Genomic DNA, 115,343 nt, shown 5'->3' on the forward strand with positions numbered 1-115,343 from the left:
TTTTGTTATCCGGTTTGAAGCCGTATGACCACTCCCTTTTGTGGGCAACTGTCAGGTGAATACCATCTCCATACACGACGCGCATTGCACCGTTTTCAGAGCGATTTTTATCCAAGGTATGCAGTATCAAATTAGAGGTACACTTTTATTGCACCCTACGGCACGATCGGACAATGGGCGTGAGTTCTGCGGACGCCCTGACCATCATTCCTACGAGCTCTTTCTGCAACTGGAGGGGATTGAGCATCGGACCACCAAAGTATGCATATCCAACAGTTGCATCGCACCTTGCTGGATGAACATTTCCGTATCAAAGGACGGATGACCTGGTATGAGTTGGTGGAACAGCAGATGCAGACAGACCAGGACAACTACCTGATGCACGCAACACCCAACGACCACATCAGGACCGAATAATGGAAGGGCAGACCCCCTATAGCACGTTCAAAAAGGGTCTGAAAGGAAGTGCGTTCTAAAAGTAGCGTAAATAAGACACCAGTTTGAGGCCGGTGTCAGGTGAGAATTAGATCAGTATACACCATAGCGACTTTTTAATTATTCTTTGCTTTTCCATCACTGTTCCTCTCAAATTCCATTCCCAACAATTTAAACTTCGCTGCATAAGGAATAACAAGCAACCCTATAAATAGGCAAAGTAAACTCAGTTGCTGAGAGCTAAACTTATAAAAACCGATCACATCAAAAATAAGTATCACTGAGACTAACAAGGCCATGAAATAGCAGGAAAAAGTAAACCTATCCGTTGTTCTAGTTGTTTTTGTTTTTGTATTAAGTTTTTGTTGTGCTCTATCACCTTTGAGTAAAGATGAAAACTCTGGTAACTCAGGAAGTAACTTCACACTCGCATCATCTTCGTCTACAACACCAATGATCGTTTGTTTTCCATCAGAAATATAAACTAGTGGCAATGGTGCTGAAGGAAATACCCTAGCGTAGGATGCGACTTGTTGTGCTGCACTTTCCAATGCTCTTGGTTTTGAGCCACTCTTAACCTCAATTATTGCAATTACATCATTCGAATCAGGGTCTAGAATAGCAATATCAATATGCTTTCTTTGATTCCTATCTAGTTGGACCACAAACTCCTGTCGAATAGAAGACTCGGGATAGCCAAGTTCCTTAAGCTTAGGAAATAACATTAAATACATTACTTCTACTTCGTTCAATTCCTGTTCTCCTTTCGCATTCAACGCTAAGTTCAATGGTGACTCATTTTTGTCACCTCTCACTGATAATTTCAAACAAAAATGACGACTGTAAATGCATCCACTGAAACGAGTTGTTAGGCATGATGCTCGACATTTCCATCTAAAAACTCTACGCGATGAATTTTAAACCCAGTTGTTTTATCATGAAAATATAAATGTATACTAGAGATTTCATCACCTTTGCTCTCAGAGTATAAATATGCATGAACAGACTTCAATGCTGAATCCAAATAGTCAATAGAGAAGCAGTCTTTTTCTGCCCCTCGAATTGGTATAAAAGTTATCTGAATATTTCTTCCATTGTAATCGACCACTTGAATCAGATCAGTAGAAATATTACGTGATTTAAACTCTTCACACTTCTCTGAGAAATATGAATATATTTTTGGAGCAATATACGTTTTGTATAAATCTTCCCATACAGATTTAAGTATGATTACTGTTGTTGCCCCTATAAGTGCAATTGAAGCCGGCTCAGCTCCTTTCTTGACCCATCGCCCTACATTCACATCTGAACCCATGGAAATTGCGTCAATTACAGACTGGTCGTTATAATGTGGGTACGGAAGGTAAATAATTAACTCGGGACTTGGACTTAGCTCCTCAGTAATTTCAAAATAAGAGATACTAAAACCACCAAGCGAAATTTTTAGATCATTAGTTTCGCAAAACACATTGCCTATTAAAGACCACTCACCGGCATTATTTACATCTTCAACTAGTCTGATATTTTCTATGTATCCGGCATTTTTATGCATTAAATCATGATCTTGGTTTAATGGCTGCTTTTTACCTTGGCAGCTTAAAACGAACTTATCTAAGACATATTTAGGGATTTTTTCACCTTGAGAGTCAACCCTTGTACCACCTAAAACTTGATCTTTAAAATATTTCATGTCGCTATATGACGCCTTGTTTCGATGGTTATTTAATAGTGATTAGATAGAAGGCGGTACTATTTCAAAAGAAGAGTTTCCGTATAAGTCCGCCTTATCTTCACAACAGTAAAAAATTAATTTTAAATCATGATATTGCAGTAATATCATTAGTGTCTAACTGCATTCGCTTCTATCCACAGTTGCCCTACTAGCACTTGGCGTACTAGCACCATTGCCAAATTACACCCAAGCAACCGTCCGACAGTCTTCTGTCTGCAGTCTTTAATCCAAACGATGTATCTAGTTTGGCTAATCGATGACATCAAAAAGGCCATCTCCAAATGGCTATCCTAGCGAGCATGACAGATAAACAAAAGAGGATGATGATAATTTGATGAGCAAGATCAACAAATTAATCGATAAGTTTCTATGCTGACCGCACATAAGAGGTGCTTAGTTGTGGAAAAGAAAAGACGCCCTCAGGCGTCTTTCTTATTGCTGGGTGTTAGAGCCAACCGGTTAGGAGATCTCCCCCCCTCCCCACCTTGCCCCGCAGCCAAATCAGATCGGGGTGATGGAGGTGATATGGGCCGAGCCATCCAGAGACTGGAAGATCTGCACCACGGCTTCCCCGTGGATCGGGTTGGGCAACGGCACCGTGGTTTTGCATTTGAAACGGTAGTTGGTGCCGGCAACGACCTGGGTGGAGACTTCAAAGGGGGTGTACTGCACCCCGACAAATCCTTCCAGCGCCTGGTTGAATACGGCCTGATCTTTGGCGCTCAGCTTGTGGTAGGCAGTCCATCCGCCCAACAACACTGCTTGTTCTGACATAAGTAACCCTCCGTGATCTCTTGTCCCTACTCGTTTGGCTGTTCGGGTTCCGCCCCGTTTATTCAAGTGGTGTCCGGACTCCACCGGGGGTCATACCAGATTTGGCATGTCCGGTGTCGACAGTGCACATAAAGGCGTTGCTGTCGTCACTCTCCCCTGCTGCCACGACCCTCGCCTCACAGCATCGGTCTCAATTGGCATGGCTGAGCCTAGTGCGAGATCCATAAAACACCCCCTGTCATATCTGACAGAGGCAGGGAGGCGAGAAAGCGGCTAGCGAGGGGAAAAATGAGGCGCAAACGATTGGAAAAAGAAAAGACGCCGCAAGGGCGTCTTTTTGACATTTTTATGCTTGAAGGGCGAAAGGGCGTCAGCCGCTTATTCCCATTCGATGGTTGCGGGCGGCTTGCCGGAGACGTCGTACACCACGCGGGAAATACCGTTGATCTCGTTGATGATGCGATTCGACACGTGACCGAGGAAGTCGTACGGCAGATGGGCCCAGTGAGCAGTCATAAAGTCGATGGTCTCGACCGCGCGCAGGGCAATGACCCAGTCATATTTGCGGCCATCGCCCATGACGCCGACGGAGCGCACCGGCAGGAACACAGCGAACGCCTGGCTGACCTGGTTGTAGAGGTCGGCTTTGCGCAGCTCTTCGATAAAGACGGCATCGGCGCGGCGCAGGATATCGCAGTACTCTTTCTTCACTTCGCCAAGCACCCGCACGCCCAGACCCGGGCCCGGGAACGGGTGACGGTAGAGCATGTCGTAGGGCAGACCCAGCTCGAGGCCAACGCGGCGCACTTCGTCTTTGAACAGCTCGCGCAGCGGCTCCACCAGCCCCATCTTCATCTCTTCCGGCAGGCCGCCGACGTTGTGGTGAGACTTGATGACGTGGGCCTTGCCGGTCTTGCTGGCAGCCGATTCGATGACGTCAGGATAGATGGTGCCTTGTGCCAGCCACTTGGCGTTTTTCAGCTTTTTCGCTTCATCGTCAAACACTTCGACGAAGACGCGGCCGATGATCTTGCGCTTGGCTTCCGGTTCATCTTCACCGGCCAGGGCGGAGAGGAAGCGCTCTTCGGCATCGACCTTGACGATGTTCAGACCAAAGTGGTCACCAAACATCTCCATCACCTGGGTGCCTTCGTTCAGGCGCAGCAGACCGTTGTCGACGAAGACGCAGGTCAGGCGATCGCCGATGGCGCGGTGCACCAGCATGGCGACCACGGAGGAGTCCACACCGCCGGAGAGGCCCAGGATCACCTCGTCGTCACCCACCTGCTCGCGGATGCGGGCAACGGCGTCGTCGATGATGGTGGCCGGGGTCCACAGGCATTCGCAGCCGCAGATGTCTTTGACGAAGTGCTCCAGCATGCGGGCACCCTGACGGGTGTGGGTCACTTCCGGGTGGAACTGCACGCCGTAGAAACGCTTGGCCTCGTTGGCCATGGCGGCATGCGGGCAGGTGGCGGTCTGGGCGATGGTGGTGAAGTCGGCCGGGATGGTGGTGACCTTGTCGCCATGGCTCATCCACACATCCAGCAGGGCATTGCCGTTGTCGGCGATGGCATCTTCGATGTTGCGCAGCAGCGCGCTGGTCTTGCCGGCGTTGCCCAGCACTTCCACCTTGGCGTAACCGAATTCACGCTCGGTGGAGGATTGCACCTTGCCACCCAGCTGCTCGGCCATGGTCTGCATGCCGTAGCAGATGCCAAACACCGGCACGCCAGCGTTGAACACGTACTCGGGGGCGCGCGGGCTGCCCGCTTCGGTGACGGACTCGGGGCCGCCGGAGAGGATGATGCCGCTCGGATTGAATTCGCGGATCTGCTCTTCGGTCACATCCCAGGCCCACAGTTCGCAGTAGACGCCGATTTCGCGCACGCGACGGGCGATCAGCTGGGTGTACTGGGAACCGAAGTCGAGGATAAGGATACGGTGCTGGTGAATGTCTTTAGTCATTTTATTCCTGCATCAGGCTGCTGTTGTCACAAAAAGCACGGGATAAAAAAGGGGTGGAGAAACGGGGCCGCAGCCCCGTTTTATCAGCCCATCCGGTAGTTGGGGGCTTCTTTGGTAATGGTCACGTCGTGAACGTGGGACTCTTTCATCCCGGCGCCCGAGATGCGCACGAATTCGGCCTTGGTGCGCATGTCGTCGATGGTGGCGCTGCCGGTCAGGCCCATGGAGGAGCGCAGACCGCCCATCTGCTGGTGGATGATCTCTTTGAGGCGGCCCTTGTACGGCACGCGCCCTTCGATCCCTTCCGGCACCAGCTTGTCGGCGGCGTTGTCGGTCTGGAAGTAACGGTCGCTGGAGCCCTTGGACATAGCGCCCAGAGAACCCATGCCACGGTAGGACTTGAAGGAGCGGCCCTGGTAGAGCTCGATCTCACCCGGCGCCTCTTCGGTACCGGCGAACATGGAACCCACCATGACGCAGCTGGCGCCCGCGGCGATGGCCTTGGCCACGTCACCGGAGAAGCGGATGCCGCCATCGGCAATCACCGGGATGCCGGTGCCTTCCAGCGCGTCAACGGCGTCGGAGATGGCGGTGATCTGGGGCACGCCCACACCGGTCACGATACGGGTAGTACAGATGGAGCCCGGGCCGATACCGACCTTGACGGCGTTGACGCCGGCAGCGGCCAGCGCCTTGGCGCCCGCGGCAGTAGCCACGTTGCCGCCGATGATCTGCAGATCAGGGTAGGCTTCGCGGGTCGCCTTGATGCGATCCAGCACGCCCTGGGAGTGACCGTGGGAGGAGTCGATCAGCAGCACGTCCACACCGGCTTCCACCAGGGCGGCGACGCGCTCTTCGTTGCCGGCACCGGCACCGACGGCGGCACCGACCCGCAGACGACCCTTGTCATCTTTACAGGCGTTCGGCTTGCGCTCGGCTTTCTGGAAGTCTTTGACGGTGATCATGCCCTTGAGTTTGAAGTCGGCGTTGACCACCAGCACCTTCTCGATACGGTGCTTCTGCATCAGGCCAACCACCTCTTCACGAGGCGCCCCTTCACGCACGGTGACCAGACGATCCTTCTGGGTCATGATCTGTTCGACAGTCTGGGAGAGATCGGTCACGAAGCGCACGTCACGACCGGTGATGATGCCCACCAGCTGGTTGCCTTCGGTTACCACAGGATAGCCGGCGAAACCGTTCTTGTGGCTCAGCTCCTTGATCTGGGCGATGGTCAGGTCAGGGCGTACGGTGACGGGGTCGGTGACCACACCGCTCTCGTACTTCTTGACCTTGCGCACTTCTGCAGCCTGCTGCTCGATGGACATGTTCTTGTGGATAAAGCCGATACCGCCTTCCTGGGCCAGTGCGATAGCCAGACGGGCTTCGGTCACTGTGTCCATGGCAGCGGAGATCATGGGGATGTTCAGGCTGATGGCAGAGGTCAGCTTGGTACGCAGATCGGCAGTATTGGGAAGAACTTCGGAGTGGGCGGGAACCAACAGTACATCGTCGAAGGTTAACGCTTCTTTGGCAATCCTGAGCATGGCAATATCTCACCGTTGAGGAAGTGGGGGTGTAAAATATTGCCGACGAAGTTTACTCACGCATTGGTCACTGGTAAAGAAGTTTTTTGAATTTTTTATGGCGTTTTGGCCTTTTCAGCCGCCAAGCCGCTAAAAAACCAACATTTTCAGTCGCAAAACAGCCTTTTGGGGACAAAAGAGTTGTCTCATTGCGGTTTTATGCAAAAAAGTTCCCGTTTCATTTTTTCAGGCAGCCCCGCAACCCCTCCCCCGTCACAGACCCGTTGGCACCTGTCGGGCTCCCTCGCCAACCGGGTCACTCGCCTCTGGCAAGTTCGTCAACAACTATGCCGAGCTGCGCCGTATCCGAACTGGTTCACCCGGGTTGGCACGTTCAGCTAAGTGACCTTTTCACGGCGCGGGTTTGCTTTGAGCCGGCGCCTGCGTATCATGATTAACATTCTGAATTGAAATGGAATTTCATGATGAATCACGGACACTCGCAAGGGCGCATGGCCATAACCCTGGCGGCACTGGGGGTCGTCTATGGCGATCTCGGCACCAGCCCGCTCTATGCTCTCAAGGAGAGCTTCGCCGGACACCTGGGCCTGCAACCCACGCCGGCGGGGATCCTCTCCATCGTCTCCCTCTTCTTCTGGACCATCATGATCGTGGTCTCATTCAAATATGTGTTGCTGGTGCTTCGGGCCGACGACAAGGGAGAAGGGGGGATCCTCACCCTCGCCTCGCTGGCCTCCCGCCGCCTCCCGGCCAGGTCGCGCGCCCTGCTCATGATGCTGGGTCTGGTCGGCGTGGGGCTCTTTATCGGGGATGCGGTGATCACCCCCGCCATCTCGGTGCTCTCGGCGGTCGAAGGGCTGCAGGTGATCACCCCGGAACTGGTGCCCTTCGTGCTGCCCATCACCCTCACCGTACTGGTGATCCTGTTCGGGGCCCAGCATTACGGCACCGCCGGCATCGGCCGCCTGTTTGGCCCGGTCATGCTGCTCTGGTTCGGGGTGCTGGCGGCGCTCGGCGCCTATGAGATCGGGCAAAACCCCGCCATCCTGCAGGCTGTCAACCCGCTCTACGCCCTCGATTTCATGGTCAGCCGACCGGGGGTCGCTTTTATCACCCTGGGGGCCGTCGTGCTCTGCGTCACCGGCACGGAGGCGCTCTACGCCGACATGGGCCACTTTGGCCGTGGCGCCATCCAGCTGGCCTGGGGCTCCCTGGTGATGCCGGCCCTGCTGCTCAACTACTTCGGCCAGGGGGCCCTGCTGCTGCGCAATCCCGCCGCCATCGAAAACCCCTTCTACCTGCTCGCCCCCTCCTGGCTGGCCTTTCCGCTGTTGATCCTCGCCACCCTGGCCACCGTCATCGCCTCCCAGGCGGTGATCTCGGGCACCTACTCGGTGGTGCGCCAGGCCATCTTGCTCGGCTACCTGCCGCGCCAGGAGATCCGCCACACCTCGGAGCACGAGATAGGCCAGATCTACCTGCCGCTGGTGAACTGGCTGCTGCTGGGGGGCATCGTCATCGTCATCCTCTGGTTCCAGAGTTCAAGCAACCTGGCGGCCGCCTACGGCATCGCGGTGACCGGCACCATGGCGCTCACCACCCTGCTGTTGATGGTGGTGGCCGCCCGCCGCTGGAAGTGGTCGCGCTGGCTGATTGCGCTGGTGTGCGCGCCGCTGCTGCTGGTCGATGTCACCTTCTTTGCCGCCAATACCACCAAGTTTCTGGCCGGTGGCTGGCTCCCCATCCTGTTTGCGCTGCTGGCCATCCTGGTGATGACCACCTGGAAGCGCGGACGGGAGCTGGTGCTCGACAAGCTGGAACACAAATCACTGGCACTGAAAGGGTTTGTCGACAACATGCAGGCAGACCCGCCGCTGCAGGTACCCGGCACCGCCGTGTTTCTCTCGAAATCGGTGCAGGTGGTGCCCCATGCCATGCTGCACAACCTCAAACACAACAAGATCCTGCACGAACGGGTCATCTTCCTGACCGTTCAGATCAAGGACGAGCCCTGGCTCTCCTTCAAGGAGCGCATCGAACTCACCCACCTTGGCGAGGGGTTCTGGCAGGTGGTCGCCCACTTCGGCTACAAGGAGGTACCCTCCATGGAGGAGATCTTCCAGGCCTGCGCCCAGGAGGATCTGAAGGTCACCATGGCCAAGACCTCCTTCTTCCTCTCCCACGAGCACCTGGTCAGCACAGATCTGCCCGGCATGGCGCGCTGGCGAGAGGGGCTGTTCGTCTGGATGAACCGCAACTCCCTCAAGGCCACCGACTTTTTCCATATTCCGGCCAACCGGGTGGTGGAGCTCGGGGTATTGCTGGAGCTGTAACCCGCAGCCACCACTCATTACCAGAAGGCGGCGTTGCAACCTGTGAGGTGGCAAAGGGAGCTTGGTGTCGATGCTTATCTCCCGGTTTTTCATCCTGTTACGATTAAAACACGATTGATAATAGTTATTGTTTGATGGGCTATTCGTCGGGCAAGCTTGCGGCATCGGCGCCGGTTCTGGCGCCCTCACACCAGCCGTTTGAGTATGAATATGAAGACTCGTCAGGGAGCCCAGTGATGGACGCCTGCAGCCCGAGACCAACACTGCCCGCCAACGATCCCGACGCCGCCCGTCTCGTTTGCCTTGCCATCTCGATCGCCCTGCATCTTGCCGCCTTCTGGTGGCTCTATGCGCACCAGCCTGCCCCCATCACCCCGCCCTTGCCGCTGACCCTGTCGGCCCGCTGGGTCGGCGAAGCTGCAACCAATGACGCCCCCGCCCCTGCTACCACAGCGCAGCAAGTACAAAAAGTGCCGCAAAAAGCCAGACCGTTACCGACCCCCAAAAAACCGCCGCTCAAGCCAGTTAAAAAGAGCGTCAAGCCGGTGGTCAAACCGCTTGAAAACCGCACCCCGCCGGTGCAGCCCACCAAGGTCATGCCGGTGAGCAGTCCGCAACCGCCGGTCACCGCGCCCGCCCTTGCGGCGGCAGCAACGGCCGCACAGTCGAGCGGCGAAAGTGCCAGTCAGCATCCTGCCCGCAAGGCTGGCGGCGGCGCTGGCAACAGCGCCCCCATCGCCCGCGATGCCCGACTCAACAACCCCGAGCCCCAATACCCCTATGAGTCGAGACGACGGGGAGAAGAGGGGCGGGTCATCCTCCATGTGTGGGTGACGGCCGAGGGCACCGCCGCCTCGGTGGAGGTGGCCAAAAGCAGCGGCTATCGGCGGCTGGACATGACGGCCCGCAAGACCGTCAGCCGCTGGAAATTCATTCCTGCCAAACAGAACAACGTGGCCGTCGAGGCCTCGGCAAAAGTCACCATCATTTTCAAATTAAGGGCTTGAACATGGATCCTGAAATCGCAAGCAACGGCATGGGCATCGCCCACCTGCTCAGCCAGAACAGCGGCGTGGGGCTGATCCCCTTCATCCTGCTGGTATTGATGTCCCTTGGTACCTGCTACTACGCCCTGCTCAAGGGCTATCTCGCGCAGCGGGAACAACGCCTCAACGCCCGCTTCGTCGCCGATTTCTGGCAGCACGACAGCATGCCGGAGATGGAGCGCCAGCTGGCCCACCTGCCGCCGCAGGAAGCCTATGGCCGGCTGACCGGCGCCGCGCTGGCGGCCGTGGCCCAGCTGAACCGGGCCGAGGAGCGTGCGGTCAGCTGCAAGCTGGGTTCGTCGGATGAATATCTGCTGCGTGCCATGCGCCGGGCCATCACCCAGGAGCGGGTGCGGCTGGAACAGGGACTGGCCTTCCTCGCCTCGGTGGGCTCGGCAGCCCCCTTCATCGGGCTGTTCGGCACCGTCTGGGGCATCTACCACGCCCTGCTGGCCATCGGCGCCGCCGGCCAGAGCAGTCTGGACAAGGTCGCCGGCCCCGTGGGCGAGGCACTGATCATGACCGGCTTCGGCCTCGCGGTCGCCCTGCCGGCCGTGCTCATCTACAACTTCTTCGTGCGGCGCAATCGCCTCAGGCTCGCGGCGCTGGAGGAGTTTGGCCACGATCTGTTCACCCTGCTGGTGACCGGCTGCGAGCAGGTCGCCACAACCAAGGTCACTCCGCTGATGGAGCGGAAAACCAGAGAGGGGCGCGGCTGATGGCATTTGGCAAACTGTCGGACGAGGGGGACGATCAACCCCTCTCCGAGATCAACATGATCCCGATGATCGACGTCATGCTGGTGCTGCTCATCGTCTTCATGATCACCGCCCCTCTGCTCACCAACGCGGTCAAGCTGGAGCTGCCAGAGGCCAGCAGCCAGCTCAACCAGCCAGACAAAGAGGAGATCAACCTCGCCATCGATGGCGCCGGCAAGATCTACTGGAACGATCAGCAGGTCGACGAGGCCGCCCTGCTCGCCAGGATGGAGAGCGCCGGCCAGGCCGAGGGGGAGCAGCCCGAGATCCAGCTGCGCATCGATCGCAAGGTGGAGTACGGCATCATCGCCAGGGTGATGGCCCAGGCCTCCCGGCACGGCCTGCACAAGATTGCCTTCGTGAGCCAGCCGGAGCCGTAACGCTCCCGTCACCCACACACCGGCACCACAGGGCATGGATGCCCTGCTGCCATCCTGGCAGTTGCCAGCACAGGCACCTTGTCGGCATCATGCCGATGCAGCGCCAATATTGGCCACCATCACCGCAAGGACGACACCATGAAACCTGCCGATTATGGGCGCCTGCTTCTGCTGGCCGCCATCTGGGGCGCCAGCTTCCTGTTCATGCGCATCGCCGCCCCGGCGTTTGGCGCCGTCAACACCACCTTCCTGCGGGTGCTGTTCGCCCTTATCGGGCTTGCCGTCATGCTCCTGCTGCTGCGCGCCCCCATGGGGTTTCAGGGCAAGCTCAAGTCCGCCATGCTGCTCGGCGTCATCAACTCCGCCATCCCGTTTCTGATGTACGCCATCGCCGCCCTCTGGCTGCCGGCCGGCTACTCGGCCATCCTCAACGCCACCACGCCGCTGATGGGGGCCCTCATCGGCTTTTCCTGCTTCAACGAGCGCCTTGACAGGCGCAAATGGCTGGGGGTGGTATTGGGGGTGATCGGGATCAGCCTCATCACCACCACCGGCGAGGTGAGTGCCGGCGGGCATCTGCTGCCCGGAGTGCTGGCCTGCCTGTTTGCCACCGCCTGCTACGGCCTCGCCGGTTTTCTCACCCGCAGCTGGATCACCCATCGCGGCGGGCTCGATGCCAAGCTGGTGGCTTTTGGCAGCCAGCTGGGTGCCAGCCTGTTTCTGCTGCCCTTTTTCGCTTACCAGCTGGCGACCGGCCCCGACGTCGACTGGGCCGTGCCCACCGCCTGGGCCAGCGTGCTGGCGGTCGGGGTGGTCTGCACCGCCCTCGCCTATCTGCTCTATTTTCGACTGATCGCCGATATCGGCCCGCTGCGCAGTCTCACCGTCACCTTCCTCATTCCCCCTTTTGGCATCTTGTGGGGTGCGCTGGTGCTGGGCGAGACCTTGAGCCAGGGTTTCGTGCTGGGGGGCCTGGTCGTCTGCCTCTCGGTCTGGCTGGTGACCAGCCAGGCCAGCTCCCCGGCCGTTCAGGCCCGGGCGCAGCCTCAGGATCCGGACGCACGCTGAACCCGACAGGGCCAGCGCCGCTCGGCGTTCGCCCCGAACTGCGTTAAGATGGCGCCATTGTTTTATGCCCCCGCCCCCAAGGCGGGGCACACAGCGCAGGACCAGCCTTGAACTACCGCAACGAACCGAGTCAAAGCAGACAACAGCAGGTCTTTACCGTCACCCGCCTCAACAGCGCCGTGCGCATGATCCTGGAGCAGGATCTGGGGCTGGTGTGGCTGACCGGCGAGCTCTCCAACCTGGCGATGCCAAGCTCCGGCCACTGGTACTTCTCCCTCAAGGACATGTCGGCCCAGGTGCGCTGTGCCATGTTCAAGGGCAACAACCGGCGGGTGGCCTTCCGCCCGCAGGACGGCATGCAGGTGCTGGTGCAGGCGCGGGTCTCGCTTTATGAGCCGCGCGGCGACTACCAGCTGATCATCGAGTCGATGCAGCCGGCGGGCGATGGCGTGCTGGCGCTGCGCTTTGAGGAGCTCAAGCGCCGCCTCGGCGCCGAGGGGCTGTTCGACGAGGGGCGCAAGCGGCCGCTGCCGCGCGAACCGCGCGCCGTGGGGTTGGTCACCTCAGCCACCGGCGCCGCCCTCCACGACATGCTGACGGTGCTCAAACGCCGCGCACCGGATCTGCCGGTGTTTATCTACCCGACCCAGGTGCAGGGCAGCGCCGCCATCGGCCAGATCGCCTCTGCCATTGCCCTGGCCAACCGCCGCGCCGAAGTGGATGTGCTGATCGTCGGGCGCGGCGGCGGCTCGCTTGAAGATCTCTGGTGCTTCAATGAAGAGGCGGTGGCGCGTGCCATCGCCCACTCCGCCATCCCGGTGGTGAGCGCGGTGGGCCACGAGGTGGACGTCACCATCAGCGACTTTGCCGCCGACTTGCGCGCCCCGACCCCGTCGGCGGCGGCCGAGCTGGTGGCGCCGGATCAGAGCGCCCGCGCCCAGCGCCTCGCCCATCTCAAGCAGCAACTGCTGCAGGCCATGAACCGCCAGCAGACCGCCGCCCGCCATGATTTCATCCTGCTGCAAAAGCGGCTCGACCATCAGGATCCGAAGCGGCGACTGGAGCAGCAATCCCAGCGCCTCGACGAGCTCTCTGCCCGTTTGCAGCAGCTGATGAACCACAAACTGCATCAGGGGGAGCGGCGCCTCGCCAACCTGGAGCTGCGCCTGCAGGGCAAGAGCCCGGAGCGCTTGCTGGCCGCCGGCAAGCGCCGCCACCAGCTGGCCGAGGAACGCCTTCATGCCCTCATCGCCAAACGCCGGGATCTGGCCGACCACCGCCTCGCCATGCTCAGCGCCCGCCTCGACGGGGTGAGCCCGCTCGCCACCCTGGGCCGCGGCTACTCCATCACCCGCACCCAGAGCGGTGAGGTGATCAGCCGCGCCGCCCAGGTCGATGCCGGCCAGACGCTGGTCACCCAGCTTGCAGAGGGGCAGCTGCGGGTGCGGGTGGAAGAGGTCCACCAGCCATAACGAACAAGGGGGCACATCAGGTGCCCCCTTGTTTATTCTTCGTCAGGCCCTCTCGGCCAGCGCACTCACACCAGCGAATGGCGCACCGCCTGCGCCGGATCGGCAGGCGTCGTACCCGACCCCGCCAGCGGGTTGAGCTGTAAATATTCAAACAACCCTGCCTGCAGATTGACGTTCCAGAAGCGCCCTGCCAGGGTGAGCTCGAGTCGCACCTCGCTCAGCGTTGCCAGCCCATGCAGCTGCCAGGCCTCGAACAAGGGTTGCAGATGTGCCCGTAGCGGCGCCGACAAGTGGGCCAGCGCCAGCCAGCCGCTGTCGAGCGCACCGCGCAGCAGACCATCAAGGCGGCCATCGGGATTGCGTCCCATCACCATGCCAGGAGCCCGCTGATCCGCCGCCAGCGCCTCGTGCCAGAGCGCCAGATCCCGGCCATACATGAGGCCGTGCCCATGCACGTTGCCGCCAGCCCCGGCCCCGAAGGGGAGGATCTCGGCGCCGCGCTTGGCCATCTGGTTGTAGCAGCTCTGCTCGGCCTCGCCGCGCCGCCAGTGGCTGCAGGAGAGCCGCTGCCAACCCCCCTGCTCCAGCGTCTGGGCGCCATAGGCATACATGCTGGCCCGCTGTTGACCGTCGGCGGCCCAGCCGAGCTTGCCCCTCGCCTCGGCACGGGCCAGATGGGTGCCGGCCATGGCGATGAGCTGATAGAGATCCACCCCGTGTACCCCGCTCGCCATCACGTCCGCGATGTCTTGACGCCACACCGCATCATCCTGGCCAGGCAGGCCGAAGATGAGATCGGCCACGATCACGGCGCCGTCGTGACGGGTCAGCTCCCCCAGCCGGGTCAACAGGGTCTCCCGGTCGTCGAAGCGAGCCGCCTCCTGGCGCACCTCGGTATCAAAGCTCTGCACCCCGAACGAGAAGCGGTTGAAGCCGCCCGCCAGCGCATTGTGCCACTTGGCATCATCAAAACCGTTGAGGCGCCCCTCCAGGGTCACCTCCGCATCCGAAGTCAGAGGAAAACGACGGATGGCGGCGGCCAGCATCGCCAGCTCGTCGGCGCTCATGTCCGTCGGCGTGCCGCCCCCCACATAGACGGCCGAGAAGGGGCGGCTCTGGGTGAAGGGTGTCTCCGCCGCCTTGGCAAGCGAACTGCATAGTGCGTCGACATAGCGGGTGATACGGGCCGGGTTGGCGCCATTTTCAAAGAAATTGCAGAAGCTGCAACGCTTGCGGCAAAACGGGATGTGGATATAGAGCGCCCGCTCATCCGCCTCACTCCCGCAGCGCCACCAGGCTTGCCAGTCGGCATGATCGAGGGTGAGCGGGCGCATGCCGCCGCGACTGGCGTGGGCCGAGGTCTTGGCGCCAAAGGCGAACTTGAGGGGATCCGGGGTGGCAAGACCAGTCATGGTCGGGGTCAGCAGTGGTGTCATCGCAGGCAGGGTTATCAAGTGAAATAATGCAAATGATAAACACTATCAATAAGAGCCAAGTTTGTGCTGGATCAACTCAACGACGAACAGCTCTCGTTTGCTACGCACCATTAACCTCCAACACAGATCCAGTTAACAGATAATTTACTCAAGATGAGGTAGGGTGTGCCGATAGAGAACCATCTCCCCCGTTCTGATGAGCGAACGCGGGGAGAGTCATCAACCATTGACGATCGCTCACCTGCGCATGGACCTGCCAACGATGCAAAATCTGTCTCTGAACTGGAAAATCTTTCTTCCCCTCGCCCTGGTCATCGGCTGCACCTTCGCCCTCAGCTTCGAGCTCTCCGCCTGGCTGCAACGGGATCTCGCCATCCGGCTGGCGGGTGAAAAGGTGGAGAGCGCCGCCAACACCTACATGGATCAGCTCAACGTGCTGATGATGACGGGGGCCATCGCCAACCGCCAGATCGTGCAAACCAAGCTCAAGAGCGAGGCCGGCATCGTCGAGGCCCGTCTGATCCGCGCCCCGGCGGTGACCAGTCTGTTCGGCCCCGGCCACCCGGATCAGCAGATTGAAGACAAGCTGGATGAGCGCGCCATCAACCAGGGTGAGACCATTCTCGAGCAGCAGGGCAACCAGCTCACCCTGATCAAGCCCTTCAAGGCCTACAAGGAGTACCGCGGTACTCAGTGCACCACCTGCCACCAGGTGGCGGAAGGGACCGTCATGGGGGCGGTGCGCATCAGTTACGATCTCAGCCACACCTTCGGCGAGATCCACCGCAACAACCTGATCCTGAGCGGCAGCCTGGTGGCGGTATTCGGGCTGGGCTTTGGCCTGCTGGGCTGGGTGCTGCAGCGCTACATCAAGCGGCCGGTACGCCATCTGCAGCTGGCCATGACCCGCATGGCCAAGGAGCGGGATCTCTCCCTCCCCCTGATTAATCCCAACCGGGATGAGCTGGGCGAGATGACCCGCGCCGTCAGCGACATGGTGCAAGGGTTTCGCCACAGCCTGCAGGAGGTGGAGAGCGCCACCCACCAGCTCTATCAGGAGTCCAACCAGATCCGCCAGGTGGCGACCCAGACCGAAGGCTCGGCCCGCCAGCAGGAGAGCATGACGGTACAGGTGGCCGCCGCCGTCAGCGAGCTGGCCGCCAGCTCCCACGAGGTGCGCGAACACGCCCGCAAGAGCGCCGAGCTCTCCGCCCTCACCAACCAGGATGCGGCCAACACCAGTCGCCTCGCCCAGCACTCCATCAACGACATGGGCGAAATGTCGGCAGAGATCGAGCGGGTCGACAAGGTGATCCAGCAGCTCGACAACCGCTGTCTGGCGGTCGACGGGGTGCTGGAGGTGATCAAGGGCATCGCGGATCAGACCAATCTGCTCGCCCTCAACGCCGCCATCGAGGCGGCCCGGGCTGGCGAGCAGGGCCGCGGCTTTGCGGTGGTGGCCGACGAGGTGCGCGCCCTCTCCAACCGCAGCCGCGCCGCCAGCGAGGAGATCTCCCAGATGATCGCCGCCCTGCAGAACGAGGCCCAGAGCGCGGTATCGGTGATCGGGGATGCCAAGGCCAAGGCGGACGAGAGCATCCACAAGACGGAGGCGACCCTGGCCGCCATGCAGAACATCATCGGCCGCATCAGCAGCATCAACGATCTCAACGCCCAGATGGCGCAGTCCGCCGAGGAGCAGGACAGGGTCTGCAGCGAGGTGGACGGCTCGGTGAGCGACATTCGCAACACCTCCAACGACACCCTGGGCCAGGCCCACGCCGCCAATCTCGCCAGCGTCCAGCTGGTGGAGCAGTGCCGCAAGCTCGAGCAGCTGCTCAAGACCTACCGCTGGTGATCATGCCTGCCGCCCGCGGCGGCCAATAAAAAAGCGCGACCCCGGGTCGCGCTTTTGTTTTGCGTCTTGTTGAGCTGGCGCGCGGCCCGGCCGAAATTAACCTGCGTTGCGGGTGGCCACCGCATCGGCCAGATTGCGCAGCAGGGTCTCGGTGTCGGCCCAGCCGATGCAGGCATCTGTGATGCTCTGACCGAAGGTGAGTTCGCACCCTTCCACCAGATCCTGACGACCCTCCACCAGGTGGCTCTCCACCATGACGCCGAACACCGCCTTGCTGCCGGCACGCAGCTGACCAGCCACGTCCTCGGCCACCAGCATCTGGTTCTTGAACTGCTTGCTGCTGTTGGCATGGCTGAAGTCGATCATCACCTTCTGCGGCAGACCGGCCTTGTCCAGCCCCTTCACCACCTCGTCCACGTGGGCGGCGCTGTAGTTTGGCTCACGGCCACCGCGCAGAATGATATGACAGTCCGGGTTGCCCCGGGTCGCGACGATGGCGGAGTGGCCGTACTTGGTCACCGACAGGAAGTGGTGCGGCGCGCTGGCAGCGCCGATGGCATCGATGGCCACCTTGATGGTGCCGTCGGTGCCGTTCTTGAAGCCCACCGGGCAGGAGAGACCGGAGGCCAGCTCGCGGTGCACCTGGGATTCGGTGGTGCGGGCCCCGATGGCGCCCCAGCTCATCAGATCCGCCACGTATTGCGGGGTGATCATGTCGAGGAACTCGGAGGCGGTCGGCAGCCCCATGTCGTTGAGATCCAGCAGCAGCTTGCGACCGATGCGCAGGCCATCGTTGATCTGGCAGCTGTTGTCGAGGTAAGGGTCGTTGATCAGCCCCTTCCAGCCCACCGTGGTACGCGGCTTCTCGAAGTAGACCCGCATCACGATCTCCAGCTGACCCTTGAGTTCATCACGCAGCACCTTGAGGCGCTTGCCGTACTCCAGCGCGGCGGCCGGGTCGTGAATGGAACAGGGGCCGATCACCACCAGCAGGCGCTGATCTTCACCGGCCAGGATCTGATGGATGGCCTGACGGGATTCAAAGACGGTATTGGATGCGACCTCGGTGGCCGGAAACTTCTCAAGCACCGCAACCGGGGGTAATAACTCTTTGATTTCACTAATACGAACGTCGTCGGTTTGATGCTGCATGATGAGGCTTCCTGCTAGATGACTGCGATAAAGAAACTTCAATCTAGCCCGCACAAGCAGTGGTGTAAATAGAAAATTACATTATTGGATAAGGAATTTTCTTAACCTACCTTGCAAGTTTGAATAATGCTGCTAGGCGAGGATAAAGAGAGGGGGGTAGCAGAGCGGGACAGCCCAAAGAAACAGGCCCGCTGCGAGGCGGGCCTGGTTGACTCATGCACGCTGGCTGATGCTGGCCAGCTTGTCGAAGTAGTCCGGGAAGGTCTTGGAGGTACAACCCGGATCATTGATGGTGACGGCGGTATCGGACAGCGCCACCAGCGAGAAGCACATGGCGATGCGGTGGTCGTTGTAGGTATCGATGGCCGCATGCTTGAGCTGCGCTGGCGGGGTGACGGTGATGAAGTCACGCCCCTCCTCTACCTCGACGCCCAGCTTGCGCAGCTCGGTCGCCATGGCGTGCAGACGGTCGGTCTCCTTCACCCGCCAGTTGTAGATGTTGCGAATGGAGGTGGGCCCCTCGGCGAACAGCGCTGCCACGGCGATGGTCATGGCCGCATCGGGGATGTGGTTCATGTCCATGTCGATGCCGTGCAGCGGCCCCTGCTCGGCCTCGATGAAGTCATCGCCCCAGGTGATGCGGGCGCCCATCTTCTCCAGCACGTCGGCGAAGTGGATATCGCCCTGAATGCTGTGCTTGCCGATGCCGGTGACCCGCACCTTGCCCTTGATGGCGCCCGCCGCGAGGAAGTAGGAGGCGCTGGAGGCATCCCCTTCCACCAGGAAGTCGCCCGGGCTGACGTAGCTCTGGTTGCCCTTGATGTAGAACAGCTTGTAGTTGTCGTGCTCGATGACCACCCCGAACTGCTTCATGATGTGCAGGGTGATGTCGATGTAGGGCTTGGAGACCAGCTCCCCCTTGATGTGGATGCGGGTGTCGCCCGCCGCCATGGGCGCCGCCATCAGGAAGGCGGTCAGGAACTGGCTGGAGACGGAGCCGTCGACATGCACATCACCGCCCCACAGCCCCTTGGCATCCACCACCAGCGGCGGATAGCCGTCTTTCTTCAGGTACTGGATATGGGCGCCCGCTTCGCGCAGGGCATCCACCAGATGGCCGATGGGGCGCTCTTCCATGCGCGGTTCCCCGCCCAGGGTGTATTCGCCGGAGCCCAGACACAGCGCGGCGCACAGCGGTCGCATGGCGGTGCCGGCGTTGCCGAGGAACAGATTGACCGGCTCCTTCACCGCAAAGCTGCGACCCAGACCGTGCACGGTGCACTCGGTCTTGTCGGCGGAGAGCTTGTACTTGACCCCGAGCTGGGTCAGCGCCGCCAGCATGTGACGAATGTCATCGCTGTCGAGCAGGTTGGTGAGCCGGGTGGTGCCACGGGCCAGGGCTGCCAGCAGCAGGGCCCGGTTGGATACGCTCTTGGAGCCGGGCAGATTGACCTCACCGGCCACACGAGAAATGGGTTCCAAACGCAACGAATTCATAGACTTCCTGTACGATCTCAAAAAAATGACCTGACCGGACGTTAGCAGCCCGCGCCCTGCTCGGCAAGACTGCGGGTGGCACAAAAGCAGGCCGCGGGGGCGGCCGGTCCGGCATCAGGGAAAAAACAGACGCCGGGGAGTCCCCGGCGTCGGCAATCGGGGAATAACGCCTCAGCCGTGGCGCTTGGCAAAACCGTCCATAAAGCTGACCAGCGCCTTCACCCCTTCCAGCGGCATGGCGTTGTAGAGGCTGGCGCGCATGCCGCCGACGATGCGGTGTCCCTTGAGCGCCAGCAGGCCGGCGGCTTCCGACTCGGCCAGGAACAGCTTGTCCAGCTCGGCATTTTTCAGCTGGAATGGGATGTTCATCCGTGAACGGCAGCTGGCATCCACCTGGTTGCCATAGAAGCTGGACTGATCGAGATAGCCGTAGAGGAAATCGGCCTTCTCCTTGTTGCGCGCTTCCATCGCCTCGAGGCCACCCTGTTCTTTCAGCCACTCGAACACCAGCCCGGCCAGATACCAGGCGTAGGTGGGCGGGGTGTTGAACATGGAGTCGTTCTTGGCGGTGAGCTGGTAGTCGAAGATCGACGGCACATCGGCGCGGGCCTGATCCAGCAGATCGTCGCGCACGATGGCGATGGCCAGCCCAGAGGGGCCGATGTTCTTCTGGGCGCCGGCATAGATGATGCCAAAACGGCTCACGTCGATGGGACGGGAGAGGATGGTGGAGGAGAGATCCGCCACCAGCGGCACCTCGCCGGTGGCCGGGATGTCGAACATCTCGATGCCATCGATGGTTTCGTTCGGGCAGTAGTGCACATAGGCCGCATCGGCGCGAAACGCCGGGGTCGGCAGCAGGTGGGAGATCCCCTGCTCGTTCTTGGCAACACCCTGGAAGGTCTGGATATCGCCATACTTTTTGGCCTCATCCACCGCGCTCTGGGACCAGACCCCGGTCAGCAGGAAGTCGGCCTTTTTGTTGGCGCCCCCCAGCAGGTTCATGGGCACCGCGGAGAACTGGCCACGGCCGCCGCCGTGCATGAACAGCACCTTGTAGTTGTCAGGCACCGCCAGCAGCTCGCGCAGATCGGCTTCGGCCTTCTCGGCGACCGCCATGTAGGGCTTGCCACGGTGGGAGAGCTCCATGACCGAGGCTCCCAGCCCCTGGAAATTACAAAATTCGCGCTGGGCGCGCTCCATGACTTCAACCGGCAACATGGCGGGGCCGGCACAGAAGTTGTAAATCTGTTTGCTCATGACGCTTTCCGTGAGTGGATGAGTGTGATCGGTGACTTGTCTGGTTTTACACAAGTGCAGCCCCCGGATCAAAGGCTTTTTGGGAGCTGGCTCAACCTTTTGCCGACCCGCCGCCAGTGCTCTTGGCAGAAAAAAGCCCTGAACGGGTCAGGGCTTGCAGAGAACATGCGTGGAAATGGGCGTCTGCCGGCGCTCAATGCCCCAGGCCCCCTTTTTTCACCAGGTTACAGCTTGGCGGTGAGCTCCGGCAGCAAGGTGAAGAGATCCCCCACCAGCCCGTAGTCGGCCACCTGGAAGATCGGGGCCTCGCTGTCCTTGTTGATGGCGACGATCACCTTGGACTCTTTCATCCCCGCCAGATGCTGGATGGCGCCCGAGATGCCGACCGCGATATAGAGCTCGGGGGCCACCACCTTGCCGGTCTGACCCACCTGCAGATCGTTGGCGACAAAGCCCGCATCCACCGCCGCCCGCGAGGCACCCACCGCGCCGCCCAGCTTGTCGGCCAGCGCCTCGATCAGGGCGAATTGCGCCTTGGAGCCGAGCGCCCGCCCGCCGGAGACCACCACCCGCGCCGCCGCGAGCTCGGGTCTGGCGGAGCGCACGGCGCGCCGCTCGATGAGGCGGGTACGGCAAGTCACCTCGCTCACCGGCAACCGTTCTACCTCTGCCTGGCCGCCGCTCGCCGCCTTGGCGAAGGCGGTGGGCCGGATGGTGAGCACCTTGATGGGAGCACTGCACGCCACCCGGGCCACGGCGTTGCCCGCGTAGATGGGGCGCAGGAAGGTGTCACCGCTCTCGATGCCGGTCACCTCGGAGAGCATCTCCACTCCGAGCCTGGCCGCCACCCGCGGCAGCAGATCCTTGCCCTGGGTGCTGGCGGCCATCAGACAGTGCTGATAATCCCGCGCGATATGGGCCAGCAGCGGATCGACTCCGTCGCTCAGCCCCTCCGCCAGCATGGGATGCTCGGCCAGCAGCACACGATTCACCCCTTGCAGGGCGGCGGCCTGCTCGCCCGCCTCGGTCAGCCCCTGCCCCAGCAACAGCAGATGCACCTCGCCACCCAGCTGGCCCCCTGCAGTGACCAGACGGGCCACGTTGTCGGCCAACTGGCCCTGATGATGTTCGGCAATGATCAATACGCTCATGACTGCCCCTTGCTATCGTCCGTTGATGTCCCAGCCTGTGTGCCCATCACGCCCCCGAGCCTGTCGCCGGCGGGCGGGGTTCTGTTGATTGCTGGCAGCATCAGAGTACCTTCGCTTCGTGCTTGAGTTTGTCCAGCAGCTCGTCCACCGAGCCCACCATGATGCCGGCGCTGCGGGCAGCGGGGGCCATCACCCCGAGCAGCCGGGTCTGGCCGGCCGGCTCGACGCCGAGGTCGGCAAAGGGCGCGCTCTCGAGCGGCTTGCGCTTGGCCTTCATGATGTTGGGGAGCGAGGCAAAGCGCGGCTCGTTGAGGCGCAGATCCACGGTCACCACCGCTGGCAGCGCCATGCCGAGGGTCTCGAGTCCGCCGTCGATCTCGCGGGTCACCTGCAATTCCCCCTCCACCAGCTTGATGGCGGAGGCGAAAGTGGCGAGCGGCCAGTCATTGAGGGCGGCGAGCATCTGGCCCACCTGGTTGTTGTCGGAATCGATGGACTGCTTGCCGAGCAGCACCAGATCGGGCTTTTCCTGCTCGCATACCTGTTGCAGGGCGCGCGCCACGGTGAGCGGGGTCAGGGTCTCGCCGGTCACGTAATGACGGGCCCGATCCGCTCCCAGCGCCAGGGCGTGACGCAGCTGTTCGGCCGCCGCCTCGAGGCCGAAGGTCACCACCACCAGCTCGCTCGCCACGCCGGCTTCGCGCAGCCTGACCCCCTCTTCCACCGCAATTTCACAAAACGGGTTGATCCCCATCTTGACGTTGGCCAGCTCCACGTCCGAGCCATCGCTCTTGACCCGGACCTTGACGTTGTAATCCAGCACCCGCTTGACCGCGACCAGCAGCTTCATGACGCGCATCCCTCGCTTCTGTTGAGTGAATCCATGAAAACCCTCACATTTTTTGCTTACATTTACTTTACGTTTACGTAAACTACCAGCACTACCCTAGGCCAAGTCGAGCACAGAGGCAAGATGGAACGCGAAGCAATGGAATTTGATGTCGTCATCGTCGGTGGCGGCCCGGCGGGACTCAGTGCCGCCATCGCCCTCAAGCAGCACAATGCCGAGCTGTCGGTCTGCCTGCTGGAGAAGGGAGCGGAGATCGGCGCCCATCTGCTCTCCGGCGCCCTGCTGGATCCCGTCGCCCTCAAGGAGCTGCTGCCAGAGAGCTGGCAACAGGCCCCGCTCGGGGTCGAGGTCAACGATGATCAGGTGCACCTGCTGCAAAGCGACAGCCGCGCCCTGCAACTGCCCAACTGGGCGGTGCCGCCGCGCATGCACAACGAGGGCAGCCGCATCATCAGCCTCGGCAACCTCTGTCGCTGGCTCGGTCAGCAGGCCGAGCAGCTGGGAGTCGAAATATACCCGGGTTTTACCGCAAGCGAACTCATCATGGAAGCGGGACGGGTCAAGGGTGTGATCACCGGCGATCTCGGGCTGGATCGGGCGGGCAATCCGAAAGCGGATCACGTGCCCGGCATGGCGCTGCTCGGTCGCTACACCTTGTTTGCCGAAGGGGCCCGTGGCCATCTCGGCAAGCAGCTGATCGCCGACTTTCAGCTGGAAAACGCCGCCCAGCCGCAGCACTACGCCATCGGCTTCAAGGAGCTGTGGCAGCTTCCCCCCGGCCAGGGCAAAGCGGGCCAAGTGCTGCACGGCAGCGGCTGGCCGCTCTCCGAGGGGAAGGAAGACAAGAGCCAGGGCGGCTTCTATCTCTACCATCTGGAGCAGGATCAGGTGGCGGTCGGGCTGATTGTCGATCTCAACTACCGCAACCCCTGGCTCAGCCCGTTTGACGAGTTTCAGCGCCTAAAGCATCACCCGCTCATCGCCGCGGCATTGCAGGGGGGCGAGCGCATCAGTTACGGCGCCCGCGCCATCGCCAAGGGGGGCTGGCACTCCCTGCCCCGCATGCACTTTCCCGGTGGCCTGCTCATCGGTTGCGATGCCGGCACCCTCGACTTCTCCCGCATCAAGGGGATCCACACCGCCATGAAGTCCGGCATGCTGGCGGCCAAGACAGTCGCCATGAGTCTGCGCGGCGGCGATGAAGGGGGGCGGGATCTGGCCGAATACGGCGATGCGCTGCAACAGAGCTGGCTGGCCCATGAGCTCAAAACGGCGCGCAACTTCGGCGCAGCCCTGCACCGCTGGGGTCCCTGGCTCGGTGGCGCCTTCAACTGGCTGGAGCAGCGGCTGTTCCCCCGCACCTCACCGTTCACCCTGCTGGACAAGGAGCCGGACTACCGCCAGCTGCGCATGGCCAGCCGCTGCCAGCCCATCGACTACCCCAAGCCGGACGGCAGGCTCAGCTTCGACAAGCTCTCGTCTGTCTATCTGGCCAACACCAGCCACGACGAGGATCAGCCCTGCCATCTCAAGCTGCAGGATGAGACGATCCCGGTGGCGGTCAACCTGCCCACCTGGGCCGAACCGGCCCAGCGCTACTGTCCGGCCGGAGTGTTCGAGATCCTGGGCTCGGAGAGCCAGCCCCGCCTGCAGATCAACGCGGCCAACTGCATCCACTGCAAGACCTGCGACATCAAGGATCCGAGCCAGAACATCGTCTGGACGCCGCCGCAGGGCGGCTCAGGCCCCAACTATCCCAATATGTGATGAAAAAGCCGCTGTGCAGACAACAAAATGCTCAGCCCCAACACATCAAATAGAGGCGGTTTCCGGCGTGCGGCCGGGGGCTGTCGCAGGGCGCTCGGGAGCCCACCATCCCGGCCGGTGAACCCAAGTCCTCCCGCCTATCGGGGGGAATAAAGGAGGCCACGCCGGGATCGCCCGTTTCGAGGTCGGCGCGGCTGCTCCGACCTCGCTGTTTTTTTGAGCGAACAGGCTGAACCTCCGATGAATAGGCCCTGACAAGCGCGGCCCGCCCCTGTATAGTTCGCCGCATTCAGGTTTTCCATCGGCCCGTTCAGCTTGTCCACGGGATCGCTTTCTACGCGCTCTAAGGCCGCATGACCTGTGCAACCATCCCTGATTACCCATGACTTCTTAAGGGGGGACAGATGATCACCGCCTACATTCTCAATAACAAGGTACTGGACATAGTCACGCTCGGGCCTGACGACATAGTGCCTGACAACACGGTCTGGCTGGATGCCTACAAGCCGGACACGGCGGAACGAGAATGGTTGACGGGCCTGTTTCTGGAAGAGGTGCCCGACAAGGAGGAGCTGGATGATATCGAAGCATCCGCCCGTTTCTACTGGGATACCGACGGTCTTCACATTCACTCCCTGTTTCCCCAGCGGATCGGCCGTGACACCAAGGGTGTCCACGTCTCCTTTACCCTGCGCAACAACCTGCTGATCAGTATCCGTGAGGATGACATCGGCCTGGTGCGCCTGCTGCGCCACTACATGCGTCAGGACCGGCTGGAGGTGGAGGATGCCCTCGACATCCTGCTGGAGGTGCAGAACCTGAAAGTAGAATACCTCTCCGATCTCATCGAGGATGGCTACAAGACCCTGGAAAACACCGCCGATCAGATCTTCGAGCCGGATCAGATCAACCCCATGCTCAAGGAGCTGATGGCCCAGGAAGAGGCCAACGGCCAGATCCGTCTCTCCCTGCACGATACCCGTCGTGCCCTGCGTTTCCTCAAACGCAGCCTGCGCCAACGCATGACGGGCGAGCAGAACAAGTGGATTGACGAGATGCTGCACGACGTGGAGTCCCTGCTGCCCCACACCCAGTTCCTGTTCGACAAGATCAACTTCCAGCTGGAGGCCTCCATGGGGGTGACCAACCTGGAGCAGAACAAGGTGATCAAGATCTTCTCGGTGGCGGCTGTCATCTTCCTGCCGCCGACCCTTATCGCCAGCATCTACGGCATGAACTTCGGTCGCATGCCGGAGCTCGCCTGGGAGTACGGCTATCCCCTCTCCCTGGTACTGATGGTGATGTCATCGCTCGGCACCGGTCTATTCTTCAAGCGAAAAGGCTGGCTGTAACGCTGCTGTCTGACAAATAAAGAGTCGCGGATTGGGGGGCCTGGCCCCCCGATTAATTCCCGCTCCCTGCCCCGCCTTGCAAAGGGCGCCCCATCGCCCCATATCCCCTTCATCCTTTGCACAGACGAACCCGGGCAACCATGACCCTCTACCCCGAACACAGATATGACGATCACGGCCAGCTGCGCCCACCGCTCTGGTTCTGGCCCATCGCCCTCTTGCTGACCCGCTCGGTCTGGCTGTTTCTGATGGCCGGCGTCACCCGCGAGAGCGGCAGCGCCATCCTGACCCTCTTCTACCCGGACCGGCTCACCCTCTACATCAGCCTGCTGACCGACGTGCCCGCCATACTGGCGCTGCTCGCCTGCGGCGGCACCTATCAGCAGACCCAGAGCATCCGGGCCTGGCTCAGGCGCCACAGCCCGCTGCTGCTGCTCTGCTCTGCCGTCAGTGGCCTGTTGATGCAACTGCACAGCCTCAATCTGCAGAAGTGGTCGTTCAGCTGGCCCACCGCCCTGGTGCTGGTCGCCACCCTCTGGTCACTCTGGTATCTGCTGCGCAGCCGCCAGCTGCGTGAATACGCGGTTGATCAACCCCATTGAGGGGCGAGTCGCCTCACTGGCGGGTGACCCGGATCTGCAGGGTCTGGCGATCGCTCTGACTGCCACTGCCACCCTGCAACTGGGTGCCCAGGCTGCTGCCCTGCTGCGCCGCGCTGGTGGAGAGCTCCCCCACCGTCAGCCACTGACCGGGGGCACCGCTCACCTCGGTGGCACTCTGCCCCCGGTTGATGGTGCCCTGCTCCAGCCTGGCCTGCTCGCTGCTGAGCGCTATCTGTACCCTGTCGCCGATCAGGGTGGCGGTGGCGTAGAGGCCGTTCACCAGCGGCATCAGCCCCACCACCTGGCCACCGCGCCACTGATAGAAGGTGACCGGCTGATAGGTGCCCATCTGCAATAGCACGGGCCGACCCGACAGACCGCGTACCTGCCAGCTGTCGTTCTGGCTGCGCTGATACTGCTGGGCATTGCCCTCCAGCAGCCACTGCCGCTTGGCGGCATCCCGGCCCAGCCCCACCCCGACCTGCTGGCTGCTGGAAGCGCCATCCACCCGCCACTCGATGAGCAGGCTCTGGGGCGGCTGGTTGAATTTGGCCAGCGCCGCTTCCGCCTCCTGCAGCTGGGCGGCGCTGCCGCTCAGCACCAGCTGGTTGCCCATGGCGCTCACCCCCAGCTCCGGATAGAGATCCTTGAGGGTCTGCACCGCCGCCTGGGTCTCGAATACCGGGATCACCTTCACCTCGGCCCGCAGCGGCAGGCAACAGAGCCCCCACAGCAGCCAGAGTCCGCACCAATTCCATCTTCTCATCTTCTCCTCCCGTCCCACTCGGCAGCCCTTCACGTCATCGGCCTGCTCATCACCTGGTCATCATGGGCCCTCCCGCCCGCTTTTCAATGATTTTGCCCGTGAGCGGTGAACGCCGTGCAGGTCAGGCCCTTCATTTTTCGATGAAAAGAGCGGAGATAGATCAAATAACACAAATAAAAATGATTACCATTTGTTGTAACGAAAAAATCGCTCGGATACAATTCGGTCTCATTTTTTCGAGCTTGCCGTCGATGAAGCCAGTGACCACCACCCCCGCCGCCATCCACCTTGCCCTGCTGGTCAATATGCTCTCCATGGGCAGCATGATGATGGTGATGCCGCTTGGGCCGGATCTGGTCATCAGCCTCGGCATGCAGCCGGAGCAGACCGGCTACTTCAGCGGTGGTGCCACTCTGGGGGCCGCCCTGATGGGCCTCATCGCCGCCCCCTGGCTCGATCGGGTCAATCGCAAGCCCGCCCTGCTGGTGCTGCTCACCCTGCGTTTTCTGCTGCTGATGGCCTGCGCCCTGGTGCAAGACAGCCAGCAGTTGCTGGTGCTGTTCGTCCTGTCGGGCTGTGTGGCCGGGCCGCTCGCCGCCATCCTGATGGCAGCCGTGCTGGATCTGGTACCGCCCGCCGAGCGGGGCCGCCGCCTCGCCTACGTGGGCATGGCGTTCTCCCTGGCGGCCATTCTGGTGGTGCCCATCGCCCTGGTGCTGGCCCAGTGGTTTGGCTGGCAGAGCCCCTTCCTGCTGTTTGGTGTCTGCGGTCTGCTGCTGGCGCTGCTGAGCAGCCGCCTGCTGCCCTCCTTGCCGGTCAACCGCGCCCCTCACGGCAGCGGCCTGCGCCAGTTGCTGGCCTCCCCGCTCTGCCAGGGCGCCTTGTTGATCCTCTGCCTGCAGATGTTCGGCCACTTCCTGCTGATCCCGCACTTTGCCAACTACTTCCAGTTCAACCTCGCCTTCCCGCGCGAGCAGATCGCCGCCCTCTACCTGTGCGGCGGCCTCGCCAGCATGGCCACCATGCGGCTGTGCGGTGGCTGGATTGATCAGGGCCGGGCCCAAGCCGCCATCCTGATCACCAGCCTGCTGCTGGCGCTGATCACTTTGCTCGGTTTCGCCATGCCGGTCGGCGTGCCCGTCTACCTGCTGTTCACCCTGTTCATGGCGCTGAGCTCGGCCCGCTCCAGTTCGACCCTCGCCATCACCGCATCCATCCCAGCCCCTCATCAGCGCGCCGCCTTCATGTCTTTTCAGGGCACGGTCACCAATGTGGCGGCCGGGCTTGGCAGCCTGCTCTCCGCCAGGTTGCTGGTGTCGGATCAGAGCGGCGCCCTGCACGGCTTTGTTGGGCTCGCCTGGATCAATATCGGCTGCGGTCTGCTGGCCTGCGGCGGTGTCTGGCTCCTGCTCAAGGGGCTGGCACAGACAAGGAACAACAATAACCCCGAGTCTGGCCCCGCCAGACAAGGAAGTCAGTGAGCCACCGGCCCCAGAGCCGGACCCCATAACCTCTGTTTTATTCATGGAGTTTTGACTATGCAGTTGCAGCCCGGCGTCTTTCGCCTGAACCCCATCCTGCTCTCCCTCGGTCTTATCGCCCTGCCGGGCCTGGCCCAGGCCGAGGCGCCCAAAGCCAACGAGACCCTGGTGGTCACCGCCACCCAGACCAAGCACACCGAGCTCTCCGCGCCGGCCAGCGTCTCTGTCGTAACCCGCGCCGATCTGGACAAGATGAACGCCAACAACATTGGCGAAGCGCTCAAGCACGTGCCCGGCGTCAACGTCATCGGCACCAACCCCACCGGCCGCAACGAGATCAAGATCCGCGGCATGGGCGGCGACTACACCCTGCTGCTGATCAACGGCAAGCGGGTCAACGCCCGCGAGACCCTGGGCAGCTCGTTTGGCAATGACTTCGACTTGAGCTCCATCCCCATGGCTGCCATCGAGCGCATCGAGGTGATCCGCGGTCCCGTCTCCTCCCTCTATGGCGCCGACGCCCTCGGCGGCGTGGTCAACGTGATCCTGCGCCAGGCCAAGGAGCAGACCGAGGCCGCCTTCGGCTACACCCACACCATGCCCACCAAGGGTGATGGCGGTGATGCCAACCGTGGCAACGCCTTCGTCTCCGGCGCCCTGATCGACAACAAGCTGCTCGGCAGCCTGGTGGTGGAAGGCTATCAGCGCGACCGCTGGCACAGCGATCAGTCCAACAACAAGGACGCCGATGCGCTGGAGAAACGGGAAGTGGTCAACATGCTCTCCAGCCTGAAGTGGCTGGTCAGCGACAACCAGGACGTGGAGTTCGATCTGGGCTACAACCAGAACGACATGGACAGCTACTTCAACAACGTGCCGCGCGCCCCCACCGCCCCGGCCACTCCGCACAACGTGCAAAAGCTCGATCGGCTGAGCCTGGGGGTCACCCACAACGGCCGTTGGGAGCACTTCGACAGCCGGGCCCGCTACTACTTCGAGCAGACCGATCTGATGGATGACTCCCAGCTCAACGGCGGCGCGGCCGACGTCACCCAGACCAACCACACGGTCGACGGCCAGCTGAGCGGCTACCTCGGGGATCACCTGCTGACCTCAGGCGCAGAATTCCGCAAAACCGAGCTGGAACACAGCCGCAGCATCACCAACGGCAGCGTGGATGCAAGCCAGAGCGCCCTCTACCTGCAAGACGAGTTCGGCTTTGGCGATCTGGCGCTGACCCTCTCCGGTCGTCTGGATCACCACGAAACCTATGGTAACGAGTTCAGCCCGCGTGCCTATGCGCTCTACAAGCTGAGCGACGAGTGGGTGATCAAGGGCGGCGCCGGCAAGGCGTTCAAGGCCCCGACCCTGGCCCAGTCCAGTGAAGGCTTCGCCACCACCGCCTGCCGCGGCGCCTGCAAGGTCATCGGCAACCCGGATCTGAAACCGGAAACCGCCGTCAGCTACGAGCTGGGCACCGCCTATGAGGCAGAACGCTTTGGCGCCGGCCTCACCGGTTTCCACAACGACATCGAGGATCTGATCCAGAGCGATCAGTGGGGCCCGGGCTACCGTCCGAGCGTGATGACCTACCTCAACGTCAAAAAGGCGCGGGTCAAGGGGCTGGAGCTGACCGGCTGGGTCGATGTGATGGACGACGTCAAGCTGACCGGCAACTGGACCATGCTGGACTCCGAAGACAAGAGCACCGGCGACGATCTGGCCAAGACTCCGGATCACACCGGCAACCTGAGCCTGGATTGGCAAGCCACCGAGATCGTCAGCACCAACCTAGCCTGGCAGTACGTGGGCAGCCAGTTCATCAAGGTGCCGATGCACAACTCCCAGGCGCTCAAGTCCGACAGCTACCAGACTCTGGACGTCAACACCAAGTGGAAGGTAACCCCGGCGCTCGACTTCAAGCTGGGCATCACCAACCTCACCAACACCAAGCGTGACCAGGTCGCCACCGACGCCGACTTCATTCTGGAAGGTCGTACCGTCTACGCCGGCGTGGATTACAAGCTGTAAGCCCCGCAGGGGAGTCCGTCAGGGCTCCCCTCTTTCTGCTGTTATTGCCTCGACATGAAGGAGTAGCCGGGTGCAGAGACACCAAACACACCTGTTCTGGCTGGGAGTGATCCTCCTGTTCCTGCTGATCTGTCTGTCACTGGCCACTGGCGCCGGTGTCTATGGTGGCCGCGAGGTCGCCGGTTTTCTGCTGGGCGATCCCGCCCTCGTGGCCGATGAAAAACTCGCCATGATAGTTCACACCCTGCGTCTGCCCCGCACCCTGTGTGCCCTGGTGGTGGGCGTCTCTCTTGCGCTGGCGGCCTCCATGCTGCAAAGCGCCACCCGCAATCCGCTGGCCGAACCCGGCCTGCTCGGGGTCAACGCCGGCGCCGTGTTCGCCCTGGTGATCGGCCTCACCTATTTTGGCGTCGAATCCGCCTACGGTTACCTGCTCTGGTCCGGCATGGGGGCCCTGCTCGGCAACCTCATCGTGCTGGGCCTCGGCCTGATGGTGGGGCGCTCCAACCCCCTCAAGCTCATCCTGGTGGGGGTTGCCCTCTCCGCCACCTTCGGCGGCCTCTCCAACTTCCTGCTGCTCTCAAACCAGGTGGTGCTGGAGCAGTTCCGTTTCTGGAATCTGGGGTCGCTGGCCGCCTCGGATCTCGATGCGGTGCTCACCGTGATGCCCTTTGCCCTGCTCGGCCTGCTGCTGACCCTGGCGCTTTGCCGTCAGCTCACCCTGATGCAGATGGGTGACAACCAGGCGCTGGCGCTCGGCATCCGGCCGACCCGGGTGCGCATCGGCGTGCTCCTGGCCGCCACCCTGTTTACCGCCTGCGCCATCGCCATCGCCGGCCCCATCGGCTTCGTCGGTTTTCTCGCCGCCTACTGCGCCCGCCTGGTGGAGCCTGTGCGCCTCGCCATCCAGGTGCGCTTCTCCGCCCTGTTCGGGGTGCTGTTTCTGCTCGGCGCCGACATCCTGGCGCGCTGGCTGATCCAACCCTTCGAGCTGCCCAACGGGGTGATCCTGGCGCTGATCGGTGCCCCTGTGCTCATCCTGGTGGTGCGCAGCGGCGGCTTCCGCGCCCTGCTGGCCGTCAAATAAGGTTGCCTGCCTCATGAACAATCCAATCCATCCCTCCCTCACCACGGCGCTGCCGACCGGCACCGTCTGCCTGCGCGTTGGCAGCCGCACCCTGTTGCTGCACCGCCGCGCCTGGCTGATCACCCTCGGGCTCCTGGTCGCCCTGGTGCTGCTCTCCCTGCTGGCGCTGACCCTGGGCTCCGGCAAACTCACCATGCTGGGGGTGATCCAGACCCTGCTTGGCGAGGGCAACCGGCTGAGCGAGGTGACCGTCTTCAAGATCCGGCTGCCGCGCATCGTCGCCGTGCTGGTGGCGGGAGCGGCCATGGGCCTCTCCGGCTGCCTGGTGCAGACCCTCATTCGCAACCGCCTCGCCACCCCGGACATGATCGGGGTCAACGAGGGGGCCTCCTTGGCCATCATCGCCTTCTCCCTCTACCTGACCCTCGGCAGCTGGCCCTGGTGGGCCGCGCCGCTGGGTGCCCTGTTTGCCGCCGCCGTGCTCTATGCCCTGTGCAACAAGCCGGGGGAGCAGGGCTACCTGTTCGTGGTGATCGGCATCGGGGTCTCCGAGCTGATGAACGCCATCGGCCAGTTCGTGATGTCCACCCAGTCGCTGGTGCACCTCACCAGCCTCTACCTGTGGAACATGGGCAACTTCGTCGGCCAGGGTTACAGCACTGTGCTGCCGGTGGGGATCCTGATCCTGCTGGTCTGCCCCTGGATCATTTATCTCTCCCGGGCCTTGGGCGTACTGCGTCTGGGCCCCGTCACCGCCCAGAGTCTGGGGGTGAACGTCAACCGGGTGCAGCTCGGCGTGCTGGCCCAGGCCATCGTCGTGGCGGCGCTCGGCACTGCCATCGGTGGCCCCGTGGTGTTCATCGCCATGGCGGCCCCGGTGCTCGCCTCCTGGCTCAGCCGGGATCGCATCGTGCCGCTGTGGATTGCCGCCCTGTGCGGTGCCCTGCTGCTGCTGGCCAGCGACACCCTGGTGCGGGTGCTGGCCAGCCCCCACGAGGTGGCCACCGGCATCATGACCCGTATTCTCGGCGGCCTGCTGCTGCTGTTCATCCTGCTCAAAGACCGCCAGAAGGCCGACTGACGATGCCATTCATCCATTTTCAAGACAGACCGAGGGCCGCCTGATGACGCTCACCATCAATCATCTGCAATTTGGCTATCAGCACAAGCCCGTCTTCAAGGACATCTCCTTCACCATTCCCCAGGGCAAGCTGGTCGGGATCGTCGGCCCCAACGGCGGCGGCAAGTCCACCCTGCTCAAACTCCTGGCAGGCCAGGAGCAGCAGCAAGCCGGCGAGATCCTGCTCAAGGGCAAGCCGCTGGCCAGCTACGGCAAGAAGGCGCTGGCCCGCGAGCTCGCCTACCTGCCCCAGCGCCCGCTGGTGCCCGCCGGCATCCAGGTCGAGCAGCTGGTGCAGTACGGCCGCCATCCCCATCAGGGCTGGTTCAATCAGTGGAGTGAGGAAGATGCCCGCATGGTGCGCTGGGCCTGCGAGCGGATGCAGCTGGGCGACATTTTGCAGCAGAGCGCCAGCTCTCTCTCCGGCGGCCAGGCCCAGCGGGTGTGGCTCGCCATGGTGCTGGCCCAGGATGCGGACATCATCCTGCTGGATGAACCCACCAGCGCGCTCGACATCGGCCACCAGACCGAGGTGATGGAGGCCATCCACCAGATCACCGCCGAGGGCAAGACGGTGCTCATCGTCATCCACGATCTCGCCACCGCCGCCCGCTACTGCGACGAGCTGATCGCGCTGGGAGATGGCGGTATCCAGGCCATGGGGCCGGCCCGCGAGGTGGTAACCAAGTCCCTCATCGACCGCCTCTACCAGACCGACGTGGACATACTGCACGCCCCCGGCGACGGCGCCCCCATCATAGTGCCGCGCCGCAGACAGCACGCCTTTGCCATGCGCCAACCGGCCTGAGCCCCATCAAAAAACCGCCGAGAGGCGGTTTTTTGATGTTTGCAGCTCGGCTGCACAGTCACTCACAGCAGCAGACTGGTGAGCACCCCGCCCGGCCGTGTTTGGCAGTGCCCTGTTTGCCAATACATTGCCTGCCAGTAGAGCGTACAGCGCCAACCGGCAGGGAGCTCTGGGGTCAGTCCGCCCACCAGTTCGAGGGTGAGGGTCTGCTCCGTCATGGTCAGCCAGCGGGCATCGAGAAAGTCAAAATAGCGCCCCACCCTGGGGTAGAGCGCCTTGAACAGACTCTCCTTGGCCGAAAAAATCAAGGTGAGCGCCTCAGCCCTGCTCAGGCCGATGGCAGGGGCAGTTGCCGCCAGCCGCCCCCACTCCTCCCCGCTGGCAATGCCGGGCCAGAGCTCGCTGGCCTGCCCCTCTGCCAGCCAGCCTTCCAGATCCAACCCCATCCCCGCCCGACCCGGGCGCACCGCGCACAGGGCCATGCCGCGCCCCTGCAACAGGCTGTGGCTGATGCTGCCCTCAAACCCCGCAGGCCAGCAGGGTTCGCGGGCGTTGCCGATGGCCACGGGGTGATCCGCGAGGTTGAAGGGGCGCAGGGCTTCGCGGGCCGCAAGACGCCCCGCCAGAAACTCCCCCAGCCGCTTGGGGACCGCGCGCTGCAAGCTGGCGGGCAGCACCATGCCGGCCGCGTCGTAGCAGGCCGGGGTGAAGGCGGCTGGGTCAAAGCAGACCCGTTGCAGCGCCAGATGCGCCGCGCCGGGCAGCGGCAGGCTGTCGGCCTGCACGATAAAGCGGTCCAGTGAACAGGCTGGCGCAGTGGCAATCAACATCACGAAGAGCCCTTGGTTGGTTAGCCAGCATGGTAACAAACCGTCCCCTCTCCACGCCACAAACACAAATGACAATTCTTATCATTTGAATTTGTGGTAGCATGAGTTCGCCCGTTTGGGACCCAGTGTTCCACTGATTTCACCAAGAAGGATGTAACGATGAAGATCTCCTCTCCCCTGGCTGCCGTGCTGATGCTGGCCAGCCTGGTCGGCTTCCAGGCACAGGCCGGCAGCGAGACCCGTCAGGTGACCGATGCCGACGGCAAGACCCAGATCGTACCGGCCCAGCCCAAGCGGGTGGTGGTACTGAGCGAAATCGATCTGGACAGCGCCCTGACCCTGGGGCTGCAACCGGTCGGCACCGTCAATGGCCGCGGCCAGTCCACCCTGCCCCGCTACCTGCTGCAACAGGCGGGCAAGGAGATCGCCGTGGTCGGCGATCTGGACAACCCCAACCTGGAGAAGCTGATCGATCTGGAACCCGACCTAATCCTCACCGGCCAGACCAAGCCCGAGCTGCTGGCTCTGCTCAAGGAGATCGCCCCCACCGTCGTCACCGGCAACTGGGGTGACTCCTGGAAGGAGATCTTCAATCGCAGCGCCCACGTGCTGAACCGGGACGCCGAAGCCAAGACCTTCCTCGCCCAGTATGACGCCCGCCTGCAGGAAGCCCGCAGCAAGCTTGCCAAGCATCAGGGCGAGCGCCTGAGCATAGTGCGCTGGAACCCCAAGGGCCCCAGCTACATGCACAGCGGCACCTTCGCCAGCAGCGTGGTGGAAGAGATGGGGCTGACCCGACCGACCCACCAGATCGGTGACAAGACCCCCCACTCCCCGGCTCTGAGTCTGGAATCCCTCAACCTGCTGGACGGCGACTGGCTGGTGATCGGCACCCTGAGCGCCAGCGGCGATGCGGTGGATGCCATGAAGCAGGCCGAACAGACCCCGGCCTTCCAGCAGCTTGGCGCCATCAAGAGCAAGCGCTTCGGCGCCGTGGATGGGTCGCTCTGGACCTCCACCGGCGGCCCCCAGGCGGCCCTCAAGGTGATCGACGACGTCGAGCAGCTGCTGGCCAAACCCGATGCGGCCCCCATCACCCAGTAAGCCCGCGTGATTAGCGCCCACAAAGAAGCCCGCATATGCGGGCTTCTTTTTTATCCATGGCTTTTAACGTCTATTCAGACAACCATTTATTCCGGCAAGGGCAGCGCCTTTCTGTCCAGTTTGCCGCTGCCGGTCTTGGGCAGGGCATCCAGCAGGATGAGCCGCGCCGGCACCATGTAGTGCGGCAGCGTCGCCTGCAACCCCTTGCGCAGGGCGAGGCGATTGAGGGTCACCCCGTTTTTCGCCTCCACGTAGCCCACCAGCATGGCCTCGTCCCCCTCGCCCACCAGACGCACCGCCGCCTCCTGCACCCCGGCCTGGCGGCGCAGCCCCGCCTCCACCTCGCCGAGCTCGATGCGAAAGCCGCGCAGCTTGACCTGATCGTCGCGCCGCCCCAGATAGAGGAAACGGTCCGCCCCCAGCCGGCGCACCCGATCGCCGGTACGATAGAGGCGATGGGTGGCCAGGCGCAGGAAGGCGGCGCGGGTCAAGGCCGGCTTGCGCCAGTACCCCTCGCACAGGGCCGGGCTCTCGATGCAGAGCTCGCCGCACTCCCCTTCTGCCACCGGTTGCCCCGCCTCGTCCAGCACCCAGTGCCGATAGCCCGGCAGGCTGTGGCTGATGGTGATCTGGCCATCAGTCGGTGGCCAGCGCACCTCGCTCACCAGGGACCAGACGGTGGCCTCGGTCGGCCCATAGCAGTTCCACAGCCGCCGGGTGCGGGCACAGAGCTGCTCGGCCAACCCTGAGTCCAGCGCCTCGCCGCCGCACAGGGCGGTGAGGGTATTGCGCCCCTGCCAGCCCGCTTTGAGCAGCATGCGCCAGCAGGCCGGGGTGGCCTGCAGCCAGTTGATGGAGGGGTCGGCCTCAAGCAGGGCCAGCATCCCCAGGGGATCCTTGTTGTGCTCACCGCCGGCCACCGTGAGCCGGCCACCACCCCAGAGCGGCCCCAGCATCTCCAGCAGGGAGATGTCGAAGGCCGGGGTGGTGATGAAAAGCCAGTGGCAGCTCGGTGAGAGCCCGAGCCGCTCGCGGATCCCGTCGAGGAAGCAGAGCAGGGCCCGCCGGCTGATGACCACCCCCTTGGGCTCGCCGGTGGAGCCCGAGGTGAACATCATGTAGGCGGCCAAGGCGTCATCCACCTGGGGCCAGGAGACGGGCCGTGCCGCTGCCGGCCCGTCTAGGGTGCGCAGCGGACAACCGAAGGCGGGGGCCGGCCTGTCGCCGTCGCAGATCACCGCCGACAAACGCGCCTGGCGGGCGATCCCCTGCAGCCGCTCCACCGGAAAGTCCGGCTCAAGGGGCACGAAGGTGAGGCCGAGCCGCAGGCAGGCCAGCAGGCTGGCCACCAGATCGGGGCCGCGGGAGAGATAGAGACCGACCCGCTCACCCACCGCCAGCCCCTGCAATCGGGCGGCAATCTGGCCGACCCTGGCATTGAGCGCGCCGTAGCTGAACCACTGCTCATCTGAGCCGCCCTCACTGATCCCCTCCCCGCCCATGCGAATGGCGGGGGCCAGCGGGGTAGCAGCGAGGCAAGCCGCCAGCCGTGCCCCCAGGTTGGCCGCCCCCTTGGGGGCGCCTCTCGGGGATGACACGGCCGGAGCCTTATGCTTGATGGTCACCGTCATAGCGCGGCCTCCGTTTGGCGTACCAGCCAGTGCCGATAGAGCCGGCTGGGGGATGGGTGGGCCTTGAGGGTCTGCAGGGTAAGTGGCGCCCGATCCTGTGCAAACGCCTCGTTGAGGGCCGCCAGCAGGGCGAGCTGCTGCACCGAATCCACCCCGAGTTCACACAGGGTCTGCTGCCAGATGCCGGGCACGCCGCATTGGCGCTCCCACAGGGCCACCAGCACGCGGGCCTCGGCCGGTGGCTGAGCCAGGCCGGACTCAGCCCTGGTGGCGGCCACCTGTGTGGCTGCCGATAGTGTGGCTGTCGCTTGTGCTGGGTACAGCGCGGCCACAGCCACGCTGGCCGGCTGGTTCAGATCCGCCTGCGCCAGCCAGCCAAGCTCGGCCAGCCAGTCAGCCAGCACCGCTTCGGCCCGGGCCTCGGGGATCTGCTCGCCGTCGAATTCGAGGCGCAGCTGGAGCGTCTCGCCCCGGCTGCTGACCACCAAGGAGAGCGGCAGCTCCACCTTCTCCACCACGGCGCCAAAGCGCGGCACCAGCTGGTGGGGTTCGGGGGCGGCAGGCACCGCCGGCATGGGGTAGTTCTCGAACACGAACAGGCTCTGGAACAGGCGCGCCCGGCCTTTGGTCAGTGCCGCCAGCGACTGGGTGCCGTGCTCATTGAGCGCCATCAGGTCGGTCTGCAACCGGGCGATATGCTCGGCCAGGGTCAGCTCGGTGCGCCACGCCAGCGCCAACGGCAGGCTGTTGATGTAGAGCCCGACGCTTGCGGTGATCCCCTCGATGGGGTAATCCCGGCCTGGGGTCACGTTGCCCACCAGGGTAACGGCATCGCCAGAGCGGCATGCCAGCAGACGGTGCCAGGCATATTGGGCCAACAGGCCCGCGGTCACGCCAAGATCACGGGCACGGCGTGCGAGCAAGGTCGCCACCTCGGTCGGCAGCGCCGTGGCACACACCGCCGGTCGCTGCTGGGTATGGCGCCCGCTTGAGCCTGCATCCAGCGTCACCCCGAACAGGCAGGCGAGATCGTTAGGCGTTGCCAAGAGCTCCCCCCGCCCCTGCCAGTAGGCGTCGGCGCTGCGGGTTTGGCTCGCGATATGGCGGCCAAATTCGAGCCAGGCGGTATCCGGCTCGCCCTGCGGCAACAGGCCGTTCATCAGCGCCTGATAGCCGCGATGCAAGGAACCCAGCAACACGGGACCGCTCCAGCCATCCAGCACGCCGTGATGGGCGCTGAAGATCACCTTGTGGTGATCGGGGGCCAATTTGAAGCAGACAAGGCGCAGCAGGGGGGCCTGCTCGAGCGGGATCGGGCGGGCCAGATCCTGCTGGCGATAGGCCTGGACCCGTGCCTCTGCATTTTCCACTTCAGACAAGTCCTCATAGTGGAATGGCAACTCGGCGTGCTTCAAGATGCGCTGCAGCGCCACCCCATCCGCCAGCACCAGTTCGCTGCGAAGGGCTGGCCAGCGGGCGATCTGCCCCTGCCAGGCCTGACGGTAGACCGCCACGTCCAGCGGCTGGTGATAGTCAATCTCGGTCTGCAGGTGATAGGCGTGATCCCGGGGCAGCAGCGCCCTGTGATGGAACATGCTCTGCTGCAGCGAGGTCATGGGCAGCAATGTCTCCACCTCGCGCCCGCTCAGCACCCGATCGAGCGCAGCTTGCGAGAGGCCAAGCCCCGGGAAGTCGCTCGGGGTATGGCGTGGGGCCTTCAGGTTGCAGCAGTGTTCCACCAGCGCCGTCAGGTTGTCCGCCAGCCGCGCCATCAGGGCGTCGCTCGCCTGCTGGTTGAGGGCGCCCACCTGGCGCAGGGTGAGGCGGCCATCAAACACGCCCCCGTGCAGACTGACCAGCTCTCGCGGCAGGTTGTCAGGGGAACTGGGTGCCCCCGGCGCCAGCGGCAGGGGCTGCCAGGGCTGAGCAGCCTCGCCCTGATGGCTGACCCCCAGGTAATTGAAGACCACCAGGGCTTCGGGCAGTGCCCAGCCACGAGGGTGGTGCAGCCGCAGGGCGTTGAAGCCCACCCCCTTGTCCGGCACGGCGCGCAGCTGCTCCTTGGTGGCGCAGACCAGCTCATCCCACGCCCCGGCATCCGCCAGCGCCAGCGGATAGGTGCTGGTAAACCAGCCCAGGGTACGGCTCACGTCCAGTTCCGCATCGATGGCCTCACGGCCGTGTCCTTCCAGCATCACGCAATGACGGCTGCCGTAACCCTGCTCGCTCAGGGTACGGGTCAGTGCCGCCAGCAGCAGGTCGGGCACCCGGGTGAAGTAGGCCTGGTTGGCGGTGTCGATGAGACGGGCCGTGGTCTCCTGACTCAGTTGCAGCAGGCTGGCGGCGGCACGGCCATCGGCGGCGCGCGCCGCTTCCAGCAAGCCTGGCTTGCTGGCCTCCCCCTGAGCCAGCCAGAAGCCAAGCTGATCCTCTTCCCGTTTGGCGTAGGCCGCGAGCCCCTCACCCCACTGGCGATAGCTGCTGCCCTTGGCGGGCAGCGGCTCACCCCTGCTCACCCGGGCCAGATCCTCGGCCAGAATGCGCCAGGAGACGGCATCGATGACCAGGTGATGGAAGGCAAGGAAGAGCCCCTCCACCGTCTCGCCCTCGCGATCCCCCTCGAGGGAGAGATTGCGCAGGCGAGCCCAGGCCAGGGTATGGCCGCTGGCAGGGTCGAGATCTCCCTGCAACTCGGTCAGGCAGGCCTGCAGCTCGACCTCATCGAGATTGGCGGCATCCAGGGTCGGCAGCGGCGGCAATGGCAGTTCGGCCAGATAGCGCTGGCCGGTCGGGGTCACCGCCAGGCGCAGGGCATCGTGGTGCTGGCGCAGGGCATCCAGCCAGCCGCGCAGGGCCTCATCGTCCACCCCGGCCGGCAGGCGCAGGATCACCCCCTGGTTCCAGTGACCGGACTTGGCAAAGCCCTGCTCGAAGAACCAGTGCTGAATGGGGTGGAGCGGGAACTCGCCGGTCAGGCTGCCCTGCTCGCTTCTGTGGCTGACGGCCTGCTGCTGGCCGAGCTGGCGGCAGAGGCGGCGCACCGTCTTGGCTTCGAACACGTCCTTCACGCTGCAGTGCAACCCGGCATCCCGCAACCGGGTGGTGAGCTGGATGCTGAGGATGGAGTCACCGCCCAACCGGAAGAAATCATCCTCCACCCCGAGCGGCTGCTTGAGCACCCCTTGCCAGATGGCAAGCACGGTCTGCTCCAGTTCGTTTTGCGGCTCGCCCTTGCTCTGCTGCCAGACGATGGCGGGCAGGCGGCGCAAGTCCAGCTTGCCGTTGGGGGTGAGCGGCATCTCTGGCAGCCAGCAGAGGCGCGCCGGCACCATGTATTCGGGCAGACACTCGCCGGCCCGCTGCAGCAGGGCATCGCCGTCGGGCTCGCTCGCACCGGCCTGCAGACAGGCGTACGCCAGCAGGCGCCCCTCCTGCACCACCACCTTGATCTGGCGCATCGCCGGGCACAATTCGGCAAGCCGGGTCTCTATCTCCCCCGGCTCGATGCGATAGCCGCGCAACTTGATCTGCTCGTCCATCCGGCCCAGATACTGGATGTTGCCGTCGCGGCGCAGCAGGGCACGATCGCCGGTGCGATAGAGGCGATGGGTACGTTCCTCATTCGTTGCATCAAAGGCCAGCTCGATAAAGGCCTCCTGGGTGCGCTCCGGCAGATTGAGGTAGCCACGGGCCAACCCCAGCCCCGCCAGGCAGAGCTCGCCGGGCACCCCCACCGGGCAGAGGTTGCCCGCCTCGTCCAGGATCAGCGCCTTCAGGTTGTTGACGGGTCGACCTATGGTGATGGGCGCCCCCGGAGTGAGCCGCGCGCAGAGCGCGGTGACGGTGCACTCGGTCGGGCCGTACATGTTGAACAGCGCCACCCGCTCCCCCCAACGCTCCACCAGGCTGCTCGGGCACGCCTCGCCGCCAAAACCGATGGCCTTGAGGGAACCGAGATCCGTCGGTGGCAGCAGGTTCGCGAGCAGGGCGGTCGGCAAAATCATATGGCTGGCACCCCGAGCGATCGCGGCACCGATCACCCCCTCGCCCGGCTCGCCGAAGTGCAGGGCCGCGCCGCAGTAGAGCGGCAGCAGGGTGGTCATGTTGCCCGCATCAAACGAGAGGGACATGCAGTTGAACATGGCCCCACTCTGATCAAGGGCGATGCGCTCGCCGTGATCCGCCATCAGGTTGACCAGGCTGCCCTGCTCCACCATGACCCCCTTGGGCAGACCGGTGCTGCCGGAGGTGTAGATGATCTGGGCCAGCATGGCGGCGTCCCGAGGCAGTGCGGGCGTGCTGGCTGGCATCTTGTCCAGCGCAAGCCCGTGCAGATCGTGATACGCGGCAGTCGTGCCCGCCAGCGCCTCGCCAAGGCGCGGGTCCGGCTCTCCCCCGAGCACCAGTGCAATACTGGCGTCGCTCAGGATATGGGCCAGTCGCCCGGCGGGATAGGCAGGGTCGAGCGGCACATAGGCCGCCCCCGCCTTCCAGCAGGCGAGCAGGGCGATGACGAAGGCGACATCGCGTCTGGCCTGGATGCCGATGGCGGCGCCCGGGGTGACGCCGCAGGATTGCAGCCAGTGAGCCAGCCGGTTGGCACGCACCTCCAGCTCGCCATAGGTCAACGATTGCGCGCCGTCGCTGACCGCCAGCGCGTCCGGCAACTGAATAGCACGCCGCTCGATATGACAGAGCAGGGTGTCGCGGCTCGGGTAGTCTTGCGGCAGGTCGGCAAGCTGTGCGGCCAGCGCGGCCTGGTCGGTGCCCGCCTCCAGCGGCAGTTGCCAGATGTCGGTCTCGGGGGCCGCCACCACGGCGCGCATCAGGTGCAGCAGGCGATCGGCATAAGCCTGGATGGTCTCTCGCTCGAACAGGGCGGTGGCAAACAGCCAGTCCACCCGGACGGAGTCCATCAGCTCGGTCACCTTGACCGATATGTCGGTCTTGGCCGGCAGCACAGGCGAGGTCTCCTCCACCAGCTGGCAGCCGGGGATGAGATCGTTGAAGTCCACCTTGGCCTGATAGACCAGCATGATCTGGAAGATGGGGTTGATGGCGGTGGTGCGATCGGCGCCGATGGCCTCGGCCAGCGCCTCGAAACGGTAGAGCTGGTGATCGAAGGCCGCCAGATCCTCCTCCCGGCACTGCTGCAGATAATCGACAAAGCTGGGCTTGCCGCTGAGTTGAGTGCGCAGCACCAGGGTGTTGACGAAAAAGCCCACCAGGGACTCGATTTCGTGACGCTCGCGATAGGCGAGCGGGGTGCCGATCACCACCTCCTTCTCGCCGCTCTGGCGCACCATCAGCAATGCAAACAGGGCGTGCAGGCCGATGAAATTGGAGGTGCTGTGGCGCTGGCAGAGGCGCTTGAAGCTCTCCCACAGCGCGTTGTCGATGGTGGAGAAGACCAGCTCGCCACCGCTGTCCTGATGGGCCGGGCGCGGCTTGTCGAGCGGCAGGCCGTGCACCTCGGGGCTGCCACCGAGCCGGTCGACCCAGAACGGCTTGAACTCGGCGTGATAATCGAGAAAACGGTCAGAGTTGAACCAGCGGGCATAGTCGATGTAGGTGAGCGGCAACTCGCTCACCTGCAGGGGCTCACGGTTCTGATGGGCAAGAAAGGCGCGCTTGAGATCCGCGAACATGTTCTTGACCGACCAGCCGTCGGAGATGATGTGGTGCTGGGTGATCAGCAGCACATGCTCGCGGCTGCCCAGCCGAATAAGATGCACTCGGCTCAGATCCCCTTGGGTCAGGGAGAAGGGGCGGCCGATCTCCTCGCGCACCCGGCGGGCCACATAGGCCTCGCGCTCGGCAATGGGCTCTGCGCTCACGTCCTCAATCTGCAGCTTGAAGGGCACGTGGGGCAGGATCTCCTGCGCCCCCCTGCCCGCCTCGTCCTTGATGAAGCGGGTACGCATGCTGGGGTGGCGGGCAAACAGGTGGTCGAAGGCAAACTCCAGCGCCGCCGTGTCCAGCTCTCCCTTGACGCGAAAATAGACCGGCATGTTGTAGAGGTGGGAGGCCTCCTCGTACTGCTCGATAAACCAGAGCCCGCTCTGGGACGACGAGAGCGGCCCCTGCCGGGCGCCCTCGGCGGCGATAGGTTCTTCGAAGGCGGCGCGGGCCGCCAGGCAGCGCACCAGCTCATCCTTGTGGGCCTTGATGGTGGCGCCGATAGCCGGCGTCACCGCCTCCTTGCTCGACTGGGAGATAAGCTGGCCCTTGTCGTTCAGCGCCAGCTTGACCCCCTGCCGTTCCAGCTGTTTCAACAGCAAAATCATATTGTTCATCTGTACCTCAGACAGCCGGCGTGGTGGGATGGGAAGAAAAACCGTCCTGCCCCTTCTCATTCAGGGCGAGCTTGACGCTCTGACCGTCCCGCTGTTTCAACAGCAAAACCATATTGTTCATCTGTTTCTCAAGCCTCAGGCACTCAGGGTGGCGCCGCCGTCGACGACCAGATCCTGCAGCGTGATGTGGCTGGCCAGATCCGAGGCCAGGAAGAGGACGGTATGGGCGATCTCCGCCGGGGTGGCGACCTTGCGCAGGGGGATGCCGAGCTTGAACTGCTCCGGCAACCCGGCAATGGTGCGGACCATGGCCTCCTCGCTTGGCAGCATGCCGCGCAGCATGGGGGTATCCGTCGAGCCCGGCGACACCAGGTTGGCGCGCACGCCGAAGGGGGCCAGCTCCAGCCCCACCGTCTGGGTCAGGCTGGTGACCGCCGCCTTGGAGGCGCAATAGGCTGCCATCTGCATGCGCGGCACATGGGCGGCGTTGGAGCCGATGGTGACGATGGCGCCGCGCCGCTGCTCCTTGAAGTGGGGCACCAGGGCCCGCAGCAGATAGAAGACCCCGCTTGCGTTGACCGTCATGCAGTCGTGCCAGTCGTCATCGCTCAGAGTCTCGGTGGAGCCGAGGCGCAAGACCCCGGCCCCGTTGACCAGCACATCCAGCCCGCCGTCTGCCAGCAGCGCTGCGCAGCAGGCGTTGACCGCCTTCGAGTCGCCGATATCGAGCAGCCGGGTGGCATAGGGGTAGTCGGCTTCGGGAAACGCCAGATCCAGCCCCACCACGGATGCGCCGGCCGCCACGAACTGCGTGGCCACCTCGCGGCCGATGCCGCGCCCGGCTCCGGTCACCCAGACCCGCTTGCCAGTGAAATCAAAGGCCATTGCTTGTTGCTCCTTATCCATCACCACACCATCTCCACGCTCTCTTCGTCCTCGGCAAGCAGGCCGTCGAGGAAGCGGCAGAAGTCGTCGAGGCGCGGGTGATCGAACACATCGGAGACCTTGACCTGCACCCCGAACTCGGCGCCGAGCCGGTTCACTATCTGGATGGTCTGCAGGGACTGGCCCCCCAGTTCGAAGAAGTTGTCCGTGGGCGCCATGGTGGCGAGCCCCAGGATCTGCTGCCAGATGGCGCCGACCCGGTTCTCGGTCTCGCTGCCCAGGGTCAGGGCCTCGCCCCCCGCCTGGTAGGCGGCCAGCAGGCCCTTGCGATCCAGCTTGTTGGAGCCGGTGCGGGGCAGCTGGTCATAGTGGCGATAGTCGGTGGGGATCATGGCGGCGGGCAGCACCCAGGCCAGCTGCGCCTTGATGACCCGGCTGTCGCGCTCCGCCCCCGCCACGAAGGCCACCAGCCGGCGCACGCCGCCGATGCTCACCCCCTGCACGCAGGCCTCGTCCACCCCGGGCAGGGCCAGCAGCTGGGCCTCCACCTCGCCGGGCTGGATGCGATAGCCGCTTATCTTGAATTCGTTGTCGCGCCGACCGAGGTAGACCAGCCGGCCGGCCACCAGGCGCACCCGATCGCCGGTGCGGTAGACGGGCATTGGCTCCGCGCCAACCCGCAGGGTGCCAAAGCTCCCTTGCACGCCCCCCACATAGCCGTTGGCCAGCTGCGGGCCGAGCAGCACCAGCTCACCCTCGCTGGCGGGTTGCTCCCCCGCTCCCAGGATAAGCGCCTGCATGCCGGGCAGCGGCAGGCCGATGGGCAGCTGGGCCTGGCTCGGGTCTTCCTGCTGCAACTCCTGGGTGGTCACCACCACGGTCGTTTCGGTGGGGCCGTAGGTGTTGAACAGGCGCACATCGGAGCGGCCCTGACGCTGCCACTGGGCCAGCTGTTCGGGGTAGACCGCCTCGCCGCCGATGATGACGGTGGTAAGCCCGGCAGGAATGTGGGCCTGACCCGCCGTCAGCGCCACCACCCACTCGTTCCAGAACGCGGTGGGCAGGTCGAGGTGGGTGATCCCCATCTGCTCCACCCCGGCCGCAAAGGCGGGCATGGATTCGAGCAGGGCGTCGGTGCGCAGCACCAGGGTGGCGCCGGCGCTCAGGGTGGCGAACACCTCCTCGATGCTGGCGTCGAAGTTGAAGGGGGCGAATTGCAGCATCCGCGCTCCCTCGCCCAGGTGGTAGCGGCAGCGGGCGGCGGCGGCGAAGTGATCCAGCGCGCCGTGGCTCACCGCCACCCCCTTGGGCAGACCGGTCGAGCCCGAGGTGAACATCAGGTAGGCGACGGCGCGGCCGGCGGCCGGCTGGTTGAGCCGATCGTCGCTTACCAGATCCCCCGCCAGCAGGGTGCGCCCCTCAAACAGGCTGGCCAGCTTGTGACGGTACTCGGCCTGGGTGATCAGGGTCTTGACCTCCCCCAGCCGCAGAATATGGCCCTGGCGCTCCAGCGGCTGCTCGGGATCGAGGGGCACATAGACGGCGCCGGCCAGCAGCACCGCCAGCTGGGCGAAGATGGCCTGAGGGGTGCGGGCCAGCATGACCCCCACCTTGTCGCCGGGGACGACGCCTGCGGCCTGCAGGGCGGCCGCCATCTGTTCGGCTCTGGCCAGCAGCGCCTCGTAGCTGAAGCGGACCTCTCCCTGCGCCGTGCTCTGAATCAAGGCAATCTTGTGCGGGGTCTGGGCGGCGAAGTGGCAGAGCGCCTCCAGCACCGGCCGTACCTTGATCACTTCATGGGCGGAGCCGGCGATCAGGGCGCGGGCTCGCTGCTCGGCCAGCCAGTCGGCCTTGAGGGTTCCCTGGGTCTGGGCGGGCTCGGCCAGCCAGCGCCCCAGCAGGGCAAACAGGGTATCGGCGATGGCCGCCAGGTCTGCCTGACAGTAGCAGCCGGGGTTGGCGTCCAGATCCAGTCTGGGCTGGCCATCGACACCGACCTGCACCTCGATGGTGAGATCCTCCACCGGGCCGGCGCTGATGTTGAGAATATGGGCAGATAGCGGCCCGAAGCGGCGAGCGTGATCAAACGGCATGATGTTGACCAGCGGACCGAACAGCCGCTTGTCGCCCCCCACCAGGCCAAGGTCGCGGCGCAGCAGCTCGTAGCGGTAGTGCTGGTGCTTGCGCACCCCGCGCTTGGCCTTGGCCACGGCGCCGGCGGCGCCCGCCAGATCCAGCGTCTCATCAAGCGCAAGAGCCAAGGGGGTGATATTCATCTGCATGCAGGGCACGGTCAGCGACGCCGAGCCGATGCGGTTCATCATCATCAGGCCGAGCAGGGTCTTATCCTGGCCGCTCGCAAGCGACAGCTGGGCAGAGAGGCCGGCCAGCAGCAGATCGGGCCAGCCCAGCTTGTGCTCGTCGGCAAAGCCGGTCAGGGATTGCCACAGCGCCGCCGGCAGCGGGCGGCTCTCGCGGATAAAGTCGGCGGCAATCGGCGCGCGGGTCTCGCCAAAGGACTTCACCTCGGGCCAGCCTTGCAGCTGCTCCTGCCAGAAGGCGCGGGCGGCGGCGTTCTTGCCGCTTAGCTCGCGGCTCGCCTCTTCCGCCAGCACCTCCGCCAACGAACCGAAGGGCGATGGGGAGTTCATCTCACCGGCCAGCCCCTCTGCATACAGCTCGGCGATGCGCTGGAACAACAAGGTGGTGCCAAAGCCGTCGAGGGCGATGTGGTGCACGCAGCTGTAGAGGTAATCCCGGCCGGGGCCGCGCAGCAGGGCGAAGCGGCAGGGCGCATCTTGGGTCAACTCGAATGGGCGGCGCAGATCGGCCCAGGCCCAGGCGCGGGCCAACGTCTCGTCATCGCGCTCGAGGGAGGCCTCTTCATAGGCCAGGGGCAGCTCATGCGGGACGAAGCAGACCGCCTCCTTATCGTCTTCGAAGTGGCCCTTGAGCGCCTCGCACTCCCCCACCGCCTTGGCAAGGGCTGCGGCCAGCACGGCCGCCTCCACCTTGCCGTCGAAGGCGATGCACTCGGCGGTGTTGAACATCGCCTTGTCGTCGTTGAGCAGATGTCCGGACCAGAGCCCCTGCTGGGGAATGGTCAAGGGGAAGCGGTTCATGGGGTCACCTCCAGCGCCTGGGCTGCCAGCTTGGCCTCGATGAGACGCCACCAGCCGTTGAGGGTCGGCAGCTTGGCGAGATCCACGAAGCCGAGCTCCACCCCGGCGGCGCGCCACTCGGTGAGCAGGGCCATGATCCGCACCGAATCCAGACCGTAGTCGATGAGGTTCTCGTCGGGGTCAAACTCCCCTTCCTCCTCGTCGATGTGGCTCAGCAGCCGTGCCTTGAGCCCCTCGTAGGTCAGCAACGGCTTGCTCTGGGCGGCAGAAGCAGAAGCGGAAGCCGGGGCAAGGGCCAGCACCTCCTCGCAGCGGATCACCTTGCCGCAGCGGGTCGCCACATAGTCGAGCGCCATCTGGTGATCGGCCAGGGAGAAATCCGCCACCCCGTCCGCCAGGAAGAAGGGCTGGATGTCGCGCATGAAGGCGTCGCAGGCGGTCATCATGCAGCCGATATGGCCGTAGATGCCGCCGATGATCAGCTGATCCCGCCCCAACTCTTTGAGCATCTGCTCGAGCTCGGAGCGCTGGAATGCGCTGTAGCGCCACTTGACCAGCACTGTGTCGTCACGCTCCGGGCGCAGCGCTGCGACCACCTGCTGCTGCTCGGGCCGTTTGTTGAGACCAGGGCCCCACATGTCGTTGAGCAGGGCGCGATCTTCAGGGGATTGATCCTTTGGCTGGGCGGTGTAAAAGACCGGTATGCCAAGGGCCTTGCACTGCTTGCGCACGGCGGCCAGGCGCTCGGTGAGGGCCGCGATCAGCGGGCTGTTTTCACCATAGAAGGCGGTGAAGTACTCCTGCATGTCGTGGATCAGCAGGGCGGCGCGTTTGGGTTCCAGAGACCAGTTGACCTTGTTGGCCTTCCACTGGCTGGGCATGGCGTAATTGTTCAGGGTTGGGATAGCCATAACGTCATGATTCCTTTTTAGTTTTATGCTGTTGTCAGGGGCTGGTTGGCAGCGATGGCGTGCGCAATGCGCGCCCGCAGCCCCTGCTTGTCAATCTTGCCCACCGCCGTCATGGGCAGGGCATCCAGGGTTTCGAAACGGTCGGGCAACTTGAAGTCCGCCACCCCGCGTTCGCGCAGAAACTTGCGCAAGGCCAGCGGCTTGAGCCCCGGCTCGGTGGTGACGATAAAGGCGCAGCTCTTCTCCCCCATGGCGCTGTCGGGCATGGAGACCAGGGCCGCATGGGTGATGGCCGGGTGGTGCAGCAGCTGGTTTTCCACCTCTTCCGCCGCGATCTTCTCGCCGCCCCGGTTGATCTGATCCTTCTGCCGCCCGACCACGGTGAGGTAACCATCGGCATCCTGTACCACCAGGTCGCCGGAGCAGTAGAAGCCCTCGGCATCGAACACCCGGGCGTTGTGGGCCGGGCTCTGGTAGTAACCGCGGAAGGTATAGGGGCCGCGGGTGTGCAGGGCGCCAGGCTCGCCGGGGACGACCGGATTGCCCGCCTCATCGAGAATGCGCACCTCGTCGTCCGGGCTCATGGGGCGACCCTGGGTGTGAATGATTTTCTCGTCGGGGTCGTCCAGCCGGGTGTAGTTGACCAGCCCTTCCGCCATGCCGAACACCTGCTGCAACCGGCAGCCGAGCAGCGGCCCTATCTTGCTGGCCACCGCCTCCCCCAGCTTGGCGCCGCCCACTTGCAGCAAGTCGAGGCTCTCGAGCTGAGTGCGCGCAGTGGGGTCCGCGTCCGCGGCCTGCAGCCAGAGCGAGACCGCCGGCGGCACCAGCGAGGTGAGATTGACCCGGTGGCGGGCAATCAGCGGGAAACAGCTGATGGGGCTAGGATCCGGCGCCAGCACCACGGTGCCGCCTGCCTCGAACACCCCGAGCGCGCCAGGGGAGCTCAGGGGGAAGTTGTGGGGCGCCGGCAGGGTGCACAGATAGCGGGTATGGGGACCGAGGCCACAGAGCTCAACGCTGCGGCGCACGCTGTAGTAATAGTCGTCATGGGTACGGGGAATGAGCTTGGGAGTGCCGGTGCTGCCACCAGAGAGCTGGAAGAAGGCCACCTCGTTCGCCGGGGTCGGGCCACATTTCACCGGCTCACTCTCAGCCACCTTCGCCAACCAGCGGCTTAGCCCCAGTTCCCCTGCGTCGCCATCCAGCAGCGCCAGCTCGGCGCCGATGCTTGTCAGCAGCTCGCTCTCGCGCCCCTTGCTCGCAAACAGCGGATGAGCCAGCGAGCCGATAAAGAGGCGCGGTGTGATCTGCTCGGCATAAGAGAGGAGCTCCAGCCGGTTGTGGCTAAAGAGCGCATTGACCGGCGCAATGCCGGCCTTGAGCAGGGCAAAGAACACCAGATAGAACTCGGCCACGTTGGGGAGCTGCACCAGTGCGGTATCCCCTGCCCCCAGGCCGCGGCGGGCCAGATTTGCGGCCAGCCGGCTCGAGGCGGCGTCCAGCTCGCCATAGTTGAAGCGGCGCTCGCCGCAGAGAATGGCCTCGGCGTCGGGGGCCTGCTCGCACTGACGCACCAGCATGGCTGTCAGCGGCTCACCGCGCCAATAGCCCTTGGCGCGGTAGCGCTGGGCCAATTCGTCGGGCCAGCGGGTATAGGGCAGGAAGCGGTTGGTATCGCTCATTGCGCGACCTCCGGACTCAGGTCCAGGGCTTTCAGATTTGGCTGCCCACTCGGCCAGCCCAGATATTGAAGCTGCGTCATTGCGCCACCTCCAAATCCAGGCCCAGGGCCTTGAGCATGGTCCCCAGCTTGGTGCCGGTCTCGGCCCACTCCATGGCGGGATCCGAGCCCGCGACGATGCCGGCGCCGGCAAACAGCTCCACCTGATGGCCATCGAGCACGCCGCAGCGGATCACCACGGCCCACTCGCCGTTGCCCTGACTGTCGCACCAGCCGACGATGCCGCTGAACAGGGCGCGCCGGAAGGGCTCCTGCTCACGGATAAACTGGCGGGCGAGTTCGGTAGGATAGCCGCACAGGGCCGGGGTGGGATGCAGCTGGCAGGCCAAGGAGAGCACCGATGCCTCGCCACCGTGCAGTCGGCCGGCGATGGGGGTACCCAGATGCCAGAGGGTATCCGTGCTCATCAGGGAGGGGCTGGACGGGATCGCCAGCTCGCGGCAGTGGGGGGTCAGCACCCGGCGGATCTCGTCGATCACCAACTTGTGTTCATGCTGATCCTTGCGAGAAGCCAGCAGCTCCCGGGCCACCATTTCGTCTTGCGCCGGCTCGCTCGCCCGTCTGGCGGAGCCCGCCAGCGGATGGGTGAACACCTCTCCCCCGCTGACCCGCAGCAGCAGCTCCGGGCTGGCGCCAAGCAGGCGGCGCTCCTGGCCAAGCGGCAGGGAGAAGTGGAAGGCATGGGGATTCTGGGCCATCAGACGAGTTATCACCCGCTTCGGATCGGCGGGCTGATGCAGAGTGAGTGTCAGCTTGCGCGACAACACCACCTTGGATAGCCGGCCTTGTGCAAACGCATCCAGCGCCGCACTGACCGAGGCCTGGAATTCGCTGGCCGGCGGGGTGCTCTGCACCGAGATGACCCGGTTGGCCTCGACGGCCTGTTCGGCCGCTGTCACCGATGACGGCTCTGTCGGGGCCAGTTTATCGCCCCGCTTATAGCGGCTGGGCACATAGAGACAGGAGGCCTCCGCCGGGTCGAACGCGAAGGCACCGATCAGCAGCGGGTTGCTCTGGCCGGCGGCGCTGGCCGCGGCCAGCGCGTCGGCAATCTGTTGTTCCAGCAAGGGCCATTCACAGGCGGGGGTGGTGATAGGCTGGCCCAGGTCAGTAGCACTGATCGTGCCCTGCCCCGAGGTAAACAAGAAATCGGGCGGTGACGCAGCCTGGGCAGGCGCGCTATTTTCCATCACAAGAGTATCCACGTTACACCCTCAAATATGATTCAAAATGATAATGATTATCAATTTGTATTTGTGCGGCGGTAAAATACTCGCTTTGAAATCCCCCGGTCAATGGGATTTTTGTGCCGATAAAACTGGAACTTATCTGTGGATATTGCCCGTCGTGGCCCACCGTGCAGGGCCTACCCCTCTTGCCCGTATGAGCACCGCTGCCAACACCCCATATGAGGCTGCGACAAAAACCGCGGTCTCACCGCCCGCGCTGGCAGCGAGCGCCATTTCCCCCTAAGATGGCGCCATCTTCATGACCATTGTTTCAACCCACGGGATCCTCGATGTTAAAGCACCTGCTTCTGCTCCCCCTCAGCCTGCTGCTGGCGGCCTGTTCACTCACCCAGTACAACGTCAGCGAAGGGGAGATCAACCAGTACCTCAAAGAGAGGGTCGCCTTCGAAAAACAGCTGGGGATCCCCGGCATCATGTCTAGCAAGATCCGCCTCGATGAGATGCAGAGCCGCATCGGTCGCCGCCAGGCTGACCGGGTCGAGCTGGATGCCGCCGGCGACCTGCAGGTGATGAGCCCGCTCGGCAGCCAGCAGATGAAGATCCGCTTCTCCCTGAGCGCCCGCCCCGACTACGTGGCCGAGCAGGGCGCCATCTACCTGCGCGATCTCGAGCTCATCTCGGTCAAGACCGAGCCGGCCGACGTGGGTACCGCCCTCACCCCGCTGCTGCCCACCTTCAACCAGTCGCTCTCGCTGTTCCTCTCCCAGACCCCCGTCTACCGGCTGGACGGCAGTCGTAAGAACGAAGCCAGGATCAAAGATAAAGTCGAGGCACTCAAGGTGGAGCCCGGCCGGCTGGTCATCCCCTTCAAGCTGCTCTGACCCCCAACCGCGCCCCTCTTATCTTCAACTCCCGGGGCGCGGTTTTTTCTTCTCAAGCTTCCCCCTTTGCCTCATAATGCACACCATTCTCATTTAGATTCATGAGAAGCGTCATAATAAAATCAAACATATGGTGAGAAGGGACATGAGAAAAACCGTACTGGTCCAGGCGATCGCATGCGCGATCCTGAGCGGCGCCGCACACGCCGCCGTCAAGGTAGAAGACAAGACATTCAACACCGCCGCCAACATGCTGGCCTACACCGAGTTCGAACTCTCCGGCGAGCCGCTGGCCGAAGCCCTCGGTCTGGATCTGGATGTGCTGGACGCCAACCGCGCCGACGAGCCGACTCCGTTCGACTTCGCCGCCGGCATCGAATCCTACGAATACTCCGAAGAGGCGATGTACGCCCTCAACTATCAATCCGGCATGGGCCCGCACCTGGTGAACGGGCCGCAAAACCTGGCTCGTGGCGGCACCATGGCCACCCTCGGCCAGCGGGTGCTGGCCATGGCCGATGCGGTCGGCTTCCCGGCCGATGAAGTGCCGCAGGGCATGTATCCCCTCTCCCTGCCCTACGCCTCCGCCAACCCGGAGTTCGCGCAAGCCGTGAACGCCACCCCGGTCAACGGCGACCAGATCACCATCAAGACCGCCAAGGGCCACGAGAAGAGCGTCAAGACCCAGGTGCCGGCCTACTTCCGCGACTACGCCACCCTGCGCTGGAGCGGCAGTGACAACCTGCTGGTACCGGCGGCCGTGGGCGGCATCCTGCTCAAAGAGGTGATGTGGTCCCAGGACTTCCTCGGCGGCATGCACGTGGCCGAGACAGATGAAGAGGTGGAAGCCGCGTCCGCCACCATGGATCAGGACGGCAAGCACAAGCTGGGCGTCTCTGCCGCCGACGGTTTCAACGGCATGATGCTGACCGAGCAGTCCATCGACAAGCTGGCCATCCTGCAGGGTCAGCTCGGCTTTGACGGCAAGCAGCTGGGCGCCAGGATCACTCCGCAATACGATCCGGCCAAGGGCATCGTCTATTTCCCCCATCAGGTGAAAGTGACCGAGACGGCCAAGAACGACGTCGGCGCCATCGGCAAGCTGGAGGTGGTGGATGGCTCCGCCCAGCTGCGCGACGCCTGGATGATGCTGTGGCCGCTCTCCGAGTTCTACGCCTTCAGCGATCAGCGCAGCGCCAACACCAACCAGAACCCGGCCTTCCACGCCGTGTTTGACGGTGCCCCGTTCGCTGCCGCACCGGCCGCCAACAAGGGCAGCGATGCCGCCAAGCTGGTAGCGGGTGACGATGCCTTCTCCCTGGCGCTGAACCTCTCCGGCATGGTGTTCAAGAACCTCAATGCCCTCCACTTCGAACCCAAGGCCGGCACCCTGGTGGACAGCTGGCAGGCCGGCAAACAGGCCAAGCACGTCACCACCTTTGACGCCGCCTACAGCCTGGTCGCCCTGCAGATCTTCCAGCGCGCCCAGGATGCGCTGCCGGTGGGCTACGCCGCCGGTGACAATGGCGAGCTGAACCTGAAAACCGCTCAGGGCCAGCAGGCGCTGGTGCTGATCCGTCAGCAGGCCGACTTCATCCTGGCCAATCTCAAGGGCAAAAATGGGCTGGTGCACGATGGGATCACCCTGGGTGGCAAGCTCGATGCCGGCCAGTCCATCGATGCGCAGTTTGCCGCCATCCGCGGCCTGACCGCCGCCTTCCTGGCCACCTCGGATGCCAAGTACCGCACCGCTGCGCGCGAGCTGTTCATCGCCGCCGACAAGGCCTACTTCAACCAGAAGGCCGGTACCTGGCTCGCAGGCAAACAGGGTGAATACACCCCCTGGACCCAGGCCGCCATCTCCGGCGCCCTGCGCTCCGCCATGCTGAACCTGCGCAACGAAGGCAGCGAGAAGGCCCCGGCGCTGGAGCTGGCCCAGCTGACCCAGCGCTACGTGAGCTGGTTCCGCGGCACCGTCAACGGCGGCATGCAGATGGCCGAGTGGATCGGCGACTCCGGCGAGAACGTCATCGAAGGGGCCGGTGGTGACACCGACGAAGATGGCGTCCCGCAAGTCACCGCCGCCGGTGGCAAGCACGGCACCGCCATGGTGATGGCCGCCAAGGCGCTGATCACCGAGAAATAATCAGCCACCGGCTGAACAGCAAAAGGGAGCCTTATCGGCTCCCTTTTTAATTGTGGCGTCTGGCGTTGGCAGTGACATCACCCCAGCTTGGCCAGCATCTCCTTGGTCACCAGCACTATGCCCTGCTCGGAGCGATAGAAGCGGCGGCTATCCTCGTCCGCGTTCTCCCCCACCACCAGGCCATCGGGCAGCTTGCAGCCCTTGTCCACCACCACCCGGCGCAAGCGGCAGCCGGAACCTATCTCGACCCCGGGGAAGATCACCGCCTGATCCAGGGTGCAGAAGGAGTGCACCCGCACATGGGTGAACAGCACGGAGTTGAGCACGAAGGAGCCGCTGACAATCGACCCCCCCGCAAACATGGAGTTGATGGTCATGCCGTGCTGGCCGTTGCGGTCCTGCACGAACTTGGCTGGCGGCGTCATGGTCTGGCTGGTCCAGATGGGCCAGTTCTCGTCATAGATGTCCAACTCGGGCACCACGGAAGCGAGATCCATGTTGGCCTCCCAGAACGAATCCAGGGTACCCACGTCCCGCCAGTAGGGTTTCAGCCCCTCCTTGGCCCCCACGCAGGACATGGTGAACGGGTGAGCAAACGCCTTGCCCTCCCCCACGATGCGCGGGATCACGTCCATGCCGAAGTCATGCTTGGACTCCTGGTTGTGGATGTCCTCCTCCAGCAGTTGATAGAGGTACTCCGCCTCGAAGATGTAGATGCCCATGGAGGCCAGGGAGACGTGCTCGTTACCCGGCATGGCGGGCGGATTGGCCGGCTTCTCCACGAAGGCGCGGATCTTGCGCTGCTCGTCGATGTCCATCACCCCGAAGGCGGAAGCCTCCGCCCGCGGCACCTCGATGCAGGCCACCGTCACCTTGGCGCCGAGGCGCACGTGATCGAGCAGCATGGCGGCATAGTCCATCTTGTAGATGTGATCCCCCGCAAGCACCACTATGTATTTGGGGCCGTAGTCACGGATGATGTCGACGTTCTGGTAGATGGCATCGGCGGTGCCGCGATACCAGTGCACCTCGTCCACCCGCTGCTGGGCAGGCAGCAGGTCGATGAACTCGTTCATCTGATAGCGCAGGAAAGACCAGCCCGATTGCAGGTGACGCAGCAGGCTGTGGGACTTGTACTGGGTCACCACCCCCACCCGGCGAATGCCTGAGTTGATGCAGTTGGAGAGCACGAAATCGATGATGCGGAACTTGCCGCCAAAATGGACGGCAGGCTTGGCGCGGTTGTCGGTCAACTGCTTCAGGCGACTGCCCCGTCCCCCCGCGAGCACCAAGGCCATACTCTGGTTCAATAGTTGCCGTGCTTTGGCAGTATTTACGGGTTCTAACAACATAATTACCTCTGCCTTGTTTTGATCCATTCTCGATTCATCTTCGCCTGTTTCCGGCGTCATGAAAGTGGTTTCACTCACATTTAACTGATTTCAATTGGCCCTTTTCCAGGAGTTGAGCAGGATCGCATGCTTTGCGATGCGAGCTTGGTTAGAATTTCAGCATCAACGACATCATCAAGGATGACACCATGTTGAACAAGCTCGGGAGCAACCAGCTGATGGTGATGGCTCTCATCTGTGCTCCCCTGCTGATGCTGCAGGGGCTCTGGCTCGCCTTCGTGAGCACGCCGCTCACCCTGCTGCTCATCCTCGCCACCAGCCTGCTCGGCTTTGGCCTGCTGATCCGGCTGGTGATGAGGCTGCAACAGGCGGATCGGGAGAGACAGGAGCAGGTGTGGTGCCGGGCGCTGCAACTGCGCGACCCCACCTGCCTGGAGACCCCGACAGCCCAGGCCGCCCTGCAGCAACTGCTCGCCCATTTCAACGAAGCCGAGCTCGATGCCCACCGCCAGATCAATGAACTGCACCACCAGGCGACCCAGGACGAGCTTACCCAGCTACAAAACCGCCACGCCTTTCGGCGCGACATGACCGAGCTGCTGCAGCGGGATCAGGATACCCAGACCGCCACCCTGGTGCTGGTCCGCGCCACCGAGCTTGGCAAGCTCAACGCCCAGCGCGGCTTTCAGTCGGGGGATGCCTACATCAAGGATATTGCCAACCTCATCACCAGGGTGGTGAACCGCTTTCCTGGCCATCAGGTCTACCGCATCTCGGGGGCCGACTTCGCCGTGCTGGTTCGGCCGGAGGCCAACATACCGCCTCCCCTGCTCGGGCGGGATCTGAAGATCGCCTTCGATCACTACCAGCAGGAGCATGAGCTGGAGAGCGCCGCCTACTCGGGGCTGACCCGGCTCAGCAGCGGCCAGAAGGTAGAAGCCATTCTGGCCCGGGCGGATCTGGCGCTGGCCCGCGCCCAGACCGAGGCGGTCAACGGTTGGGCCATCCAGCAGGATGACAACGTGGTGGAGCTGCAGGGGCAGCATCACTGGAAGCTGGTGCTGACCGAGCTGCTGGAGCAGGAGCGGATCGACTTTACCTATCAGCCAATCCAGCCGATGCACCGCAGCATGCTGGCCTACAACGAGATCTACCCCCGCTTCAGCAGCGCCGACGGTACCGTGCTGCCCACCGACACCCTGTTTGCCATGGCCCAGCGGCTGGACATGGTGATGCGGCTGGAGCAGATGCTGGTGACCCACTTCATGCGCCAGTACCGGGCCTTTGGCTCCAACCAGAGTCGCTGGGGCATCAACCTCTCCAGCAATCTGCTGCAAAACAGCGCCTTTCTGATCTGGCTGGACCGACAGCTGCTCAACGATCCCAACACCAGTGCCAACCTGGTGTTCGAGCTGGATGAGGAGCACCTGGAGCGCAACCTGACCGGGGCCAAGCGGGTGTTCGAGCTGCTCAGACGCAACGGCAGCCGCTCCGCCATCTGCAACTTCGGCAAGGGGATCGGCTCGTTCAATCTGTTTCGTGAGCTCAAGCCCGACTACATCAAGCTGGATCCTGCCCTCATCACCGGGCTGGAGCAGGATCTCACCAATCAGCAGTTCGTGCGGATGATCGTCGACGTGTCACACCGGATGGGGTGCCAGGTGATTGCGGAAGGGGTCGAGCAACTGGGCCAGAAGCAGCTGCTGCAGGGCATGTATGTGGACGGCTTGCAGGGCTATCTCATCGCCAGGCCCCAGCCGCTTCGGCCGGACATCAGCCAGCTCGGGCTCTTTACTGAGGATGCTTCAACTTCAACAGAGTCAGAATGATGTCGTTGAGCTGGCGATAGCGCTCCAGCTCCTTCTGATCGTAGCGGGTCGCCAGGGCGGTGGGATTGTGGCGGTTCTTGAGGTAACGGTTGATCTGCAGCCGGTTGAAGCCCGCCACCTGATAGACCTGCCCCAACAGGGCATTGAGCTCCTCGTTCTCAAGACCGGCCTTGGCGAGGTAATCCTCCTGGGCCGGGCTCTCCAGCTGGCAGCTCTGCTTGGCGATGCGGCCGGTCTCCTGCAGATAGCTGAGCCACTGCTCCAGATAGAGCGGCTTGCAGCCCGCCAGCAGATTGAAGAAGCCCACCGCATCGCAGCGGCAGTCGGTCAGCAGCAGTACCGCCAGTCGATCGTCATCACAGTGAAAGGTGACGGGGCCGCTCTGTCCCCAGTCCAGCGCCTGAACCCGGATCTCGGCCCGCTCCCCCGCAGCGCCGGTGACGTCGAATACAAACATGGCTCCTCCCGCTCGGCAAAAGGTTGATGATGGACCATCCCTTTGGCGGGTGCAAAGGCAAATCGCCTTTTCATTCAGTATTCTGCAAGCCGGCCATAAAAAAAACCGACATCCATTACGATATCGGTTCTCGTCACGCGGGCCAAGGCCCGGTTCAATGCAGCCTGGTTCAGGCGTCCAGTTCCACCAGCGCCTTGGCCAGCTCGATGGGTTCGAGCTCCTGCCCTTCCAGATCGGCGTTCCAGTTCGGGCCGACCAGCACGTCGTCTTCGTCCAGATCGTTGATCCAGATGTCGAGGAACTCTTCCAACTCGATCACTTCCGGCTCGTAGTCGGCCCACTCGTCCACGCAGTGCAGACGGGCGTCCTCTTCGGCGGACCAGAGCGGCATCACGTCCGCATCTTCGAACTCGGCTGAGCGGCAGACCACCCAGTCTTCACCGTAGCGCAGACCCCACACCTGACCCGACTCGCGGACTTCTTCGATGAACAGTTGGAAATTGGCGTCAAGATTGTCAGTTAACTTACTCATGGGGCTCTCTCTTTAATCGGGTGCTGCGGCCACGGCAGTGCCGAGTGGCAATGCGGTGGCCAAATGGTGTCGCAAAAGCGACATGGACTCAAGCATCTTGGGGGTTATCACACAAAAAACTGCCCGATGGCGGGCTTTACCTGACAAAACGCCTCCCGAAGGAGGCGTTTTCAGCGCAGAGGGCGGGATCAACGCTCCCAGTACACCTCTTCCAGGCTGTCTTCCTTCTCCGGCAGACCGCGCGACAGGCGCGGGCTGCTCTGGGCCAGCACCTCGTAGCTCACCCGGTTGGCGTACTTGCACACCTGGGAGAGCGAAGAGTAGGTGAGGAACTCGGCCACGTGCTTGGCGGAGTTGGGCACGGCACTGCGGTGATAGGCGTTGGCCACCATGTCGTGCAGCACGGCGGAGAGCGCCCCGTCCCCTGCCCCGTTGGTGTTCTTGATCTTCTCCGGCCCGCCCATGTAGGGGGAGATGTGGGAGTAGATGCGCTTGGGCACGCGGCAGCCGCTGCGGGTCATGGGGCGGCTGAACTCGTACATGTTGAACTCGGGGATGACGCCGGGCAGCAGCGGCAGGGTGGTTTCGCGCTTGAAGTCATCTTCGGTGTAGGCAGCCATGTAGAGCCCCACCGGACCTGCGGTGCAGAGCACCATGTCGGCCCAGTCCAGCGCCTTGTCGGCGGCGGCCAGCGGATCGGAGAAACCGGTCAGGGCCTCGCCCTCTTCCTCGTTCATGGCGAGCACGGTGACGTTCTCGCTGATGAAATCGCGCCACCACTGGGGGTCGGACTCGATGACGAAGCGGGTGCCCAGGGTCAGCACCACTGGCACGCCGGCCTCGCGGGCATAGCGCACCGCGGCCATGGCCGCTTCCTTCATCGGAGTGCCATCTTCACCGCGCACCAGGTAGGCGGTGATGACCAGGGCGGAGGACTCCTTGATGATCTCCTCGGGGATGTGGGCCACATCCAGATGGTCCATCTTGCCGGCGTTGATGCCAAAGCTGCGTTCGCCCCCTTCGGTGATGAAGGTGAAGCAGCGGCCGACCGGGCCGTCTACCGGTTGCAGGTAGTCCAGGTTGACCCGCGACGAGGTGTTGCACAGATAGCGGTAGGCGTAGCTGCCGATGCGGATGTCCTGGCTCATGACGCCGAGCAGGATGGAGTGGGAGTCCGCCAGTACCGAGTAGTTGTGCATGGTGTTGCCGATGGTGCCACCGGCAAATTCGCTCACCACCATGTTGTTGCTCTTGAGCTCGTCGTAGATCTGCTCCGCCACCTCATCGGAGATGAGCATGGAGTGGCCGCGGCTCAGTCCGTAACGCTCTAGAAACGCCAGGTCAACGTGCGCTTCGATGTCGACCAGCGTCTGGTCAATCCCGACCACATAGGCCTTGCCCCGCTCCGAGAGCTCCGCACTCTGGGAGATGAGGGGATCACGACGATCCACTGGAAAGTAGTGTTTGGACTTGCGCTGACCGGGAAATTTCATGGCAATGTTCTTGTGCTCTGGGGGAAAGAGGGGCGGGATTTTAACACAATCCGCCGCGCCGAAAAGTCGCCTGATTAAAATATGAAGTCAGTATAGACAAGGGTTGCAGAGGAAAACGTTTACCAAACCCCATCAAAAAAACCACCTAGCGAGGAGGTGGTTTTGGGGCGAAGAAGACTCAGCCGGCGGCGAGCCCGCTGGCCAGCGCCAGCACCGAGAAGAGCCCGAGCGAGAGCCAGAAGAAGAGGGTGCCGAAGAGGCGCGGCATGTTCGGCGCCTTGGGGATCTGGATGCCGATGGCGTGCAGGATGCGCCCCACCAGCAACAGCACGCCGCCAAGGTGCAGCCAGAAGGCACCGACTCCCGCCAGCTCGCACAGCGCCATCAGCAGCAGGGTGAGCGGCACGTACTCGGCGAAGTTGCCGTGGGCCCGGATGGCGGCGCGCATCTCCGGCGCCTCCCCTTCCCCTATCATCACCTTGAACTGGGCGCGGCGCTTGACCACCCAGAAGGAGAGCAGCAGAAACAGCAGCCCCAAGAGGCCGGCGTAAATCAGGGTGATATGCATCATGATGACACTCCTTCTCCTTGGATAACGAACAAAACACGGCCCGCTCCGGGGTACGGCACGGGCGGCGTGTCGATCAGGCCAGCTCGCGGCAGATCAGCGACACCATCATGCGGATGTGGGCCTGATCGCTGTTAAGGGCCGGAATGTATTCAAACTGCTCGCCCCCGGCGGCCATGAAGATCTCCCGGTTCTGCACCTGGATCTCCTCCAGGGTCTCGAGACAGTCGGCGGCAAAGGCGGGGCAGATCACATCGAGCCGCTTGATCCCGGTTGCCGGCAGGCCGCCGATGGTCACGTCGGTGTAGGGCTTGAGCCACTCCTCCTTGCCAAAGCGGGACTGGAAGCTGGCGGTCCACTGGCTGGCGTCCAGCCCGAGCGCCTCGGCCAGCAGCGCGGCGGTGCGCCGGCACTGCTGACCATAGGGATCCCCTTCCCGCTCATAGCGCTCGGGAATGCCGTGGAACGACATCAGCAGGTGCTCGCCCTGGCCGTGCTGTTCCCAGTGGCGGCGCACGCTCATGGCCAGCGCCTGGATATATTCGGGGTGAGCATGGTAATCACGAATGAGCCGCACCACCGGCAGGTTGCGCTCTTTTTTCATCGCCCGGCTCCAGCCATCGAACACCGAGGCGGTGGTGCTGACCGAATACTGGGGATAGAGCGGCAACAGGATCACCCGGTTAACCCCCTTGGCCTTGAGCGCCTGCCAGCCCTCCTCCAGCGAGGGGGAGCCGTAGGTCATGGCCAGCTCCACCGGCACCTCGACCCCTTCGCGCCTGAGCTCCTGCTCCAGCGCCGCGCGCTGCTGCTGGCTTATCACCATCAGCGGCGAGCCCTGCTCGGTCCACACCTGCTGATAGAGCTTGGCCACCTTGGGGGAGCGGGTCGGCAGGATGATGAAGTGGAGCAGCGGGCACCAGAGGTAGCGCGGCAGGTCGACGACCCGCTGATCGTGCAGAAACTGGCTGAGAAACGCCTTGACGGCGGCCGTGGTGGGCGCGGCTGGGGTACCCAGATTGACCAGCAAGATCCCGGTTTTCGTGGTCACGTTTGCTTCCTGTCTTTCTGTTGTTATGTCTTATATGCAAGAAAGGGCCCTGTCGGGCCCTTGTCTCAATGGCACATTGCCGCTGGCCCCTGAGGGACGATGGCAATGGCGGGCTTAGCCCAGGATGGTCGCCAGCTGCTTGCTGACCAGTTCCACCGGCTGGGTGCCATCAATCTTGACGTAACGGGTGTTGCCCGCTTCCGCTTCCTTGCCGTAGAAGCCGATGAGCGGTGCAGTCTGCTGATGGTACACATCCAGACGCTTGCGCACTGTGGTCTCTTCGTCGTCGGCACGGATCACCAGATCTTCACCGGTCACGTCGTCCTTGCCTTCCACTTTCGGCGGGTTGAACACCACGTGGTAGGTACGGCCGGAGCCGGAGTGAACGCGACGACCGCTCATGCGCTTGACGATCTCTTCGTCCGGCACGTCGAATTCCAGTACGAAATCCACGGCAACACCGGCGTCCTTCATGGCTTGCGCCTGGGGAATGGTGCGCGGGAAACCGTCCAGCAGGAAGCCGTTGGCGCAATCCGGTTGGGCAATACGCTCTTTGACCAGGCCGATGATGATGTCGTCAGAGACGAGCTGACCTGCGTCCATCACGGCTTTGGCCTTGAGGCCCAGCTCGGTGCCCGCCTTGATCGCGGCACGCAGCATGTCGCCGGTGGAGATCTGCGGAATACCGTGTTTTTCCATGATGAACTGAGCCTGAGTACCCTTGCCGGCACCCGGAGCCCCCAACAGAACAATGCGCATACACGCTCCTATTGATTGGTTATTCAATTCTTGAGAAGGCAAAAAACTACACGGTTTCGCTCATTTCCACAAGCTTGCCCCGTGTGAGTGACTTATTTTTCACCATTTTCCCGTCACGGCAATACGACCATTGGCGCAGAACCGTGTACGAAAAATGAGTGAAAATGCAGCAGCGCTGCACGCAACTGGCGCCCGCCCCAAACGGGGCAGGCGCCAGAAAAGAAAGAGCCCACTGCACGCAGTGGGCCCAAACGTCATGCCTGGAGTAACAGACGGTTGATACGGGAGACGAAGCTCGCCGGATCATTGAGCCCGCCCTGCTCGGCCAGCTGGGCCTGTTCGTGCAGCAGGGTGACCCACTCGCCGAACAGTGCCTCGTCCTGGATGGTGTCGAGTTTCTTCACCAGGGCGTGGTCGGGGTTCAGTTCCAGAATGTACTTCTGCTCCGGCACCGGCTGGCCGGCGGCGCGCATCAGCTTGATCATCTGGGTGCTCATGCCGTGGGCATCGGTGACGATGCAGGACGGCGAGTCGGTCAGACGGTGGGTGACGCGCACCTCTTTCACCGCCTCACCCAGGCTCTGCTTGACCCGCTCCACCAGACCGGCGTTGGCTTTTTCAGCCTCCTCCTGCGCCTGCTTGGAGGCTTCGTCTTCCAGATCGCCGAGATCCAGCTCGCCACGGGTGACGGAGACCAGCTGCTTGCCGTCGAACTCGGTCAGGTGGCTCATCAGCCACTCGTCGACCCGCTCCCACATCAGCAGCACTTCGACACCCTTCTTGCGGAAGATCTCGAGGTGCGGGCTGTTCTTGGCGGCAGCGTAGGAGTCGGCGGTGATGTAGTAAATCTTCTGCTGGCCTTCCTTCATGCGGCCAACGTAATCCTCCAGCGACACGGTCTGGGCTTCGCCCTCGCCGGCGGTGCTGGCAAACCGCAGCAGTTTGGCGATCTCTTCGCGGTTGGCGTAATCCTCGGCCGGGCCCTCTTTCAGCACATTGCCGAACTCGCTCCAGAACTTGGCGTACTTCTCGGCGTCGTCCTTGGCCAGCTTGGCCAGCATGGTCAGCACGCGCTTGGAGCAGGCCTTGCGCAGGGAGACGGTCACCTTGTTGTCTTGCAGGATCTCGCGGCTGACGTTGAGCGGCAGATCGTTGGAGTCCAGCACCCCTTTGACGAAGCGCAGGTAGGTCGGCATGAACTGCTCGGCGTCATCCATAATGAAGACGCGCTGCACGTAGAGCTTGAGGCCGTGCTTCTGCTCCCGGTTGTAGAGGTCAAACGGTGCGCGGGCCGGCACGTAGAGCAGGCTGGTGTACTCCTGCGCCCCTTCCACCCGGTTGTGACCCCACAAGAGCGGATCTTCGAAGTCGTGGGCGACGTGCTTGTAGAACTCCTGATACTCCTCGTCTTTGATGTCCTTCGGGTTGCGGGTCCACAGCGCAGTGGCGCGGTTGACCTGCTCCCACTCGCCCGGGGTGCCGACGATGGTTTCACCGTCTTCTTCCCGATCCGGGGTACCCTCTTTGAACATCTCCACCGGCACGCTGATGTGGTCGGAATATTTGCTGACCACGGAGCGCAGGCGCCAGTCGTCGAGGAACTCGTCCTCTTCGGCACGCAGGTGCAGGATGACATCGGTACCGCGACCGGCTTTGGTCACGTCAGCCACGGTGAAGGAGCCTTCCCCTTCCGATTCCCACTGCACGCCCTGGCCCGGTTCGGTACCGGCGGCGCGGGAGACCACGGTCACCTTGTCGGCGACGATGAAGGCGGAGTAGAAGCCCACCCCGAACTGACCGATCAGCTGGGAGTCGCGGCCCTGATCACCGGAGAGGTTCTTGAAGAACTCGGCGGTGCCGGATTTGGCGATGGTGCCCAGGTGCTCGATCACCTGATCCCGGGTCATACCGATCCCGTTGTCGGAGATGGTCAGGGTCCGTTTTTCTTTATCAACCACCAGGCGAACGCGCAACTGGCCGTCGTTTTCGAACAAAGAGGCATCGGAAAGCGCCTTGAAGCGCAGCTTGTCCGCCGCATCGGAGGCGTTGGAAATAAGCTCGCGCAGGAATACTTCTTTGTTGGAATAGAGGCTGTGGGCCATCAGGCTCAGCAGTTGTTTGACTTCAGTCTGAAACCCGTGGGTTTCGGCATGAACGCTTTGGGTCATCGACACTATCCTCAGGCGATTCGGGTTGAACATATTCCCGATCCAAGATGGGGCCGGTGATCGCCATTTCAAGGGGACAAATGCAACGAATGGTGCGAATGGCGATTTTTGCGCCAATCGAGGCTGGGGCCCCATCCTGCGCAAACAAAGAACCCGCCGGGGCGGGTTCTGGTATCGCAGGCTGAGTCGCGACGCAGGACCTGTTGAAGAACAGCCGCTGGCTCAATTCAGGGGCTGACGCTGACTCAATTCAGGGGCTGGCGCCCCATCAGGGAGTGGGAGAGCGTGGTGCCGTCCACCAGCTCCAGCTCGCCGCCCACCGGCACCCCGTGGGCAATCCGGCTCACCTTGACGCCGGCGGCGCGGGCCATGTCGGCGATGTACCAGGCGGTGGCATCCCCCTCGATGGTGGGGTTGGTGGCCAGGATCAGCTCGCTGATCGCCTCGTCTTTCAAGCGTCGCTCCAGGATCTCCAGCCCCAGCTCCTCCGGGCCAATGCCGTCCAGCGGCGAGAGGTGACCCATCAGCACGAAGTAGCGGCCGGAGAACTGGCCGGTTTGCTCGATGGCGGCCACGTCTGCCGGGCTCTCCACCACACACAGCAGGCCGTTCTCTTCGCGCTTGGGATTGGCGCAGATCTCGCAGCGCTCGTTTTCGGTGAAGGTGCGGCAGTGGCTGCAGTGGCCAATCTCGGTCAGGGCGCGAGAGAGCAGCTGGGCCAGCCGCAGGCCGCCGCTGCGCTCACGCTCGAGCAGGGTAAACGCCATGCGCTGGGCCGACTTGGGGCCGACACCCGGCAGCACCTGCAGGGCTTTCATCATCTCATCCAGCAGCGGGCTGAATTTCATGGGCTTGGTATCCTTTGACGCTGTGTCGGCCGCGGCGCCCTGACAAACAAGGAGCGCGACCGAACCTATCTTGTTGGCGCAGGACTATACCCGAGCCAACCCCGAGCGCCAATGGCCTTGTGCCCTCAGCCCTCTGCCGAAACGGGGGATGATGCCGCGCTCGCCAGCAGGATGCGCTGGCGACCGCTGTAGATCTCGGCCCGCCCCGGGCGGCAAAAACCCACCAGGGTAAGCCCGGTCTGCTCGGCCCGCTCCACCGCGAGCTCGGTGGCGGCCGAGATGGCGAGCAGGATCTCCACCCCGGCGCTGGCGCACTTTTGCACCATCTCGAAGCTGGCGCGGCTGGTCACCAGGATGGCGCCGTCGCGCCGGCCAGTGCGACACAGGTGGCCCACCAGCTTGTCGAGCGCAATATGGCGTCCCACGTCCTCGCGAATGGCGAGGATGTTGCCCTCGCCGTCCACGTGCACGGCGGCATGGGTCGCCCCCGTACTCTGCCCGAGCAGCTGGAGCGGGCGCAGCGCCGCCAGCACCTTGTCGATATGCCCCACCGCAAAACGCTGGCTGTCGGGCAGCCTTGGCTGGACACGCACCACCTGCTCCAGGCTCTCGCTGCCGCAGATGCCACACCCGGTGCGCCCGGCCAGGGTGCGCCGTTTCTCTTTCAGGCGATGAACGCAGCGATTGGCCAGGGTGATGTGCAGCTCGATGCCGCGGCAGGCGCTCTGCTGCTCGATGTCGTGGATATCGAGCAGGCTGTCGATGATCCCCTCCGACAGCGAGAAGCCGATGGCAAAATCCTCCAGATCGGCGGCCGAGCACATCATCACACTGTGGGCGATGCCGTTGTAGACCAGCGCCACCGGAGTTTCACAGGGCAGTTGCATGGCGCTGTCGGTGGTGACGCCGCGCTGATGGTAATGGACCACCTCGCGATGGGCGCTGAGCGCCTGCGGGGTGTCGGGATCGAGTTCAAGCAACATCTGGTGGCCCCTTAGTTGAGGGTGCGGGGATCTTTGGCCGAGATCCCGAGCCGTTTCATTTTCGACAGCAAGGTGGTGCGCTTCATGCCAAGGCGCTGGGCCGCGCCCCGCTCGCCGGCAACGATGCCGTTGCACGCCTTCAGCGCCCGGATGATGCTGACCCGCTCATCTTCCCCCTGCGCCTCGTCACCCTGCGGCAAGGCGGGCAGCGGCTCACGAAACAGCTCCCGGGCCGGCTCGTCATAGACCAGGGTCTCTATCTTGTGAAAGCCCTTGAGGGGCAGCAGCTCGTCCGGCGAGAGGTTGAGCACGTGGCCGCGGGTCATCACCACCGCCCGCTCGATGATGTTCTCGAGCTCGCGGATGTTGCCGTACCAGGGGAGCGACACCAGCATTTTCATGGCGTCGGCCGGGATGGAGGTGATGGTGCGGCGCATCCGCTTGGCGATCTTCTTGATGAAGAAGTTGACCAAGAGCGGAATATCCTCGCGCCGCTCGCGCAGGGGCGGCAGCTCGATGGGAAAGACGTTGAGGCGGTAATAGAGGTCGCTTCTAAAGCGCTTGTTCTTGACCATGGAGAGCAGATCGCAGTTGGTGGCCGCCACCAGCCGCACATCGATGGCAATGGGGTTGCTGTTGCCCACCCGCTCCAGCTCGTGCTCCTGCAAGACCCGCAACAGTTTGGGCTGCAGATCGAGCGGCATGTCCCCCACCTCGTCGAGGAACAGGGTGCCCTTGTGGGCCCGCTCGAAGCGGCCGATGCGCTGGGTCAGCGCCCCGGTGAAGGCCCCCTTCTCGTGGCCGAACAGATCGCTCTCGATAAGGCCGGTGGGGATGGCGGCGCAGTTCACCTTGACCATCTCGTGATCGTGGCGGGCACTCAGGGCGTGAATGGCCTGGGCGATCAGCTCCTTGCCGGTGCCGGTCTCCCCCAGAATGAGCACGGTGCAGTCGCTCTGGGCCACCAGCTTCACCTTCTCCAGCACCCTCTCCATCACGGCGCTCTGGTAGATGATGTTGGCAAAATCCCCCTGCGGCGCGGGTCCATCGACCCGAAGGGTCTTCTCCCTGGCGCCGGTGGTGTTGGAGATCTCCTGCTGCGCCTGCACGTTGTTCATGGCAATCGCCGTGCGCGCCGCCACTTGTTCGAGCAGCGAGATATCGAGGTCGGCGAAGAAATCCGCCTCGGGGTGGGAGAGGATCAACACCCCCAGCAGGTTGCCCCGATAGCGCAGCGGCAGAATGCAGGAGCTGTCGGCGTCGGGGGGCAGGATCTGGGAGGTGAAGCGGCAGCTCGACTGACAGCCGTGGCCCTGCTCGCGATAGAGGAAGAAGGGCTCGCTGTGGCCGAGCGCCCCCTGCAGGCAGTTCTTCTCAAAACACGAATGGTTGATGATGCCGGGCTGTTCACGCTGCTGCTGATTGACCAGGTAGCTCTTGAAGCTGTCGGAGGTGGCGTTGTACTCGGCCAGGCACAGGCTGCTGATGCCAACGTGGTGGTGCAGTATGGTGAACAGGCTCTGGGGCAACTCGGCGATGCGCACCAGTTTGATCACCGCGTTGGTCACGTCCACCAGGATCTTGCAGCTGTCGCGCTCAAGGCGCAGGGAGTTGGCCTGCTCCAGGGTGCGCTCCTTGTCCAGCACGTTCTCCAGCGCAATGGCGACGATGGCCGCCAGCTGGGTCAGCTTGGCCAGGGTCTCCATCGGGAAGGCATTGGCCTCGCAGCTGATGAACTCCACCCCGCCCAGGTGGCTGCGGGCGGTGGTGATGGGCAGCTGGCAATAGGATTGCAAGCCGTCATAGACAGGGGTGCTCGCCAGCTGTTCGCAGCGGTGGCGAAAGCGGCTCGCCGGCAGCACGATGGCCTGCTCGCGGGAAAAATGGAGATCGGCCTTGCGGCAGATGAGGTGAGCCGGCCCCTGCTCCCCCAAGTAGTAGAAGACCGCCTCCTCCCCCGTCCCCAGATTGAGGATGAGGTTGACCCGATCCACCTGGCGAAAGCAGGGCTGGATCCGGTTCAGCTTCTTGATGAAGTCATCCAGGGTGACGGCGGAGAGCAGGTTCTTGGAGAGGGAGAGAAAGCCGTCATCCCAGATGGGTGAGATGTCGGTCAACGGAATGGCACTCACATTCAGCATTCAGGCCTCGCATTACATCTAGATGGGTACCCTTGCCGGCCAATTGCAGCACGGCAACAACGGTAAACAATGCATCAGCCATCGCAGTCAGATGTTATAATTAATTTTTAAAAACTTAACGCTTAATTATAAAAACTAACATGCAGCGAAATAGCATCGCGCAGATTATCGCAGGATGGCTGGCATAATAAGTTAGCCCCATCCCCATTACAACCAAGCCGGCCCTGGCACATATTACAGCTCCGTCAGCGGATATTTCCCGCCGCGCCCAAATATGGCGTCACTATCGCCGTCATTCGCCGCATATCGCCGCCAACTGGCCCATCCTCTGCCCCTGTTGCCGCTGTCGCAGGCTCATGAGGAGAGCAGCCGGTAGTTGTGCAGCTTCAATCCGCCGAAGATGAAGGCGGCGGAAAAGAGCTGAAGCCCCAGCAATAACCCACTGATATTGTCAGCTATTTCCACCGACACCACCCGATGGGTGAGATAGACCCCGAGCCCCAGCACGCCCGCCAGCAAGCAGTTGACCAGGGTGGTGGAGAGAAAGGCGATGAGCCAGGCCGCCTGCACGCTCAATGCCGCCAGCACGGCGCTCATGGCGATGCGTGCGGCGATAAAACAGCCGAAGAAGGCAAACCCCAGCAGAAATATCAATTCGTCCTGCCATAGAAAACACCCAATCCCTAACAACATCACCAGCAAATAAGCGGAGACATAAAAGATCCCGAACGAAAGATTTAATTCATTTTTCATGATGGACACCTGCCAGCTGAAAAAAGGATGAGCGGATCCGGGCCCTGTATACAGAGCCTGGATCCACTTTATTAACGACGATTACCCTTTGGCGGCGCTGCGCAATTTTGCCTTGAGCGCGCTGTATTCAGTCTGGACGTACACTTCCGCCCCCGGCTGATCCTCGATACGCTCAATTTTCACTGCGCAGTACTTGTACTCCGGCGTGTAGGAGACGGGGTCCACGTGCTCGATGGTGAGCTCGTTGCAGGCCCCGATCCACCACTGGTAGGTCATGTAGACCACCCCGGCGTTGACCCGCTCGTTGTAGTTGGCCCGGGTGATCACCTTGCCACGGCGCGACGAGATCCAGACCAGCGCCTGATCCTTCACCCCGAGCTTCTTGGCATCGCTCGGGTGGATCTGCACATAGCCCGGTTCATCGGCCAGGGTCTGCAGCGCCGAGCAGTTGCCGGTCATGGAGCGGCAGGAGTAGTGCCCCACCTCGCGCACGGTGGAGAGCACCAGCGGGTACTCGGCACAGGGCTGCTCCAGCGGCGGCCGCCACTCGGAGGCAATCAGCTGACCCTTGCCGCTCGGGGTGGTGAACACGTTCCCCTCGAACAGGGTGCTGGTGCCCGGGTGATCCTCGGTCGGACAGGGCCACTGCACGCTTTTGAGATCGGCCATCTTGTCATAGCTGACCCCGGCGTAGAGCGGGCAGAGTCCGCGCAGCTCGTCCCAGATCTGCTCGGTGTCGCGATACTCCATGGGATACCCCATGGCGGTGGCCATCAGCGAGAAGATGGCCCAGTCCGGCTTCACGTTGTCCGGCGGCGTCACCGCCTTGTAGAAGCGCTGGAAGCCGCGATCCGCCGAGCTGTAGACCCCCTCGTGCTCGCCCCAACTGGTGGCGGGCAGAATGACGTCGGCCATCTCGGCAGTCTGGGTCATGAAGATATCCTGCACGATCACCAGCTCCATCCCCGCCAGAGTCCGGCGGAACTGACCGAGATCTGCCTCGGTCTGGGCCGGATCTTCCCCAAAGATGTAGAAGGCCTTGCACTTGCCCTCCTCCACCTTGTGGCCAAGCTCGGTCAGCCGGTAACCCGGTTTCTGGGAGAGGGATTCCACGCCCCACGCCTTGGCAAACTTGGCGCTGATGGCGGGATCGCTCACCGACTGATAGCCCGGGAACTGGTGGGGCAGCATCCCCATGTCGCAGGTGCCCTGCACGTTGTTCTGACCGCGTACCGGCCCGCAGCCGGTGCCACGGCGGCCGAAGTTGCCGGTCAGCAGCGCAATCCCCGCCAGCCCCTTGACCACGTCCACCGCCTGACCGTACTGGGTCACCCCCATGCCCCACAGGATCATGGAAGCAGGCGATGCGGCATAGGTGCGAATGGCGGCGCGGATATCGGCGGCTTTGAGGCCGGTGATCCCCTCCACGTATTCCGGGGTGTACTTGGCCACCGTGGCCTTGAAGGTGTCGAACCCTTCGGTGTAGTTGGCGACGAACGCCTTGTTGTAGAGCCCTTCATTGATCAAGACGTTGGCGAAGGCGTTGACCAGCGCCATGTTGGAACCGTTTTTGAGCGGCAGCCACTGATCGGCGATGCGGGCGGTCTCCACCATGCGCGGATCACACACAATCACCTTGGCCCCGTTTGCCTTCGCCTTGAGGATATGGCGGGCGACGATGGGGTGAGAGTCAGCAGCGTTGTAACCAAACACCAGCAGGCACTTGGTCTCTTGAATTTCGGGAATGGCGTTGCTCATGGCGCCGTTGCCTACAGTTGTCTCCAGACCGGAGACTGAGGGTGCGTGTCACACCCTCGCGCAGTGATCGACGTTGTTCGTCCCCAGCACAGCGCGGGCAAATTTCTGCATCACATAGTTGGCTTCATTGCCGGGGCCACGGGCAGAGCCGGTGGTCATGATGGCGTCCGGGCCATATTTCGCCTTGATGGCGGAGAGACGGCTGCTGGCGAACTCGATGGCTTCGTCCCAGGAGACGGCTTCGAGCTTGCCACCGCGCTCGCGGCGGATCATCGGGCTCTTGAGACGGGGGGTCAGCAGGTTGGTGTCGTTCAAGAAATCCCAACCGTAATAGCCCTTGAGGCAGAGCTGCCCCTCGTTGGTCCGGCCGTTGGCGCCTTCGGCCCCCACCACCTTGTCGTTTTCAACCAGCAGGTTGATTTTGCAACCGGTGCCGCAATAGGGGCACACGGTAATGACTTTTTTCATGACTCACACTCTTGTTTGTTAACGAAAAACGGCTCGGCAAGCCCGCTCACACCCGCGCCGGCATCGCCAGCAGGGCCTCGGCACTGGCCAGCTGCTTCTGCCGGTTCAGGGTGTCAAGGTGCGCCGGCGTGACCAGCCGCAGCGCCTGGGTCGGACACACCTCGACACAGGCCGGGCCCGCCTCGCGGTGACGGCAGAGATCGCACTTGAGCGCCTGCGCCTTGGTCTGCGGCCGCTTGAAGAGCGAATCGGCAGCGGGGGCCACCTCTTTCACCACCACCGCCATGGCGCCGTAAGGACAGGCCACCACGCAAGACTTGCAGCCGATGCAGCGCGCCTGCAGCACCTTGACGCAGCCATCCTCGCTGACGATGGCATTGTTCGGGCAGGCCATGGCGCACGGCTTGTCTTCACACTGGCGGCAGAGCACCGGCGTGGTCACCTTGCTGCCCACGATCACCTTCAGGCGCGGCTGAAAATGGCTGTCCTTGGAGACCAGATGTCCATCCTCGATGGCAAGATGCAGACCGCCCTCCCGCTCAAGGGTCCCGCTGCAGGACCCTGACTGGTGTGAAACGGCGCAGGCCACCTCACAGGTACGACACCCAATACAGAGACTGGGATCTGCAATCACGAAGCTGTTCATAGAGAGGGATCCTAAATGGTTCGTTACACCCGACCGCTCTCACCCACCTGGCAGGTGACAACACGGTCTGCCCCCACAAAGCATTTATCAGACCAACACGGGCAGATGGCCCGTCATAAAATCACAAACCTATGAAAATAAAGAGATAATCTGGATATCAAAGGCGGAATTAGTCGCAACTGACGAGAGTGACGAAGAGGCCGTCCCCCTCCTCGACATGACAAAAGTGACGAGGTCGACACTGGCTGACAAAGAGGTACCACCCGGCGCTTTTCAGCTCGCACGCACAAAAACTCACCCATCAATAACAGATTTGTTGATCTCGGCCAGATTTTGCGCAGATCGCCCTTTTTACCCCCTACCCGATTGGATAGCATGTCCCACATGACAACAATCTTTATTGGAACCTTTCATGGAGGTAAGTAATACATCACTGTTGGTTAAAAGCAGCAGAGCGAGTGAGCGTGACTTAAAAAATTCAGCTTACACACTTTGTTGGACGTGATATTTTTTTTACTCAACGCTTATTTGTTGAAATATGCAGACTACAAAAATGCCATGTTACAATTAATCTATCGATAATTTATTTTTTATTTTGATTTCAATCTGATACTTTCAATTTATAAATCGAGGATTAACGTCTTGATAATCGAAAAAGTTACAATAAATGGCTTTAGAAACTTCAAGCAATCGACAATTAATTTTAATGAGAAAACATTAATAATAGGCAGCAATGATGTAGGTAAAACAAATCTAATTTATGGAATTAGATTATTACTTGACAAATCTCTATCTGACAGAGACTTAGATCCTGAAATAACAGATTTTCATATTTGTAAAGATGGGGTACAAACAGATAGTTTTTCTATCCAAATACATTTTTCAGATATCAATGAGGATGCAGTTTTATCAATCTTAAAAGGCGCAGTTAGTGATGATGGTAAGTGCGTTATTATATATTACGCAGAAAAGAGCAATCTTGAATACACTATAGCCATAGGGCCATCTGAAAATGAACTGGAACCTGTTACATCGCGGTTTTATTTAAAACAATTAAACTTACGCTATGTTAAGTCTAGAAGAGATCTTCAAAAATTCATTCAGATAGAGAAGAAAACCTTACTCAAGCAGTCAAGAGATTGTCTTGATGACACTCAAATAAAAGACGATAGCTTTGAAATGGATGTTATTTCATTAAAGTTAGATGAAATTAATGAACGAATATCAAAGCTCCACTATGTGAAAGATGCGACATCAGTAGTTAACACTGAATTGAAAAAATTATCATATACAAATGATGATTATAATGTTCATTTAGACACAGGTTCAATAAAGGTAAATCAATTTATTGAAAATCTTGAACTTGGCGCTTCGATATCTGGCTCCAAGCTTATGTTAGGTGGTGATGGTAGAAACAATCAAATATTATTAGCCTTGTGGAAAGCAAAAAGTCAGCGAGATTTTGATCCTCAACATGAAGTGACATTCTATTGCGTTGAGGAACCAGAAGCACACTTACACCCACATCAACAGCGTAAACTAGCAGATTATCTTATTAGGGACTTGCCAGGGCAAACAATAATTACAAGCCATTCGCCACAAATTACAGAACGGTATAAACCAGATTCAATAATAAGGATTTTATCGACACATGATGGAAGCAAAGCTGCTAATAATGGTTGCTCTAAATGTATATCAGATGCATGGGATAGTTTAGGATATAGAATGAGTGTTCTACCAGCTGAGGCTTTTTTCTCTAGCTGCGTGTTTATGGTTGAAGGGCCTTCTGAAAAGCTTTTTTATGAAGAATTGGCAAAGCAGTTAGATATTGACTTAGACTTTCATAACATATCAATACTTTGTGTCGATGGCATTCAATTTAGAGTTTATTGTCAAATTCTTGATGCTATGGAGTTACCATGGGTTATGAGAACAGACAATGATGTATCAGGAATTAAAGGAAGTAAAAATAAGAGAGCTGTTGGTATCAATAGATGCTTATCATTAATGGGTTTAGATAACTCGCCGGATTTTCCTCCCACAATGACATCCCAAGAAATTTTAGATTCTGGAATCTGGCATTCTACATCAGAGATAATAAATAAAAATGGTATATATCTTTCTAAGATAGATCTCGAAAATGACTTGGCAATGGAACTTGAAAAAGAGCTACTAAGCTTTTCAGAAAAAACAACAGTTATAGATGCCGTAAGTTATTTACAAAATAAAAAAGCTATCCGTATGCGGGAGTTTTTGTCACAACATAAAACTAAACTTGCTAGCATCAAAACTGGGGAATTGGCCAAACCATTACTTCATGCTATTAAATTGGTTGTAAACTAACATGAATACTTTTGAATTTACTCCAGACCAACTTGCAGCGATTAATTCCAAATCAAGTATGGTTATTACTGCTTGTCCAGGTAGTGGAAAAACCGCTGTAATTGTAGAAAAAATACGCAATGAAGTTAAATGCTTACCTTCTTACCAAGGAGTTATAGGTATAACCTTTACCGTAAAAGCCAGTAAAGAACTTAAAAAACGCTGTAAAATAAATGCCTGTGATACAAAAGCAAGCTTTTTTGGAACAATAGATAATTTTTGTTTAAGCGAGATTATTTATCCATTTTTATCAAGGTCTATTGAAAAAGATAACCATCAACTAGAGTGTGTCAAATTTAATGATCTTCCACAAAGCATACGAGACAAACTAAAAACAATACCTAATTATGATGGCTATATAAATTCAGATTTATTTTCCCATTTTGAAAATGATATAAGGACATTATTTGATCATGGCTTCATTTTGCTTGAATTACTTGGTTTACTTGCAAATTATGTTATAGAAAAATCAATTTCATGTCAGAAGTACATAAAAGCCAAGTATTGCTCAGCATATGTAGATGAATATCAGGATTCTTCAGAACTGCAACATTCTCTTTTTATGAATTTGTTTAAGCTGGGTTTAAAATGTATTGCTGTAGGTGATGTACAACAATCTATATATGCTTGGCGTAATAGCGACCCTAAATTTATAAACGAGCTAATGCATGCCCCAGAAAAATTCGAGCATCATATCATAAACTTCAATCATAGATGCCATCCATCAATCATTAACTACTCCAACCGGTTATATAATGAAACATGCCCTTTACTTCCAACCGATGAGGTTAGAGTGTATAGATGGAACATTATTGGGACACAAATCGAAATAACACAGCAGATTAATAAATCTATTAGCTCCGTAATAGACGACAAAATTGTAAGCTCATATTCAGACATAGGCATATTAGTAAGAAATAACTTAACATTGGACTTTCTTAGTAACGGGTTAAATGTACCATTTAGAGTGTTTGATGAAGATCCATTGGCTGCAAGGAGTACCGATGCATGTGCATTATTCAATCAACTTTTGAAATATAGATTTGACTCAAACCATCACTTGTACGATGTTGTGGAACACATAAAATCTTTTCGCAAAATAAAACACAATAACTTGCCAACAATACGTTCCCTCATCTCAAGCATAAATGACAAACATCAAATAGACCTATCTTCAACTATCATTAAAATAACTAGAGAACTATTGGAGAGTAATATAAGCATCTCTGACGAGGAACTCATCAAGTCAATTTGCTTAGACTCAAAACTTCTCAAGCACTATAAACCGATAGACAAAAACGAAGTGCAAGTTATGACACTTCACAAATCTAAAGGGTTAGAGTTTGATCTTGTATATCATTTAGATCTTTATGACTGGATACATCCAAAAAGAGTGTTCACTCCTGGATGCTGGGACGTCGTTTTTGATAATTGGGAGCAAGAATTAAATTTACATTACGTGGGAATTACGAGAGCTAAAAATTATTGTATTCTAATAACCAGCAATACCAGAATAAATAATAACCATGAGACAAAGCAAGGAAATCCCTCTCAGTTTTTGTCACTGCCGGGACTAAATGGCCTATATAATTAACCCCACTCACCAATATAATCGACTTTAAATTTTTAGGCCGTCATTGGAATTTAAAAATGACTGCTGTTTCGGCAGTCATTTCTCTCCATACCAACAAAGGCTCTATCGCTTCTATTTCATCATTTCCATTTACCTCTCAACCTTCTTATTTTTCAATATCTTATTGTCTGTTCCTCACCTACAACTTAAAACCCAAAACATCCACAGAAAAAACAAATGGTTGCCTGAGTTATCGCGGTCTATTTCAATCGCTGGATAATTAATTATCTTACTCAAATTTAACTTTTGATTATTTATACCTGAGCATAAACCCACGACGGGTGTGTCATTATACCCTTAACGGCAGATGAACAGACTGTGTCCCATGATGAGCCTCTTTATATCCAGTTAGCTCCCTTTCCCATCGCAATCCATTAATGCGTTCCTGCGGCACCTGCCGCACGCCCGATAGACGGGGGCGGCCCGTGCTGGCCAATCGTCACCATCAAACTGACAGACAACTTCATGAACGGTAATCACAAACAAGCCCTGTCCGGCGTTACGCTGGCGGCGATCGGCGTGGTCTATGGCGACATCGGCACCAGCCCGCTCTATACCCTGCGCGAGTGCCTCTCCGGCCAGTTCGGTTTCGGGGTAGAGCCCGCCTCCATCCTGGGCTTTCTTTCACTGATCTTCTGGCTGCTGATCCTGGTGGTCTCGGTCAAGTATCTCTCCTTCGTGATGCGGGCCGACAACGCCGGCGAAGGGGGCATCCTCACCCTGATGTCGCTGGCCACCCGCAACACCCCGGCCAAGTGGACCCCCTTGCTGATCATCCTGGGGCTCATTGGCGGCAGCTTCTTCTATGGCGAGGTGGTGATCACCCCGGCCATGTCGGTGATGTCGGCCATCGAGGGCTTGAACATCGCCGCCCCCTCCCTCGATCCCTATATAGTGCCGCTCTCGGTGCTGGTGCTGACCCTGTTGTTCGCCATCCAGAAACACGGCACCGCCACCGTGGGCAAGCTGTTCGCCCCCATCATGCTCACCTGGTTCATCACCCTGGCGGTGCTGGGTCTGAACAGCATCTTCCAGCACCCCGAGGTATTGGGGGCGCTCAACCCCGTCTGGGCGCTGCGCTTCTTTGCCAAGTACCAGACCGCCTCCTTCTTTGCTCTCGGCGCCGTGGTGCTGGCTATCACAGGGGTAGAGGCGCTCTACGCCGACATGGGCCATTTTGGCAAGAGCCCGATCCGGCGCGCCTGGTTTATGGTGGTGTTGCCCTCCTTGGTGCTCAACTACTTCGGCCAGGGGGCGCTGCTGCTGGCCCATCCCGAGGCCATCACCAACCCCTTCTTCCTGCTCGCACCGAAATGGGCGCTGCTGCCGCTGCTGCTCTTGGCGACCCTGGCGACGGTGATCGCCTCCCAGGCGGTGATTTCCGGGGTCTTCTCGCTCACCCGGCAGGCGGTGCGGCTCGGTTATCTCTCCCCCATTCGTATCGTGCACACCTCCGAGCAGGAGTCCGGCCAGATCTATATTCCGGTCATCAACTGGATGCTCTATATCTCGGTGGTGATCGTCATCATGAGCTTCGAGCACTCCAGCAACCTGGCGGCGGCCTACGGCATCGCCGTCACCGGCACCATGGTGCTCACCTCCATCCTCTCCTGCTCGGTGGCACGCCACAGCTGGCACTGGAACAAGTACCTGGTGGCTGCGCTGTTTATCGCGCTGCTGGCTATCGACGTGCCGCTGTTTGCCGCCAACCTCGCCAAGATCTTCTCCGGCGGCTGGCTGCCGCTCACCCTGGGGGCGGTGATGTTCACCGTGATGACCAGCTGGAAGAGCGAGCGCTTTCAGCTTATTCGCCGCCTCAACGAGCACGGCAACTCGCTGGAGCCGATGATCGCCTCGCTGGAAAAATCCCCGCCGACCCGGGTGGCCGGCACGGCTGTCTATATGTCGCGGGTGGTCAACGTGATCCCCCACGCGCTCCTGCACAACCTCAAGCACAACAAGGTGCTGCACGAGCGGATCATCCTGCTCACCCTGCGGGTGGAAGAGGTGCCCTACGTCCACAACGTGCGCCGGGTCTGCATCGAGCAGCTATCCCCCACCTTCTGGCGGGTGGTGGCAAGCTACGGCTGGCGCGAGACCCCGAACGTGGAGGAGATCTTCCACCGCTGCAACGCCGAAGGGCTGAGCTGCCGGATGATGGAGACCTCCTTCTTCATGGCCCACGAGTCGCTGATCATGAAGGAGCGCCCCTGGTACCTCTATCTGCGCGGCAAGCTCTTTATGCTGCTGCAGCGCAACGCCCTGCGCGCGCCGGATCAGTTCGAGATCCCGCCCAACCGGGTCATCGAGCTGGGATCCCAGGTGGATATCTGATGGCGTGAGTTGCGCTAAAGAGAGAGGGAGGCATTGGCCTCCCTCTTTTTTTGGCATTAACCCCGATGGCCGCCCCTCATCCCCAGCCCTTCTCCCGCGAGGGGAGAAGGGTGCACACCACCAATGCCCATATGCTGCAAACGGTGCAATTCATTTTGTTCTTTGCCTCCTACTCCCGGCATGCTGCCGATATGTTTTCGTTCTCGTGCGTCCGATTACGCTTCGCTAATCGAACCTACGGTTTCAAGACAGACGGTCTCTATCCGAACAGACTCGCCGCCGTAGGGTGCAACAAGCGCAGCGCCGTGCACCGCGAACATATTTTGATAGCGGTGCAATTCACTTCGTTCTTTGCACCCTACTCATGCTGAGTTTTCCAAGGTGACGAACCCTCCCGGCGGCTTCGTCACAAGTGACGAACGTCACGCTTCGACAGTGGGACAAGCCCTCGACGCCCGTCGACGCCATTTTAAACATCATTTAAAAACAAACACTTACACTCATCCTGCCAGGAAAAACCAAGCTGGCCCGTATCTTGCCAACCTGCCCCTACTTTCTCCGTTCGCGACACGACAAGGTAGGCTATGAACCGCTTCGTTATCGCTGACCCCAAGCTTTGTATCGGCTGTGGCACCTGTATGGCGGCCTGCAGCGAGGTACACAAGGCGCAAGGTTTGCAACAAGCCCCCCGTTTAACCGTTATGCGACACGAGCAGGCAACCATGCCGGTTCAGTGCCGTCACTGTGACGATGCCCCCTGCAGCAAGGTGTGCCCGGTCGAGGCAATTCGCCAGACCGGCGATTGCGTGCAACTCAACGAGTCACTCTGCATCGGTTGCAATCTCTGCGCCGTGGCCTGCCCCTTTGGCGCCATCCAGAGCGGCGGCAGCCGTCCGGTGGCCGTGGCCACCAGTTACGACACCTATATCCCCTGCTCCATCCGCTCCAGCAACCCCTCCACCTCTGCCGGCCTGCGCTGCTTTGGCGAGGATCTGCTGAGCTGGGAGCCGGGGGTGCGCAGCATCGCCGTCAAGTGCGACCTGTGCGAGTTTCGCGCCGACGGCCCGGCCTGTGTCGGTGCCTGCCCCTCCCAGGCACTGAAGCTGGTCAATGACGGCGACACCGAACGCGCCGCCCGTATCCGTCGCCAGCAAGCGGCCGACACCAACCCGCAAGGGGCCTCTGCCTTCTCGGCGCCTGCCACGGCGATCCCTGCATCCGATTTATCCACCACAGAGGGAGCGTGCTGATGTTGTCCCCCCTTGTTATGGCCACGCTCCTGCTCTTTTTGCTGGGCGCTGCCGCCGGTTTGCTGCTGCAAAAGCTGCCCGCACTGGCCAACCGTCTCAATAGCGGTTTTGCCCTGCTGGGCTCGCTCGCGGGTCTGGTCGCCGCCATCCAGATCTTTGCCCAGGGCGCCCCCGTCGACGGCCAGCTCTGGCTGCTGGGCTCGGTGCACCTCGACATGCTGGCCGCGTTGATGCTGCTGGTGATTAGCACCGTCGGCGTCGCCGTCGCCCTCTACTCCTTTGCCTATATCCGCGAATATCAGGGCAAGGGGGATGTGGCCATCGGCGCGCTGATGAACCTCTTCCTCTTTGCCATGGTGGGCATGGTGCTGGCCGACAATGCGCTCGGTTTCTTGCTCTGCTACGAGCTGGTGACCCTCACCACCTACTGGCTGGTCAAGACCAATCCGGATGCTGCCAAACAGAGTCGCCTCTATCTGGTGATGAACCATATCGGCATGGCGCTGGTGCTGATCGCCTTCTGGCTGCTCTGCCGTGAAAGCGGTTCGCTGGAGTTCGCCGCGCTGCGCGAGCACCATCTGGCGGGCGCCCTGGCCTCCCTGGTGTTCCTGCTCAGCTTCTGCGGCTTTGGCCTGCGCGCCGGTTTCGTGCCGCTGCACGGCTGGCTGCCGGTGGCCGAGCCCGTTGCGCCGTCCCATATCTCGGCGCTGATGTCCGGCGTCATGGTGAAGCTGGGTCTCTTTGGCATCTTGCGGGTCAGTATCGATTTTCTCGGCGCCAGCCAGCTCTGGTGGGGCTATGTGGTGCTGATCTTCGGTGCCTGCTCGGCAGTGCTCGGGGTGCTGTTTGCGCTGGCCGAACACGATCTCAAGCGGCTGCTCGCCTACCACACGGTGGAGAACATCGGCATCATCCTGATGGGGATGGGCATCGGCATGATCGGCATCGCCAACCAGCAACCGGCGCTGGTGGTGCTGGGGCTACTCGGCGCGCTTTATCACCTGCTCAACCACGCCATCTTCAAGAGCCTGCTCTTTATGGGCACCGGCTCCGTGATGTTCCGCCTGCACACCCGCGATATGGACAAGATGGGAGGGCTGGCCAAACTGATGCCCTGGACCGCGCTGGCGTTCCTCATCGGTGCCTTGGCCATCTCGGCGCTGCCGCCGCTCAACGGTTTTGTCAGCGAGTGGTTTATCTATCAGTCGCTCCTTTCCATGACCAAGCTCGGCACCTCTGTCGTCGCGCCGCTCGCGGTAGTGATGCTGGCGGTGACCGGCGCCATGGCGGTGATGTGTTTCGTCAAGGTGTACGGCATCTGCTTCTGCGGCGCACCGCGCAGCGAACACGCGAGCCACGCCCGCGAAGTGCCGGGCGCCATGGTGGCAGGCACCCTGTTGCTGGCTGCGGTCTGTCTGGTACTGGGTCTGGGCGCCCCCTGGATTGCCCCCCATATCGCCAGCTATGGCCAAGCCTTGGTAAGCGGCCAAATGAACGTGGCCACTGGCGCCACCCTGCTGCCGCTGGATAGCAGCCAAGCGATCCTCTCCCCGCCCGTTATCGCCATCACCTTGCTGGGGCTGTTCCTCATCCCGCTGCTGGTACTGGCCATCTTCAAGGGGCCCAAGCTGGGTCGTCGTCACGCCGTCACCCCGTGGGCCTGTGGTTACGCCTATGAGGAGCGCATGAGCCTCACCTCTGGTGGTGTCACTCACACCTTGCGCCAACTCTGCGCGCCGCTCTATCGCAAGCAGCCGCAGCTCGATCTGGCCAGCGCCCTGCACGGGGTGAGCGATACCCCCGGCAACACCGGCTGGCTGCTGCACGCCATTGTGCTGGCGCTCTTTATCCTGATGGCTGTAGGAGTCTGATATGCCTGTTCTTGAAATGCCGAGCTGGGGCATGGTTGCCCTCGCCCTGACCCAAGCCATCGCCATGCTGGCGCTGGCGCCGCTCGCCACCGGTTTCAACCGGGTGCTGCGGGCCAAGATGCACTCCCGTCAGGGGCCGGGCCTGCTGCAGGATTACCGGGATATCGCCAAGCTCCTGCGTCGCCAAGAGGTGACCCCCGAGCCTGCCGGCATCCTCTTCAACCTGATGCCTGCGCTGCTGATCGCCGCTCTCTTGTTGGTAGGGATGGCGCTGCCGACCCTCACTCACGAGTCCCCCTTTCCCATCGCCGGGGATCTCATCACCGATATCTATCTGTTCGCCATCTTCCGCTTCTTCTTCTCTCTGGCAGGTCTGGACAGCGGCAGCATGTTTGCAGGGATCGGCGCCCGCCGCGAGCTGACCCTCGGCATTCTGGTGGAGCCCATTCTGGTGCTCGCCTGCTTCATCATGGCGATGATGGTGGGCAGCTCGGATCTGGGCAATATCAGCAGCTATGTGGCGACCCAGCCGCTGGCCGCGCCCATCGCCACCCTCTTGGCGGGTGCCGCCTGCGCCTTCGCGGTGTTTGTCGAGATGGGCAAGCTGCCCTTTGACTGCGCCGAAGCCGAGCAGGAGTTGCAGGAGGGGCCGCTCACCGAGTACTCGGGCGCTGGGCTGGCCCTGCTCAAGCTCTCCATCGGCCTCAAGCAGCTGGTGGTGGTGCAGCTCTTTCTGGTGATTTTCCTGCCCTTTGGCAAGGCGGCCAACTGGAGTCTGCCTGCGCTCATCGGCGCGGCGCTGATCCTCGCCTGCAAGCTGCTGGTGGCCTTTGGGCTTGCCGGCATCATCGAAAACGCCATGGCCCGCACCCAGTTCGTGCGCACCCACAGGCTCACCCGCTACGGGTTGGGGCTGGCCCTGCTGGCGCTGCTCGCCTATCTGGTCGGGATCTGAATCATGCCCGCCAGCACAGCAACTTTTTTCGATTTCATCATTTTCGAATGCTCATTCCCGAACATTAAAGTGAGAACTGCATGACCATCGCCATTTCGGATCGCATCGGCTACGACTACATCCAGCAGGTGCGAGCACAATTGCCCCACGCCATCGTCGACGAGGAGTGGCAAACCGCCGATCAGGCCACCATTACCGTCAAGCCCACCAGTCTGGTCGAGACGGCCAGCCTGATCTTCCATCAGCTGGGGGGCTGGCTTCCGCTCTCCTTTGCCAATGACGAGCGCAGCCTCAACGGCCACTTCGCCGTCTACCACGTCTTCTCCATGGAGGGCGACACCAAGTGCTGGATCACAGTCCGGGTGCTGGTAGATGCCGATACCCAGGAGTACCCCTCCATCACCCCGACCATTCCGGCGGCGGTGTGGGGCGAGCGGGAGATCCGCGACATGTACGGCCTGCGCGCCATCGGCCTGCCGGACGAACGCCGTCTGGTACTGCCGGACGACTGGCCCGAGGATATCCACCCCCTGCGCAAGGACGCCATGGATTATCGCCAGCGCCCGATGCCCACCACCGACACCGAGACCTACCCCTTCGTCAACGAGCTCGGCAGTGATGCCAACCGCATCGTGCCGGTCGGCCCGCTGCACATCACCTCGGATGAACCGGGCCACTTTCGTCTGTTCGTCGATGGGGAAGACATCATCGATGCCGACTACCGCCTCTTCTATGTCCATCGCGGCATGGAGAAGCTGGCGGAAACCCGGATGGGCTACAACGAAGTGGCCTTCCTGACCGACCGGGTCTGCGGCATCTGCGGCTTTACCCACAGCGTCGCCTACACCACCTCGGTGGAGAACGCCATGGGTATTCCGGTGCCGGAGCGGGCCAAGATGATCCGCGCCGTGCTGCTGGAGGTGGAGCGCCTGCACAGCCATATCCTCAACATCGGCCTGTCGAGCCACTTCACCGGTTTCGACACCGGCTTCATGCAGTTCTTCCGGGTGCGGGAGAAATCCATGACCCTGGCCGAGCTGCTCACCGGCGCGCGCAAGACCTATGGTCTCAACCTGATTGGCGGGGTACGCCGCGACATCTTCAAGGAAGATCGCATCAAGGGTGCCCAACTGGTGCGGGAACTGCGTGATGAGCTCAAACCCCTGGTGGCCATGCTGCTGGATACCGCCAATATCTCCTCCCGCCTCATCGGTATCGGCAAGCTCGACCCGCAAATTGCCCGCGATTTCAGCTGCGTCGGCCCCATGGTACGGGCGAGCGGCTTCAAGCGCGACGTGCGCCGGGTCCACGACTTTGCCGGCTACCGCGAGCTGCCGATGGAGATCCAGACCAAGGCGGGTTGCGATGTGCAATCCCGGGTGCTGGTGCGGATCCACGAGCTCTACGACTCCCTCGACATGATTGAGTTTGGTCTTGAGCACCTGCCGGAAGGGCCACTGCTCACTGAAGGCTTCACCTACCAGCCGGGCAAGTTTGCGCTGGGCTTTACCGAAGCGCCCCGCGGCGAGAACGTCCACTGGAGCATGACGGGAGATAACCAGAAGCTGTTCCGCTGGCGCTGCCGCGCCGCCACCTACGCCAACTGGCCCGCCCTGCGCTACATGCTGCGCGGCAATACCGTGGCGGATGCGCCGCTGATTATCGGCAGTCTGGATCCCTGCTACTCCTGTACCGACCGGGTGACCCTGGTCGACCCCAAGAAGGGCAAATCCACCGTGGTCTCCTACAAGGAGATCGAGCGCTACGGCATCGATCGCAAAAACTCTCCGCTGAAATAAGGGGTCATCATGATCAAGCTGTTCAAGACCATCCTCAAGGCTGGCACCCCGACCGCCAAGTACCCCTTCGCACCCATTGAGGTGAACCGGGATTTTCGCGGCAAACCCAAATATCAGGCGGATCAGTGCATCGCCTGCGCTGCCTGCACCAAGGCCTGCCCGGCCAATGCGCTGGTGATGGAAGTGGACATGGAGACCGGCGAACGGCGCTGGGAGATCTCCATGGCGCGCTGCATCTTCTGCGGCCGCTGCGAGGAGGTCTGCCCGACCCGCGCCATCGCGCTCTCACCCGAATTCGAGCTGGCGGTGGCCAACAAGGCGGATCTCTATGAGGAGGCCCGCTTCGCGCTGGCCCCCTGCACCCTGTGCGGCACCTACTTTGCCCCGAGCAAGCTGGTGGCACTGGTGGAGGACACCCTCAAGCAGGCGGGCACGCCGCTGGCTCGCGATGCCAAGCCGCTGGCGCCGCCAGAGCGGCTGCACCACTGCCCCGACTGCAAACGAAAACAGAGCATGCTGAGCCAGCCTGACTCGGCCCTGATCACACCGATAGCCACACCGATGGCCGCACAAAAGGAGTGGATGTGATGAGCAAGATCAAAGGCATAGAACCGGTTGTCGGCCATGCCCATACCCGCGCCGTGCCGTTGGCACAGGATCCCGAGATCACCAAACTCAAGAAGACCCTGCTCAAAGACATTCGCCGCTCGGCCTATGTCTACCGAGTCGATTGCGGCGGCTGCAACGCCTGCGAGATCGAGATCTTCGCCACCATCACCCCGCTGTTTGATGCCGAGCGTTTCGGCATCAAGGTGGTCGCCTCCCCCCGCCACGCCGACATCCTGCTCTTTACCGGCGCGGTGACCCGGGCGATGCGGGTACCCGCCCTGCGCGCCTACGAGGCGGCGCCCGATCCCAAGATCTGCATCGCCTATGGCGCCTGCGGCTGTGACGGTGGCATCTTCCACGACCTCTACTGCGTTTGGGGCGGCACCGACAAGATCGTGCCGGTAGATGTCTATATCCCGGGCTGCCCTCCGACACCGGCGGCTACCATCTACGGCTTTGCCGTGGCGCTCGGTCTGCTTGAGCAGAAACTCAAAGCCACCAGCCACGAGGTGCAACCGGGTGAGCGGGTCGAGCTGCGCCACACCGGCATCCCCAACGAAATCCGGGTGATGATCGAGCGCGAAGCGCGCCGCATGGCAGGTTACCGGCAGGGGCGGATCATCGCCGACGAGTTTATGGCCCTGCTCGAAGGGGCGACCCAGCAGGATGTGGATCTGCGCATCCAGAGCTACCTCGATCAGCACGAGGATCCGCGCCTGGCGGAGATCGTCAACAACCTCGCAAACGCCTGCCTCAACCGGGCAGCCGGCAAGGGGGAGGCGGTGCATGGCTGACCAGGTTTTCTTCTACCGCCTCTCCCGCAAGTTCGTCGACGAGCAGTTCGACGTCCCCGAGGAAGCCAAAGAGGTGATGTACTACAGCCTCGCCATCGGCCACCACCTCGGCATCGTCGATTGCCTGCGAGCAGACCTGGTCTGCTCGCTGATCGGTTATCGCGACTGGGTGGCCAAGCTGCCAGAGGCGAGTGAAGCCCGCCGCAAGATGGAGGGGTTTCTCACCTTTGGCGAGATAACCATCTATCGCGAGCACTGCCATATGCTGGCCTGCGCCTTCGACCGACTGCGCAAAGCCGACAACGTGCTCGATGAGCAGGAGCTGGGCTGGACCAATACCTTTATGGATCAGCTCACCGCCCTCTTTAACGACCCCCATATGTACCTGATGGTAAGGAGCCGCTGATGGGCTGCAATCTCGTGTTGACCGTGGGCAATGCCATGATGGGGGACGACGGTGCCGGCCCCTATCTGGCGGAAAAACTGCAAGCCGCCCCCCTGCCCGGCTGGATCCATATCGACGGCGGCATCGCGCCGGAAAATGTGGTCTACAAGGTGCGGGAGCTGCAACCGGCGCGGGTGGTGCTGGTGGATGCCGCCGAGATCGGCGAGAAGGCGGGCACCCTGCAGGTGATCCCCCCCGAGACCATCGCCGAGATGTTTATCTTCTCGACCCACAATATGCCGCTCAATTTCCTGATCGACGAGCTCAAGACCTTTGTCCCAGAAGTCATCTTTGTCGGGGTACAACCGGCCATCGTGGCGTTCTCCTTCCCGATGACCGAGATGGTGAGCGGGGCCATGGATTATCTCTACGATCACCTGGAAGAGGCCAAAGATAGCGAGTTGTTAATAAACCGGCTGGTCCAGTGGAATATCACCAACGCGGCCACCGATTATTTGCCGGCTTGTTAACGGCAGCAGTCTGCGCTCCCTCTAAAGGCATATATAAACGCCCGATGTTAAATTAAAAACATCGGGCTAATTGCCATGAAATTGATATAAATCAACGCGCGGACATTTTTCAGAAAGTCGGCCAACTCGCTATTTTTAAACATAAAAAAGCGTTGCCAGTCACAGAAAATTGCCACAAAATGGTGGCCATTGCGGAAGCTGATGGGGTCTGGTGGCCTCCTCGGTCTTCAAAACCGATGAGAGCCGAGAAGGCTTTGGCAGGTTCGATTCCTGCCTCTTCCGCCAAATTTCATATATTGGAGAGAAACCGTCAATTATGTTTCAGGCTGGTTGACGACTGTTTCACACATTGTTCTAACAAGGCGCCTGTCGCATTGCCAATATAATCTGAATGCGCTCCGACCACCTTATTTATCTGCTCGAACATTAATTTATCCATTCGCCTTTTTTATTAATTCATGAATGGCAAAAAGCAGCAAATAAGCAGCGTCGCAGCGGCCTTCCCCCGGCAAGGCGGCGTGCATGACACTCCCACGCACAGCCCGGGTCATCCCATGCCAACTCCGTCTGACGTATCCTCCCTCGCCCCCAGCGCCTCTTATGCCGCAATTCCAGCAAACCAGCGTCGCTTGCCGCAAGTGGAACAGCTGCTGCAGCAACCTTTTCTCGCTGGGTTTATCGATGAACTGAGCCGCCCGCTGGTGACCCAGGCGGTGCGCGAGACCCTGAGCGAACTGCGCCAGAGCGAGGCGTTTCGCCAGCACGGCGTCGCCCCCGAGCAGATCGAGGCGCTGATTGTCAGACGCTGCCAGCAGCAGCTGCGCCAGCGTCAGACCCGGGTCATCAACGCCACCGGTACCCTGGTGCATACCAATCTGGGGCGTTCGCCGTTAAGTGCCGATCTGTGGGACGAGGTGCGGGATCTCAACACCGGCTACAACAATCTGGAGCTGGATCTCGCCACCGGCAAACGCGGCGGGCGCAAGGGGCTGATCGCCACTTTGCTCACCTGCCTCACCCAGGCCGAGGATTCGCTGGTGGTCAACAACAACGCCGCCTCCCTCTTTTTGCTGCTGCAGGAGGTGGCCAAGGGGCGCGAGGTGATCGTCTCGCGCGGCGAGCAGATCCAGATTGGCGGCGGCTTTCGCATTCCCGACATTCTGGCCCTCTCCGGCGCCAAACTGGTGGAGGTGGGCACCACCAACATCACTACCGCCAAGGATTACCTGGATGCCATCACGGATCAGACCGCGCTGGTGCTGATGGTGCACAGATCCAATTTTGCCATTCGCGGCTTTACCGAATCCGCCGATATCGGCGAGCTGGCCCGCGCCCTGCCCGAGCAGGTGGTGCTGGCGGTGGATCAGGGCTCGGGCTTGACCAGCGAAGAGTTTGCACCGGATGAAACCTCGGTGCGCCAGTACATCAAGGCGGGGGCGGATCTGGTCTGCTACTCCGGCGACAAGCTGATGGGCGGGCCCCAGTGCGGCATCATCAGCGGCCGTGCGGACCTTATCAAGCGGTTGGAGAAACACCCCATGATGCGCACCTTCCGCCCGAGCCGCATCGTCTACTCCCTGCTCGAACGCCTGCTCATCCACAAGCTCAACAAATCTCCCGTCGGCGAGGGTATCGCCCAGCGCACCTTGAGCAACCCGGCCACCATGCAGGCGAGAGCCTCCCAGCTGATGGCCGCCCTGCCCGGCTGCTTTGTGCCGGTCCCCGCCCAGCTGGTGGTGGGCGGCGGCACCCTGCCGGACGAGTTCTACCCGGCGCCAGCGCTGGAGTGCACCGACCTGCGTCCGGCCCAGCAGCTGCTCGATGCTCTGCGCGAACTGCCCGTCCCTGTCATCGCCACCGTGCGCCAGCAGAAGGTGCTGCTCAATATGGCCACCCTGCTCGACGAGGACATGGGGCTGCTGATCGCCCAGCTTAAGCAACTGCTGCTACCCACCCCGATCACTGCGAGCCAGGAGCCTTGATCCCATGACTTCCTATCGCGCCGTTATCGGCCTTGCCGGCCACGTGGATCACGGCAAGACCTTGCTGATCAAGGCGCTCACCGGCATCACCACCGCCCGCGCCCACGAGCAGGCCATCGGCATGACCCAGGATCTCGGCTTTGCCCACTTTGACGACGGTCAGGGCAACACCATAGGCGTCATCGACGTGCCCGGCCACGAGCGCTATATCCGCAATATGGTGGCGGGGCTCTGGAGTCTGGATCTGGTGCTGCTGGTCATCGCCGCCGACGAGGGGTGGATGCCGATGACTGGCGATCACCTGCGCCTGCTCAAGGCGATGGGGGTGCCGCGCCTCTTGGTCTGCATCAACAAGTGCGATCTGGTCTCCCCCGACGAGCTTTTGCTGTTGGAAGAGGGCCTGCTGGAGCGGGTGATGGACGAGAGCGACATGGTGCCCGACATCGTCAGCGTCAGCGCCAAGACCGGCGAGAACATGGCTGCCCTGCACGCCGCCATCGTGCGCCAGTTGGAGGATATGGCCGAGCATCATGCCCCCCGCGAACAGGCCGCCCCGCGCCTCTATGTAGACAGGGTCTTTACCGCCAACGGCACCGGCACCGTGCTCACCGGCACCTTGCAGCAGGGCAGCCTCAAAGTGGGGGACAAGCTGCGCCTCTACCCCGCCGATCGGGAGGTGCAGGTGCGCTCCCTGCAGGCCTATCACCAGAGCGTCGACGAGATCGGCGCCGTCTGCCGGGTGGCGGTGGGCCTGAAAAAAGTGCCCCACAAGGAGGTGGCCCGCGGTCACTGTCTTACCAGCACTGTCGGCCAGTGCGAGGCGGCGACTCATCTGATCGTGCGACTCAACGCCGAGAGCCTGAGCGGCAAGGCGCTACGCACGCAGGAGGTGGAAGTAGCCCTCGGCAGCTGGCATGGCCGAGCCCGTTGTGTGCCGATAAAAGAGGCACCTATAAAAGAGCTGCCCATCAAGGATACCCGGCTGGCGCGGCTGATCTTTACCAGCCCCATCCCCTGCTTCTTCGGCCAGCCGCTTGCCATTATTCGCCACGGCAGCAGCGAGCTGCTGCACGGCGCCCGCATCGTCTGGTGCGGCGACATCCACCCCGCCAGACGCAAGACGCTGCACGCCCTGCTGGGCGAGCTGCCAGATGAGCTCGAGCACTACAACCCGGCCACCCTGCAACTGGGGCTCAATGGCTATGTACTGGCCAGCCGCTTTGACCAGCAGCCCGAGCAGGTCATCCCCCTCGGTGAGTGGCTGCTGGATAGCTGCTGGCTGGCCCAGAGCCGCGATCAACTGCTGGCCACGCTGGCCAGCGAACCGCTCAGCGCCGCCGAGCTGGCAACCCGCTTTGGCATCGCCCTGCCGGTCACTCAGGCCCTGCTCCAGCAGCTCAAGAGCGAGCAGCTTGTTCGCCTGCACCATGACAAGTGGCAGCAGGGCAGCGGCGAGTCGGAAGATGATTTGGGGGAAGAGGCGCAGCTGGTGCTCAAGGTGGTGCGAGATCAAGGCAAGGAGGGTTACGAGCCCGGTAAACTGGGCCCCGGCGGCGTGGCGCTGGACCCCTTTATCACCCGCCAGCTGCCCGCCGCCCTGCAGCAGGGCTTACAGCAAAAAGGCGCGTTGCAAAAGCAGCTGCGCAATCTGGCGCGACTCAAGTATCTGGTGCAGCTCGATGGCCCCATCTACTACGACGCCGCCCTTTACAACCAGATGGTCGCCGCCGTGCTAGCGGGCCAGCAGGTGGGAGATCTGATCGACATGGCATCCCTCAAGGAGATCACCGGTTTGTCGCGTAAATACGCCATTCCGTTCTGCCTGCGCATGGAGATGGATGGCTGGGTGCGGCGCGAGGAGAACGAGCGTCGGGTGCTGCGTCTGCCGCAGACTCAAGATGAGATGGAGCCGGCATGAGTGCCACCATCGCCCCCGCTAGCTCCCCCAATCCTGTGGCCAACCGGCTGCGCCGCGAGTTTCATATCGATGGCATAGTTCAGGGGGTCGGCTTTCGCCCCTTCGTCTATGGGCTGGCACTGCGCCACGGCCTTGCCGGTTATGTGTTGAACGATGCCAACGGCGTCACCATAGGTGCCGAAGGATCGCCCGAGCAACTGGCCAGCTTTGCCCGCGAACTGCGGGAGCTGGCGCCGCCACTTAGCCGCATCGATCATTTCAGCGAGCGGGAACTGCCCCAAGAAGATAATCCCGACTACGACGGAGCCTTTCATATCAAGGCCAGCCAGCAGCAGAGCGCCGCCACAGTCGCCATCTCGCCGGATCAGGGGATGTGCGAGGCGTGCGCCAACGATGTGGCCAACCCTGCGGATCGCCACCATCGCTACCCCTTCACCAACTGCACCCACTGCGGCCCGCGCTACACCATCATCCGCCGCCTCCCCTACGACCGCCCCCACACCGCCATGGCGGGCTTTGCCATGTGCCCGCGCTGCGCGGCTGCCTATGAAAATCCGCTGGACAGACGCTACCACGCCCAGCCGGTGAGCTGCCCCGAGTGCGGGCCCCATCTCAGCTGGCGAAATGGCCGTGGCGATGCCCTGGCCGAGCGCGAGGATGCCCTGCAAGCAGCTGCAAGCGCCCTGCAAGCGGGGGCGCTGATTGCGGTCAAGGGGATAGGGGGGTATCACCTGATATGCGATGCCCGCAATGAACAGAGTGTGGCCAGATTGCGAATGCTCAAGCGGCGCGAACGCAAGCCGCTGGCGGTGATGATGGGCTCCCTTGCCGAGGCCAAACTGCATGTCACCGGCTGCGCAAAAGAGTGGCAGCTGCTCGCCTCTCAGGCCAGACCCATCACCTTGCTGCGCAAGCGCAAAAACGATGATCGGCCGTCAGAATCGCAACAATCTGCGGCGCCGCTGGCCGAAGAGATAGCCCCCGGCATCCCCTACCTTGGCATCATGCTCCCCTATACCCCGCTCCATCAGCTGCTGCTGGATGCCTGCGCCATGCCGCTGGTGGCCACCAGCGCCAATGGGCGCGGCAGCCCAATCCTTATCGAGTGCGAGGCGGTGGTCAGGGAACTCGGCAGCGAGATTGACGGCATCCTGGATCACAACCGCCCCATCCTGCACCCGTGCGACGACAGTCTGGTGCAGTGGGCGGGCGGGCGACGCCAGACGTTGCGCCTCGCCCGGGGCTATGCCCCCTGCACTCCCAGCCTGCAAGAGGCGGTCAAGGCGCCGCTGCTGGCAGTCGGCGCGCAGCAGAAGAACCAGCTGGCGCTCGCCTTCGGCCGCCAGCGCATCTACAGCCCCTATATCGGCGATCTGCACAGCCTGCCGATGCAGGAGCACTTCGAGCAAACCTTGGCGACCTTCCGCGATCTCTACGCTCTCAAGCCCGAAGTTCTGGTTTCGGATCGCCACCCGGGCTACCTCAGCCACCAGTGGGCCAAGGGCTATTGCCGCGATCACAATGCAACCCATCTCGAGGTGCAGCACCATCACGCCCACCTGCTGGCAGTGATGGCCGAGCACGACATCAGGGGCCCTGTACTGGGGGTTGCCTTCGACGGTACCGGCCTTGGCGATGACGGCACCCTCTGGGGCGGCGAGCTGCTGATCGCAGACGTTCAGAGCTTTACGCGGGTTGCCCACCTCCAGCCCTTCAAACTGATCGGTGGCGAGGCGGCCATCCGCGAGCCGGTGCGCCAGCTGCTGGGGCTGCTGTTCGAGTCGCACAGTCCTGAGCAGATCAGCGCCCTCGATATTCCGGCGATCAAGCAACTGCCCCTTAAGCGGATCCACAACCTGCACCAGCTCTGGCAGCTGGGTCGCAACGCCCCTTACACCAGCTCCCTCGGTCGGCTGTTCGATGCGGTGGCGGCGCTCTTGGGGATGATCGATACCCCGGATTACGAGGGAGAAGCGGGGCTCCTGCTGGAGGCAGCCGCCTCGCGGCTCCCCCCCGATGAACAGCCCTTCCCCCTCGCCTTTGATCTCAGCCAATCAGCAGAGGGGCCACTGCAGATCCAGTGGGCAGAGCTCATTAATACCCTTGTCAGCGAGCAGAGAAAAGGCACCTCCACCGCCAGCCTGGCCGCCGGTTTTATCCGCGCCATCAGCAAGCTGGTGGTTGCCCTTGCGGAGCGCTTCCCCGGCTATCCGGTGGCGCTCGGGGGCGGCGTGTTTCAAAACCGGGTGCTGATGGACCAGCTGGTGCCCGCTCTAGAAGCGGCAGACCGGCAGGTATTGACCAGCGAAACCCTGCCGCTCAATGACGGTGGCATCGCCGCCGGTCAGCTCTGGTTTGCCATCCACCATCTTGCCACGCACCAGCCTGTCACCACCGGTTGTGCCACCTTGTCGGAGTCCTGAAATCCATGTGCCTATCCATCCCCTCTCAGGTGGTGCAGCTGCACCCCGAAGACAACTGCGTCACCGTCGACACCCTGGGGGTGCAACGGCGCGTCAGCTGCATGCTGCTCGAAGAGCCCCTCCAGGTGGGCGACTATGTGCTGCTCCATATCGGCTTTGTAATGAGCAAGATTGACGAAGAGGAGGCGCAGGCCAGCCTCGAGAGCTTCCGCCAGATGGTGGCCCTGATGCCCAAACAGGATATCTTGCCATGCTGACCTTGAATGATCTGTTTCAGGGCTTTCGCCAGCCCGAGGTGATCCGCGCCCTCGCCGCCCAGATCACTGAACTCGCCAACGATCTGCCCGAGCCGCTGCGGGTGATGGAGGTGTGCGGCGGCCATACCCACACCATCATGAAGTACGGCCTGCACCAGCTGCTGCCAGCCAGCATCGAGTTTGTCCACGGCCCCGGCTGTCCGGTCTGCATCATGCCCAAGGAGCGCATCGATCAGGCCATCGAGCTGGCTAGTCAGCCCAGCGTCATTCTGGTCACCCTGGGGGACATGATCCGGGTGCCGGGATCCAAGGGTACGCTGGCCCAGCAACGGGCCAAGGGGAGCGATATCCGCCCGGTCTATGACCCCCTCGATGCCCTGCGCATCGCCAAAGAGAATCCGGAAAAAACCGTGGTCTTCTTCGCCATCGGTTTCGAGACCTCGACCCCCATGACCGCCGCCTTGCTGGCTGCCGCTGAAGAGCAAGGGGTCGAGAACCTGCTGTTTCATATCAACCATGTGCTGGTGCCCCCCGCCATTCATGCGGTGATGGCCGACGGGGTGGCCAAGGTGAACGCCTTTATCGGCCCCTCCCACGTCAGCGTCATTACCGGCGCCGATATCTACCTGCCTATCGTCGAACGTTATCAGGTGCCGGTGGTGGTGAGCGGCTTCGAACCGGTGGACGTGATGGAGGCGCTCTTGATGATGGTGCGCCAGAAGGTGGAGGATCGCTACGCGCTGGAGGTGCAGTACAGCCGCGCCGTCACCGCCAGCGGCAATAAAGCCGCCCAGCGGCTGGTTGAGCGCTTTTTCGAGACCCGCGAGCACTTTCGCTGGCGAGGTCTGGGGGATATCAACGCCTCCGCCCTGCGCCTGCGCGATGCCTTCGCCAGGCGCGATGCGGAGCGCCACTTCGCGCTCAATCAGACTCCCATCGATGACCACAAGGCGTGCCAGTGCGCCGATATCCTGCGCGGCCTCGCCAAACCGAACCAGTGCAAGGTCTTTGGCCGGGGCTGCACCCCGACCCAGCCCATGGGCAGCTGCATGGTCAGCTCCGAAGGGGCCTGCAATGCCTACTACCGATATATGGGGATCCAGGAACGATGAGAGAAATCCAACTTAGCCACGGTGGCGGCGGCGTCGAGATGAACCAGCTGATCAACCAGCTCTTCTTTCGCCACTTTGGCAACGAGATCCTGCTGCGCGGTGAAGACGCCGCCCTGTTGCCGGTGAGCGGCCCCGTCGCCTTCACCACCGACAGCTTTACCGTCTCGCCGCTCTTCTTCGAGGGGGGCGATATCGGCAAGCTGGCCATCGCCGGTACGGTCAACGATCTCGCCATGATGGGGGCCAAGCCCGAGTATCTGAGCTGCAGCTTTATCATCGAGGAGGGCTTCCCCTACGCCGATCTGGCCCGCATCGTCGAATCGATGGCGGCTGAGCTTGCCAACAGCGGTGCCCGCATTGTCTGCGGCGACACCAAGGTGGTGCCCAAGGGGGCGGCCGACAAGATCTTTATCAACACCAGCGGGGTCGGCACCTTCCCGCTGCCCGAACAGAGCCGGGGCATCTCGGTACGGAGCCTCAAGGCCGGTGACGCCATTCTGGTGTCGCGGGATATCGGCAGCCACGGCGCCTGCATCCTGATGGCTCGCGATGCCCTGCAACTGGGATCTGATCTCAAGAGCGACTGCACCACCCTCTGGCCACAGGTAGAAGCGCTGCTGCAGGCCGGTATTACCCCTCACGCCCTGCGCGATGCCACCCGCGGTGGCCTTGCCGCCGTGCTCAACGAGTGGAGCAGCGCCTCCGGCGTTGCCATCGAGCTGGAGGAGTCCGCCATTCCGGTGTGCGATCCGGTGCGGGGCCTGTGCGAGCTCTACGGTTTCGAGCCCCATGATCTCGCCAACGAGGGGACCATGGTGCTGGCCCTGCCTGCCGAACAGGCGCAGGACGCGCTGGGTATCTTGCGGCAATTCAACCCCGCTGCCAGCCAGATCGGCGTGGTGCAGGCGAGCGATCGCCACAAGGTGATCCTCAATAACCCTTGGGGCAGCCGCCGTTATCTGGAGCTGCCGCAAGGGGAGCTGCTGCCGCGGATCTGTTGAGCGGCCATGCCGTTCACCCATATGCCGTTTTCCCAATTAGGGGGAGGAGTCATTGCTCCTCCCCATATCGGTTAAGGAGCCACCATGCACGAAATGTCTCTGGCCATGGCTGCCATCGATTTGGCGGCCGAGCAGGCCACCCTGCGGGGCTTTACCAAGGTGACCGCCCTCTGGCTCGAGGTCGGCAGCTTCTCCTGCGTCGACCCGGACACCATTGCCTTCTGTTTCGAGGCGGCCGCCAAGGGCACCGCCGTCGAAGGGGCCCAACTTCACTTTCAGCACCAGGCGGCAGAGGCCTGGTGTTACGACTGCAACCAGACGGTCACCCTCACCGAGCGTGGGCAGGCCTGCCCCGAGTGTGGCGGATACAAATTACGAGTCGCGCAAGGGAACAGCCTGCGCATCACCGACATCGAGGTAAGTTGATATGTGTAGCGTATGCGGATGCGGCCAGGCGCGGATCGCCGGCCATGAGCACGATCATGAGCACGGTCATGAGCATCATCACGAACATGCTCATGAACATGAACATGAACATCACCATGAACATGGTCATAAGCACGACCATCATGCTCATGACGCCCATCACCATCATGACCACGAGCAGAGTGCGCCGCGCACCCTGATCATTCACCACCACTATCACCATCAGGGGGATGTCCATCACCACTACCACGGGGTGCGGGCTCCCGTGAGCCATGAGGGACATAATCACCCCCACGATCATCATCATGAACATGGCCCCTCTCATGACCACGGCCATTCCCACGCGCATTCCCATGAACACAGCCATGACCATGACCATGACCATGACCATGACCATGACCATGACCATGACCATCAGCAGGGTGATCTGCACTATGGCAAAGGGGAAGCGGGATTGTCAGTGCCCGGTATGGGGCAGCGCCAATTGATCGCCATCGAGATGGACGTGCTGGCCAAGAACAATGCGCTGGCCGCCCACAACCGCGAACACTTCGACGAGGCGGCCCAGCTGGTACTCAATCTGGTGTCGAGCCCGGGCTCAGGCAAGACCACTTTGCTGTGCGAGACCCTGCACCGGCTTGAGGGACAGCGCCCCTGCGCCGTCATCGAAGGGGATCAACAGACAAGCAGCGATGCGGATCGCATCCGCGCGACCGGCGTCCCTGCCGTGCAGATCAACACCGGCAAGGGCTGCCATCTGGACGCCAAGATGGTCCACGACGCCTGCCACCAGCTGCCCGCCAATGAAGGGGGCATCCTCTTTATCGAGAACGTCGGCAATCTGGTCTGCCCCGCCAGCTTCGATCTCGGCGAGAAGTACAAGGTGGCGATCCTCTCGGTCACCGAGGGGGAAGAGAAGCCCCTCAAGTACCCGGACATGTTTGCCGCCGCCCAGCTGATGGTGATCAACAAGATCGATCTGCTGCCCTACGTCAGCTTTGACGTGGCCCGCTGCATCGAGAACGCCAAGCGGGTCAACCCCTATATCCAGGTGATCCAGGTCAGCGCCACCACAGGCGAAGGGATGGATGCCTGGCTCAACTGGCTGGCCACGGCCTGAGCCTGAACCGGTTAAACGCCGCTGATAACGGTAGAAAACAAGAGAGGGAGGCTGATGCCTCCCTCTCTTTCATCTGCGCACCTCCTCGGCCGCCCTAACTGTTCGGAGTAGCCAGCGTCCCACACTCGCGTCCCCTCACCCTGGCCCTCTCCCTAGGGAGAGGGAACCGGTTTGTGGATGCCGACAGCATGCCGCGACTATACGACGCCCTCAAACGCCTCAGGGGACTTCGAGCATAACAACCAGCCATATTTTCAAACCCCGAAGTTCTCCAAACCCTAAACCCTGAGCGGGTGAGATGGCACCTTCCGCTCCCTTCTCCCCTTGCGGGAGAAGGGCTGGGGATGAGGGGGAACCAATCCTCAGGCCGCATTTTCAGCCAATACACCAGTCACGGGCTGCACCTCACCAAAGCGCAGCACCCGATGGCAGATCTGGCGCAGCAGTGCCTGCTGGTGACTGAATACCAGCATGGCGAGCCCGCGCTGCTCACACTCCATCATCAACTCCCGCCAGAGCTGGCGCTGAATCTGCGGATCCAGCTGGGCAGTCACCTCATCGGCAATCAGCAGACGGGTGCGGGGATCGAGGGCGCGCAGCAGCGCGATGCGGGCCAGCTCGCCACCGGAGAGCTGACCGGGTTTACGGCCGAGCCACGCAGGCTTGACCATAAAGCGGGCCAGCATGGCGTCATCGGGGCGCCATACATCCCACAGCGCCAGCCCGGTGGTGCGATAGGGATTGAAGGTGAGTTCCGGGTGCTGGGGCACCAGCTGGATAGGGTTATAGCCTTTTACCTGTTCAGGAACCGGCTGCCCATCCAGCAGGATCTGCCCGCCGGCCCCAACCGGTTGCCAACCCGCCAATACCCGCCCCAGCGTGGTCTTGCCATAACCGCTCGGGGCGGAGATGCCGAGCCGTTCGCCCGCTTTCACCGTCAGCGACAATCCCTGCCAGAGGGGATGTTCCCCCTGGGCGATAGTGAGATTTCGTACTTCCAACATCAGGAAACCTCCGGCACAGAGAAGAGCGCGTTGAACTCGGGCAGCGCCTGCCAGTGGGCACGGAGCATCTCGCTCCCCTGCCCCTGGCGCAGATGGTGGCAGCTCAAGGTATCGCTCACCAGCCCCTGATGCAGCGCCACGATGCGATCGGCAAAGCGGGCCGCCAGCGCCAGATCATGGGTGACCCAGAGGATACCGCAGCCCTGATTGGCTAATTCACGCAACTGGCTGAGCAGCTGGCAGGCCAGCCCCTCGTCGAGCCAGGCGGTGATCTCGTCCGCCAAAATGTAGCGGGCACCGCCAAGGGCCGCGGTGCAGGCCAGAATGCGCTTGGCCATGCCGCCGGAGAGCTGGCGCGGATAGCTGTCCAGGGTGGCGGCGGGCAGCTGGTAGCGCAGCAATTGCTGGCCGAGCCGCTCGCGAGAACCGCTCTGGCCGCAGAGGCGCGCTGCACGGCTCAGCTGGCGCTCCACCGTCAGCAGCGGATTGAGGGCGCTCACCCCCTGCGGCACATAACAGAGGGTGTGGCCGCGCAGTCCGGCACGGCTGGCATCGCACAGGGGGACGCCATCGAGAGAGATGGTGCCGCGCATCCGCAGGTTGTCCGGCAGCAGGGTCAGGGCGCTTTGCAGCAGCAGGCTCTTGCCCTCGCCGCTCCCCCCGACCAGCGCGACGATTTCGCCGGGCGCCAGTTGCAGGCTGATATCGGTCAACAGCGGCCGCCAGCTGCGCCGTCCCAGCCAGGAGTAGTGGGCCGCCTCTATGGTCACCTGGTCAAAACTCAGCATGTATCTCCCCCAAACCCAAACCAGAGTTGTTGCAGGGCGCGAGTGGCCTGATCAAACAGTAAAACCAATGTCAGCAGCATCAGACCGGGGAAGAGGGCCAGCCACCAACCGCCACCGGCCAGATAACGCAAGGCATCGGCCAGCAGCAAGCCCAGCGAGGCCTCGTGGGCCGCCAGACCAAAGCCGAGGAAGCTCAGCGCCGCGCTGTGCAACACAGCGTGGGGGAACATCAGCAAGGTGCCGATAAACCACTGGGGCAACAGCCCCGGCAGCAGGTGGGTGCGCCAGCGGCACAGCGCCCCCATCCCCTGACAGCGGGCCAGCACCACATAGTCACTGCTGGCGATCCGCCGCGCCTCGGCGCAGAGAATGAGCGCCAGCTTGGGCCAGTGGGTGAGCGCCACCGCCAGGATCACCCCGCGCATGCCACCCCCTGCGGTAAAGCAGATCAGGATCAACAGCAGCATATGGGGCAGCGCCAGCATGGCGTCGATCACCAGCCGCACCGCCGCATCACACCTGGGATGGATAAGCGAGAGGCTCGCCGCCACCATGGCCAGCAGACCGCTGCACAGGGCCGTGCTGATCCCCAGCTCCAGACTGGTGAGGGTACCCTGAAAGGCGCGTTGCCAGAGATCCCGTCCCATCTGATCTGTGCCGAACCAGTGGGTCAGCGAGGGGGGCTGCTGGCGGGCCAGCAGATCCATCGGCACATCCTGATGAGAGAGGTTCCAGCCGTAGGCGGCCAGCAGCGCCAATCCGAGCAGGGCAAAACCCAGCCGCAGCAAGGAGGGGAGCGGATTAAACAGCATGTCCACCCTCCCAGCCCCGGTTGATGCGGGCCAGCAGTACCCGCGCCGCCGTGTTGCCCAAAAAGACCAGCAGGGTGCAGAAGAGCACTATGCCCATCAGCAGGGGAATGTCGCCACGCAGCCCCGCATCCACGGTGGCCTGACCGAGCCCAGGATAGGAGAAGACCTTCTCTGCCAAGAGCGATCCGCCAATCAGCTCACCAAGTGAGGCAAACTGCAGGCAGAGCGCCGGGGTCAGGGCGTGGCGCAGCACGTGAAAGCGCAGCATGGGCCAGCCGCCATCGCCCTGGGCACGGGCGTAGCGAATAAAATCGCTCGCCAGCACCTCGGCCACCCGCGCCCGGGTGTGCAGGGCGATATTGCCAAGCCCCAGCAGCGCCAGTGTGGTCACCGGCAGCAGCAGATGACGCAACCGCATGGCCCAATCCGCCTCATCGGCAGCGAGCCCCGGCGTCCAGGCGCAGCAGACCGGCAACAGCGGCCAGTGCACCGCAAACAGGGCGAGCAGCAGCAGGCCAACCCAGAAGGTAGGCAAGGAGGCGAGCAGGTAGGCAAAGCGGCAAATAAGGCGATCGGGCCAGCGGTTGAGATAGCGACCGGCGCAAAGTCCCAGCAGGATGCCGAAAAAGCCGGAGAGCAGCCAGGCCCCCGCCAGCAGCAGGAAGGAGGCAGTAAAGCGCTGGCCAATGACCTCACCCACCGGTGCGTTGTAGAGCATGGAGTAGCCGAGATCCCCCCGCAGCACCTGGCTGAACCAGTGCCAGTAACGCAGCCACAGCGGCTGATCCAGCCCCCAGCGGGCGGCGATGCGGGCGTACTGCTCGGGCGGCACATGGAGCAGATCGTTGCCGATATAGGCCTTGATGGGCTCGATGGGGGAGTAACTCAGCAGCACAAAGGTGGCGACCGAGACCAGACATAACAGCCCTGCCAGACGCAGCAGGGCTTTTAGTGTTGCAGTCATCATGGTGGACGAACTTAACGGCACGTCCATCGCCAATCCTGCAGGTTGTTGAGCAAAGACCAGCTACCGTGGATCTCCGGCGCCCCCTTGCCAAGGTCGATGCAGCGGTTGGCGAGATAAGTGTGCTGCACGTTAAGCAGCCAGGCCCAGGCCGCATCCCCCTGCACCCCGGCGCCGGCCTTGCCATCCCACTCCACCTGCTGCCAGAACGGCACGGCCGCCTGCCAGTTCGGGGCATCCAGCGCCTGCTTGAGGTGGCCATCCACCACCGGATTTTTGTAATAACCCGGGTTGTAGAACTCCACGCCGGCGGAACCGCTCTGGTAGTGGTGATAGAGCTCCATGGGATCCAGACTCCCCCACCCCATCAGCACAGGATTGGCGTGCATCTCGCGCTCCACCTGCTCCCAGCTGCCGGACTTGAGGCTCACCTCGAGGCCGATGGGTTTGAGCATGGCCCGCACCGCTTCCGCCAGATCCCGGCGGGTGCTGTCACCGCTGGTGTACCAGAGGGTAAAGGCGGCGCGCCGGGAGCCCTTGTGGCGAACGCCGTCTTCCCCTACTTGCCAGCCCGCCTCGTCCAGCAGGGCGTTGGCGTGGGCCGCATCCCCGTCCTTGAAGGCGGTGGCTTTATTCAGCCAGGGCAAGCCTTCTACCGCGCTGTAGGCCGGGATGGCGTGCCCTTCCAGCAACTGATCGGCCAGCAACTGGCGGTCGATGGCGTAGTTGATGGCGCGGCGCACCGCCACGTCCGAGGTTACGTCGTTGCCGACGGGGTTGCCATTGGCATCCTTGCTACCCGCAGGCGGAATGGGGAAGACGATGCCGCGGTTTTCCACGCTCGGCCGCACCCACAGCTTGAGGGTGTCGGGTACGGTGGGCGCCAGCGACGGGGCGATGCGCACCAGGTCGAGCTGGCTGCTCTGGGCGGCGGCATAGGCGCTCTCTTCATCGATAAAGACAAACACCAGCCGTTTGAAGTCATTGCTGCCGCCGGCGTAATGGGGGTTGGCCTCCACCACCAGCTGCTGGCCAGGCAGGAAGCTCACCAACCGGTAAGGGCCGGCACCGACCGGATGGCGGGCATAGCGCTTGGGATCGTAATCCCGCTTCGACACGATTCCGAGCGATCCCAGCACGTTGACGAAGGTGCTCTGGGGGGCACTCAGGGTGATGGCAACCTCGGTAGGCGAGAGCACCTTGGCCGAGACAAAGTTGCCCATGTCGATCTTGCCGCCGCCCTGGGCTGCGCTGTTGTAGGTAAAGGCCACGTCTTCGGCAGTGAGCGGCGCGCCGTTGGAGAATGTCAGATCCGGCTTGAGGCGGATAAGCCACCCCTTGCCATCCTGGTTCGGGGTCACCACCTGGGTAAGCACGTTCTGCCAGCTGAGATCGGAGCTTTGTTTGAGCAGCGGGCTGTGCAGCAGCAGGTAGCTGCCGTGGCTCCAGCCAAGCAGGGGGTCGAACCCTTCGGTGGGCTCACTGCCGATGGCGAGCTTGAGTTCGGCGGGGACGGGCTGGGCCGCCAGCGCCATGGAAGATAAACCGCCCGAGAGCAGGGCCAGCAAGGCGGCCGCAGTGACTGAAAGGCCTTTATGGCGGGCGGCGTTGCTGCCTGAATGGCAGCCAAAGCATTGAATGGTCATAAGATCCCTTGTTCGTTTTACCACTCACTATCGAAAAACAGGGGCACGACAGAAGCGAGTGAGGGGCCAAAACGGCCCCTATTCTAAACCTGATTGCAGATGAGACCTAGCGCTGGGTGTCGCCCACAGGGTCGCCGCGCCGGCCGCTGAACAGGCGACGCCGGCTTAAGTTCATGCCGCCCTCCCCCTGCTGCACCGGAAGCGAAAGCAACATCTTGAGGGTGCTGCTCACCAGCGCGCGCCCCTCGTCGGCCCCCAGATGCGGGTCGATGGGGGACATGAGCGAGCAGGCCAGCAACTGCCCCGTCTCGGGCAATGCCCCCACCATAAAGGTCAGGTTGCCGCAGGGGAGCTGCAGGGCGAGCCGATCGCTGCTGCCGCGCACCGGCCAGAGTTGATCTGGCCCCGGCAGCACCACCACGCTCAACATCCAGGGGGTGAGCACACAGCCGAGCCACTGACCTTCAAACAGCACGCACTCCGCCACGATGGGCATGGTGGCGTGATAGAAGGGCAACGCCTGCATCTCTTCGCGAGCGATCCGCTCGTACTGGGCTACCAGCAGAGGCGCGGGATTGGTGGCGAAACCGGCAAATTCCTGCGCCGGCTCTTGCGCAGCCTCGTTCACTGCCTTATTCACAATGGATTGCGCCATATGCCCTCCCGCACTCGCTCGACCTTCTCCTGCTCACAGAGCGGGATGGCCGGTGCCCCCAGACTGGCCAGCAGAGTCAATATCCGATCCGTCGCCTCCCCCAGCGCCGCCGCCACCACAGGGGTGAGGCCGATGCGCGGTTCGAGGGATTCGGGTTCCACCCCGATCAGGGTGAGCCGCTTGGGCGACTCCCCTGTCATGTGCAACGCCGAGAGCACATCCGCCAGCCCCAGCTGGTGCGGGGAGATCTTGCGGCCAAACAGGGTCGGGATCTCCTCATCTTTCAGGGTCACCACGGTACCCGGCGGATTGCCGCTGCGCACCGCGTCCGCCAGTATGATGTGGTCGCGACTGGCCATGGCTTCGAGCAGCTCCATGCCGGCAGTGCCGCCGTCCAGCAGCTCAATGCCGGGGGCGAAGCGGTAGTCGCGCTCCAGCCCCTCGACGATCCGCACCCCCACCGCCTCGTCGCTCAACAGCAGGTTGCCCACGCCCAGGATCAGGGTGTTCATCACAGCACCTTCACCTGAGTCGTTTCACCACTCTGGGTATCCACCACATGCACCGCGCAGGACATGCAAGGGTCGAACGAGTGAATGGTACGCACCACCTCCAGCGGTTTGGCGGGGTCGGCCACCGGGGTGCCCACCAGGGATTGCTCGTAGGGGCCGGGTTCATCGTTGAAGTTGCGCGGGCCCGAGTTCCAGGTCGACGGCACCACCGCCTGATAGTTCTCGATCTTGCCGCCCTTGATGACTACCCAGTGGGAGAGCATGCCGCGCGGCGCCTCCTCAAAGCCCACCCCGTGAAACTCCTTGTCCGCCGGGATCTCGGTCTTGATGTATGCGCTGAAATCCCCCTTGCCGATGTTCTCCACCAGCGCCTTCCACTGATGAGACAGGGTGTCTTTGAGCACGCAGCAGCGCACCGCCCGGCCTATGATGCGGCCCAGGGTGGAGTGCAGCTGTTCGGTCTTGATGGCCGAACCGGTGAGCGTTTTATAGAGGCCGTTCAGCTGATCGAAGTGCGCCACCGTCTCCGGGTGCTTGGCGGCAAGCTTCACCAGCAAATCGGCGAGCGGCCCCACCTCCACCACCTTGCCGTAGAAGGTGGGAGATTTGACCCAGGAGTACTTGCCGTCATCCTGCCAGCCGGTGTAGTTGGGCTCGGTCTTGCCCTCCCAGGGCTTGAGGGGTTCGTCATCCTTGTACCAGGCGTGCTTGTTGCTCTCGGCGATGCCATCCATCAGCCAGGCATCCTGATGGCTCTCGATGGGACGATAGCCGGCCAGATCGCCGTTTTCGATGTAGCCACCGGGCATCAGGAAGCTGCCGCCGTCACCGTCGGTGGGCAGCTCAGGCACGCTCAGGTAGTGCTTGGCCCCCTGCCCCAGGTTCAGCCACTCGGGGTAGTGGGCGGCTATGATGGCGGCATCCACCTTGTAGACCTGCTCGATGAACTCGCCGAGCCGGTCGATGAAGCTCTTCACATAGAGCAGCCGCTCCAGGTTGAGCACGCTCGGCGCATCCAGGTTGATGGGGTTGGCCACCCCGCCCACCGCCAGGTTCTGGATGTGGGGGGTCTTGCCACCGAGGATGGCGACGATGCGGTTGGCATCACGCTGGCACTCCAGCGCCTGCAGGTAGTGCGCCACGGCGATGAGGTTTACCTCCGGGCTCAGCTTCATCGCCTTGTGGCCCCAATAGCCGTTGGCGAAGATGCCGAGCTGGCCGCTGGCTACCAGCGCGCGGATTTTATCCTGCACCTTGGTCAGCTCGTCGGCACTGTTGAGGGACCAGGTCGATACCCCCTTGAGCATGTCAGCCGCCTTTTGCGGATTGGCCTGCAGGGCGGCGGTGATGTCCACCCAGTCCAGTGCGGAGAGCTGATAGAAGTGGACGATGTGATCGTGAATGTTGTGGGCCGCAATGATCAGGTTGCGGATGTACTGGGCGTTGACCGGCACCTTGGCGCCGATGGCGTTCTCCACCGCCCGCACCGAGGCGATGGCGTGAATGGAGGTGCACACCCCGCAGATGCGCTGCACTATCATCCAGGCATCGCGCGGGTCGTTGCCCTTGACGATCTCCTCCATCCCGCGCCACATGGTGCCAGACGACCAGGCCTTGGTGACGACGCCGCCTTCGATTTCACAGTCGATACGCAGGTGACCCTCGATGCGGGTGATGGGGTCTATGGTGATACGTTGGCTCATACGTTGGCTTTCCCTCGGGCCTGATAATCTTGGTGAACACGTTCAAGTGATGGCAGTACCGGCAAGAGCCGGATCAGCAGCAAATAGGCACACACCTCGATGGCGACGAAGCCCAAGGAGATCAGCACTTCCGCCGCGGAGGGGAAGTAGTGGTAGCCATTGCCGGGGTTGAAGGCGAGCAGGGAGTAGTCCAGTCGCCAGAGGGCGGCGCCCAGCAGCATGCTGAGGGCCCCCAGGAACAACATGCGCGAATCGCGGCGGCTCTTGTCCCAATGGAACACCAGCAGCGGGAAGATCATCAGCGCGATCTCGCTCCAGAACATCAAGGCGTAGCGATCCCACTGGGAGAGGTACTCCGACTTGTCGTTGATGACGATCTCGGCAAAGCGCAGCGCCACGAACAGGATCAGGAAGATGTCGATCACCTGGGTCAGCTTGTAGAACAGCGGCTTCTCGTTGGGGCCGCGCCCCGCCAGCCCCGCCTGCACCAGAGAGCCTTCAAACACCACGATGGAGAAGCCCATGATGAAGGCGGTGAGCAAGGAGAAGACCGGCAGCAGCTCGTAGCTTTGCCAGAGCGGATGGATCTTCTCCCCCGCCACTATCATCAGGGATCCCATGGAGGATTGGTGCATGGTGGGCAGCAGGGCCCCCAGCGCCAGGATGAAGAACATGACCTTGTTGATCCGCGCAAGGGAGACCTTCCAGCCGAACTTCTCCATCAGCACGGGGGCAAACTCCAGCGCCATCACCCCGATGTAGATGGTCATGCAGACCGCCGTCTCGAACAGCACCGAGGAGGTGTTGAAGAAACCCGGAATGTAGAAGTAAGGCAGGTTCCAGTAACGGCCGACGTCGATGGTGATGGAGAGGCCGCCCAGGGAATAGCCGAACAGGCTCGCCAGCAGGGCCGGTCGCACCAGGGGGTGATACTCGCCCCGGTTGAAGACGTAGACCGCCCAGGCCAGCGCCCAGCCGCCGCAGGCGAAACCGGTGCCGATCAGTAGATCGAACGAGATCCAGAGCCCCCAGGGGTAGCCGCCGTTCAGATCGGTGACCGAGCCCAGCCCGAAGATGAGGCGTTTGAGGATCAGCATGCCGCACAGGATGACGAAGGGCGCCAGCACCATGACCGGCCAGCTGACCAGCCTGCCCCCCAGCGGATGTGCCTTGTGATTACTCATGATCCTTGCCTCCCGATTGCTTGTCATGACCCGCGTGCGAGTCATGATCGTCGCCATCCTGATGGTCCTTGGTGTTGCGGCGAATGAGCACCGAGAGCCCGGTCAGCACCACCAGCGGCAGCACCATCCCCTTGTAGAGGGTGTGCTGGATGTGCTCGGAGCGCGCCCCGGAGGAGAGCTCCGGCAAGTCAGGCATGTCGAGCTTGGTGTAGGGCACCCCGGCCAGCACCAGCACCTGGGTGCCGCCCCCCTCCTTCTCGCCATAGACGTAAGGCTGGTAGTTGGGCACTTCATGCAGGTAGGGATCGTTGGCGCTGAAGGTCTGGCGCGGGTAGGCATATTCGCTGCCCGGGGTGGCCAGCAGCCGGCGCTTGGCCTCGGCCATCAGCGCCTCGCGGGGGCCGAAGATGACGGCGCCGGTGGGGCACACCTCGACGCAGCCGGGCAATTTGCCCTGATCGATGCGTTCAAGCCCTTTCTGGTTGCAGAGCTCGCACTTGTGGATCGCCCCGAACGGGTTGTCGTAGTCATATTTGGGCACATCGAACGGGCAGCCCACCATGCAGTAGCGGCAGCCGGTGCAGACGTCCGGGTCATAGTGGACGATGCCGGTCTTGGGATCCTTGGTCAGCGCCTGCACCGGGCAGACGGAGACGCAGTTGGGATCGACACAGTGCATGCACTGCTTCTTGATGTAGGCATAGCCATCCACCAGCTGATCCTTGTGCTCACCCGTGCCGCTCTTCCACACCTGAATGATGTTGTTGGTGTAGGGGCTCAGCTTGTCATTGTTGGACCAGGTTGCTTCCCCGGCCGGATTGGCCGGGTTGCCGTTGAGGCGCTGACACTCAGCCACACAGGCCTGGCAACCGATGCAGAGGGTGGAGTCGTAGAGCATGCCGAGCGCGCCGGGAATGGGCGGCTTGTTCTCGGCCGCCGCCAGGGCAGTGCCGGAGACGGTGGTGCCCGCCGCCAGCGCACCGACGGAGGCGAATTTGAGGAAGTTGCGTCTGTTCACGGTCACTCCTCCCGTGATGAGTGCTGCTCGGCTTCATGGCGCTTCTGCTGGCGACCGAGCTCGCGCACCGTCATCAAACTCACCCCGACCAGCACCCCGAGCGCCCCACCGATAAGCCCGGTGGCGGTGGGCGACATGTGTCCTCCCTCCTGGATGGCCACGTCGGGCTTGTTCACCCGCGGGGTGGGATTCTCCACCTTGGCGAGCTGGAAGATCCCCTTGCTGAAACCCACCCCCTGCTCGTTGCAGCCGTAGCAGGGGTGGCCGATGCCCACCGGCCAGATGCCGCCGCCCACGTCGCAGAACTCCAGGGTCGAGCAATTGCCGTAGGTCTCCGGCCCCTTGCAGCCCAGGTGATAGAGACACCAGCCCTGACGGTGGCCCTCATCGCCAAACTCCTTGGCAAAGCGGCCGGCGTCGAAGTGCGGGCGACGCTCGCAGTTTTCGTGGATGAGCCGCTCATAGGCAAACAGCGGCCGCTTCTTGGCATCGAGCGCCGGCAGCTTGCCGTAGGTGATGTAGTAGGCGACCGTGGTGAGGAAGTTGTGGGGGTTGGGCGGGCAGCCCGGGATATTGATAATCGGCGTGCCGAGGTTGCCGAGGGCCTCCTCCAGGCTGACGGCGCCGGTCGGGTTGCCACCGCTGGCGGGCACCCCGCCCCAGGCGGCGCAGGAGCCGATGGCGATGACGGCTGCCGCATCGGCAGCCGCGCGGCGAATATGGTCGACGATGGGCTCACCGGCCACCATGCAGTAGATGCCGCCATCTTTAAGCGGGATGGAGCCATCCACCACCAGCACATACCTGCCCTTGTAGCGTTCCATGGCGTTGTGCTTGTTCTCTTCGGCCTGATGACCGAAGGCTGCCGAGAGCACCTCGTGATACTCCAGCGAAATGGTGTTGAGGATCAGGTTCTCGATGGTGGGGTGGGTGGCGCGCAGCAGCGATTCGGTGCAACCGGTACACTCCTGTGCCCCTATCCAGATCACCGGTGGCCGCTCGGGGCTGGTGAGCGCGGTAGCCATCTTGGCCACGGCATGCTGGCTTAATCCAAGGGTTGCGGCCATCCCGGCGCACAATTTCATAAAGTCACGGCGATTAATTCCATGAGCCGATAAAAAAGTATCCTCGACCATTCTTTTTATTCCCGTAGTGAGCACTTGTTTGATAAATGCTTAATAGCGGAAATGCTAAGTACTCCCCCCCGGCATTGTGTTGATCTCCATCAAGTGACGGGACATTACTCAAATAGAAACTCATCACAATTAATTTAAAAACTTCATATGCGGCATATACTTACAAAACCCTTGCGAAGAGATGAAAATACCCACTAGGGGGTATTTTTGCATTTTAAAGAATTAACATCATTTAAATTACCCGTTAATTTGTGATGTTAAATAATCAGAATGAAAGCGTTGTCACACTATTTGACAGGGTCTTTATGTTACCAACCATAGGCTATTTCACCTCGCCAAAAGTGGTTGATAATATATACCTTTATATTTGTATTCTTATATGTAAACAAGTGGAATGGACGCGCTAACGATATTTATTATCAGCTTTTAAAAAGAATTCCCCCTGCTGTTCAAGGCCGATCCTCGCCGCTTGATTAATTAACCGCCCCCCATCATGCCTCCCCATCCCTGGCCACGGATGAGCTGCCTCCCCCCGGCCGCGTGCGCCACTCGCCAGCTCAATAAGCATCCGGCAGTCCCACCTTCATCCTCCATGGATCTGGCAGCCTGCTTTTCTCCTCTGCCATGCGCCTGCCCGCACCTTTGCCAGGGGTCGGCAACCCAGCCTGCGCGCAGCCGGTGCAAAAAACCGCCAGCTATGTGCGAAAAAGGCGCGATCCCCCTCCCGTTTGGAGGGACAAAACCAGTGATAAATACTGGGTCATAGGGAGCCAGAGAAAGCGTCGGCAGGCGAATTTATACAGAGGAATATCCCGTATTTTGCCCATTTTCACATTCCCATTCGCCACATAATTTACCAACCAAAAAACAACTGATAACATCTTTTCACAAATTAAAGCATATAAAACAACATGGTTCGGTGACCCCCGTTTGCCCGTCGCAGCCGCTTGGATCACAGGATCAGGATTGAGACCAGCAGCCAACTTCTCATCGAGCAGACACCCGACCCCATGATGAACACAGTTACGGCCAGCATCGATCTGGATGCACTTCAGCACAATTTTGCCGTGGCACGCCGCCACGCCCCCCACAGCAAGATCATCGCGGTACTCAAGGCCAATGCCTATGGTCACGGGCTGCTGCCGGTGGCCCATGCCCTCGCCCAGGCCGATGCCTATGCCGTGGCCAGGGTCGAGGAGGCACTGGTGCTGCGTGCCAACGCCATCACCAAGCCCATTCTGGTGCTGGGGGGCTTCTTCAGTGCCGAGGCGCTGCCGCTGCTGGCCAAACACGATCTGCAGACCACCCTGCATACCTGGGAGCAGTTGGCACTGCTCGAGCAGACCACTCTGCCCGCCCCCATCAAGGTGTGGCTCAAGCTCGATACCGGGATGAACCGGCTCGGCCTGCGCGCCGAGGAGCTGCCCGCCTTTATCGAACGGCTGAGTCATTGCCACAACGTAGTACAACCGTTCCAGCTGATGACCCACTTCAGCCAGTCCGATGAGCAGGATACCCAGGCCACTCTGCTGCAGATCGAGGAGTTCAACCGCCTCTCTGCCCATCTGCCGGGCGAGCGGGCCATGGCCAACTCCGCCGGCATCCTCGCCTGGCCGGCCTCGCGCAGCGACTGGATCCGGCCCGGCCTTATGCTCTACGGCGCCTCCCCCTTTACCGGCCAGCTCGCCGCCGACCACGACCTGCGTCCGGTCATGACCCTCAAGAGCCAGCTCATCGCCACCCGGGCCTGCCTGCAGGGCGAGGCGGTCGGTTATGGGGGTCACTGGGTGGCGAGTCGGGACACCACCCTCGGCGTGGTGGCCGCGGGATATGGCGATGGCTACCCGCGCATGGCCCCCGAAGGGACCCCCATGCTGATCAATGGCCGTCGGGTGCCCATCGTGGGTCGGGTCTCCATGGACATGATCACCGTCGATCTTGGCCCGGCGGCCAGCGACAAGGTGGGGGACGAGGTGACACTGTGGGGGGAAGGACTGCCAGTGGAGCAGGTAGCCGAGAAGATAGGCACCATCCCCTACGAGCTGCTCACCCGCCTGACCAGCCGGGTGCATCTCGCGCATTGCGACAACCGCGAACAGATGCCTATGTTGAAGCTGGCCTGAGCAATCAGGCTGAGGGCGGCCACAACGAGGTGACAATCTCGCCCCTGATAAGCAAAAGGCCCTGTCTTGCAACGGGGCCTTTTGCTTTATTTGGCGGTGAGGGAGGGATGATTCGCCACTGCGTGGCTCACCCCTTCGGGGCGGCCTGCGGCCGTTCATCGCAGCAAGCTGCTCTGCTCACACCCGGCGATGGTTCTCACCCTCCCTCTTCGACATGAGCTGATGACTCTTCAAAGCAAAAAACCGACCATCGGGTCGGTTTTAACATCTGAGGATGGGTCGGGATTGACTCGCACCGTCCCTGGCGCTCGCCCTGCGGGCGGCCTCTGGCCGTCCAGGCGGGCTGTCCTGCCCACCTGTCGAACCAGGGCCCGAACCAAGCCGCCCGTCACCGGATAAAACAAAAGGGCCTGTTTTTCGACAGGCCCTTTTGTTTTATTTGGCGGTGAGGGAGGGATTCGAACCCTCGATACGTTGCCGTATACACACTTTCCAGGCGTGCTCCTTCAGCCACTCGGACACCTCACCAAATTTTTACTTCTTGAAGTGGCTTTCGGAGCACGCTGCGCGTGCATCTTGCCGACTTCGTCGGTGGGCAGCCTCTCGGTCACCTCACCAAATTTTGGTCTGTTGTTTAACGTGCTCAGCCAGCACTTCGTTCGTTGCGCCGTTGCGCCGGAACGGGGCGTAATGTACGGGATACGATGGCATGCGGTCAATGCAATTTTTCACTTTTTGCGTTCGTTTGCTCATTATCCGAACCAAGTGACTAAAAACATGCCGTTTCGTATCCCTTTCAATCAATTTCCAGCCGCTTCGTGCAAATGCTCGCCTTTGAGTGCCTCTTCCAGCGAGCCGTAAAACTCCAGCTGACCGGGCACCGGACGCACCTTGGCGCGCGCCAGGGTCTTGAGCGGCTGGAACTGCAGCTCGGCCACCCGCAACTGCACCCCCGCCTTGGCCATCTGCTTTTCAAACTGCAGGAAGGCGGAGAGGCCACCTGCGTCCAGGATCGAGACCGCCTCCATCTGCAGTACCAGCAGTTTGTGGCCTTTGACCTGGGCTACCAGCTCGCCGAACACCCGCTCGGCGGCGGCGAAGAACAGCGGGCCGTTGACCTTGTAGAGCAGCGCCTGCTCCGGCACTTCATGGGCGTAGCGCTTGTGATCCGCCAGGTTGTGCAGCTTGGTCATCTTGGCAATCTCGCGCATGAACAGCAGGGAAGCGAGGATCACCCCGAAGGTGATGGCGATAACCATGTCGAAGATGACGGTCAGCGACAGGCAGACCAGCAGCACCAACACGTCGGATCTGGGGGCGCGGCGAATGAGCTCCACCACCTTGTGCGCCTCGCTCATGTTCCAGGCGACGATGAGCAGCAGGGCCGCCATGGCCGAGAGCGGCAGCCAGGAGAGCCAGGGCGCCAGCACCAGGATGGCCGCCAGCACCACCAGCGCATGCACGATGCCGGAGATGGGAGAAGTTGCCCCGGCCCGCACGTTGGCGGCGGAACGGGCAATGGCGGCGGTGGCAGTGATGCCGCCGAAGAAGGGGGAGACTATGTTGCCAAGCCCCTGCCCCACCAGCTCGGCGTTGGAGCTGTGCTTGCGACCTGTCATGCCGTCCAGCACCACGGCGCAGAGCAGGGATTCGATGGCTCCCAGCATCGCCATGGAGAAGGCGGCGGGCAACAGGCGCTCGATGGCGGCCAGGTTCCACTCCACCGGCGAACCATCCGGCCCCGGCAGGGCCCAGGGCATCACCAGGGTCGGCGCGATGGGCGGGATCCCCATGCCCTGGCTACCGTCGGCCAGGGTATAGCTGAACTTGCTGCCGATGGTGGCCACGTCCACCCCGAACTGATGCAGGCCAAAGCCAAGGCCCACCCCCACCAGCACGGCGGGCAGGTGGCCTGGCACCGGCAGCCGCAGACGCGGCCAGAGCAGCAGCACCGCCAGGGTCGCAATCCCCACCAGCGTATCCCCCCACTGCCAGCTGGGCAGGGCATGGGCCAGTGCCTCCACCTTGCCAATATAGGTTTCCGGCATCTCGGGCACCTGCAGACCGAAGAAGTCCTTGATCTGCAAGGTGGCGATCACGATGGCGATACCGCCGGTAAAGCCCAGGGTCACCGAAGGCGGAATGTATTCGATGAGGCGCCCGAGCCGGGCCACCCCCATGGCCACCAGGAAAAAGCCCGAGATCAGGGTCGCCATCAACAGGCCACCCACACCGAACTGCTGGGCCACCGGATAGAGGATCACCACGAAGGCGGCGGTCGGCCCCGAGATAGAGAAGCGGGAGCCACCTGTCACGGCGATGACGATACCGGCGATGATGGCAGTATAGAGACCGTGCTGGGGCGGCACACCACTGGCAATGGCCAGCGCCATGGCCAGTGGAATGGCGATGATGCCGACCGTGATGCCGGCGATCAGGTCGCGGCCGAAGCGGGGAACGCTGTAGGGTTCGTCAATACAGGATTGGCGTAAAGCAATGGCCAGCTTCACGCTTTGCAAAGGTGCTTGGTTGTGCATGTATTCGTAATACCAGAAGAGGGAGATAAAGGCCGGATTGAACCGGCGCCCGATCATCATCAAGGGCCGGCAGAGCTGTCGACACGGCGATGGTATCCTAGCCAACCATACCCCAGCCGATGAAATATTTCGATGGGCGGGATCAATGAATGGCCGTTACCACGCAACATTGCCGGTGATAGTCAGCATATCGACCACTTTTCTCACCATTACGCAGCACACTCACTTCGCCTGCTAACCAATTTTTCCCTTCCTTATTCTTGTCGTGCTCCCTCCCCCTCTTTATATCTGCCCGTCGGATACGGTGCCGGCGCTCGCCCCTCCCTCATCCTGTCTCGGCAGCCAATGCATTTCGTCTACCTCCCTCCTTACTCGGCGGCTTCCCCCTTGGCGAGCCTGCGAGGCTCACTCCAAGCTGCTGATTGTGCTGAAAATAGTCCACAGCGGCCAAGTTTTGGGCAAACGGTCCAAAATCCCCTTTTTGCAGCGGATCGCGGGTTGACACCCGGCGGACGGGCCATTAATATCCGCACCGTCTCGACGAGACAGGCAATTCCTCCTTAGTTCAGTCGGTAGAACGGCGGACTGTTAATCCGTATGTCACTGGTTCAAGTCCAGTAGGAGGAGCCAATTCCCTCGTAGTTCAGTCGGTAGAACGGCGGACTGTTAATCCGTATGTCACAGGTTCAAGTCCTGTCGAGGGAGCCACATTCGAAAGCCCAGCCTTTGGCTGGGCTTTTTGCATTCTGTCGCCCGGCTCGCACTGCTCGTCATCACGGGTTGTGAACGACAGGGATCCCCCTGAGGGCCATTTCGCGCCATAATCAGCGCAACCTTACCCTCTTCAGGAGTTTTCATGCGCCGTTTCAACTTAATGCTCAATGGCAGCCGGTTGATGATGTTTCCCTTCTATGTCTGCATCCTTGTCTGTGTCGCCCTCTTGATGGTGAAGTTCGCCATGCAGCTCTATGAGCTGTGTCGCGACATCATCGACATCCCCTATCTGGATCTCATCACAGGGGTGCTGACCCTGGTGGACTTCGTGCTGGTGGCCCAGATGCTGATCCTGGTGGCCATCTGCGGCTACGTGCAGTTCATCAAGACCCCGGAGCAGCGGGCAGCCCTTGGCGACAACTGGCTCAGCAAGATCAACTTCGCCTCCCTCAAACTCATCGTCATCAACTCCCTGGTCACCATCGCCGGGATCGAGGTGCTCAAGGCCTTCCTGACCGACGGTACCGGCAACGAGATCGAGATGAAGTGGTCGGTCATCGTCTTCCTCGCCTTCTCCACCGCAGCGCTCATCTACGCGGTCACCGAGCGGCTGGCGGACCACAAGTAGCGCCGGTTTTCATTCAGCCTTTATTCATCAAAGGCCGAATTGATAACTCTTTTCATTACCTTTACTGCATTGTAAACTTGCTCCCCCGGGCTTTACTGCCCGGGCGTTGGAGCACCTATGACAAGCCTTTCCCTCTCACCACGACACTGCTGGCAGTGGCTGGCCTATCACCATCAGGCCGCCGAGGGCTCCCTCTATCTGATGTTCTTCTCCGGCCTGCTGCTGTGGGAACCGCTGACCCCGCTCTGGTCGCTGGCACGCTGGAATCTGTTCCTGCACGTCGCCCTCTCGCTCACCCTGTTCCCCCTGCTGTTCGGCGCCTTCTGGCTCTCCCATCGCAGCCTGCTGCGCAAAAGCCGTAAGCCTTTCTTGCGCACCACGGGGCGCATCATCGAGGCCTTGCTGCTGGTCTGTCTGGCCAGCGGGTTGCTGCTGGTACTGCACGGCACCCCGGGCGATAGCCTAGGCAACCTTTCCAGCTGGGCCCACTGGCTGAGCGCCCTCGCGTTGACTCCCCTGGTGCTGCGCCACGCCTGGCGCTGGACCATCTTGAAATGGCGCACCTGATCTTATGTTGAAGTTGTTGTTATCCCTGATGTTGGCCACCCTGCTGCTGGGGACCGCCTCGGCCCAGGAGATGGGCACCGCCATGATTGCCTATGACGAGGGAAACGCCCCGCGCCTCGTCACCGCCAACCAGAGCGCAGGCTCGGTCACCCTGCTTGAGCGCAATAGCGGCAAGCGACTTAAAGAGGCACAACTGGGGGGCGATCTGCGCCAGCTGGCCCGCGCCGACGACGGCACCCTGCTGGTGACCGACTACCGCGGCGATCGGTTGCTGCTGCTGGATGATGATCTCGA

At 61.8% G+C, this 115,343-nt stretch carries 89 protein-coding genes, 4 tRNA genes, 1 other RNA gene and 1 pseudogene (1 of these 95 running past the window's edge); 46 read left to right on the forward strand and 49 right to left on the reverse strand.

Translation table 11 applies throughout. The features are described from left to right. Positions 1-157: 157 nt before the first annotated feature. A pseudogene (locus G5134_RS03655) lies at positions 158-476 on the forward strand (IS481 family transposase); the annotation flags it as partial. Between the two features lie 75 nt (positions 477-551). Here G5134_RS03655 and G5134_RS03660 read toward each other — a convergent pair. The 5 genes from G5134_RS03660 to guaB all read right to left on the reverse strand — a co-directional run bounded on the left by G5134_RS03660 (position 552) and on the right by guaB (position 6,456). After that, positions 552-1,187 carry a type I restriction enzyme HsdR N-terminal domain-containing protein gene (locus G5134_RS03660; RefSeq protein WP_156559872.1) on the reverse strand — a complete coding sequence of 212 codons (636 nt, stop codon included), beginning with the start codon at positions 1,185-1,187 and terminating at the stop codon, positions 552-554. A gap of 116 nt (positions 1,188-1,303) precedes the next feature. Continuing rightward, positions 1,304-2,125, reverse strand: coding sequence for a hypothetical protein (locus G5134_RS03665; RefSeq protein ID WP_156559869.1), 822 nt, complete (start codon positions 2,123-2,125; stop codon positions 1,304-1,306). A 543-nt stretch (positions 2,126-2,668) separates the two neighbouring features. After that, positions 2,669-2,941, reverse strand: a complete 273-nt coding sequence (locus tag G5134_RS03670; protein ID WP_010633780.1) for a hypothetical protein — start codon at positions 2,939-2,941, stop codon at positions 2,669-2,671. A gap of 378 nt (positions 2,942-3,319) precedes the next feature. Continuing rightward, the gene (guaA, locus tag G5134_RS03675; protein WP_017781381.1) at positions 3,320-4,909 is read right to left on the reverse strand and encodes a glutamine-hydrolyzing GMP synthase; all 1,590 of its coding nucleotides are present in this window, start codon (positions 4,907-4,909) and stop codon (positions 3,320-3,322) included. An 83-nt stretch (positions 4,910-4,992) separates the two neighbouring features. Then, positions 4,993-6,456: an IMP dehydrogenase gene (gene guaB, locus G5134_RS03680; RefSeq protein WP_005301581.1), complete on the reverse strand. Its 1,464-nt coding sequence runs from the start codon at positions 6,454-6,456 to the stop codon at positions 4,993-4,995. Positions 6,457-6,920: 464 nt separating this feature from the next. On the opposite strand from guaB, the gene G5134_RS03685 reads away from it, so the two are divergent. From G5134_RS03685 to xseA, 6 genes are all read left to right on the forward strand, one after another. Continuing rightward, positions 6,921-8,789, forward strand: a complete 1,869-nt coding sequence (locus G5134_RS03685; protein ID WP_421231911.1) for a potassium transporter Kup — start codon at positions 6,921-6,923, stop codon at positions 8,787-8,789. Between the two features lie 236 nt (positions 8,790-9,025). After that, the gene (locus G5134_RS03690; protein ID WP_065018084.1) at positions 9,026-9,796 is read left to right on the forward strand and encodes an energy transducer TonB; all 771 of its coding nucleotides are present in this window, start codon (positions 9,026-9,028) and stop codon (positions 9,794-9,796) included. Positions 9,797-9,798: 2 nt separating this feature from the next. Next, positions 9,799-10,554: a MotA/TolQ/ExbB proton channel family protein gene (locus tag G5134_RS03695; RefSeq protein WP_065018083.1), complete on the forward strand. Its 756-nt coding sequence runs from the start codon at positions 9,799-9,801 to the stop codon at positions 10,552-10,554. Further along, positions 10,554-10,973, forward strand: coding sequence for an ExbD/TolR family protein (locus G5134_RS03700; RefSeq protein WP_065018082.1), 420 nt, complete (start codon positions 10,554-10,556; stop codon positions 10,971-10,973). The genes G5134_RS03695 and G5134_RS03700 overlap by 1 nt, the downstream gene beginning before the upstream one ends. 138 nt (positions 10,974-11,111) lie before the next feature. Beyond that, the gene (locus G5134_RS03705) at positions 11,112-12,041 is read left to right on the forward strand and encodes a DMT family transporter (protein WP_065018081.1); all 930 of its coding nucleotides are present in this window, start codon (positions 11,112-11,114) and stop codon (positions 12,039-12,041) included. A 107-nt stretch (positions 12,042-12,148) separates the two neighbouring features. Beyond that, positions 12,149-13,513: an exodeoxyribonuclease VII large subunit gene (gene xseA / locus G5134_RS03710; RefSeq protein WP_065018080.1), complete on the forward strand. Its 1,365-nt coding sequence runs from the start codon at positions 12,149-12,151 to the stop codon at positions 13,511-13,513. 65 nt (positions 13,514-13,578) lie between these two features. Here xseA and hutW read toward each other — a convergent pair whose 3' ends face one another. After that, complete coding sequence (gene hutW, locus G5134_RS03715) at positions 13,579-14,949, reverse strand: heme anaerobic degradation radical SAM methyltransferase ChuW/HutW (RefSeq protein WP_065018079.1); 1,371 nt, start codon at positions 14,947-14,949, stop codon at positions 13,579-13,581. A gap of 262 nt (positions 14,950-15,211) precedes the next feature. Between hutW and G5134_RS03720 the strand changes: the two genes are divergently transcribed. Beyond that, entirely contained in the window at positions 15,212-16,807 is a 1,596-nt protein-coding gene (locus G5134_RS03720; RefSeq protein WP_065018078.1) for a methyl-accepting chemotaxis protein, read from the forward strand. A 96-nt stretch (positions 16,808-16,903) separates the two neighbouring features. Here G5134_RS03720 and aroG read toward each other — a convergent pair whose 3' ends face one another. The 5 genes from aroG to G5134_RS03745 all read right to left on the reverse strand — a co-directional run bounded on the left by aroG (position 16,904) and on the right by G5134_RS03745 (position 22,717). After that, positions 16,904-17,959, reverse strand: coding sequence for a 3-deoxy-7-phosphoheptulonate synthase AroG (gene aroG, locus G5134_RS03725; RefSeq protein WP_017765809.1), 1,056 nt, complete (start codon positions 17,957-17,959; stop codon positions 16,904-16,906). 213 nt (positions 17,960-18,172) lie between these two features. After that, complete coding sequence (aroA, locus tag G5134_RS03730; protein WP_043172052.1) at positions 18,173-19,456, reverse strand: 3-phosphoshikimate 1-carboxyvinyltransferase; 1,284 nt, start codon at positions 19,454-19,456, stop codon at positions 18,173-18,175. Positions 19,457-19,627: 171 nt separating this feature from the next. Then, positions 19,628-20,716, reverse strand: a complete 1,089-nt coding sequence (gene serC / locus G5134_RS03735) for a 3-phosphoserine/phosphohydroxythreonine transaminase (protein ID WP_043172051.1) — start codon at positions 20,714-20,716, stop codon at positions 19,628-19,630. A 224-nt stretch (positions 20,717-20,940) separates the two neighbouring features. Further along, positions 20,941-21,867, reverse strand: a complete 927-nt coding sequence (locus G5134_RS03740) for an electron transfer flavoprotein subunit alpha/FixB family protein (RefSeq protein WP_043172050.1) — start codon at positions 21,865-21,867, stop codon at positions 20,941-20,943. A 100-nt stretch (positions 21,868-21,967) separates the two neighbouring features. Continuing rightward, positions 21,968-22,717 carry an electron transfer flavoprotein subunit beta/FixA family protein gene (locus tag G5134_RS03745; protein WP_065018077.1) on the reverse strand — a complete coding sequence of 250 codons (750 nt, stop codon included), beginning with the start codon at positions 22,715-22,717 and terminating at the stop codon, positions 21,968-21,970. Positions 22,718-22,840: 123 nt separating this feature from the next. Between G5134_RS03745 and G5134_RS03750 the strand changes: the two genes are divergently transcribed. The 3 genes from G5134_RS03750 (at position 22,841) to G5134_RS03760 (ending at position 26,438) form a co-directional block, all read left to right on the forward strand. Continuing rightward, entirely contained in the window at positions 22,841-24,484 is a 1,644-nt protein-coding gene (locus tag G5134_RS03750) for an electron transfer flavoprotein-ubiquinone oxidoreductase (RefSeq protein WP_065018076.1), read from the forward strand. Between the two features lie 404 nt (positions 24,485-24,888). After that, complete coding sequence (gene corA / locus G5134_RS03755; protein ID WP_005301617.1) at positions 24,889-25,836, forward strand: magnesium/cobalt transporter CorA; 948 nt, start codon at positions 24,889-24,891, stop codon at positions 25,834-25,836. 140 nt (positions 25,837-25,976) lie between these two features. Continuing rightward, entirely contained in the window at positions 25,977-26,438 is a 462-nt protein-coding gene (locus G5134_RS03760) for a DUF2919 domain-containing protein (RefSeq protein ID WP_026141342.1), read from the forward strand. Between the two features lie 13 nt (positions 26,439-26,451). On the opposite strand, the gene G5134_RS03765 is transcribed toward G5134_RS03760, so the two are convergent. After that, entirely contained in the window at positions 26,452-27,204 is a 753-nt protein-coding gene (locus tag G5134_RS03765; protein ID WP_065018075.1) for a hypothetical protein, read from the reverse strand. A gap of 251 nt (positions 27,205-27,455) precedes the next feature. Here G5134_RS03765 and G5134_RS03770 point away from each other — a divergent pair, with 251 nt between their 5' ends. The 5 genes from G5134_RS03770 to G5134_RS03790 all read left to right on the forward strand — a co-directional run bounded on the left by G5134_RS03770 (position 27,456) and on the right by G5134_RS03790 (position 33,731). Further along, complete coding sequence (locus G5134_RS03770; protein WP_065018074.1) at positions 27,456-28,685, forward strand: siderophore amonabactin export MFS transporter; 1,230 nt, start codon at positions 27,456-27,458, stop codon at positions 28,683-28,685. Positions 28,686-28,742: 57 nt separating this feature from the next. After that, positions 28,743-30,716 carry a siderophore amonabactin TonB-dependent receptor gene (locus G5134_RS03775; protein ID WP_010633764.1) on the forward strand — a complete coding sequence of 658 codons (1,974 nt, stop codon included), beginning with the start codon at positions 28,743-28,745 and terminating at the stop codon, positions 30,714-30,716. Between the two features lie 70 nt (positions 30,717-30,786). Further along, the gene (locus G5134_RS03780; RefSeq protein WP_017779624.1) at positions 30,787-31,803 is read left to right on the forward strand and encodes an amonabactin ABC transporter permease subunit 2; all 1,017 of its coding nucleotides are present in this window, start codon (positions 30,787-30,789) and stop codon (positions 31,801-31,803) included. A 13-nt stretch (positions 31,804-31,816) separates the two neighbouring features. Continuing rightward, positions 31,817-32,884: an amonabactin ABC transporter permease subunit 1 gene (locus G5134_RS03785; RefSeq protein WP_042067055.1), complete on the forward strand. Its 1,068-nt coding sequence runs from the start codon at positions 31,817-31,819 to the stop codon at positions 32,882-32,884. A 43-nt stretch (positions 32,885-32,927) separates the two neighbouring features. Then, positions 32,928-33,731, forward strand: coding sequence for an amonabactin ABC transporter ATP-binding protein (locus G5134_RS03790; RefSeq protein ID WP_065018073.1), 804 nt, complete (start codon positions 32,928-32,930; stop codon positions 33,729-33,731). Between the two features lie 62 nt (positions 33,732-33,793). On the opposite strand, the gene amoD is transcribed toward G5134_RS03790, so the two are convergent. Beyond that, on the reverse strand, positions 33,794-34,564 hold the full coding sequence (amoD, locus tag G5134_RS03795; protein ID WP_082970093.1) for an amonabactin biosynthesis phosphopantetheinyl transferase AmoD: 771 nt from the start codon (positions 34,562-34,564) through the stop codon (positions 33,794-33,796). Positions 34,565-34,720: 156 nt separating this feature from the next. Here amoD and G5134_RS03800 point away from each other — a divergent pair, with 156 nt between their 5' ends. Then, positions 34,721-35,665, forward strand: coding sequence for an amonabactin ABC transporter substrate-binding protein (locus G5134_RS03800; protein WP_005301640.1), 945 nt, complete (start codon positions 34,721-34,723; stop codon positions 35,663-35,665). Between the two features lie 86 nt (positions 35,666-35,751). On the opposite strand, the gene amoH is transcribed toward G5134_RS03800, so the two are convergent. The 7 genes from amoH to G5134_RS03835 all read right to left on the reverse strand — a co-directional run bounded on the left by amoH (position 35,752) and on the right by G5134_RS03835 (position 51,459). Next, positions 35,752-37,296, reverse strand: a complete 1,545-nt coding sequence (gene amoH / locus G5134_RS03805; protein WP_065018071.1) for an amonabactin biosynthesis glycine adenylation protein AmoH — start codon at positions 37,294-37,296, stop codon at positions 35,752-35,754. Then, on the reverse strand, positions 37,293-43,592 hold the full coding sequence (gene amoG, locus G5134_RS03810) for an amonabactin biosynthesis non-ribosomal peptide synthetase AmoG (RefSeq protein ID WP_065018070.1): 6,300 nt from the start codon (positions 43,590-43,592) through the stop codon (positions 37,293-37,295). Before amoG ends, amoH begins: the two co-directional genes overlap by 4 nt. Positions 43,593-43,727: 135 nt before the next feature. Beyond that, the gene (gene amoA / locus G5134_RS03815) at positions 43,728-44,477 is read right to left on the reverse strand and encodes an amonabactin biosynthesis protein AmoA (RefSeq protein ID WP_065018069.1); all 750 of its coding nucleotides are present in this window, start codon (positions 44,475-44,477) and stop codon (positions 43,728-43,730) included. Between the two features lie 20 nt (positions 44,478-44,497). Next, on the reverse strand, positions 44,498-47,599 hold the full coding sequence (gene amoF / locus G5134_RS03820; protein ID WP_065018068.1) for an amonabactin biosynthesis non-ribosomal peptide synthetase AmoF: 3,102 nt from the start codon (positions 47,597-47,599) through the stop codon (positions 44,498-44,500). Then, on the reverse strand, positions 47,596-48,510 hold the full coding sequence (locus G5134_RS03825; protein ID WP_065018067.1) for an isochorismatase family protein: 915 nt from the start codon (positions 48,508-48,510) through the stop codon (positions 47,596-47,598). Before G5134_RS03825 ends, amoF begins: the two co-directional genes overlap by 4 nt. Positions 48,511-48,533: 23 nt before the next feature. Then, entirely contained in the window at positions 48,534-50,195 is a 1,662-nt protein-coding gene (locus G5134_RS03830; protein WP_206866884.1) for a (2,3-dihydroxybenzoyl)adenylate synthase, read from the reverse strand. A 76-nt stretch (positions 50,196-50,271) separates the two neighbouring features. Next, positions 50,272-51,459 carry an isochorismate synthase gene (locus tag G5134_RS03835; RefSeq protein ID WP_065018065.1) on the reverse strand — a complete coding sequence of 396 codons (1,188 nt, stop codon included), beginning with the start codon at positions 51,457-51,459 and terminating at the stop codon, positions 50,272-50,274. A 314-nt stretch (positions 51,460-51,773) separates the two neighbouring features. Here G5134_RS03835 and G5134_RS03840 point away from each other — a divergent pair, with 314 nt between their 5' ends. Both G5134_RS03840 and G5134_RS03845 read left to right on the forward strand, forming a co-directional pair. Beyond that, complete coding sequence (locus G5134_RS03840) at positions 51,774-52,325, forward strand: lipoprotein (RefSeq protein ID WP_065018064.1); 552 nt, start codon at positions 51,774-51,776, stop codon at positions 52,323-52,325. Between the two features lie 145 nt (positions 52,326-52,470). Beyond that, positions 52,471-54,471: a hypothetical protein gene (locus G5134_RS03845; protein ID WP_065018063.1), complete on the forward strand. Its 2,001-nt coding sequence runs from the start codon at positions 52,471-52,473 to the stop codon at positions 54,469-54,471. A gap of 77 nt (positions 54,472-54,548) precedes the next feature. On the opposite strand, the gene glgC is transcribed toward G5134_RS03845, so the two are convergent. After that, positions 54,549-55,823, reverse strand: a complete 1,275-nt coding sequence (glgC, locus tag G5134_RS03850; RefSeq protein WP_005301813.1) for a glucose-1-phosphate adenylyltransferase — start codon at positions 55,821-55,823, stop codon at positions 54,549-54,551. Positions 55,824-56,011: 188 nt separating this feature from the next. Between glgC and G5134_RS03855 the strand changes: the two genes are divergently transcribed. After that, positions 56,012-57,652, forward strand: a complete 1,641-nt coding sequence (locus G5134_RS03855) for an EAL domain-containing protein (RefSeq protein WP_017765834.1) — start codon at positions 56,012-56,014, stop codon at positions 57,650-57,652. Here the strand turns inward: G5134_RS03855 and G5134_RS03860 are convergent. The 13 genes from G5134_RS03860 to G5134_RS03920 form a co-directional block, all read right to left on the reverse strand. Further along, a complete protein-coding gene (locus G5134_RS03860) occupies positions 57,615-58,109 on the reverse strand; it encodes a hypothetical protein (protein ID WP_017765835.1) in 495 nt (164 codons plus the stop codon). The two genes, G5134_RS03855 and G5134_RS03860, sit on opposite strands and share 38 nt — an antisense overlap. A 169-nt stretch (positions 58,110-58,278) precedes the next feature. Further along, the gene (locus G5134_RS03865; RefSeq protein ID WP_005301823.1) at positions 58,279-58,641 is read right to left on the reverse strand and encodes a DUF2750 domain-containing protein; all 363 of its coding nucleotides are present in this window, start codon (positions 58,639-58,641) and stop codon (positions 58,279-58,281) included. Between the two features lie 188 nt (positions 58,642-58,829). Continuing rightward, positions 58,830-60,134, reverse strand: coding sequence for an inosine/guanosine kinase (locus G5134_RS03870; RefSeq protein ID WP_010633745.1), 1,305 nt, complete (start codon positions 60,132-60,134; stop codon positions 58,830-58,832). Positions 60,135-60,312: 178 nt separating this feature from the next. Continuing rightward, on the reverse strand, positions 60,313-60,705 hold the full coding sequence (locus G5134_RS03875; protein ID WP_005301828.1) for an MAPEG family protein: 393 nt from the start codon (positions 60,703-60,705) through the stop codon (positions 60,313-60,315). 73 nt (positions 60,706-60,778) lie between these two features. Next, positions 60,779-61,753 carry a ferrochelatase gene (hemH, locus tag G5134_RS03880; protein ID WP_024941937.1) on the reverse strand — a complete coding sequence of 325 codons (975 nt, stop codon included), beginning with the start codon at positions 61,751-61,753 and terminating at the stop codon, positions 60,779-60,781. A 114-nt stretch (positions 61,754-61,867) separates the two neighbouring features. Beyond that, positions 61,868-62,512 (reverse strand): adenylate kinase, encoded by a 645-nt coding sequence (gene adk, locus G5134_RS03885; RefSeq protein WP_005301834.1) that lies wholly within the window; start codon positions 62,510-62,512, stop codon positions 61,868-61,870. A 254-nt stretch (positions 62,513-62,766) separates the two neighbouring features. After that, positions 62,767-64,680, reverse strand: a complete 1,914-nt coding sequence (gene htpG / locus G5134_RS03890; RefSeq protein ID WP_065018062.1) for a molecular chaperone HtpG — start codon at positions 64,678-64,680, stop codon at positions 62,767-62,769. Positions 64,681-64,925: 245 nt separating this feature from the next. Then, positions 64,926-65,528 (reverse strand): recombination mediator RecR, encoded by a 603-nt coding sequence (gene recR / locus G5134_RS03895; protein WP_010633741.1) that lies wholly within the window; start codon positions 65,526-65,528, stop codon positions 64,926-64,928. Between the two features lie 125 nt (positions 65,529-65,653). Further along, entirely contained in the window at positions 65,654-66,511 is an 858-nt protein-coding gene (fdhD, locus tag G5134_RS03900; RefSeq protein WP_065018061.1) for a formate dehydrogenase accessory sulfurtransferase FdhD, read from the reverse strand. Between the two features lie 11 nt (positions 66,512-66,522). Continuing rightward, positions 66,523-68,652 (reverse strand): sigma 54-interacting transcriptional regulator, encoded by a 2,130-nt coding sequence (locus tag G5134_RS03905; protein ID WP_421231869.1) that lies wholly within the window; start codon positions 68,650-68,652, stop codon positions 66,523-66,525. A gap of 354 nt (positions 68,653-69,006) precedes the next feature. Continuing rightward, a complete protein-coding gene (locus G5134_RS03910) occupies positions 69,007-69,405 on the reverse strand; it encodes a hypothetical protein (RefSeq protein WP_195878474.1) in 399 nt (132 codons plus the stop codon). An 81-nt stretch (positions 69,406-69,486) separates the two neighbouring features. Further along, entirely contained in the window at positions 69,487-71,631 is a 2,145-nt protein-coding gene (gene fdhF, locus G5134_RS03915) for a formate dehydrogenase subunit alpha (RefSeq protein WP_080630573.1), read from the reverse strand. A gap of 46 nt (positions 71,632-71,677) precedes the next feature. Further along, positions 71,678-72,277, reverse strand: coding sequence for a 4Fe-4S dicluster domain-containing protein (locus G5134_RS03920; RefSeq protein ID WP_421231870.1), 600 nt, complete (start codon positions 72,275-72,277; stop codon positions 71,678-71,680). Between the two features lie 642 nt (positions 72,278-72,919). Here G5134_RS03920 and G5134_RS03925 point away from each other — a divergent pair. From G5134_RS03925 to hypA, 19 genes are all read left to right on the forward strand, one after another. After that, entirely contained in the window at positions 72,920-74,620 is a 1,701-nt protein-coding gene (locus tag G5134_RS03925; RefSeq protein ID WP_408801056.1) for an ATP-dependent nuclease, read from the forward strand. 1 nt (position 74,621) lies between these two features. After that, the gene (locus G5134_RS03930) at positions 74,622-76,253 is read left to right on the forward strand and encodes a UvrD-helicase domain-containing protein (protein WP_421231871.1); all 1,632 of its coding nucleotides are present in this window, start codon (positions 74,622-74,624) and stop codon (positions 76,251-76,253) included. Between the two features lie 504 nt (positions 76,254-76,757). Then, on the forward strand, positions 76,758-78,626 hold the full coding sequence (gene kup / locus G5134_RS03935) for a low affinity potassium transporter Kup (RefSeq protein WP_010633733.1): 1,869 nt from the start codon (positions 76,758-76,760) through the stop codon (positions 78,624-78,626). A gap of 584 nt (positions 78,627-79,210) precedes the next feature. Then, on the forward strand, positions 79,211-79,876 hold the full coding sequence (locus tag G5134_RS03940) for a 4Fe-4S dicluster domain-containing protein (protein ID WP_421231872.1): 666 nt from the start codon (positions 79,211-79,213) through the stop codon (positions 79,874-79,876). Further along, positions 79,876-81,747: a hydrogenase 4 subunit B gene (gene hyfB / locus G5134_RS03945; protein ID WP_421231873.1), complete on the forward strand. Its 1,872-nt coding sequence runs from the start codon at positions 79,876-79,878 to the stop codon at positions 81,745-81,747. Before G5134_RS03940 ends, hyfB begins: the two co-directional genes overlap by 1 nt. A gap of 1 nt (position 81,748) precedes the next feature. Beyond that, on the forward strand, positions 81,749-82,702 hold the full coding sequence (locus tag G5134_RS03950; RefSeq protein WP_421231874.1) for a respiratory chain complex I subunit 1 family protein: 954 nt from the start codon (positions 81,749-81,751) through the stop codon (positions 82,700-82,702). Positions 82,703-82,782: 80 nt separating this feature from the next. Next, positions 82,783-84,501 carry an NADH-quinone oxidoreductase subunit C gene (locus tag G5134_RS03955; protein ID WP_421231875.1) on the forward strand — a complete coding sequence of 573 codons (1,719 nt, stop codon included), beginning with the start codon at positions 82,783-82,785 and terminating at the stop codon, positions 84,499-84,501. A gap of 9 nt (positions 84,502-84,510) precedes the next feature. Next, a complete protein-coding gene (locus G5134_RS03960; protein ID WP_421231876.1) occupies positions 84,511-85,089 on the forward strand; it encodes a formate hydrogenlyase complex iron-sulfur subunit in 579 nt (192 codons plus the stop codon). Next, the gene (locus tag G5134_RS03965) at positions 85,089-85,904 is read left to right on the forward strand and encodes an NADH-quinone oxidoreductase subunit B family protein (protein WP_010633727.1); all 816 of its coding nucleotides are present in this window, start codon (positions 85,089-85,091) and stop codon (positions 85,902-85,904) included. The genes G5134_RS03960 and G5134_RS03965 overlap by 1 nt, the downstream gene beginning before the upstream one ends. After that, complete coding sequence (locus tag G5134_RS03970) at positions 85,897-86,310, forward strand: formate hydrogenlyase maturation HycH family protein (protein WP_421231877.1); 414 nt, start codon at positions 85,897-85,899, stop codon at positions 86,308-86,310. The genes G5134_RS03965 and G5134_RS03970 overlap by 8 nt, the downstream gene beginning before the upstream one ends. Beyond that, positions 86,310-86,819 (forward strand): hydrogenase maturation peptidase HycI, encoded by a 510-nt coding sequence (gene hycI / locus G5134_RS03975; protein WP_421231878.1) that lies wholly within the window; start codon positions 86,310-86,312, stop codon positions 86,817-86,819. The genes G5134_RS03970 and hycI overlap by 1 nt, the downstream gene beginning before the upstream one ends. 193 nt (positions 86,820-87,012) lie before the next feature. After that, a tRNA-Sec gene (locus G5134_RS03980) sits at positions 87,013-87,104 on the forward strand. A gap of 269 nt (positions 87,105-87,373) precedes the next feature. Next, on the forward strand, positions 87,374-88,801 hold the full coding sequence (selA, locus tag G5134_RS03985) for an L-seryl-tRNA(Sec) selenium transferase (protein WP_421231879.1): 1,428 nt from the start codon (positions 87,374-87,376) through the stop codon (positions 88,799-88,801). A 4-nt stretch (positions 88,802-88,805) separates the two neighbouring features. Then, on the forward strand, positions 88,806-90,719 hold the full coding sequence (gene selB / locus G5134_RS03990) for a selenocysteine-specific translation elongation factor (protein ID WP_421231880.1): 1,914 nt from the start codon (positions 88,806-88,808) through the stop codon (positions 90,717-90,719). Beyond that, positions 90,716-93,142, forward strand: coding sequence for a carbamoyltransferase HypF (hypF, locus tag G5134_RS03995; RefSeq protein ID WP_421231881.1), 2,427 nt, complete (start codon positions 90,716-90,718; stop codon positions 93,140-93,142). Before selB ends, hypF begins: the two co-directional genes overlap by 4 nt. Positions 93,143-93,147: 5 nt before the next feature. Continuing rightward, entirely contained in the window at positions 93,148-93,399 is a 252-nt protein-coding gene (locus G5134_RS04000; protein WP_040065728.1) for a HypC/HybG/HupF family hydrogenase formation chaperone, read from the forward strand. Further along, positions 93,393-94,511 (forward strand): hydrogenase formation protein HypD, encoded by a 1,119-nt coding sequence (hypD, locus tag G5134_RS04005; protein ID WP_421231882.1) that lies wholly within the window; start codon positions 93,393-93,395, stop codon positions 94,509-94,511. Before G5134_RS04000 ends, hypD begins: the two co-directional genes overlap by 7 nt. Further along, positions 94,508-95,512, forward strand: coding sequence for a hydrogenase expression/formation protein HypE (gene hypE, locus G5134_RS04010; protein WP_421231883.1), 1,005 nt, complete (start codon positions 94,508-94,510; stop codon positions 95,510-95,512). The genes hypD and hypE overlap by 4 nt, the downstream gene beginning before the upstream one ends. A gap of 84 nt (positions 95,513-95,596) precedes the next feature. Further along, positions 95,597-95,938 carry a hydrogenase maturation nickel metallochaperone HypA gene (hypA, locus tag G5134_RS04015; RefSeq protein WP_045789594.1) on the forward strand — a complete coding sequence of 114 codons (342 nt, stop codon included), beginning with the start codon at positions 95,597-95,599 and terminating at the stop codon, positions 95,936-95,938. Here hypA and G5134_RS04020 read toward each other — a convergent pair. Then, complete coding sequence (locus G5134_RS04020; protein ID WP_411585583.1) at positions 95,916-96,323, reverse strand: hypothetical protein; 408 nt, start codon at positions 96,321-96,323, stop codon at positions 95,916-95,918. The two genes, hypA and G5134_RS04020, sit on opposite strands and share 23 nt — an antisense overlap. On the opposite strand from G5134_RS04020, the gene hypB reads away from it, so the two are divergent. Continuing rightward, positions 96,204-97,058, forward strand: coding sequence for a hydrogenase nickel incorporation protein HypB (hypB, locus tag G5134_RS04025; protein ID WP_421231884.1), 855 nt, complete (start codon positions 96,204-96,206; stop codon positions 97,056-97,058). The two genes, G5134_RS04020 and hypB, sit on opposite strands and share 120 nt — an antisense overlap. 362 nt (positions 97,059-97,420) lie before the next feature. Here hypB and G5134_RS04030 read toward each other — a convergent pair whose 3' ends face one another. From G5134_RS04030 to hybO, 11 genes are all read right to left on the reverse strand, one after another. After that, complete coding sequence (locus G5134_RS04030; protein WP_065018037.1) at positions 97,421-98,062, reverse strand: ATP-binding cassette domain-containing protein; 642 nt, start codon at positions 98,060-98,062, stop codon at positions 97,421-97,423. Further along, positions 98,062-98,850, reverse strand: coding sequence for an ATP-binding cassette domain-containing protein (locus G5134_RS04035; RefSeq protein ID WP_065018036.1), 789 nt, complete (start codon positions 98,848-98,850; stop codon positions 98,062-98,064). The genes G5134_RS04030 and G5134_RS04035 overlap by 1 nt, the downstream gene beginning before the upstream one ends. Then, positions 98,844-99,662, reverse strand: coding sequence for an ABC transporter permease (locus tag G5134_RS04040; protein WP_421231885.1), 819 nt, complete (start codon positions 99,660-99,662; stop codon positions 98,844-98,846). The genes G5134_RS04035 and G5134_RS04040 overlap by 7 nt, the downstream gene beginning before the upstream one ends. Then, a complete protein-coding gene (locus G5134_RS04045; protein ID WP_065018034.1) occupies positions 99,652-100,656 on the reverse strand; it encodes an ABC transporter permease in 1,005 nt (334 codons plus the stop codon). Before G5134_RS04045 ends, G5134_RS04040 begins: the two co-directional genes overlap by 11 nt. Then, positions 100,641-102,272, reverse strand: a complete 1,632-nt coding sequence (locus G5134_RS04050; RefSeq protein ID WP_065018033.1) for an ABC transporter substrate-binding protein — start codon at positions 102,270-102,272, stop codon at positions 100,641-100,643. The genes G5134_RS04045 and G5134_RS04050 overlap by 16 nt, the downstream gene beginning before the upstream one ends. A gap of 106 nt (positions 102,273-102,378) precedes the next feature. Then, positions 102,379-102,927, reverse strand: a complete 549-nt coding sequence (gene hybE / locus G5134_RS04055) for a hydrogenase-2 assembly chaperone (protein WP_065018032.1) — start codon at positions 102,925-102,927, stop codon at positions 102,379-102,381. Next, a complete protein-coding gene (locus G5134_RS04060) occupies positions 102,909-103,439 on the reverse strand; it encodes a HyaD/HybD family hydrogenase maturation endopeptidase (RefSeq protein ID WP_421231886.1) in 531 nt (176 codons plus the stop codon). The genes hybE and G5134_RS04060 overlap by 19 nt, the downstream gene beginning before the upstream one ends. Then, positions 103,439-105,142: a hydrogenase 2 large subunit gene (hybC, locus tag G5134_RS04065; RefSeq protein WP_421231887.1), complete on the reverse strand. Its 1,704-nt coding sequence runs from the start codon at positions 105,140-105,142 to the stop codon at positions 103,439-103,441. The genes G5134_RS04060 and hybC overlap by 1 nt, the downstream gene beginning before the upstream one ends. Next, a complete protein-coding gene (gene hybB, locus G5134_RS04070) occupies positions 105,139-106,326 on the reverse strand; it encodes a Ni/Fe-hydrogenase cytochrome b subunit (RefSeq protein WP_011706348.1) in 1,188 nt (395 codons plus the stop codon). Before hybB ends, hybC begins: the two co-directional genes overlap by 4 nt. Then, positions 106,319-107,344 carry a hydrogenase 2 operon protein HybA gene (hybA, locus tag G5134_RS04075; RefSeq protein ID WP_421231888.1) on the reverse strand — a complete coding sequence of 342 codons (1,026 nt, stop codon included), beginning with the start codon at positions 107,342-107,344 and terminating at the stop codon, positions 106,319-106,321. Before hybA ends, hybB begins: the two co-directional genes overlap by 8 nt. A gap of 2 nt (positions 107,345-107,346) precedes the next feature. Then, positions 107,347-108,480: a hydrogenase 2 small subunit gene (gene hybO, locus G5134_RS04080; protein WP_421231889.1), complete on the reverse strand. Its 1,134-nt coding sequence runs from the start codon at positions 108,478-108,480 to the stop codon at positions 107,347-107,349. Positions 108,481-109,490: 1,010 nt separating this feature from the next. Between hybO and alr the strand changes: the two genes are divergently transcribed. Next, positions 109,491-110,603: an alanine racemase gene (gene alr, locus G5134_RS04085; RefSeq protein WP_197495616.1), complete on the forward strand. Its 1,113-nt coding sequence runs from the start codon at positions 109,491-109,493 to the stop codon at positions 110,601-110,603. A gap of 91 nt (positions 110,604-110,694) precedes the next feature. Here alr and G5134_RS04090 read toward each other — a convergent pair. The 3 genes from G5134_RS04090 to dauA form a co-directional block, all read right to left on the reverse strand. Further along, a non-coding RNA gene (locus tag G5134_RS04090) (RtT sRNA) lies at positions 110,695-110,823 on the reverse strand. Positions 110,824-111,043: 220 nt separating this feature from the next. Further along, a tRNA-Ser gene (locus G5134_RS04095) sits at positions 111,044-111,131 on the reverse strand. A 272-nt stretch (positions 111,132-111,403) separates the two neighbouring features. After that, positions 111,404-113,200 (reverse strand): C4-dicarboxylic acid transporter DauA, encoded by a 1,797-nt coding sequence (gene dauA / locus G5134_RS04100; RefSeq protein WP_193557926.1) that lies wholly within the window; start codon positions 113,198-113,200, stop codon positions 111,404-111,406. 494 nt (positions 113,201-113,694) lie between these two features. Between dauA and G5134_RS04105 the strand changes: the two genes are divergently transcribed. From G5134_RS04105 to G5134_RS04125, 5 genes are all read left to right on the forward strand, one after another. Continuing rightward, positions 113,695-113,770, forward strand: a tRNA-Asn gene (locus G5134_RS04105). A 2-nt stretch (positions 113,771-113,772) separates the two neighbouring features. After that, positions 113,773-113,848: transfer RNA gene (locus tag G5134_RS04110), tRNA-Asn, on the forward strand. Between the two features lie 148 nt (positions 113,849-113,996). Next, positions 113,997-114,482, forward strand: a complete 486-nt coding sequence (locus G5134_RS04115) for a YqhA family protein (RefSeq protein WP_005301997.1) — start codon at positions 113,997-113,999, stop codon at positions 114,480-114,482. 117 nt (positions 114,483-114,599) lie between these two features. Then, positions 114,600-115,049: a hypothetical protein gene (locus G5134_RS04120; RefSeq protein WP_065018026.1), complete on the forward strand. Its 450-nt coding sequence runs from the start codon at positions 114,600-114,602 to the stop codon at positions 115,047-115,049. Positions 115,050-115,053: 4 nt separating this feature from the next. Beyond that, positions 115,054-115,343: the beginning of a YncE family protein gene (locus G5134_RS04125; RefSeq protein ID WP_065018025.1), read on the forward strand. 2,692 nt of this gene lie beyond the right edge of the window; the window shows 290 of its 2,982 coding nt (coding positions 1-290); the start codon lies at positions 115,054-115,056; the stop codon falls past the right edge of the window.

The sequence above is a fragment of the Aeromonas sp. 600276 genome (genome assembly GCF_049175815.1).
Lineage (GTDB): Bacteria > Pseudomonadota > Gammaproteobacteria > Enterobacterales > Aeromonadaceae > Aeromonas > Aeromonas dhakensis.

Coding starts and splice junctions, on each gene's coding strand:
- G5134_RS03665 (WP_156559869.1), bottom strand. CDS start 2,125: ATGAAATATTTTAAAGATCAAGTTTTAGGTGGTACAAGGGTTGACTCT.
- G5134_RS03670 (WP_010633780.1), bottom strand. CDS start 2,941: ATGTCAGAACAAGCAGTGTTGTTGGGCGGATGGACTGCCTACCACAAG.
- guaA (WP_017781381.1), bottom strand. CDS start 4,909: ATGACTAAAGACATTCACCAGCACCGTATCCTTATCCTCGACTTCGGT.
- guaB (WP_005301581.1), bottom strand. CDS start 6,456: ATGCTCAGGATTGCCAAAGAAGCGTTAACCTTCGACGATGTACTGTTG.
- G5134_RS03685 (WP_421231911.1), top strand. CDS start 6,921: ATGAATCACGGACACTCGCAAGGGCGCATGGCCATAACCCTGGCGGCA.
- G5134_RS03690 (WP_065018084.1), top strand. CDS start 9,026: ATGGACGCCTGCAGCCCGAGACCAACACTGCCCGCCAACGATCCCGAC.
- G5134_RS03695 (WP_065018083.1), top strand. CDS start 9,799: ATGGATCCTGAAATCGCAAGCAACGGCATGGGCATCGCCCACCTGCTC.
- G5134_RS03700 (WP_065018082.1), top strand. CDS start 10,554: ATGGCATTTGGCAAACTGTCGGACGAGGGGGACGATCAACCCCTCTCC.
- G5134_RS03705 (WP_065018081.1), top strand. CDS start 11,112: ATGAAACCTGCCGATTATGGGCGCCTGCTTCTGCTGGCCGCCATCTGG.
- hutW (WP_065018079.1), bottom strand. CDS start 14,949: ATGACACCACTGCTGACCCCGACCATGACTGGTCTTGCCACCCCGGAT.
- G5134_RS03720 (WP_065018078.1), top strand. CDS start 15,212: ATGCAAAATCTGTCTCTGAACTGGAAAATCTTTCTTCCCCTCGCCCTG.
- aroG (WP_017765809.1), bottom strand. CDS start 17,959: ATGCAGCATCAAACCGACGACGTTCGTATTAGTGAAATCAAAGAGTTA.
- aroA (WP_043172052.1), bottom strand. CDS start 19,456: ATGAATTCGTTGCGTTTGGAACCCATTTCTCGTGTGGCCGGTGAGGTC.
- serC (WP_043172051.1), bottom strand. CDS start 20,716: ATGAGCAAACAGATTTACAACTTCTGTGCCGGCCCCGCCATGTTGCCG.
- G5134_RS03740 (WP_043172050.1), bottom strand. CDS start 21,867: ATGAGCGTATTGATCATTGCCGAACATCATCAGGGCCAGTTGGCCGAC.
- G5134_RS03745 (WP_065018077.1), bottom strand. CDS start 22,717: ATGAAGCTGCTGGTCGCGGTCAAGCGGGTGCTGGATTACAACGTCAAG.
- G5134_RS03750 (WP_065018076.1), top strand. CDS start 22,841: ATGGAACGCGAAGCAATGGAATTTGATGTCGTCATCGTCGGTGGCGGC.
- corA (WP_005301617.1), top strand. CDS start 24,889: ATGATCACCGCCTACATTCTCAATAACAAGGTACTGGACATAGTCACG.
- G5134_RS03760 (WP_026141342.1), top strand. CDS start 25,977: ATGACCCTCTACCCCGAACACAGATATGACGATCACGGCCAGCTGCGC.
- G5134_RS03765 (WP_065018075.1), bottom strand. CDS start 27,204: ATGAGAAGATGGAATTGGTGCGGACTCTGGCTGCTGTGGGGGCTCTGT.
- G5134_RS03770 (WP_065018074.1), top strand. CDS start 27,456: ATGAAGCCAGTGACCACCACCCCCGCCGCCATCCACCTTGCCCTGCTG.
- G5134_RS03775 (WP_010633764.1), top strand. CDS start 28,743: ATGCAGTTGCAGCCCGGCGTCTTTCGCCTGAACCCCATCCTGCTCTCC.
- G5134_RS03785 (WP_042067055.1), top strand. CDS start 31,817: ATGAACAATCCAATCCATCCCTCCCTCACCACGGCGCTGCCGACCGGC.
- G5134_RS03790 (WP_065018073.1), top strand. CDS start 32,928: ATGACGCTCACCATCAATCATCTGCAATTTGGCTATCAGCACAAGCCC.
- G5134_RS03800 (WP_005301640.1), top strand. CDS start 34,721: ATGAAGATCTCCTCTCCCCTGGCTGCCGTGCTGATGCTGGCCAGCCTG.
- amoH (WP_065018071.1), bottom strand. CDS start 37,296: ATGACGGTGACCATCAAGCATAAGGCTCCGGCCGTGTCATCCCCGAGA.
- amoG (WP_065018070.1), bottom strand. CDS start 43,592: ATGAACAATATGATTTTGCTGTTGAAACAGCTGGAACGGCAGGGGGTC.
- amoA (WP_065018069.1), bottom strand. CDS start 44,477: ATGGCCTTTGATTTCACTGGCAAGCGGGTCTGGGTGACCGGAGCCGGG.
- amoF (WP_065018068.1), bottom strand. CDS start 47,599: ATGAACCGCTTCCCCTTGACCATTCCCCAGCAGGGGCTCTGGTCCGGA.
- G5134_RS03825 (WP_065018067.1), bottom strand. CDS start 48,510: ATGGCTATCCCAACCCTGAACAATTACGCCATGCCCAGCCAGTGGAAG.
- G5134_RS03830 (WP_206866884.1), bottom strand. CDS start 50,195: ATGAGCGATACCAACCGCTTCCTGCCCTATACCCGCTGGCCCGACGAA.
- G5134_RS03840 (WP_065018064.1), top strand. CDS start 51,774: ATGTTAAAGCACCTGCTTCTGCTCCCCCTCAGCCTGCTGCTGGCGGCC.
- G5134_RS03845 (WP_065018063.1), top strand. CDS start 52,471: ATGAGAAAAACCGTACTGGTCCAGGCGATCGCATGCGCGATCCTGAGC.
- glgC (WP_005301813.1), bottom strand. CDS start 55,823: ATGTTGTTAGAACCCGTAAATACTGCCAAAGCACGGCAACTATTGAAC.
- G5134_RS03855 (WP_017765834.1), top strand. CDS start 56,012: ATGTTGAACAAGCTCGGGAGCAACCAGCTGATGGTGATGGCTCTCATC.
- G5134_RS03860 (WP_017765835.1), bottom strand. CDS start 58,109: ATGTTTGTATTCGACGTCACCGGCGCTGCGGGGGAGCGGGCCGAGATC.
- G5134_RS03865 (WP_005301823.1), bottom strand. CDS start 58,641: ATGAGTAAGTTAACTGACAATCTTGACGCCAATTTCCAACTGTTCATC.
- G5134_RS03870 (WP_010633745.1), bottom strand. CDS start 60,134: ATGAAATTTCCCGGTCAGCGCAAGTCCAAACACTACTTTCCAGTGGAT.
- G5134_RS03875 (WP_005301828.1), bottom strand. CDS start 60,705: ATGATGCATATCACCCTGATTTACGCCGGCCTCTTGGGGCTGCTGTTT.
- adk (WP_005301834.1), bottom strand. CDS start 62,512: ATGCGCATTGTTCTGTTGGGGGCTCCGGGTGCCGGCAAGGGTACTCAG.
- htpG (WP_065018062.1), bottom strand. CDS start 64,680: ATGACCCAAAGCGTTCATGCCGAAACCCACGGGTTTCAGACTGAAGTC.
- recR (WP_010633741.1), bottom strand. CDS start 65,528: ATGAAATTCAGCCCGCTGCTGGATGAGATGATGAAAGCCCTGCAGGTG.
- fdhD (WP_065018061.1), bottom strand. CDS start 66,511: ATGTTGCTTGAACTCGATCCCGACACCCCGCAGGCGCTCAGCGCCCAT.
- G5134_RS03905 (WP_421231869.1), bottom strand. CDS start 68,652: ATGCTGAATGTGAGTGCCATTCCGTTGACCGACATCTCACCCATCTGG.
- G5134_RS03910 (WP_195878474.1), bottom strand. CDS start 69,405: ATGAAAAATGAATTAAATCTTTCGTTCGGGATCTTTTATGTCTCCGCT.
- G5134_RS03920 (WP_421231870.1), bottom strand. CDS start 72,277: ATGAACAGCTTCGTGATTGCAGATCCCAGTCTCTGTATTGGGTGTCGT.
- G5134_RS03930 (WP_421231871.1), top strand. CDS start 74,622: ATGAATACTTTTGAATTTACTCCAGACCAACTTGCAGCGATTAATTCC.
- kup (WP_010633733.1), top strand. CDS start 76,758: ATGAACGGTAATCACAAACAAGCCCTGTCCGGCGTTACGCTGGCGGCG.
- G5134_RS03940 (WP_421231872.1), top strand. CDS start 79,211: ATGAACCGCTTCGTTATCGCTGACCCCAAGCTTTGTATCGGCTGTGGC.
- hyfB (WP_421231873.1), top strand. CDS start 79,876: ATGTTGTCCCCCCTTGTTATGGCCACGCTCCTGCTCTTTTTGCTGGGC.
- G5134_RS03950 (WP_421231874.1), top strand. CDS start 81,749: ATGCCTGTTCTTGAAATGCCGAGCTGGGGCATGGTTGCCCTCGCCCTG.
- G5134_RS03955 (WP_421231875.1), top strand. CDS start 82,783: ATGACCATCGCCATTTCGGATCGCATCGGCTACGACTACATCCAGCAG.
- G5134_RS03960 (WP_421231876.1), top strand. CDS start 84,511: ATGATCAAGCTGTTCAAGACCATCCTCAAGGCTGGCACCCCGACCGCC.
- G5134_RS03965 (WP_010633727.1), top strand. CDS start 85,089: ATGAGCAAGATCAAAGGCATAGAACCGGTTGTCGGCCATGCCCATACC.
- G5134_RS03970 (WP_421231877.1), top strand. CDS start 85,897: ATGGCTGACCAGGTTTTCTTCTACCGCCTCTCCCGCAAGTTCGTCGAC.
- hycI (WP_421231878.1), top strand. CDS start 86,310: ATGGGCTGCAATCTCGTGTTGACCGTGGGCAATGCCATGATGGGGGAC.
- selA (WP_421231879.1), top strand. CDS start 87,374: ATGCCAACTCCGTCTGACGTATCCTCCCTCGCCCCCAGCGCCTCTTAT.
- selB (WP_421231880.1), top strand. CDS start 88,806: ATGACTTCCTATCGCGCCGTTATCGGCCTTGCCGGCCACGTGGATCAC.
- hypF (WP_421231881.1), top strand. CDS start 90,716: ATGAGTGCCACCATCGCCCCCGCTAGCTCCCCCAATCCTGTGGCCAAC.
- G5134_RS04000 (WP_040065728.1), top strand. CDS start 93,148: ATGTGCCTATCCATCCCCTCTCAGGTGGTGCAGCTGCACCCCGAAGAC.
- hypD (WP_421231882.1), top strand. CDS start 93,393: ATGCTGACCTTGAATGATCTGTTTCAGGGCTTTCGCCAGCCCGAGGTG.
- hypE (WP_421231883.1), top strand. CDS start 94,508: ATGAGAGAAATCCAACTTAGCCACGGTGGCGGCGGCGTCGAGATGAAC.
- hypA (WP_045789594.1), top strand. CDS start 95,597: ATGCACGAAATGTCTCTGGCCATGGCTGCCATCGATTTGGCGGCCGAG.
- G5134_RS04020 (WP_411585583.1), bottom strand. CDS start 96,323: ATGGTCATGGTCATGGTCATGGCTGTGTTCATGGGAATGCGCGTGGGA.
- G5134_RS04030 (WP_065018037.1), bottom strand. CDS start 98,062: ATGTTGGAAGTACGAAATCTCACTATCGCCCAGGGGGAACATCCCCTC.
- G5134_RS04035 (WP_065018036.1), bottom strand. CDS start 98,850: ATGCTGAGTTTTGACCAGGTGACCATAGAGGCGGCCCACTACTCCTGG.
- G5134_RS04040 (WP_421231885.1), bottom strand. CDS start 99,662: ATGCTGTTTAATCCGCTCCCCTCCTTGCTGCGGCTGGGTTTTGCCCTG.
- G5134_RS04045 (WP_065018034.1), bottom strand. CDS start 100,656: ATGGACGTGCCGTTAAGTTCGTCCACCATGATGACTGCAACACTAAAA.
- G5134_RS04050 (WP_065018033.1), bottom strand. CDS start 102,272: ATGACCATTCAATGCTTTGGCTGCCATTCAGGCAGCAACGCCGCCCGC.
- hybE (WP_065018032.1), bottom strand. CDS start 102,927: ATGGCGCAATCCATTGTGAATAAGGCAGTGAACGAGGCTGCGCAAGAG.
- G5134_RS04060 (WP_421231886.1), bottom strand. CDS start 103,439: ATGAACACCCTGATCCTGGGCGTGGGCAACCTGCTGTTGAGCGACGAG.
- hybC (WP_421231887.1), bottom strand. CDS start 105,142: ATGAGCCAACGTATCACCATAGACCCCATCACCCGCATCGAGGGTCAC.
- hybB (WP_011706348.1), bottom strand. CDS start 106,326: ATGAGTAATCACAAGGCACATCCGCTGGGGGGCAGGCTGGTCAGCTGG.
- hybO (WP_421231889.1), bottom strand. CDS start 108,480: ATGGTCGAGGATACTTTTTTATCGGCTCATGGAATTAATCGCCGTGAC.
- alr (WP_197495616.1), top strand. CDS start 109,491: ATGATGAACACAGTTACGGCCAGCATCGATCTGGATGCACTTCAGCAC.
- dauA (WP_193557926.1), bottom strand. CDS start 113,200: ATGATGATCGGGCGCCGGTTCAATCCGGCCTTTATCTCCCTCTTCTGG.
- G5134_RS04115 (WP_005301997.1), top strand. CDS start 113,997: ATGCGCCGTTTCAACTTAATGCTCAATGGCAGCCGGTTGATGATGTTT.
- G5134_RS04120 (WP_065018026.1), top strand. CDS start 114,600: ATGACAAGCCTTTCCCTCTCACCACGACACTGCTGGCAGTGGCTGGCC.